We start from the raw sequence: 111198 nt of genomic DNA, 5'->3' as shown, positions 1-111198 counted from the left end.
TCTGGTGTTGGTGTCGTACCTTCCCCTGCTTCATGTTCTGCATGTGGATCTACTACTGTTGTATCATCTGTTGTTGGCTCTGGTGTTGTATTAGTATCTTCACTGCTATTATTTGTAGTTTCTGCTGATTGCTCGATTTGTGTAGCATTTTCCTCAGGATTCTGAACTTCTTCCGCCATTACAGGTGTTAAAGCTGCGCTAGATAGTATCATCATAATTGCTGCTGTAGTAATTTTATTCTTATGCATTGTTTATTTTCCTCCAATATTTTTAATTTTTCTTTTTTTGATAATTGAGTAGTAGGTTCTGATTTACTATAATGCATCTTTTTGTTAAACTTTCTTCAGTTCTAGCTACTACTATTGTGCATGCACAATCACCCATTATACGCGCTGTCCCTTATTAAGTTTTGGACAATGATGATGTGTAATGTAGCTAAATTTCATTTTAACTCCCCTCTAATTATAATAAAAACCGTATTATACCCCATACCCGTATTGGGTAGAATTACTTCCTAAACATATAATAATCTCGAATTATGTGAATCTTATGAAGAATAAATAGTTTTTTTATCATTTTAATAATATTTTTTATTCTATACAACTACACATAATGAATTACCCATAAATAAACATATCAGTAGCTGTTAAACACATAATAAGCTGAAACTATGTAAATCTTATGAAGAATAAATAGTTTTTTATCAATATAATAATATTTTTTACCCTATATAATTAAAATAAGCCAGTACTCAATATGTACTGGCTTGTTTGCCCTATTTTTTGTGACAACATCCCTTTTTCTTTTTACTAAAAAATGTTTTATACATCATGAATATGGCCAAACCTATAAGCCCTGCTGTAATTATATACTCAATTACCATTTTAATTCCTCCCTTATAAAACTCACTTACCCTAGGGGGGTATGTTAAAATTAGAAACTACCCATCATATTATTGTTTGAATCCTCATGACAAGATTCTGATCCGCCCATTGAATTGTGCATTTTTATCATAGACTCCCTATCAATTGAACCCATCATATTTGCCATAGATTCATATCCACTTTTTCTCATAATATCAATCATCTTTTGATAATCTTCATCTGTCATATTATTCATAAACTCATCCATAGCCTTATAATTTCTATTTTCAAATGCCTTTGCCATATCTTTAAATCCATATTCTTTCATTAATCTAACCATTTCTTTTTGCTCAAAATCTGATTCATTTATTTCCTCATTTTCAACTTTTATAATATCGGCTTCTGAATTTAAGGTAGATGTTATTTTTACATTATTTGTTTCTATAGTATCATTATTTGTATTTGCATACGTCATCCCTGTTACTCCTCCTACTACTAAAAATCCTGCTAAAGCAAATATTATTCCTTTTTTTTTCATTATATTCACTCCTTTTATATTTTGTATTATTATTGCAATCATTTTATATCTTTATTATAGAGAATAATTATGTGCTAAATATGAAGATTATATTTTTTGTAAAATATTATGTTATTGAAAATTCATATTTTATTCTCTTAGCATTTTTTTCTTTTGTATATACTCTTCTTCTGAAATTTTACTATTTGCATATCTTTGATTTAAAATATTTATAGCTTCATTTCCTCCATTTCTTATGCTATAACTTCCATTAGATAATTTAAATACTACATATATAACGATCCCTATTAATAATAAATTAATAAACATACCAAATCCTCCTATTATTCCATATCCACCCATCATAGATATCATTCCTTTATATTTTTTAATATCTCTATATTTATATAATACGATTAAAATGTGTAGATTTTATGAAGATATTTTTTTCATAAGATTACCAACTCATATAGTGATTAGGTATATGGCATTTAAATGTATCGAGAACATTTCATAAGTCAAATAACGTATAGACTCATAGTTGCAACTTACAAAATTTATTTGCAATATAAATATAAACCCCCCTTTAATAAGGAGGTTTTATATTTATACTTTATTATCTTAATATTTTCTTCTTGTGTATATACTCTTCTTCTGAAATTTCTCCCTTTGCAAATCTCTCATCTAATATATCCAGTGCATTATTTTCCCTACTTCTTATGCTATAACTTCCATTTGATAATCTAAATGCCACATATATAACAAATCCTATTAATAATAAAGGAATAAACATACCAAATCCTGACATCATTCCATATCCACCCATCATATATATCATCCCTTTCTGACTTTTAATATCTTTATACCCATATAATATGATGAATATGTGTTGATTTTATGAAGATTATTTTAGAAATTAAATTATTTATTATTTATTACAATTTTTTTGACTATATCACTCCATAGGTTTGTTACTCCTATATTACTAAATCCAGATTTTTGTACATTTTCTACAGTTTTTCTATTAATATTAGCACCATATGAATTTACTACAATTGGATTTAATACATCCATAAGAGTACCTATTACCTTTTTTTCACTTCTAACATGTTCTATTAAAATAATCTTGCCACCTTTTTTGCATACTCTTTTAATTTCCATTAAGCCTTTAATAGGGTCGGGAACAGAACAAAATACACATGTTGTAAAAACTGTATCAAAGGTATTATCTTCAAAATCCATATTTTGTGCATCCATAAGTTTTAAATCTACTTTTTTTCCTAACTCTTTTGCTTTATTTCTTGCTCTTTGAAGCATATTAACACTGAAATCTATTGCTGTTATATTTATATTATTAGGATAAAACTCTATATTTTTTCCAGTTCCAACTCCTATTTCTAAGACATTCCCTTTTAATTCTTTCATAACTTCAATTCGCCACTCTTTTAGAGACATCATCTCCATAGGTTGTTCTAATAAATCATAAATAGCTGCAACTCTATTGTATCTCTTTCTAATTTTATCAGTTAAGTTATCCATTATATTTTCCTCTCTAACTTATCATAACTCTTATTTGCTAAATATTATTATTTTAAATATTTTAACTTTTTATGATAAAGTATTCTTAAAAGGAAAGCAATTACAAAGTTAATTATTAAAATAAATATAGCTATATCAAAGAAAAACTCTTGGGGTAATATATTAATAATTGGATCCTTTTGAGGATCAAAAATCCAGTAGTCATTTCTAAAAAATATTTTATGAAATATTATAAAACTTCTTTCAAAATTCAAGGAAAAAATTACACCAAAAACAATTGGAAAGAAAGTTAAAATATTAGAAGCTTGTTTTACAAAACTAAAGTTTCTTTTTTTATACAGAAATACTATTCCTATTATACTTACTACAATGCTTAAAATTAGTACAATATCTAAAGCAGAAAATATTTTTAGAACTTCTTCAAAATGGACCTGACCAAATAGTGATGATGGTAAAGTAGGAAGTTCAAATTTAGTGCCTTCCCTACCTAATAGATAATCTATAGTATAATCATAATTTTTTATAATTTCATCTTTTGATATATTTGAAGTAGCTTCTATATTCAAACGATCAACTTCAAAATAATAAAAAGGTTTAAAAGCTAGTGCAAACTTTACCATTAATATTAAAATACATAAACTTAAAGATATAGCTATTATAGTTTGTACGACCTTATTTTTTTCTTTATGTATACCTCTGTTCAATAAAAACACTCCCTTATAAAATTCCCCCTCTAAGTATGCTTAGAGGGGGATATTATTGTTAAACCTTAATGACAAGATCCTCCTAGATCTATAGATGCCATAACGCTTACCATAGAATCATATCCATTTTCACTCATTATCTGAACTATCTTTTGATAGTCCGCATCTGAGATATTAGCTTTTAAATTAATTAGCTTTTCATAATCTTCATCGGTCATATTATTGGTGAATTCATCCATAGCCTCATAATCTTTATTCTTAAGAGCTTCTGCTATATTACTAAATCCATTGTCCTCCATTATCTTAATCATGTCTTCTTCTCCAAGACTTGATTGCTCTGCAATATTTTGTTTAGGCCCTACTACTCCATTATCTACTACACTTTTAATATCATTCTTTATGTTATCATAGTTAAGTCCTATAATTCCTACTATTGCTAAAGCTCCTGTTATAACTAACAACATCATTTTGTTTTGCATTATGCTCCCCCCCCTTAAAATTACTTTTATTATATCAATTTTATTTATTTTTATCTATAATCTCATAATCTTTTTTAGATACATTTATATACTCACTATCTTCATTTTTTGAACAACAATTGTTTCCATTGTTATCATCACCTTTTTTATGACTTCTTCCCATCATAAACATCATACCAATCATCATAATTGGACAAATTAAAGATGCTAAACCAGAAAGAGCTAATGCTTTAAACCCAAGTAGCGGAAGTAATGCTACAAGTATAACCGGTAACAAACAGCATAGACCCATCATAGCTCCAAATTTTAAAAATCCTTTTTTGTTATTTCCATTATTATCATTATTATCATTATTATCATTATTATTGTTGTTATTGTGGCAATTCATAATAAACCCTCCATGTTTTTATGTTTTTTTTAATGAACAATATAGTAAATCCAAGTTCCAACTACTAAAATAAATCCTGATATTGCGTAACCTAAATATAATTCTTTAGATGAAATATTTTTTCTTTCTTCATCTAAAACTTTACTATGATTTTTAATTTTATTTCCAGCTATTATTGCAACTACTATAATTACAAAACTTGTTACATGGGCAACTGTTAAGCTACCAAATACAATAGGATTTTCTCTAACAAACTCTATTAATGCACGATTTAGGGCAAATCCTATTAAATAGTGTATAAATAACTGTCCATGATACTGAATTTTTTCTCTTTTTCTCCATAAGTATATGAACAAAATTAAATCTAATATCATTTCATAAATTTGAGCTGGATGTAGAAGTTGATTATTTACCATTATACCCCATAGATATTGGCTTTTCATAGGTATTCCAAATACGTCACATCCAACTCTACCAATTGCCTGCCCTAATATAATTCCTGGTGCAAATGCATCTGCTGCTTTTAAAAATGATATTTTCTTTTTTCTTGTGTACCAAATTGCAAATATAATTCCGCCTAATATCCCACCTTGGATAGACATTCCTCCATTTTGAATCTGAAATATTTCTATAGGATTGTTTATATAATTTGAGAGATCAAAGACTAAAATATAATATAGTCTTGCTCCTATAACAGAAGCTATTATTGTATATATACTTAAATCCCACATACTATCTTCATTTAGGCCTTTTCTTTTGGCTTCTCTTAACATTACAAATATTCCTACTGCCATTGCAATTGACACGGCCACACCGAATAAGTATATAGAGATGCCCCCTATTTTAAATAGTTCTACCAATGATATCCCTCCTCTTTTGTCTGAAATTTAGTAACTATTTATCTTTTGAATTATTATTAGGCTTTGTTTGTTTATTTAGGTCGCAACAATCTAGTTTTCCTGATCCTAAATTTTTCTTATTAGCTTCTTCTATTCTTTTCAAAAAATTTTCTAACCATTTTGGCATAAATAACACTCCCCCTTATTTAAATTATATTTTAATAAAAATAATAAAAATCTATAATAATTCTAAAAAGTGAGTTAGAGATTTCTAGCTCACTTTTTATTATTTTTTATTTTTTTAGTAAAACATTTTTTCTAGCTATATAATCATCTTCATTTATCTCACCTGTAGCAAACTTTTCATCTAATATCTTAAGTGCACTTCTAGAGTTATCTGTATATTTATTGAATAGTTTTACACCTAGAACTATTAAAGCAACAAATATAAGCACTTTTATACCCATCATTAGAAGAAACCATCCACTACCCATCAAACCAGCTCCTCCACAAAGCATAACAAAAACCTCCTTGTATAATTACTTTTTATTAAGTTCATTATATGTATGTATTATGAAGAACTTATGAGGATTAAAAAATTATTTAAAATATTTTAATAAAATTAGATAAATTATTAATATCTTCATAAAATCTATACAATTGTATGGCAAAATTATAAAAAAGAAAATTTAGGAGGGTTATAAATGAAGAATATAAGTATCTTAATCGTTGAAGATGAAGTTAATATAAATGAAATTGTAAAAAACTATTTAGATAAAGAAGGTTATACTACACACCAATCTTTTGATGGAAAAAGCGCACTTGAAAATTTTGATAAATATAATCCAGATATTGTTATGTTAGATATAATGCTTCCTGATATATTAGGTACTGATATTTGCAAAGAAATTAGAAAAAAATCAAATGTCTATATTGTAATGCTTACAGCTAAAACTGATGAAAATAGTATTATAGAAGGTTTGGGTATTGGAGCAGATGAATATATAACAAAACCGTTTAGTGCTAAGGAACTCGTTGCTAGAATAAATTCAATTTCGAGAAGAATAGAAAAAGCTCCAGAACAATCCGATAATATACTTACTTTCAACAATAATGATTTAGTAATTGATACTAATACCTATGAAGTGAAAAAAGGTGGAGCATTATTGAATCTAACTGCAACTGAATATAAAATATTGTTAACTATGATTAAGTACCCAAATAAGGTTTTTACTAGAGAAGAATTAATATTTATTGTTTTAGGATATGATTATGATGGAATGGATAGAGCTATTGACACTCATATAAAAAATTTAAGACAAAAGATAGAAGATGATCATAAAAATCCGACATACCTTGTTACAGTATATGGTATAGGATATAAGTTTTGTGGAGGAAAGAGTAAATGAAGCTTAAACTAAGATACAAACTAACTCTGTCTTATATTTTAGTTTCTATTATAAGTGTCTTAATAGTAGCTTTACTTGCAAATAGCTTGATGCAAAATCATTTCAGAGAATATGTATTATCAAAAGGAGAAAATACCAGTAACTCTATAGTAAATGACTTAGAAAGAAGCTATAGAAATTTTGATACATGGAATTTAAGTTCTGTTCAAGATATAGGTAGTGAAGCCTTAGATAATGGATATATTGTAAATATTAAAGATAATAGTAAAAAAGAAATTTGGGATGCATATAAATATGATTTATATAGATGCGAAAATGTAATTCATAATATGAGTGAACATATGAGAATGAATTTTCCAGCTTGGAAAGAAAACTATACAGTTAAAAATTACGATATTATTGTAGATGATAAATCAGTTGGAACTGTATCAATTGGGTCTTATCCTGATTATTATAGTGAAAATGATATTTTATATCTAAAAACATTAAATAAAGTTTTAATATATTCAAGTTTTATAGCACTAATAGCATCTATTATAGTAGGATTCTTAGTTACTAATAATATAGTAAGACCTATATCTAAGGTTGAAAAAATTACTAAAGATATATCCAAAGGAAATTACAATCAAAGAATTGATGAAAAAGTAGATACTATGGAGTTAGATAACTTAATCATTAGTATCAATGACTTGGCAAAATCTCTACAAAGACAAGAGGATATAAGAAAGAATTTAACTAAGGATATATCTCATGAATTAAAGACTCCACTTACGTCACTACAGATAACACTAGAAGCTTTAATGGATGGAATAATAGATCCAACCAAAGAGAGATTATCAGTTTGTTATGAAGAAATTTTAAGATTGACTAGATTGGTAAAGGATTTAGAAAAGCTCTACTCTTATGAACAAGATTATAGAGACATTAATAAAACTAAGTTTAATATAAGTGAGCTTGTACAAAATATAATTACTACTTTTGAATCAGAGTACAAGAGAAAAAATATAACTGTTAATTTTAATAATAATAATTTAACTTTATATGCAGATAAAGATAAGATAACTCAAGTTATAATAAATCTTTTATCTAATGCTATAAAATACACAAATGAAGGTGGAAATATAGAAATCGGATTATTTGAACACAAAAATGGAATTAAGTTAATATTTAAAGACGATGGCATTGGAATACCATATGAAGACAAAGAATACATTTTTGATAGATTTTATAGAGTAGATAAATCAAGAACTAGACTCACTGGGGGTGCTGGTATAGGCCTTAGTATAGTTAAAGCTATAATTGACTCTCATAATGGAAGTATAGATTTAGAAAGTAAGGAAGGAAAAGGCTCAACATTTAATGTATATATTCCAAATTAAGTTTATTTTACTCCGATTTGATATATAATAATTTTAGATATTATTATACGGAGGAACTAATGAAAAGTTTTATAAGAAATATTTTAGTTGTAGCTATAGTTGCTTTTATTTTACAAGGTATTTGGGAGTATTCACAGTGCGGAAGGTTTTATGTTATTGACGACGTAACAGGACACACTAGACTAATGTTGAGTGCCACATTTGGAGATATGAATATGAGTCTGATATTATATATGTTATTAGTTGTTGTAAATAATGATATAAATTGGATTTTGAAGAAATGGCATAAGCATGATTATATAATTACTATACTCTACGCCTTATTTCTAAGTTTTTATTTTGAGATTCATGCTCTTTACACAGGTAGATGGGGATATAACCCAGAAACCATGCCTTTATTTCTAAACACTAATATTGGTTTACTACCTGTAATTCAGCTTATTATTTTGCTCCCACTTATATTCTATATCAGTAGTATAGTAATAAAGAAATATACTAAGAATAAAGCAATTTATTAAGCAAATTAATAAAAACAAAAAAGTTTAAATGCTCTAAAGATTTATTTAAATATAATCTAGTATAGTGTAAGTATATAAAATAAAAGCCTCTTTATTATAAAATGTACCCCTTGTCAAGGACAATTTAAAAAAAGGGATATTTAACAAACAAGATGATTTCTGTATTGAACAGGAGTCATCTTGTTTAAATTCCATTGATATCTATCATTATTATAGTAATTCATATAGTCATCTATTTCATTTATAACTTCATCTAAGGAACTACATTTATTAAGAGTAACTTCATCTTTAAAATGACCAAAGAACGATTCTTGTGGAGCATTATCCCAACAATTTCCTCTTCGAGACATAGATTGTTTTAATCCTAGTTTCTTTACTTTCTTTTGAAATTTAGGGCTCGTATAATGTACCCCTTGATCAGAGTGTAAAATAGCGTCGCTATTAAGTTTTAAACTTCCATTCAATTTAAGTTTTTCTAATGTATTTAAGACAATTTCTAGCCGTAGGCTATCTGAAACATAGTGAGCCAATATCTCATTCGTAGATGAATCTTTTATTGTTGATAAATAAGCTCTTTTTCCATTTTTATAGTTTAAATATGTAATATCTGTTAATAATATTTTACCTGGTATACCTTGCTTGAATTCTCTATTTACCAAATTAGGAACAACAGTATGTTCTTTAGTTGCTTTCATCATACGTCTATAAGGATTAGCTTTCCTAAATGGGCAGACTATTTCATATTTTTTCATTATTCTTCGAATGCGTTTTAAATTATATACTATATTAAATTTATCCTTTAAAACCATTTTTATCTGCCTTGCACCTTTCTTACGACCTTTGTAATTAAATGCTTTTAATACATTTTCTTTAGCTAAAATATCCTCTTCTTCTTTAGATTTTCTTAATTTTTCATTTTTCGATAAAAAATATCTGTAGAATCCAGAGCGAGAAACACCTGCAACTTTACACAAATAACTTATCATGTTTCTTAGCTTATATTTTTTTATTGTAGATTTAATAATTTCATATTTTTCACAAGAGAATAAATTTACTTCTTTTTTAACACTCTCCTTTCTATCATGTCTAACTTTTTTAGCAATTCATTTTCAGCTTGAAGTAACTTCATTTTAGCTTCTAGTTTCTTATATTTTTCTTCTAAAGTTAGATCTTTCTCAACTGGCCTACCATTATTGTACTTACGAGTATCTATAAGTCTTACAGCTCCGCCGTTTTTGAAGGCTGAACGCCATCTATCTGCAGAAGATTTAACTCTTTGCGTACCTATAATATCAATATCAAATCCACATTCTTCAAATATTATTCTAGGTAATTTACCATTATTACTTTCATCTATAAATATTCTTTTGAATTCATCTGTATAAGTAATTCCCTTTGAACTAACCTTTTTAACATATTTATTTTGTTTCAATATACTTACTTCTTCTTCTGTAAATAACTTCTTACTCATTAAAGTTTTCTCCAATTCTATTTTTTATTTAATTATATACAAAAATACCCTATAGAGTAGACCTTTTTATTAATTGTCTACTTTATAGGGTACATTTTACTTTTACTGATCACCGTACTATGCTACAGGTTCAGCTAACTTCTTAACATCAGTCTTATATTCATGACCTGTAACATCAGACCTTGTATATGTTTCATCTAATAAATCAATCAGACTCTCAACTTCTTTATATGTACTTAATACAATTTTATTATCTTGTATATTAAATTTCCCCTTCCATCTAGGTAAGCTTTCTACACTATTTATTAATTCTTGTGATGTCTTGTCCAAAACTTTTGAGCTACTTATTCTCATCATTCTTTTTGAATAAATAAGCTTCGACCTTCCAATATATTCGGTAAGCTTGTCAATATTACTTACTAAGTTTAATGTTTCTATCTTTTGAATAGATTGCTCTGCCTTTGACTTGATAAATCCTTGAAATTTAAATGAACGCTCCATCAATGATATATTACTTGTAATAATATTATCTCCTATTATTAAAATATCTATTTTTTTTAATATAGGAAATATTACCTCTTTCATTTCTATGAATATATCATTATGTTTTTGAATAGACCAAAACTTATTCTTTGGGCTAGGTATCGATGTTGGATATATATGCTGATAAGCCCACATACATAAGTCACCTCGTTTATATTTAAATAATATACCTAATGCTTTATCTATATCTTGTGTCTTAAATCTATCAATTGGTTCAAATGTTTCTTTAACTACTGAAAATGGTTGATATAAACTATCTTGGTTAATTATATAAAATTTCTTCTGATTATCTGCAATATTTTCCGCTGAACTATAATCTACATTTTCATTAGTAAACTTATCTATGATCAATTCTTCAATAGAATTTTGAATACTTTTCTTAAAATTACCTGAATCTATTGTAGGATTTCCTTCATCTAAAATTAATTTTTTTAATAAAGCTTCCCCTTTAGTAAGTACATAAGCATCAAACATATATTCTTTATTGGTAAACATATTATTGATATTTTGTATAATTTCTTCTTTATTCATTATATCATCCCCTATTCTTATCATATACTACAAAAACATCATCTGCTATATATTGATATTTTATTATTCCTTCTCCATTTATCTTTCCTTTTGTTATTCCTATACAGTCCTTATCCTTCATTCTTCTATCCTGAGGATTTTTTATTTCAAAGATAAATGTAGTATATCCAAGTATTATCAACACCGGATTTTGGTAGTATAAATTAGTTCTTAACATAAGTATTATGACAAGTAAAATCATAACGATAAAAGCAATAAATTCTCGAGGTTCTCCTAAATCATCTAGTACTAATGGAAGTACAAATGTCATAAAAAATCCCAGTCCTGTATCTGTTGTATAATTTCTTATCTGTATTTCATCATCTTCTTGAAATCCTGAGGTTTGGAAATTTTTAAACTTTAAGTATGCAATTATAGATATAATTATCCATAATGTGCATATTAAAACCACTATATATGTCAATAATTCATCATGTTTAAGTATAATTTTAAATACTGACCACTCTTTATTAAATAGCTTATCAATAAACTTATAACTTAATTTAATATGCAAAACCTTAAAATTCTTTATAAGTATTAATAAAAATAACGGTGCAAATGATTGAAAAATTAATGAATATTTTAACTTTAAATTCTCACTTATTTAAAACACCTCCATGTATTATCATAAATTACATTTATTAGATTAAGATTATGTAGTAAAATTATTTTATCATATAATCATTAATCTAATAATTTAAATTCTATGTTTTGCATATTATATATATTACATAGCCTTAATTTTTGATTCTACAAACTCAACTTCCTCATCAGATAAACCATACTTCTCATAAAGTTGTCTATCAATAATATGTGTAGAAACTGACCAATCTATATCACCGTTATTACTAAAATCTTGCATAGGTATAAAGCGGTAAGTAGTTCTAGTTGCATCTTGACTTGACTTTGATAAACTATGAAGATAACGTGAAAATTTAGTTTGTAAAAATGAAGATAGATTATTCACTGAAGCTTCATCTAAATTTAAATCAGCGCCTATAGCTAAATATGTTTCAGTACATATAGTTCCTGGTTCTCCTATAATAGTATTAAAATTATCATCCCTTAATTCAGTACCTATATTATTTGCACGAGCTGTATATATTTTCCACTTATCTATCCATTCTGTTCTTACCGTTATATCTTTACGTTCAACATATCCTACTAAACCTTTACCATAACACTTAATTGGCTCTGATAATTTTTTTGAATTATTATGGAATTTACTATCCTTTGTAAAGTTACCACCAAATCCAAAAGGTTTTCTAGGTGATACATACTCAGTTATCCACTTTTTGTTATTTAAATTTTTCTGATATTCTAATATTTTTGCTAAAATTGAATTTGCCCTATAATCTCTAATAAATATATCTACATCTCTTATTTTCATCGGTCTCATAACATCACTTACAACTTCATTGTGCTGATGAGTTACAACACGAGTTAAACTTTCTTTATTGTCATACTTACTATCCCATAAGAAATAACATACTCCACCACGTATATTAGTATTTGGGAAAATATCCTCTGGCGTTAACCAGTCATGTAACTCACGTATATGTTCATCATTTAGCATTTCATCTCTAAATGAATCTAAACCCTTACCTCCTGTATACCATCTACTTGGCATGATTAAAGATATATACCTAGGATTAAGCTCCTTAGCCGCTTGAACAAAGTTTTGGTATATTGGGCTTGCACTTGCTTGAGCTCCACCATCCATTTCTTGATACGGTGGATTTCCTATAATAACATCAAATTTCAAATTGTCTCCACCTCTTTCTTTAAATAATTGTTGTACTTTACTATTGAATTTATCACAACTTTTTTTAACATCATCTGTTATATTTTCATAATATTCAACATTGACTACTTTGTCTGAATATCCACGTAATGTTCTTTCTGTAATACTTTTTGCCATAGGTGTTTTTGCTAATACATAAATATTTTTATGTAAAGTTTTTTCCCATAGCTCTAATAATGTATTCTCTGTAACATACTTATTTTGTCTTTGTTTAAAGTTTTTAACTTTATCACCATATATAGAATAAGCTGCTAGTAAAGGATATAATCCTGACTTAGAATTTATTTCTAATACTTTTGATTCTTTATTTAAAATAGGTTTATTTGCACTATCTCTACTATCAATAAATCGTGTATTTTCATCTTGTAAATAAGAAACCTCAAACTCATCATCAAAAAAGCATTCTCCACCTATGGTATCCGTAATATGACGATTTACTGTATTCCAAGAAGTTAAAACAGTTTCTTTATCTGGATTTTTAAAAGTTTTAAAAATCTCTGCAATTTTTATAATTCTTTCTTTAACTGTTTTTGATTCATCAGCAGCTCTAGCTTTTCTACGTATTTTTAATCCGGCTTCTATAAATATATCATTATCATAATATTTAATAAATTTTTTCCAAAGCTCCTTAGTTACTCCATCAGGCATAAATTCTTTCCATGATATATCATCAACTATATCAGCAAAATTTTTAACTGTTATCTCTTTATCATAATCAATATTGGCTCCATATACCATCATTGGAATACGAATACTGATACCTCTTAATACACTTATCATTGTATCTCTTTGCTTACGTAATTGTTTCATTTTTTCTAGGGCTTCTAATTCTTCAGGTGTTCTGTCTTTCTTACTTTTTTTATCCGCTTTTTCTGCTTTTTCCCATTCTTCATCATCAAAGCCTTGGTTATTTATAGTTACATCAAGTGGCTTTTTATCTTGTTTAGATTCTCCTATAATAGCTTTTAAATCATTAAAATCTCTTATGTCAACTTCATCTAAACGTAAAAGTTCATCATTGTAAAGTCTTATATCATCAAAACCATTATTAGCTACCTTTTCAGCAGATGCTTTCTTTAATTGTCTAAGCAATGTTTCTACATTAATTTCTCCCATTTTACTGTCATCTAGGCTTACAATTGAACAATAATTTAAAAACTCACCCATTGCAATTTTTTGTTCTTGCGAGTTTAGTCTTCCAGCTTTAGTATTTAATCTAGCCGCTTGAGCTACCATTTTTAAAGTTCTATCTGGTGCAAAATCAAATACATAACAATTTATTTTCATCTTACCACCAATATTTGCAGGTGTTTGAACCCTAAACGCTGTTTGAAGATATGTTGATGCAGAAGATGTATTTGAAAGCATCATTACACCTGTCCATGCAGGTATGCTTACTCCTGTGGTCAACTTACCACATGTTATTGTAATTGTATAAGATTTATCTGGATTACTTCCTATTGCATTTTTTACTTTTTGTAATGCATCTTCATTTTCATCCTCATCATCTCCATCGCCAGCTACATTAACTATCTCAAAGTTTCTAAAAATAACATGATTTTTCATTAATTCACTTAATGCTCTAGCTTCAGCAACACCTGGAACTAGCCATAATGTGTTTTTTAAGTTATTGCGATAGTACTCAGTTGAAAACGGAAAATTAGTAGTATCATCTTTTGTTGTTATCAAATCTAAAAACTTACATACATCGTCTTCATGTATGAATTTACCTCGTTTTTCAATAATAGGTTCTTCATCATTATATGTACGGAAAAATTCTTTAAAATTAAAAGCCTTGTCTTCAACTTCAACATATTTTGTATTTCTAAATTCTCTGTCAAGTTGATAAGTAAACATTGATAGCTTAGGTAAACTTTCATATGGATTTGAGTCTCCAAAGTTATTTATGCTCCACTCTTCTTTAGCTTTTTGCTCCATTATATAATCCCAAGTATAAATATCATCTTCATTTTCATATTCATCAATTAGATTAAATGGTGTTCCTGAAAGCTCTAGTGTAAATGTTCTTTTTATATTTTTATGAACACGTTTAGCTCGATCTGTTAAATTTCCTTCATGGGCTTCGTCTACGATAACAAAATCCCATTCTGTATCAAAGATTAAATCATTCTTACTAAAATTTCCTCCAACAAGCGCTGAACCTCTTAAATCTTGCATAGAGGCAAAGTATACAAATGGTTTTCCTTTCTTAAGTAATGTAGTTAAATCTTCTCCCTTATCTTTAGAACCAAAAACATATTCTGTATTATGAAAAATTTTATAAAAATCTTCAAACCAACCATCTGAAACAACTGGTCTATGTGTAATAATAATAGTCTTTTTAAAATTTGCCTCTTTTGCAACTTGTAATGCTGTTAAAGTCTTTCCAAATCTCATTTTTGCATTCCAAAGCTTCTTTTTAGACTTATCCTTATCTTTGCTTTTTAAACTATCTTTAATTGATTTTAATGTCTCTTCAATCGCTTTCTTCTGTTCTGGTCTAAATATTATTGGATTAAAACCTTCGCTTATATCTTCAGAGTTTAAAGCTTTTCTCCCTTCCTTGACTACTTCTATAGCATTTTTAGCAGTATTCAAGTCTAATTTAAACCATTCACGGCCTCTTCTTTTATCAGTACTCTTATAAGTTTCAATACCCGAACGTTTTAAAACATTATGGACATCATAATCTCTAAAGTATTCACCCTTTTTTGTAATTGCTAAATCAACATACAGTAATTCATATTCTATGTTCGCAGTAACAGTGTACTGATCAATCCTCTTTTTTGCAGCATCTTCAATTGATTTTCTATCATAAGGACTTCCACAAAAAGTTGTATCCCCAATTTTTAATAATCCTTTATGCGTTTCATCTTGTATTGCAAATATATAAATTAATTTGCTTTCAAATGTTTTATAGTCCGTTCTACACATCTATTCTTCCCCCTACTTTAAGTCTAAAAGTTTTAAATAGTTTACACTTTCAAATATCCTAACAGGATTTAATATTGATTTTTCTATATTTTTTATTTTATTATTTGATTTAATTTCATCGTTTGTATTTAAATTATCTAAAAATGATACTTGTTCATATTTTTTGGCTTTTTTGATATAACAATCTTCATTCAGTTTGATATTATCACTTTTTTTTACTGATTCTTTTTCTTGCTCTTTTAATAAATACTCTTCTTTTTGTTTATTTACCAAATCTTCATAATAGTATTCAATTCGCTTAACTTTCTTATTCCCGTAATCAAATTCCCATTCTGATATACGTGCTAACTCATCTTTATAAATAAACCCACCATTACTATTTAACATTATTTGTTTATCATCATCAAATACAGGTTCCTTAAACTTCATTGAATCCATATTAATGATATTTATATCTAAAATCATCTTTATAATATCAAAAAAAATATTACTAGTAGTCATATTATTTTTATTTATAAAAAAATCCTTTACAATCATTTCTAAACGTATCTTTATAACTTCAACATTATCTTTTAATAGTTCAAGACCATAAATATTACAAAGTGCAACTATTGTGAAAAACTCTCGGTCTGATGCTTTATTATACATTCTAAATACTGTATCTAGTTTTCTACGTAATATTTCTACTAAAAAAATTCCTTCTCCAGCAGAGGTTTCAAGGTATCTTGATTGTATTTTCGATACTCCTCTTGGCAATAAGTCTAACATATCTCTAACTAACCATTCTGGTGTCAATACTTCTCCATGATTATTAACTCTTTCTCTTGACTTGATTTGTTCATAATTAGTAAGTAAACCTATATTATTTTTATTTGTCATTTTTTTATAATTCATTGGTCTATATTCACATACTTTCTTTTATCTAACTTATTTTAAGCTTAAATGAAACTATAATTTATATTAATTAGATCTTTATCAATTATATGTTACTTTCTTTCTATAAAATTTACAAGGGTATTATTTATAGTATAATATTTTAATTAAAATAATAATACTTCTATTAAATATAGAATTATGTAATTTAATATATAAATATATCTTCTCTTCGATCCTATAAATACCAGCTTGTGATAACGAAGCGAAGATTTTATTGTAATCATCATACAAAAATAACCTAACTTCTCGATACCAAATAAATAAACTCTCTGTGCCTAAAAGGATTGCACAAAAAAGCTAATGTACTACATTAACAAAACGTGGATGAAGGTCAACAAAGTAAATAACGTAAATAAACCTAAAAACAAAATGTACAGGGTATTTGGCGACGAGACAATGAATACTATAACAAAAGCTACCAACACATATGAACGTATAATATACGTAGTAGACTTGATATGGAATATGATATTTACGAAGTATTTTAGAAGCTAATAATTTAATTGCGTTGTTGATTAGTCAAAGGACCACTGCCGTATGCCTTCTTTAAAATAAGAAAGCTACTCTTATATAAACGGCTACTATCAATAGTTTAATATATTTCGTATACTCAAGATTTTGAGTTGGGAATTATATTGAAAATCCTTTTGAGCACTCTCTTTCGCTCAAAAGATTGCAACGTAACGCTCGATGATGATAGCCAAAACATGGATTTAAAGCTATTTTAGAAAAACAATTATGTACAACACTATAAATAATAATTAAAGAATTTAACAGACAGCTTAAAAAGGTAATCAAAACAAAATCCACTTTTCCATCAGGTGAATAGCTTCTAAAAACGCTTTACTTAGCAGGCCAAAACATAATGAAAAAGTGGACTATGAGATATAGAAATTTGGATAGTATTTATAACCAACTATCTATATTCTTTGATGGCATAATATAAATTTAAAAAAATCTATATTCAGATTTTGTTGAAGGATAAGTACTTTTGAAAAATTACATATACTTCACTAGATTTAGTTTTACCATTTTTGAATTAAATATCCAAAATATGAATAATTAATTCAAACTTACAAATATTATTATTAAATTACATTGCTATAGAACAGCGAAATTACTCTAAAGAACAGATTAATTTACACTTTCCGAAGGAATATATGAGTCATACGTTTGTTAATTAATTTTTATTTTTTTACTTTCCAATTTATAGGGTGCAATTCACACTTTTTATTACTTTTTTATCAAAAACTCCCTCTAGCCCTGATTTTTTTACTCTCTCTGATATTAAATCTTTATCAGTAGTATAAAATCCAAGTTCATTCATTCTTTTAAAGTATAAACTTCCTGCAAATGTGAATCTAAGCTTCTTTCCACCCTCTTGACTCATTTTTTTGTTGGAATATGATATGAAGTCACCTATTAAGATATTGTCTGGTAGTTGTAGTAGATACATTCCTATAGATTTTCTGGCAGCATTATGACCGGCAAGACTTCCAGTACATATTGCTTCTGTATGCCCTACATAAAATCCTGATTTTTCACCTGCTACAAATAAATTACCTATTCCCTTAGCCCTCATATAATTATCTCTTGGAGCAACAGATAAATATCTTATAGAGTTTGCCTTTCCTCCAGCGTATGGATCTACTATTATTGCATTTTCAAATCCCGGGATACTTCTTAACTTTTCTAAATTATAAAACGGTGCCATTAACTTAGCGTGACCTGTATCAATCAACACTACATTTTCTGAGAACTCTGGTAGGTTGTATTGCTGACACACTTTTATGTCTAGCTTTTCTGCATTTACTAATTCATCCGGTAATGGCACCACTGAACATCCATTTTCATTTAGTTGTTTTTGTATTTCTTCACTTAAAGATTCTTTCAGTAATTTCATAGAACCGCTAAATGCCCCATATTCGTCGTTTTTTCTTTGGCCTATCATATCCTCTATTTCGCATCTTGAAGTTATACTTACTCTTCCTCCAAAGGCCGGACATCTTAGTACACACATTGCACATCCATTTCCATATTTTGTACAATTGCCCATAGGTCCTGACGAACCTGTTGTTTCAACAAACGCATCTGCTTCTAATTTTTCTCCATCTTCTAATATAACTTTTTTTATATTATTATCTTCTAACTCAACATCGACTACTCTACTAAAAAACCTTACTTCTATTCCCATATCTAATATCATATCTCTTACAGGTTTTTCAATTTTAGTTACATTATATATTGTCGCATGTTTGTGTCCTGGAAAGTCTATGTCTTTATGAGTACTATATTTATCAGTTAATTCAAATAATTCTTTTGCTCCTAATACTATAGCCTCTTCTGTTGCTGTGTACCTTCCATTGTTTCTCATTATTCCTCCAACATTTCCAAGTCCTAATAACAAGTCTGTTCTTTCTAGTATTGTGACTGATGCTCCAGCCTTTTTAGCTGATATAGCTGCAGCACATCCAGCCCATCCTCCCCCAATAATAATAACTTTAGACATTAAGTCTCCCCCCTATTACAAAATTGAAGCTTTTAAAATTTTTCTAGAATCAACCTGAGATTTACATGATTTTACTTGTTCTCCATCTAGTGCTATAGTACAAGCTCCACATACTCCTTCCCCACAGCAAATTAAATTATTATTTGATATAACAAGCTTAATATCCTCGCTTACTGAGTCTACAGTATTCATTACAAGTCTATTAAAACCATTGCATCCGCTACTATATACTAATTTTACATCTTCTCTGTTTAAATAATCTCTCAGGAATTCCCTCTCTTCATCTAAATCCATATTTATAGGATTAATTTTAACACCTAGATTAGTTATTTTATCTATAACATTATCTAAAATTACTGCCTGGTTATTTATAAATGCTCTTATAGTATTATTATTCCTTAGTAGATTTTTTATGATGTTTATAGAGTTTACTTGAGATAATCCATTTAAAACTACAACACAATTAGAGTTTGAAGTAGTCTTTATATCCTTTATTCCAAATACACCATTAAAATATGGCCCTTTTACCCATACTTCATCATGTCCTATTACCGACTTTGTCTTTATCCCTTCCGTTCTAATAATAACCTCTATGGAACTATTTTCTAAATCAACATCCATAACTGATATAGGTGAATTAAACATGTCTTGTTTTTTCTCTTTACCTTTTAAAAGAACATATGATCCCGGAGAGCATAAATCTCTTATCATAAATTTTGGTACCTGTATTTTTAATAGATAAAGATTTTTTGAAAGTTCTTCTTTTTCATATACACTACATAAATACTCTTTTCTTTCATTCATTGGAGAATTTTTACTACGTTCTACTTCATTATAAATACATACCCCTTGCCACATACAATTACAAACTTTTTCACCTCTTATTAAGCTACATTTTATACAATCCCCTGAGTATGCAAGGTGACACGGACAGTACTCACTCCCTGCATCTGCACATAATTGATAATTTAACCTCTCCAAGTTATCCACTTCCTTAAAATGATATTTTTCAATTGTCTAAACCGTATAGTATTAATTTATTATTTTTAATCTATTTTGTTACATATATCACTTGAATTTATCAATACAATCAAAGACTACAAAAATAAAGTGGAAAAAGTAGAGTAGTTTTGAATATATTAATATAAATATATTTTTAATTTATTACAGGAGCGAATTTAATATGGCCAATATATTTCTTTTTTCTAAAGATCATTTAATTCTTCTTTTGATTTTTTCAATGTTTTTATACATATGCCCTAAGCTTACTAAAAATTTACTTCCATATAGTTATCTAGTTGAAAAGATAATATGCTCATTGATAATTCTAGAGATAATATCTCAACAACTTTCATTATATTACCAAGGTAATTATAGTGTATTAACATCTTTGCCAATTGAAATCAGTCGGTTTAGTGCATACATATGTTTGTTGATATTATTATATAAACAGTACCATCTATTTAACGTATTTTTCTCTTGGAGTATAGCTTGTTCGTTAGGTGAATTGATTTTATTTAAAAATCCACCTTACGAGTTTCCTAATTTCAGTTTCTTTCTGTATTTAGCATCTAAATGTTTGCTGATATATGCTGCCGTTTATATGGTAGAAATTAGAAAATTCAAAATCAATAAATATGCTATCAGAGATAATTTTATAATGTGTTTCATATGTTTTTCATTTATATTTATGTTGAATAATTTTACACTTTCAAGTTACCCATATGCTTTTTCAAACTATGATTTGACTAGTGTTTTAGTATTCATCATAATAACTACTGCTACCTATATACCTATTTTTATATTCAAGGCAAGAGATTTAAACTTCAAATTCAATAGACGCAGTAGATAATATAAAAATAAAATAGACCTAGATAAAGTTCTAATATTTTAAACTTCATCTAGGTCTATTTACATTTATAAGTATTATTATTTATAAGTACTATTTACCCTCAGCTAAATAGTATAAGGTTCTTACAGCTTCACCTGTAGCACCCTTGTACTTGTATCCTTCTGTTTTTTCTACTACACTTGGACCAGCTATGTCAATATGTACCCAAGGAGTATCTCCTACGAATTCTCCTACAAATAAACCAGCTGTTATACATCCACCTTCTTGACCTGGTGCATTTTTAAGGTCAGTTTCATGACCTTTGATCATTTTTTTATATTCATCAAATACAGGCATCTTCCATATTTTCTCTCCTGATTTTTGTGCTGCAACTTCTACCTCTTTATAAAATTCTTCATTGTTTGTAACAACAGCACTAGCTATTGTTCCAAGAGCAACTATTGCAGCTCCTGTTAAAGTAGCGACGTCCACAACTTTATTAGCCTTTTCATTGTTTATTATGTAGTAAACTGCATCAGCTAAAGTTAATCTTCCCTCTGCATCCGTATTTCCCACTTCTATAGTTTTCTTTGCCATAGAATTTATTATATCACCTGGCTTGTATGCTTCTCCAGATATGGAGTTCTCACATGCAGCTATAACACCGACTACGTTTTTATTTAATTTTTGATTTGCTATGGCACACATAGCTCCTATTACACTAGCACCTCCAGCCATGTCTGTTTTCATATCAAACATAGATGAGCGTGATTTTATACAATATCCTCCTGTATCATAAGTAATTCCCTTGCCAACTAGTCCTAAAATTTCTTCGTTTTCCTTATCTGCAAAGTATCTCATAACTATAAATCTAGGTTTATTACTAGAGCCTCTTGCAACAGATAGGTATGCTTCCATTCCCAAGGCTTCTATCTTACCCTGTTCATATACCTCAACCTCAAATCCATATTCCTCTCCTAATCTTATTGCCTCATTTGCCAATGTCTCTGGATATATAACATTTGAAGGTTCATTTACTAAATCTCTAGCTATTATAGTAGATTTTGCCATAATTTCAGCTCTTTTTAATTGTTCTGTAGCATCTATATCAGAATATAAGTTTACATTTTCTATAATACCATTACACTTTTCACTTTTATATTTATCAAATTTATAATCACCAAGCAAAATTCCTTCTGCAAATGCACCAATGTTTTCTTGAGTTAGATTAAGGTTTATTATATCTAGATTTTTTCCCTTATCCTTAGCTATATTTTTTGCTTTTCTAGATAAATTTCCCCCTAGAACTCTTAGCTTTTCGTTATTTAGATCTTCTCTTCTTCCCATTCCTACTAGGAATATGTCTATCAAATTATCGTTGATTAAGACTTTAGAAAGTTCAAATTTTCCATACTCTGCATCAAAATCATTGGCTATAATTTCTATTTCCTCGATATCTGTATTTATTTTCTCTTCTTTAAATAAACTAACTGCTAATATATTGCTATTTAATCTTTCTAATTTGTTTTCTATACATCTTATTTTCAATTTTATCCCCCCGTTATTATTAGACTTTAACTATTTTTACTGTATTATTTTAAATTTCTCATTCTATATCTTTATTTAATAGTTGGTTACATTTTTCATTCAATGTATTTACTTATAATTGGTTACATTATACTATAACGTGTATCTTATTCCAACTCAATTTTATCCATTAAAAATAGTTTAAACTTAGAAATCCTACTTACTTTTTGCATTCACTATTTTTTTTAGTTAAATTTTGAATTTTTTCTATAACTCTAGGAGTAACAGCCAATATATTATCTACTATATTTATATTATCATCCAAGCTCATTACCCTTGTTTCTCCATCCTCTACTACCACAAATGCAACTGGTTGTACTGAAATTGCTCCTCCACTTCCACCTGCAAAGTTTGTATCTGTTTTTTCTTCAATATTCATAGTATTTCGTTTTGAATTGTCATACCCTTTTGAATACTCTCCTCCACCTATTCCAAAACCTATTGTCACCTTTGATATAGGTACAATTACTGTGGTATCAGTCTTAATAGCATCTCCTACTATTGTATTAGCGTCTATTGAACCCTTTATAGTTTCAAGAGTTGTCTCCATAAGCTTTTGTATTGAACCTGTTGCCCTCATTATTTGCAACCTCCTTATTATTTTTATTTATTTTTTTTATAACTATAAACACTAGTATCAAATTTCTTATTTTAGGTCTTATATGTACCTTAATATTTGCAACCAAATAGTCTTTAGTAAAATCCGGTAGCACATTTAAGTATATTTTTCTAGGATTTATTATGGAAATTATATTTCCATATATAAAATTAATGAATACGTATATGAATGATGTAAAACCTACGTTGCTATTTCCAAACTCTATATCTGAATAAAGGTCGTATACCTCTATTTTTCTTATAAATCTATAAATTTCTTGAATGTCCTCAGCCCTTAGTTTTTTGTTGAAATGTCTTTTTTTGCCTCCTCTTTTTTTAATTTTTTTTGTTTGTTTAGGTGGGTAAAGTTGTCTATTTATATCTATTAAGTTAAGTAATAATCTTGTGTTTAGCTTGATCTTTATATCATTATCTTTAATTCTTATGGTCAATACAATATTTGCAACTAATGCAAAAAATCCTACTATTATTATCAAAAGTATCAATACCATGAAAAAAATATAATTTCCAGTAAGTATTCCATTATTTTTCATACTTATATTATCATCTAAAAAACAGTTATTTATACTAAGATTTTCACTCAATTTAGATAATATTCTAAAACTACTAAACCTCTTATTTAGTTTTAACAAAAAAAGAAGCACCTTTTAAACAGATGCCTCTTTAGATTATTTTCTATTATATTTTTATATAAATATATTTAATATTATAAGTTCTACAAATCCTACTGCCCATACTATTGTACTAGCTATAGAGTATACTCTTATTTGCTCTTTTACCTCTGTAACTCCTAATGTTCTATTTACAACCCAGAAGTATGAATCATTGAAATGAGAGAATACTAATGATCCTATACAAGCTGATAATACTGCTATCTCTGGACTTAATCCAAGACTTGCCATCATAGGAGCTGTTACAGATGCTGCTGTTGTCATTGCAACAGTACCACTCCCTTGTATTAATCTAACTATTGAGGCTATTGCAAATGGTATTATAAATGCTGGCAATGGTGTTTGAGCTATCAACGATGCTATATAATCTCCTGCACCACTATCTCTTATTATCATTCCTAATGCACCACCTGCACCTGTAACTAGCATTATTACTCCTGCAGATTTTATACCTTTTTCCATTACAGTTGTTATTTCTTTCTTATCATACTTTGCTCCAAGTCCATATATAGATATTATTAATCCTATTGCAACTGCTATAACTGGAGAACCAAAGAACTTAATATATTCAACTAATGACCCCTCATAACCCATTTGTGTTACTACTGTATTTATTAGTATTAATACTATCGGCGCAACTATCGGCATAAAGGCCATCATACCTGATGGTAACTTTTCGTTTTCATCTATTAACATTTCTGTTGTTTTTGCTTGGTTAAATTCTGTAGTATACCCTTCTCCATCTTCTGTTGGTATTCTATACATTTTCTTACCTAAATACTTTGCATATGTAAGTCCTGCTAAAGTCATTGGTATTGCACATATTATTCCTAATAATAACACTGTTCCTACGTTTGCACCATATATACCTGCAACTCCTACTGGTCCTGGTGTCGGTGGTACTAATGAGTGAGTTATAACAAGTCCTAGTGCTAATGATAGACCTAATGATATAACTGATTTTCCTGTACTTCTAGATATTGATTTTGCAAGGGGAGATAGTATTACAAACCCTGAATCACAGAATATTGGAATAGATACCAAAAATCCTGTTATAGCTAAGGCTAATTCTTCTCTACCCTTCCCAAGTTTTTTTACAAATATTTGAGCCATTTTTTTTGCTGCTCCTGATACCTCAAATATTTCTCCCATCATTACACCAAATCCTATTATTATACCTATACTTCCTAAAGTATTACCAAATCCTTTGGTTATACTGTTTACAACTTCTGTCGCTGGCATACCACCTATAAGTCCTGTTACTGATGCTGATATTATCATAGCTAAGAATGGATGCATCTTAGTCTTTAACATCATAAGTATTAACAGTGCTATTCCTACTCCAAGTCCTAATAGTATTTGAGGACCTGATACAGTTATTCCTTCCATAATTTAAACCCCTCCTATGTCAAATTTTATTTTTTGAAATTCGGCGCATATTCTGCGGCTAGCCTTATTGCTTCTTCTAAACTTATCTCATCAGCTATATTTTTACCAGCTATATCAAATGCTGTCCCATGATCCACTGATGTTCTTAAAAACGGCATATTATTTGTTATAGATATTGTTCTATGGAAATCTACTGTTTTAGTAGCTATATGACCTTGGTCATGATATAAAGATAATACTGCATCGTATTTGCCCTGTAATCCAAAGAAAAATACTGAATCTGCTCCTATTGGCCCTACTACATCTATACCTTTTTCTTTAGCCCTTTGTATTGCTCTTTCTATTTCTCTTTCCTCATCTCCAAACAAACCATGCTCTCCACAATGAGGGTTAAGTCCTGCCACTGCTAATTTAGCATCTTTTATACCCAAGTCCTCTAAAGCTTCTTTTGATCTTACTATAAAATCGTACATGTTTTCTTCTTTTACTAAGTCACATGCTTTTCTCAAAGATATATGTCTGCTTAGGAAAAAGACTCTTAAATTGTGTACTTGAAACATTGTCAAAGGATTATGTGTTTTAGTTAAGTCTTCTAATACCTCTGTGTGCCCTATATAAGGTACTTTTGCTGCTTTAAATGACTCTTTGTTTATTGGAGTTGTCGCTATTGCATCTAATTTTTTATCCATGGCAAGTTCTATTGCCTTTTCTATATATTCAAATGCAGCCCTTCCACACATTGCACTTACTTTTCCATATTCAAACTTATCCATTTCTATATTGTCTAAATCAATTAAGTTTAAAGTGCTTGTATTGTAATTTCCATCTTCTACATTGTCTATCACATTAATTTTTAAATCTAAATCACATAAATCTATCGCTTTTTGTATTACTTTTTTATCCCCTACTACTACTGGGTTACAATAGCTATTTGTACTTCCCTTTATTATTGATTTCACTACTATTTCAGGCCCTATTCCTGCTGGATCTCCTAGTGGTATTCCTATATATGGTTTTTCCATTTTTTCTTCCTCCTTCTATTGTCATAAAGTTTACTTAACATAATATTGAGTTGATATTTTAGTTAATAAATAATCTATACACATTGATAGTGTTTCTTTTTCTCCTATAAGTCCGCCCTTTGTAACTGCAGGCATATTAGGATATTTACCGCCTATAAATCTTCCATATACCGCCAGAGGTATAACTTCATCTTTTATATCTATTCCCTCTACATTTAACCTCTTCATAACCTCCATAGTTACATCCCCACCGCTTGTGTATAATGCGCCTATTGATGATTTTGATTCTAGTAGAGCTAATTCTGTTATTTTTGCAAGTCCCTTGTTTATTTTTACAGATATGGACTCTTCATCTATATTTAACTCTTTCGATAGTTCTGATAGATTTAACACTTCATCTTCTCTAGTTGTAGTAGCTATACCTAATATGTTAGACTTATTATCATTTAATTTTTCTTTGATTATATCCATAACCCTATCTATTTCTTGTTGGTGTAACTTATCATTTATAAGTTTTTTAGCATCTACTTTAACTAGTTGGGGTGATTTACTTACAACTAAATGTTCTATCTGACCTATTGTTGTCTTTGATACACTTCCTATTGCAAAAAATACTTTTTTACCTTGTTCTAAAAAAGAGCCGCCCCAGTTTTCATTCATTAAACTTTTTGTGTATGGTCCTGGGTCCACTGCGATTATTTTTAGTTTACTTAGTTTAGATGCCCTAGCTATAGTATCGATATCTTCATTTGTTACAGCATCTATTACAATTATTCTGTTTCCTTTTTTGCTTAAACCTACTATTTTTTCACTTAAATTAACTTCTCCCTGCATTACTTCGTTTATTCCGATTTCATCTATATTGTATTTTGTTTGCTTTTTTATTATTTCAACTATTTTTGAATTATCGACGGGACACTTTGGATCCTTCGCTGCCAGAGTTTTTTCTAAAGGTATAGAGTTTACTAATAAAAATCCACCTATAGATATTCTTCCTGAATCTGGGTATGATGCTACTACTATAGCTATACTATCTTCTATACTATCTAGAACTGCATCTATTTCCGAACCTATATTACCCCTTAATGTACTGTCTACCCTTTTTGTGTACATTGGATTTTTATATTTTACACGATCAACTTCATTTTTAACACTTTCATAAGCCTGACTACTTGTTACACCTCTACTATCTGTACTTACCGAAACTACATCATATTTATCCATACTTTCATCATTTAGTAAGTTTGAATCTATAAAACTTGAACATTTGTATCCTTCTTTAGCTAATAAAACACTTGTAGCATTAGCCCCTGTAAGGTCATCTGCTATTACATATAACTTCATCTTTTTCCTCCATTAATCTAAACTAATTTTAAGGTTACTCCACTTTCTTCAAGATTGTTTTTTAGATTTTTATCTATATTGTCATTTACTATAACTAAGTTAAAATCAGCTAAATCACATATCTTGCAAAAACTTTTCTTGTTAAATTTAGAGTCATCACTTACTAAAACCTTATATTCAGCTGCATTCATCATCGCCTGTTTGATTTTTACTTTTTCGCTTGTAAACGTAGATAGTGAAAACTCCTTGTTTATTGCGCCAGCCCCTACAAAGCATACGTCTGCATTTATACTATTAAAAAAGTCTACTGATGTGTTGTCTACACAACATCCAACTTGTGATTGTACCCTTCCGCCTGAGCAATATACCTCTATATTTTTGTACTTCATAAGATATGCAGCTATTAGTATATCTGTAGTTATTACCTTTAGATTTTCTTTATGGACTAATTGTTTTGCAATTTCCATGCAAGTGGTTCCAGAGTCTAGTATCACTATTACATTATCTGATACTAGGCTTGCTGCTTCTTTTGCTATAGATTCTTTTTGTTTTATACATATTTTTTCTTTTTCCTCATATGTAACTTCCGGTACGATGTTAGAATCTACTACTGCACCACCAAATACCCTTGTTATAAAACCTTCGATTTCCATTTTATCTAGGTCTCTTCTTATAGTAATTGGCGATACTTTGCACAGCTTTGATAACTCATTTACTGTTGCATTTTTATGATCAAGCAAGTAGTTGTATATTGTTTTATGTCTTTCAATTTGAAACATTTTACTTCCTACCCCCTCTTTATATATTTTTATTTATGTTCATTTATGTTTGTTATCGTTCTTTTATGTTCGTTTATATTTATATATTTACATATTTCATGTCATATTGTCAATATTTTTGTTTATTTATGTTCATTTGTTTATAATTAAACAAATTCTGTTTTTATAAAATACATGTCACTTCCACTTTTAGTTGTCTCTGTATATATTTTTAATATCAACGTTTTTTTGCACACAAATAAGGAAGCATAACTTTAACCATTTTTAATAGTTTAAATTTATGCTTCCTTAAAATATCCATATATATTCTAAGATTAATATATATTTTTATTATATATCTTTTAAATAGTTTCACTTTCTTCGTAATCTTCAATAGGCGGTAGATCGCTTAATTTTTCTATATTTAGTAACTTTAAAAATTCATCCGTAGTTCTATATATTATAGGTTTACCTATCTTGTTAAGCCTTCCAGCCTCCATTATAAGATCATTGTCGCAAAGGGTCTGAATAACCTTGTCACATTTGACCCCTCTTATATTCTCTATTTCAACCTTTGTTATTGGTTGTTTGTATGCAATTATAGTTAATGTCTCTAAAGTTGCCTGACTTAGAGTTTTTTTCTTTTTTGGTTCTAAAACTTTCTTTATAAAAATTGAATAGTCTTTATTTGTACACATTTGGTACTTATTTTCTAATTTAACTATTTGTATTCCTCTATTATTTTCTTTGTATTCTTCTATAAGTGAATTTAACATAAATTCTATTTCTTTTGCTGAAAGTTCTTCATTTATTATATAATTAAGTTCTTTTATACTTATAGGCTCTCCATAAGCAAACATAATAGATTCTATAATATACTTTATCTCTTCTCGCTTCATTTTAATACTCCAAGTTTTTCTTTATTAAAATATCATCAAAAAATATATCTTGTTCAACAGAGATTTCTTTTGATTTTATAAGTTCAAGTAAAGATAAAAATGTGGCTATTATTTCATCTTTTTCATATGTACTTATAATATTTTTAAATTTAATTTCTACTTTTTCTTTTATTATATTTCTTATATAACCAATCTTCTCTTCTACTGAAACTACTCTACCTCTTACTATTTTATTTAGCTTATTATCAGTTTTTTCTTCGTCTTCTTCAATCTTTTTAACTTTTAGTATATGAGGAAGTATGTTCTTTATTGCTTCTATTGATATCTCCTCTAAATCTAGGTTATCATCTATTATTATTTCTTCTTTTCTTCTATAGAATACTTCTCTTGTGTAATCTATATTTTCTTTTATCTCTTGTGAAGCTAGTTTAAACTTTTTGTACTCTTCTAGTCTCTCAATAAGTTCTAGTCTTGGATCCTCTTCTTCGTCATCTTTTTGTTTATACAGTAAATATCTTGATTTAATTTCAAGAAGCTTAGATGCCATAGTTATAAACTCACTAGTTATCTCCAAATCCATCTTATCCAACATTTCTAAGTACTGTAGGTACTGCTTTGTTATTTCAATAATAGAGATGTCTTTTATTTCGATTTTATGTTTAGATATCAAATCATACAGTAAATCCAGTGGTCCTTCGTAAACCTGTAATTGTATATTATATTTCATATTAATTGCCTCTTTTACTCTATATAAGAATTCTCTTATGCAAATAAACTAACTATTGCCCATAATACAGTTTGTATTGGCGCTAATATATAACCATACACACCTGTAATTAAGACAACTATAAATATTATATTGCTATAACTTTCGTACTTATATACATATTCATTCCACTTATATGGTATAAAAGTTGATACAACTCCCCAACCATCAAGAGGTGGTATTGGCAGCAAGTTAAATGCAGCAAACCCTAAGTTATAAATCATTGTTGCGTATGCTATTTCATTAATTGCATACATTTTTACATATTTATTAATTGTTATACACACTATAGCCATAAGTAAATTGCATACTACTCCTGCAATAGATACTAAGAAGTTTCCTAATTTATAATTTTTAAAGTTATTAGGATTAACTGGCACCGGCTTTGCCCAACCTATACGAAGAATTAAAAGAGATATAAGACCAATTGGGTCTACATGCCTAGCAGGGTTTAGTGTCATTCTCCCATGCATCTTTGCGGTGTCATCTCCTAGTAAATGGGCAGAATAAGCATGCCCAAACTCATGAACTGATATAGCTACTGCTATTCCTACTAGACTAACTAGTACATTGCTTATATTTAACATTTTTTCTCTCCTAATAAACATTTTATTACTATTATACCAATTTATAATGTCATAATCAAAATTTTTATATTTAATGTCTATAAATTATACTTTAAAACAAAGAAAAGAAGTCCTTAGACTCCTCTTCTTTGTGTTTATTAAATCATATTATCTATTACTCTTTGAAGCATCTTTAGGTAGCCTGCTTTATTTATATCTTTTTGGTTAACTAGTTCTAACTCTCCTACAAGCTTTTTATCATTATAAACTTGAACTTTTCCAAGAACACTACCTTTTTTTATAGGGAGATCGTAATTTTCATTTAAGTTTACTTTTTTAGTAAATTTTCTATTGGCACCTTTTTTTAGAAGTACTGATAAATCATCTTTTGCTACTAGACTAACTTTTTCATCCTCAGCCTTATCTAGATTAAGCTTGGCTATATCTTCGCCTTTTTTGCATATCTTTACACTCTCATAATTTGCAAATCCATAGTTTAATATATTAGAGGCATCTTTAAATCTTTCAGGTGATGTTTCTGCCTTAAGTGTAACTGCTACTAAATGAGTATCTCCTCTTTTTGCAGATGCTGATAAACAGTATTTTGCTTCTTGGGTAAATCCTGTTTTAACCCCTGTAGCTCCTTGGTAATGTTTTACCATTTTGTTTGTATTTGCAAGTCCTATAGTAGACTGTTTTTTGCCAACTACCACTTGATCCATCCATGTTGTTAAATACTTGCTTATCATTTCGTGTTTCAATAATTCTCTAGACATTATAGCTATATCATTAGCCGATGTATAGTGATTATCTACTGGCAACCCGTTTGTGTTGACAAAATGAGTATCTTTCATACCTAATTCTTTTGCTCTGTCGTTCATCATATCCACAAAACCTTCTACACTTCCGGCTATATACTCAGCCATGGCTACACAGGCATCATTTGCTGATGCAACTGCTATCCCTTTTAATAGTGTATCTACTTTTTGCGTTTCTCCTGCTTCTAAGAATATCTGACTTCCACCCATACTTGATGCTTCCTCACTAATTTGTACCTCATCTTCTAGTTTGATTTTTCCCTTTTCTAATGACTCACATATAAGTAACATGGTCATTACTTTGGTTACACTAGCTGGTGGTAATTTTTCGTGTGGATTTTTTTGATAAAGAACCTGTCCACTATTTACATCCATTAAAATTGCTGATTTAGATGATATATTTAATGGAGCTTTTTCTTTATCACTCGCAAAAGCCAAATTAGCTGGAGTGGCTATAAGTAAAAAAGATAATGCCATACTTATAAACTTCTTCATCATTGTCACCTCTTAACTTTTATTTTAAATTATTCTTTCACTTTGCTCTATTTTTTATTCGAAACGTCCTAGTATATTTGGTTTGCATGAATATACCTCCTAATTCTATGATAGTTAATTTTATATTTTTAAAATATCTATTATTTAGTTTTTACTACTATTAACTCATTATGATTGGTATGTTTATACAAAATTTAAAAATATACTTTAAGCTAAGAATAGTTTCCTACCTGCCTTAGTTTATTACTAGCTTTATTAGTTTGCGATTTATCGACTTAATATATACATAAATAGAGAGGATATTTAAAGCCCTCAGTTATAACACTAAGGGCTTTAAAATTTCTATTAATATAAACTTGTATCGTGTTCTATTTCTATAATCTCTGCATCTGTATTCTCTTCTACAAAACTTATTATATTTTCTAGTATTGAATCTGATTGTGATTGACTTAAAGATATACTACAGACTCCTATTGTTATTAATTGGTGTATGTCTTGATTTTCTATTTCTGATACAGAAACGTTAAATTTATTTTGTAGCTTTTTTATAAGGCTCTTTACTACCATTCTCTTTTCTTTTAAAGAGTGTACCCAGTTTGCCCTTAGATTGATTTTTATAACTAATACTCTCATAGTTAACTACTTAAATTGCCTTTCTGATATTATTTATAGTGAAGCTTTCTTTATATTATATCTTTCCCAAAATTTATTATTTATATTACTTATCTATAGTCTTTTTCTACTGCATCAGCTATTATTTTATTTATATTATTCATCATTTGAGCAAACTTTTCTTCACTGTCTAAATAATTAGATACCTTTATATTATTAGCAACCTTTTTTTGTATTGTCTCTAGCTTTCTAACCATTTTCTTGTCCAACTCTTTACCTTTAATTGCTAAACCCTGAATATAAATTTGCATATCTCTATACTCTTTCAAAAGTTCCTCAGATTTCTTGTCATTCTTTACATCTTTCATATTTTTTCTAAAACTTTTATACTCCTTGCTTCCCTTTATTTCACTAGCCAACTTAGTTGCAGTATCGTATACCCCCATAGCAAATCCCCCTTACTAAATTTAAATCTTTCTTAATGTCAAAAATCTAAAAAAGATTGAATATATTAAATTATATTCAATCTTTTTTTATAATGACTAATAAATCATATTCTTTTTTATTTATTATACTTCCATAATTATAGGAAGTATCATAGGATTTCTCTTAGTTTTTTGGTAAAGGTATTCTTTTAAATTTTCTTTTATATTATTCTTTAAATAAGCCCACTCTTTTATGTTCTTATCTTCACATTCTTTTAAAACTTGCTTTATTATGGCTTTAGCTCCATCCATTAAATCCTCTGATTCTCTCACATAAACAAACCCTCTAGATATTATATCTGGGCCTGCCAGTACTCTACCCTCTTCTTTTGAAATAGTTACAACTACTATCATAAGACCATCCTCTGATAAGTGTTTTCTATCCCTTAGGACTATATTTCCAACATCTCCAACACCTAAACCATCGACTAGTATATTTCCTGTCGGTATACGGCCACTAACTCTAGCACTATTTTTATCTAACTCTAAAACATCTCCTGTTTGCATAACAAATATATTTTCTTCGTTCATACCTAATTCTTGAGCTATTTCAGAGTGTTTCTTTAACATTCTATATTCTCCATGAGCTGGCATAAAGAATTTTGGTCTTACTAATCTGTGCATAAGCTTTAATTCTTCTTGACATGCATGACCTGAAACATGTATATCTGCATCGTCATATACTACTTCTGCACCTTTTTCAAATAAAAAGTTTATTACTTTTGATATAGATTTTTCATTCCCTGGTATTGGGTGTGCTGATATTATAACTAAGTCGCCACTTTTAATTTCTACTTTTTTATGATCTGAACTAGCCATTCTAGCAAGAGCTGACATCGGTTCTCCTTGTGATCCAGTTGTTATTAATACCAACTCATGATCTTGGTATTTTCCAATATCATTTAAGTCAATTAGCATATCATCTGGAATTTCTAGGTAACCTAATTCCTTAGCTACACTAACCACATTAACCATTGATCTACCTGATATAGCTACTTTTCTATTAAAATGTCCCGCTGTGTTCATAATTTGTTGTAATCTGTGTATATTAGAAGCAAACGTAGCAACTATTATCCTACTATTTTCTGCTTTTCTAAATAAATCATCTAGCCCTACTCCAACAGTTTTTTCTGACATAGTAGAACCTGGTCTTTCCGCATTAGTACTATCCGCTAACATTAAAATAACGCCCTTTTCACTTAGTTCACAAATCCTATGCATGTCCATAACATCTCCACTTATAGGTGTTAAATCTATCTTGAAGTCTCCTGTATGGTATATTATTCCCTCGTCTGTGTGAACAGCTATTGAGCAGGCGTCCGGTATACTGTGGTTGTTTCTTATAAATTCTACTTCCATATTATCAAGCTTTATAACTTGTCTAGGGTCTACTACATTTAGCCTAACATTATTCATCTTGTGTTCCTTTAACTTAACTTGTATAAGTCCTATACTAAGCTTAGAACCATAGATTGGAACATTTATCTTCTTTAGAACATACGGAAGTGCTCCTATATGATCTTCATGGCCATGTGTAATAAATATACCCTTAATCTTATCTCTATTTTTTACCAAGTAAGTTATGTCCGGTATAACTATATCTACCCCTAACATCTCGTCTTCTGGAAAACTAAGCCCCGCATCTATAACAATTATCTCATCCCTATATTCAATAACGGTCATATTCTTACCGATTTCTCCAAGTCCACCTAAAGCCATTACTTTTATCTTGTTGACATTCTTTTTTAACAATTGCCTCATCTCCTCTTGTCTATTAAATTTTCAAGTTAAACACGTCCTATAATTTAAATTAATATCAAATCACGCACTCTTTACCAGTTATTATCATTGTATCATAATTTTTATTATAATTTAAGCCATATTTAAAATACATTTAACGTATTATTTTGACAAACTTATACTATTCTGATATTCTCTAATATATTAATTCTTGTTTATAAGTTTCTATAAAGTGATATTCTATACTAATTACATTAATAAGTATAGCTTTATTGTAAATACTCAAACAGAAGTTTTTTCATATTAAGGAGGATATATGCGCGGTAAAACCCACTGTACAATAGGTATATTAGCAGCTATACAAGCTTCCATACTTTTTAAAATACCTATAAATGCATTAAATATATTTGTATCTGCTATTTTTTCGATACTTCCTGATTTAGATGAATCTAGTTCTATTGTTTCAAATTTTTTCCTCAAAAAAAATATTTCAAAATTTATATATAAGATATTAATATACGCTATTAATATTATTATTTTCTTTATATCTATAAGTATAAATGATAGCTTTTATTTAAGTGCTATAATAACATTTTTGTCTATAGTAATTATAGAATCAAAACTTACCCATAATGTTTTGAGAAAAATATTTCTATCTTTGATTTTTATACTTTTAGCAGGATGCTTGTACCTAATTAAAGCTCAAATATACCTTATTTTATTTATTTTAATACTTAGTATATTTCCCTGGCTTAAACATAGAAGCTTTTCACATAGTATTTTCTCAATTGGACTTATATATTTTATATTAAAGCAAATAGAACTACTATATAATATATCCCATTTATCATTTTTTGGTACACTTGGTTATTCAAGCCATATATTTTTAGGAGACCTATTTACAAAACAGGGCGTACCTTTATTTTACCCAATAAGTGACAAAAAAATTTCATTAGGATTTTTAAGAGTTGGAGGTTTCCTAAGCAATTTACTTGAAATCCTGTTTATATTGATATTATTATCACTTATAATATACTCGATTATCAAAGGTATTTAATGCTAAATACTATACATCCATATTATAAAAAAGAAAGTATACCCATCTAAGGCCTTAGACAAGTATACTTTCTCTTATTTTGTAAGTATATATTGTATCGTTATTGCTTAGTACTTATTTACAATCCTCACACAATCCATAAAACTTAACGTCGTGGTCTAGTATCTCAAAATTATATAGTTTCTGTATTTCACTCTCTATGCTATCTAATAAATCTTCTTTTGCTTCCATTATTTTGCCGCATTTTTTGCATATAAGATGGTGATGATTATGACTATCCTCTTTGTTCAAACAAATCTCATATCTTATACAACCATCATCTAAATTAAGTTTAGAAATTGCTCCTATTTCATCTAATAACTGCATAGTCCTATATACAGTAGCTAGACCTATCTCTGGACAGTCCACTCTTACTAAATCATATATTTCCTCACTACTTAGATGAGTGTGATTATTTTTTAAGAGTATTTCTACAATAGCCCTCCTCTGAGGTGTAATTTTAAAACCAGTTTCCTTTAATTTATCTTTTAGTACATCTATCGTATTTTTCATAATATCGCCTCATTTTTCAATTGATAATCCTTTTTAATTATTGTAGTTGATAACAGCACTTTTGTCAATCTATTTCTATAACTTTGTTTTTTGAAGTAAAAAACACTATTTACTCGTAAATAAACTTTTTAAGATCACTTATATTTTTTTCTTTATCCCATTTAATTACAAACATACCATTTTCTTTTATTTTACCTTCTGATCTATACTCTCTTTTTGGAAACTCCATTTGTTCTATGTCATATCCAGCAAAATCATGAGCTATATATGCTAATTTCATAATTTTATCTATAGAAATATTAACTTTTACGTGTTTAATTAAACTTTTAGCTATAGCTGGATATGTTTTAATTGATGTATTAGATAATTTATGTGCTATGCTCGATAGTATTTCTCTTTGTCTTTGATCTCTATTATAAATAGTATCTATTTTTCTAATTCTGGCATATGCTAGAGCTTGATATCCATTAAGTGTGTGTTCTCCTGTAGTACTTATATATTCTATATTACCCTTTTTAGCGCTATCTAATCTATAACATGTTTCTATTACCTTATTTAAATGATTTATTTCTCTTTCATCTATAGATATATCTACTCCGTCTAGTATATCTACAATTTCAATAAATGATTTAAAATCTACTACTGCATAATCTTTTATATCTATATCGAAATTATCATTTATTGTTTTTAACAGTAACTTAGGTCCACCATAAGCATAGGCATGGTTCAGTTTTTCATATCCTTTATTTGGTATCATTACTAAAGTATCTCTTGTAAGAGATGTTAACTTTATAGACTTACTAGATTTGTTTATAGTTAGAATTATCATTGTATCAGATCTGGCTACTCCAGTTTCACCTTTGTCGTCTTCTCCTATAAGAAGAATATTATCTACTTTATTGTTTTTATCTTTTCCTTTGTCAAAAGAATAAACCTCTCTAGTTTCTAATACGAAAGAGGTAAAAATGAACATTATTAAAATTAAAATAAATTTTCTATTTTTCATTTTATCAACACCTTTTTCTAATTTAGTATCTATTTTTCCCTATACTCACTAAATTAAACTTATATATAACTATAAATATTATATATTTTGTATAATTATTTCTATTTTTACGCAAAAAGGGCGTCACACTATTTTTTAGTGCGACAACCCTTTTTAGATAAATAATATAATCAGATATTATTGCTCATCTTCTTCGTAATTTAATCCTTCTTCTTCCATTATTGCATTGTATACAGCAACTACAGTTTCATATTCATCGTCATTTTCTAAAGGAAGAAGTATGTCACCTTGTTCATCTTGGTCTATTCTAAATATTAATGCTTCTTCTGCTTCTTCATCATCTAAAGGCATCAATATAGCATATTCCTTTCCTTCCGCCTCTAACGTTAATATTATTTCAAATTGACTTTCTACACCATTTTCGTCTATTAAGTTAATTACGTTATCTTCCATATGATTCACCTCAAATTTTTATTTATTATTTATATTATATCTCATAAATATATAATTTTATATATCTTTTATAAATTTCTTTGCATATCTAAGTATCCTTGAAGAATTATTACTGCTGCCAACATGTCTATTACCTTTTTTCTTTTTTGTCTACTTACATCAGCCTCCAATAAAGACCTCTCAGCTGCCACTGTAGATAGCCTCTCATCCCAAAACTCTATTTCAAGACCAGTTTCTGATTTTAATAACTCACAAAATTTTATTACCTTTTCTCCTTGTGGTCCTAGTGTTCCATTCATATTTTTAGGAAGACCTGATACTATTTTGTTTACTTGTCTTTCAGATATTATAGATTTTAATTCCTCAATATCCTTTTTCTTGCCTACTCTTCTTACGGTTTTAACTCCTTGTGCAGTAAGACCCATTAAATCACTTACTGCAACTCCAATGGTTTTATCTCCTATATCTAGTCCCATTATTCTTCCATCTAACATATTTTTCTCCTTATTCTCTAACTACCTTATTTTTATAATTAAAATATATTTTCAATTACTTAATTATAAAATTAGTCAGGATAGTTTCCTGACTAATTTTAATTTATACATTAACTACTGTTTGTCCTCAAATATTATCATGTTTATACTCATTATTATAATAGGTATCAGTATATATATAGATGCTGTAGAAGCAGCTACTATACCCGAGTCATTTACCAAAAGAGTTACTATACATCCAACCATAGAAGCAACAAATCCCTTAAATATGACTGGATACCTGTCTGATATATTTTTAAAATGTTTAGATGGCTTAAATATAAGACCTGCTATTATGGCTATTCCAACAAGCAATATATTTACCCAAACACTAGTCTGTGCTAATTTTAAGTTCATTTGTATTTTTCTAGTAAACGTCTGTATTATAGCACTAGGCCCTTCTAATAGTATTTGATTTGTAAACACAGCTAAGTGAGATTCACTTCCAGATACTATATCTAATACAGCGAATAATACCACTACACCTACTGCCGCTAACCCAAGAAGTAAAAACTTCTTAAAATCTAATTTTACATCAAATATAAGTAATAAGAATAATAGATAAGCTACACATTCAGAAATAGCTCCACCTACATTTGCTCCCATTGAAGGATAGGCACTCACTATAAGTATTATACCCGAAAAAACTGCTACAAGCCACTTAGGTATTCTTTTATAATTTAGCAAGACAGCTAAGGAGAATATCGCACTAGCTATAGTTATTCCCTCATATTCATTACCTATTCCATAATATCTAGCACCAATTATGGCATCATAACTCATTATGTTATTTTGCATCAAGTAAGTTCCAAAAATAGAGTCAATAGTTATAAGTAATATAGTCAATCCCGCAAAGAATCCCATATGTTTTAAGTCATCTTTAAAGAATTTTTTACCTATAATATAGAAAATTATTGTCGTTAGTATTATACCCGCTGATATAGTTAACGGGGTCTTTAGGTTCATAATAGGTGATAATAAAAATGACAGCGGCATTATTATACCTAACTTTATAAATTCCTTAAGCACTGGAAATACTCTTTCATTATTTGGTATTCGCTTTCTAAATATCACCGCAAACATAGCTATTACCCAAGATGCAGATATAATACCTACAAAAGTATTTATAACTCCTGCTCTTATATTAGATATTGATACTATTTTTTCGAATTCCCCTAATAAATAATCTGAATTATCTTCTTTTTCTATGTTTTTTAAAGATCTACCTATCATTACATCATTTTTTAGTCCAAGTTCAGTTAATATATCCACTCCAACATCTAAATTAGCAACTATACCTTCTCTTCTAGTTGTCGAAGATGTCAATATTCCTTTTCCTTCCCCTTTGATTTTTATAATCGGAGAAAGTCTTCTTCTATTTTTATAATCTAAATCACTTGGAAAAGGACTTGTTATATAAACAGTATCATTTTCCCCTACCATTTTAAATACTTCATCTAAGTATTTGCTTATATTTTTTCCTATTTTATGTTTCATTTTAGCATGCGTATCTTCATTTAAAGCTAATCTATACATATCTAATCTATATGTATCTCCAAGTTCAACAAATATAGCATCATTCTCGCTATAGTATTTTTTTGTTTCTTTAATCAACTTATCATAATCAGTTGAAATTCCAAACGGCATATATGGATCCTTTTTATCTATGTCATCTACATTACCAGCATCAATCCTTCCATAATTATCCATAGCGATTAACCCTATATTTCTATTTTTTATCAATTCGCCATTTTGGATTATATCAGCATTTCCTATTACTGCTGTCTTTAATCCATTTTCTGATAATGTTTGTCCTAGTGATCCTAATGTAGCTCCATACTCTCCATTTTCAAAATTCTCATTTATCGACTTATTAATAGTTAGATAATTTATCTTCTTTGCTTTTTTACCTGTTGCTACCTCAAAAGTTTTAGCAGCATCTACGTCTACATTCGTAAAATCAATATACTCATCTTTAACCATCAAGTTAGCTCTACACCCTGCACCCATACTAGCATAAGACCTAGGATCATCGGTTCCCTTGTCCCCTCTTATATTCATTAGGCCAATATAACCTCTATATTCCAGCTCATTTTTTAAAGCTTGAATATGCATCATACTTACAAGGTTTGTCCTGTCCATAGATATAAATATAACCTTACCTTTTTCCTCAGCAAAAGTATATTGGGTAGCAGATGTTATAAGGATTAATGTTGCTACTAAAAATGATAGAATCTTTTTCCTCATTATTTTGACCTACTTTCTATTCAAATAGTGAGTTATTATTTCTTCTAATATCTCATCTCTTTCAAAATTCTTTATTATAGATCTTGCGTTTTTATGACTAGTTATATAACTTGAATCTCCTGAAAGAAGATAACCTATAATTTGATTTGTAGGATTATATCCTTTTTCAGTTAGTGCCTTATAAACAAAATCTATCGTTTCTCCTATACTCATCTTATCATAAGATATACCTTCAAATTGCATTGTGTAATCTAGTTCTTTTTCCATATTAAAACCTCCTTAAGTAAATATTATTTTACTTGTGTTTTAATTACTTCACTTGCAAAATCCAATGCCTGATCTACTTTAGATATTTCTGTTGATCCAGCTTGTGCCATATTAGGTCTTCCTCCACCTTTTCCACCTGCTACCTTAGCAACTTCTCTTACAATGTTACCTGAGTGTACTCCTTTTTCTATTACATCTTTAGTAGCTGTAACTACAAAGTTTACTTTATCGTCAGCAATATTAGCTAAAACTACAACACCAGAAACAAGTTTATCTCTTAACTTGTCTGCAGTTTCTCTTAGGGTATCCATATCCATACCTTCAAATTTATTAGTTATTAGACTAACCCCACTTACTTCTACTTTTGAATCAAGTATAGAATCACTAGATTGTAATGTCATTTTAGTTTTAACATCATGTAATTCTTTTCCTAGGTTTTTATTTTCTTCTAATAAACTATTTATTCTTTGAAGTAGGTTTTCTTCTTTAGATTTTAAACTTGTGCAAACCTCAGATATAATAGTTTCCTTTTCTTTTAAGTACTCATATACTGCTTTTCCTGTTATAGCTTCTATTCTTCTTACACCAGCAGCTACTCCACCTTCAGATAATATTTTAAACATTCCTACTTGAGAAGTATTTTTTAGATGAGTTCCTCCACAAAGTTCCATTGAATAGTCACCCATAGAAACAACTCTTACGCTATTACCATACTTTTCGCCAAATAGTGCTGTAGCTCCTCTTTCTTTTGCTTCATTTATACTCATATTTTCATATTTTATATCTAAACTAGCTAATATAGCTTCATTTACCTTTTCTTCTATTAATTTTAACTCTTCTTTTGATATAGCTTCAAAGTGAGTTATATCAAATCTCAGCCTTTCTGTATTAACTAAAGATCCTGCTTGATTAACATGATCTCCTAATACTTCTTTTAGAGCCTTATGAAGTAAATGAGTAGCAGTATGGTTTCTTGCAGAAGCTATTCTTTTCTCTTTATTAACTAAAGTTTTCAGTTCATCATTTGTACTTACAACTCCTGATTTAACAAAACCTATATGTCTTATACTATTATTAGCTCCTTTTCTAGTTTCTACTACTTCTATATTTGCATTATCATTTAAAAGTATTCCACAGTCTCCAACTTGTCCTCCACCTTCTGGATAAAAAGTAGTATTATCGACAACTATAGTAACTTCATCTCCTTCTGATGCAGAATTTACTATTTCATTGTCTTTAACTATCGCTTTAACTTTTCCTGTCATGTCTAAAACTTCATATCCATCAAATTTACTAGATATAGAAGTATCTAATTTTGATAAAGGATCTTCTTTCCAACTCTCTGCATCCATGTTTCCTCTAGCAGTTCTAGCTCTTTGTTTTTGTTTTTCCATTTCTTCATTAAAAGAAACCTCATCTACTAATAGATTTTCTTCTTCTAATATCTCTTTAGTTAAATCTATTGGGAAACCATAAGTATCATATAATTTAAATGCATTTTCTCCACTCAAAGTTTTGTTTCCTAATTTTTTCAATTCTTCTATATATGAATTTAATATTTCACTACCTTGGTCTATTGTTTCACTAAATTTTTCTTCTTCTATTCTTATTACTTTTTTGATATAGCTTTCTTTTTCTACTAATACTGGATATGCCTCTCCACTTACTTTTATAACCTCGTCAACTAGTTCATATAAAAATGACTGTTTTATACCTAATAGTTTACCATGACGAGCAGCTCTTCTTAATAATCTTCTTAACACATACCCTCTTCCTTCATTTGAAGGCAATACTCCATCTCCTACTAAGAAACTAACTGCTCTTATATGATCTGTAATTACTCTTATTGACATATCATTTTTAGGGTTTTTACCATATTCTACATTAGCAACTTTTTCTACAGCATTTAGTATAGATTTTATAGTATCTACTTCAAATATTGTGTCTACCCCTTGCATTATGCAACCTATTCTCTCTAGTCCCATTCCTGTATCTATATTTTTATTTTCTAATTGGTTGTAGTTTCCTTCTTCATCTCTATTAAATTGAGTAAATACGTGATTCCAAAACTCTAGGTATCTATCGCAATCACAACCTGGTTTACAGTCTGGGTTGTCACATCCATATTCTTCTCCCCTATCAAAGTACATCTCTGAACATGGACCACAAGGTCCTATACCTATTTCCCAGAAATTATCATCTTTTCCTAGCTTCACTATTCTTTCTTTTGGAAAATTCATTTCATTTGACCATATATCATAAGCTTCGTCGTCATTTTCATATACAGTTACCCATATTTTATCTACTGGCATGTTTAGATGTTCTGTTACAAACTCCCATCCCCACTTTATAGATTCTCTCTTAAAATAATCTCCAAATGAGAAGTTACCTAACATTTCAAAAAATGTAGCGTGTCTAGCTGTTATCCCTACGTTCTCTATATCACCTGTTCTTATACACTTTTGGCATGTACTCATTCTTTTACTAGGTGGAACCTCAACCCCTGAAAAATAATTTTTTAAAGGAGCCATTCCAGCACTCACAAGTAATAAACTCTTATCGTTATTTGGTATTAGTGAATAACTCTCTCTAACATAGTGATCCTTAGATTCAAAGAATTTTAAAAATCTGCTTCTTATTTCGTTTAATCCCATCTTTTGCATTTTGTTTCCTCCTTAATGTTTACATATTATTTATAATATAATTAAACTTTTTAATAATAAATGTTTGGTAAGATGCGTATATTTAAATTATACTTATAAGCAAGTTTGAAAATAAATATAATTTCCTATGCATATAAAAAACTCGCGCCTATAATAAATATAGGGGCGAGTATAAATTTCGCGGTACCACCCTAATTATCATGAATAATCATGACATCTTTGGAAAACCTCAGCTATAACGTGGCTAACGATAACCCCTACTTAATTTCAAGGCTATTGCTCAAAGGCTGCTTCAACTATCTTACTTATAAGGCTTCTCACCGGGTTCCTCTCTCTGTAATACATCAAATAGTTTACTACTCCTAATCATTGCATTTTTATTTAAATTTTATATAGTTATATTACTAGATTTTTAATAATTAATCAATAGCTTATTATAGTCTTTCGTCTATTACTCCTCCACCTATGACTACATCTCCATCATACATAACAACTGATTGACCCTTTGTTATGGCCCTTTGTGGTTCGTCAAATACTATTTTTATACTATCCTCACCGCATTTATATACTGTAGCAGGAGATGGTTTTGCTGAATATCTTATCTTAGCTTGTACCCTTATAGGCTCTTTTATATCATCAAAAGGTATGAAGTTGACTTGTTTAGCTATAAGTTCCTTACTAAATATATCATCATTTTCTCCAAGAATAACTGTATTTCTATTAGGATCTATATCTACAACAAACATAGGTTTACCAAATGCTATTCCTAAACCTTTTCTTTGGCCTATTGTATAATTTATTATACCCTTATGTTTTCCTAATACCTTGCCTTTAGTATCTACAAAAAATCCTTCCTCAATACGTTTATTTGAATGTCTTTTAACGTAATTTGCATAGTCATTATCTTTTACAAAGCATATTTCTTGACTATCAGGTTTATTATGGACGTTCATACCCATTTCTTTTGCTATTTCACGTACCTTGTCTTTCTCATAATTACCTATAGGAAGCAATGTGTGTTCTAATTGTTCTTGAGTCATATTATAAAGTGCATAAGTTTGGTCTTTTTTATCCGTAACTGATTTTTTTAGTAAATATCTACCTTTTTCTTCATCCTTTTCTATTTTTGCATAATGACCTGTAGCAACATAGTCACAGCCTATTTGTCTCGCTTTTTTATAAAAATCATCAAATTTTATATGCTTATTACAAGCTATGCATGGGTTAGGTGTTCTCCCATTTAAATATTCATCTATAAAATAATCTATAACTTTATCTTTAAAAACTTCCCTAAAATTTAAAACATAAAATGGTATACCTATATTGTCTGCAACACGTCTAGCATCTTCTACAGCTGCTAGAGAACAACAACCACCTTCATTTTCTATTAAATCATCGTCATCATCTTGCCATAATTTCATAGTTACTCCGATAACATCATATCCTTGCTCTTTTAGAAGATATGCTGCTACTGAACTATCTACTCCCCCGCTCATACCTATCATTACTTTTTTCTTGCTCATCATATCACCTCGTCTTATATATTATATATATTTTGTCATTTTTTTAAAAGTAAAAGTTGTCACATTATTAAAAAATCTTCGGGGAGAACAATCCACCCCGAAGATTTTTATAATTTATGCTTCTTCTTCTATATCATGATGATGATCATCATCTATAACCACATCGTCTAATTCTGGTATGTGTATATTATTCTTTTTAGAATAATCTATTAATGCTGCTTTTACTGCTTGTTCTGCTAATACTGAACAGTGCATTTTTACTGGTGGTAAGCCGTCTAGGGCTTCTGCAACTGCTTTATTAGTTAATTCTAAAGCTTCTTGTATTGTTTTTCCTTTTATCATTTCTGTAGCCATAGAAGAACTAGCTATTGCTGAACCACATCCAAATGTTTTGAACTTAACATCCTTTATTATATCTCCATCTATATCTAAGAATATTTTCATTATATCTCCACATTTAGCATTTCCTACTTCGCCTACTCCACTTGCATTTTCTATTTCTCCTATGTTTCTAGGGTTCATGAAGTGCTCCATTACTTTATCACTGTATTGCATAATCTTTCCCTCCTGTAAATACAATATTTTGTTGAATTTATTTTTTTGATTCGTTATAAAGAGGTGACATACTTCTTAATCTCTCTATAACTCCCGGTAAATTTTCTACTATATAATCTATATCATCTTCAGTTGTAAAATCTCCTACTGTAAGTCTTAAAGACCCATGAGCTATCTCATGTGGTAGACCTATTGCCATAAGAACATGAGAAGGATCTAATGAACCAGACGTACAAGCTGAACCACTTGATGCTGCTATACCTAACATATCTAGTAGTAATAATATTCCCTCTCCTTCGATAAACTCAAATGAGAAGTTTATGTTCCCTGGTAATCTATTTTCTACACTACCATTAACTCTAGTGTTTGGTATTCTCTCTAATATTTCATTCATTAATCTATTTCTAAGTCTTGTAAGAGTAGATATATGGTTGTCCATATTAGCCTTTGCTAATTCAGCAGCTTTACCATATCCAACTATTGCTGGTATATTCTCAGTACCAGCTCTTCTTCTTCTCTCTTGAGCTCCACCATGAACAAAGTTATGAAGTTTTGTTCCTGTTTTTATATATAAAGCTCCTACACCTTTTGGTCCATATATTTTATGAGAAGACATACTCATTAAATCTACTTCTAATTCTTTAACATCTACTGGTATATTTCCAGCTGCTTGAACTGCATCTGTATGGAATACTATATTGTGCTCTTTTGCTATTTGTCCTATTTCTTTTATAGGTTGTATAGTACCTATTTCGTTATTTGCAAACATTATACTTATTAGTATAGTTGTATCTTTTATAGCATTTTTTAAATCTTCTAATCTTATTCTACCTTCGCCATCTACATCTAAGTAAGTTACTTCAAAACCATGATGTTTTTCTAAGTACTCACATGTATGAAGTATCGCATGATGTTCTATTTTTGATGTTATTATGTGATTTCCTTTGTTTCTATTGGCATAAGCTATTCCTTCTAAAGCCCAGTTATCACTTTCTGAACCACCAGCTGTAAAATAGATTTCATTTGGCTTTGCATTTATAAGACTTGCAACTTGCTCTCTTGCCTTATCTAAAGCACTTTTAGCTTCTCTTCCGAATGTATGGAAGCTAGATGCATTTCCGAAATAATCTGTTAAGTAAGGCATCATTTCATCTAATACTTCCTTTTTAACAGGAGTGGTTGCAGAGTAATCCATATATAATCTTCTTTTTTCCATCATATTCATCTCCATATCTATTTTTTTATATTAGTTATATCGTTTTCTAATTTATTTTTGTTGTAATCGTTTATCATGTCTTGAAGAGTAATAGAACTTATTACTTCATCTATACCATTTTTGATTTTTTCCCAAACAATTTTTGTTACACATGTATTTGAATTCTCACATACATCTTCATTTAACACACAATCAGATAAAGAAACTGGACCTTCTAATGCTGTAAGTATATCACCCACGGTTATTTCCTTAGCATCTTTGCCGAGCAAATATCCTCCTTGAGCTCCTCTCACACCTTTTACCAAACCAGCCTTTTTTAATGTTAAAAATATCTGTTCTAAATACTGATCCGATATGTTTTGCCTCTTGGCAATTAATTTTAAAGGAATCGGTCCATCATCTTGATTAAGTGATAATTCAAATATAGCTTTTAAACCATATCTGCCCTTAGTTGACAGCTTCATATTTATCACCCTCTATACCTAAATCTAATTCATACTATTTCAGTAGTAATTACTTTCAAATTTATTTTATTATACCCGACTATTTTTGTCAAGATTTAATTCATACTATTTTTGTATGAATTGAATATAAGATATTTATACCCCGATATTATAAGCCTAAACTTAGAATTAAATTTATATAAACAAAAAAAATTTTCTACCTAAAACTTTTAAAATAATAATTTTTTGAAATGAATATAATTTCCCATACATTATAAAAAAAGTAGAACAAGAAATAATATGTTGCTAATTCCTGCTCTACCTTAATAAATTTGGATAATAATTAAATTCAATAAACTAATTTTATGATCTTAAATTTTAATTTTGTAATATAACATAATTAATATACTTTTAATTTGTTACATTGTGCTTACCTATAACATATACTCCATTTCCCAATTTCTTCAAATCCTAGTTTTTTGTACATTTTTCCAGCTACTTCATTATCATATAACAGGCAGGGTATTTTCCCCTCATTAATAAGATCCAAACAAAGTCTAGCCATACACTTTGTGGCAAGCCCCTTATTTCTATATTCAGGATCTGTTCCTACTCCTATTACCATTGCATAACCATTGCCTTCTGATGTGCTCTTTGCCATAGACACAATTTTTTTATTGTCATCTATGTAATAACCTCTTCCAGATTTTAATCCATACCTTATATTTTCTATAGTAGTATTCTCAAATTCATCTATAGCTTCATATAACTTAACTATCTTATTTAGATTCCTATATTTCACCCTTTTTACTTTAGTACCTTTATTTTCTATATTTTTCATCATATCAAAAAACTTCTCAGTATCTAATTTGCAAAGGTTGACAGTTCTACTTTTTTGAAAATTAATATAGTCTTGTAATTGTTTCAATGTACTATATTTTCCTGTAATTTCTGTGTAATCAAAGTACTTAATTAAGTTATAAATCTCACGTATATCACATTCCCCATAAGAATATAGATTGATGATATTAAAATACCTTAATATTATAGCCTTTATATCTCCTCTACTATTGACCTGAGCCCATACATTAAAAAACATTTGGTCATATCCATACTTATTTATGTCATTAATTGGTGTTAAATTATATTCTCTCTCTCTTTTTAAATAGTTTATAACCTTATCATTATAACTACTATCAATCTTTATAAGCATAATCCCCCTCCAATATATAACGCCTTATGTAGATATATACTATTTTTAACTGGAAATTCTATATATTATATAGATAATAATGCATAAATAATTACTATTTATATAAATTATACACCAAACATTTAACATAAATAAAGAATTTATAACTAATTAAAAGGTTTATAACTAATTAAAATACAATTTATTATTTAATATTCTTTAAATTCTTCCAATACCTATCAAATGCAATTTCATTTTTATTCTCTGCTGGAATGTAATACTTCTTATCCTTTATAGGATCAGGTAAATATTGCTGATTTATATAGTGGTTTACATAATCATGAGGATATTTATATTCACTCCCCCTCCCTAAATCCTTAGCTCCTGCATAATGTGAGTCTTTTAGGTGCAGAGGTATATCTCCTGTCTCTATATTATCTAAATCTGATAGTGCTTGATCTATAGCATTAATCGCCGAGTTTGATTTAGGACATTGCGCTAAATATATTGTAGCTTGTGCAAGTGGTATCCTAGCCTCAGGAAATCCTAGCTGAAGTGCAGCCTGAACACAGGCTTCAGTTATTGTTATAGCTTGTGGAACAGCCAATCCTACATCCTCACTGGCAACACATAACAATCTTCTAGTTATACCTTGAATGTCACCTGCCTTAATTAGTCTAGCCAAATAATGTATAGACGCATCAGCATCCGATCCTCTTAATGATTTATGAAATGCTGATAGTATTGAATATCCGTCGTCTCCACCTTTATCGTAATTAAGTATTTTTATACTAGAACATTCAATTGTATTATCTAAAGTTATATTTACAAGGTTTAGACCAATATCTATCCCTATATTAAATACCAGTTCTAACTTGTTAAGTGCACTTCTCATATCGCCATTGCATGTCTCTGATATATACTCTAAGGCTTTCTCTTCTACATTTATAGATTCATAATTAGAGTCTAATTCAAGCTTTTTGACAGCTCTCTTAAGCCCTCTTAATATATCCTGCTTTTCTATAGTCTTAAACTCAAATATAGTACTTCTACTTAAAATAGCCTTGTAAACTACAAAATACGGATTATCTGCAGTACTAGCTATTAAAGTTACAGATCCGTCTTCAATAACCTCAAGCAGCGACTGTTGTTGTTTTCTATTTAATGCCTGAATCTCATCTAACATAAGAATTATTCCATTATAGGAAAATAAATCTCTTTTAGCAGAATCAATAACTTCTTTGATATCTTTTACTCCGCAGTTTACAGCATTTAACTTTACATATTTTTTGCCGGTAACATCTGCCACTATATTGGCCAATGTTGTTTTACCAGTACCAGGAGGTCCATATAAAATCATATTCGGGATATTCTTATTTTCTATAAGCTTATTAATTATCTTTCCTTTTCCAATTATATGCGTTTGACCTATCATCTCTTCTATTTTCTTTGGTCGCAATCTATCTGCTAGTGGTTGCATATAGCTCCTCCTAACGTTAATTTGTTTAATCATTATAGTAATTATTATATAGCCTTTTATCTTTTTTGAAACCTCTAATTTTATATGCATCCATCCGTCATTAGGTGATTTGATTGTATATTAATAAATCTTTCCAAACATCATAAAAAGTATCTATTGTTATAGATACTTTTTATGATTAGATTGTTATTTTATTTTCAATATAATTAGATTGTTATTTTATTATTGATTATTTTTTAACTTATCTAGCTCATCTATAAGCTTATCATTTAAGATTCTTATATGAGTTCCTTTCATTCCTAATGATCTAGATTCTATTACTCCCGCACTTTCAAATTTTCTAAGAGCATTAACTATAACTGATCTAGTTATCCCAACTCTATCGGCAATCTTGCTTGCAACTAAAAGTCCTTCCTTACCATCTAGCTCATTAAATATGTGCTCAACTGCTTCTAATTCAGAATATGATAGTGTTCCTATTGCCATCTGAACAACAGCTTTCTTTCTCATTTCGATTTCTAATTCTTCGCCAATAGATCTCAATATTTCTATACCGACAACTGTTGCACTATACTCTGCTATTACTAAATCATCATCATTAAATTTGTCATTATATCTCGAAAGCACAAGACTTCCTAGTCTTTGCCCGCTTCCAAGTATAGGAACTATTGTAGTGTACTTTTCTAATCTATCGTGTTCGAAAGGAAATACATCTAGCAATGTTTGACCTGTTAAATTATCTAGTGTTTCATCACCTTTAAGCATATTTTCTGTATATTCTTTAGGGAATCTCTTTTGCTTTGTAGTTTCATCCTCTATAACTGAGCTATCCTCAACATCACTAAGATGAAAACCTAGTACTTTTCCTTTAGCGCTAATAACATAAACATTAGAGTTTAAAACCTCGCTCAACGAACCTGCTAACAAATCAAATGAAACATTACTTCCCCCACTAGTTTGTAATGTTCTATTTATCTTTCTCGTCTTTTGTAATACTTCACTTGCCATACTAATCATCTCCTTATGAAATTTCGGCTGATTTACTATTTTTTATATTTTCAAAATATTATCTACAATGATTTTTAATTTTAACAAAGTCACACAATTGTCATGTTATCATATCTTACCTTTTTTTTCAATATAACTTTTTGATTTTTTCCAATTTTCCGTATTTTATGTAATTTCACTATTTATTAGATTTATTACACTCTTTATCAGAACATACAAATTCAGTACCAGCCTTAGTAGTCTTTTCTACAGTGTACGCTCCACATATTTTACACTTTTCTCCAGTTGGTTTATTCCAAGAAATAAAGTCACATTCTGGATAATTAGAACATCCATAAAAAGCTTTACCTTTTTTAGACTTTCTAAGTATTATGTCTCCTTCTTCACACTTTGGACATTTAACTCCAATTTTATTTACTAAAGGCTTAGTTGTTTTACATTCAGGATAGTTTTTGCACGCCATAAACTTACCAAATCTTCCGTATTTTATGACCATGTTTTCGCCACAGTTCTCACAGATCTCATCGGTTTCTTCATCCATATTTATTTTTTCTATACTTTCAATCGCTACCTCTATAGCCTCTTTTAGAGGTTCATAAGCCTCAGACACTACATCTTTCCAATTTGTATTGCCTTCCTCTATGGCATCTAATTGGTTTTCCATATTAGCCGTAAAATCAACATCTATAAATTTTTGGAAGTTGCTCTCTAGAATATTGGTTACAACTATCCCAAGTTCAGTCGGATGAAGACTTGTTCCTTGCTTTTCTACATATTCCCTATTTAATATAGTAGCTATGGTAGGAGCATATGTACTTGGTCTTCCTATACCTAGTTCTTCCAATGTTTTTACCAAACTGGCCTCTGTATATCTTGCTGGAGGTTGAGTAAAATGTTGGTCTGGGATTATATCTTCAACATTTAAAATATCACCTTTTTCTATTTTAGGCAATATCTTATCTTCTCTCTCTGTAAAGTTATATACTTTCGTATACCCATCAAACTTCATAGTTGAACCAGTTGCCTTAAATATAACCTCGCCCATATTGCAATTTATATTTATAATATCAAAAACTGAATCCTCCATTTGACTTGCAACAAATCTTCTCCAAATCAAGTTATATAACTTGTACTGATCTTTACTCAGTGAAGCTTTTATACTATCAGGTGTTCTCTCAACTGATGTCGGTCTTATAGCCTCATGAGCATCCTGAACTTTTTTATTGTTTTTACTTTCTTTCTTTTCAGAATTATTTTTGTAATACTTGTCTCCTAATTCATCTAAAATATAGCTTTTAGCCTTTTCCTTAGCTTCTTCTGATATTCTTTTTGAATCAGTTCTTATGTATGATATAAGACCTACAGTACCTTCACCATCTATATCTATACCTTCATATAGCTCTTGGGCTATCATCATTGTCTTTTTAGTTGTAAAAGAAAGTTTATTTGCACTTTCCTGTTGTAACATACTTGTTGTAAATGGCTTAGGTGCTGATTTTCTTCTTGTTTTAGATTCCATGCTTTCTACAAATAAGTCCTTATCTTTTATGTGCTCTAAAATATTATTTACATCAGACTCATTTTCAAGGTCCATCTTTTTATTGTTTTTTCCATAAAACTTTAAGTTGATTCCTTCTCCACTCTCAGTTTTCGCACCTAAATCTATTGTCCAATATTCTTTTGGTATAAATTCATTTATTTCTTTTTCTCTATCACATATTAGTTTTGTAGTTACTGATTGAACCCTTCCTGCACTTAGACCCTTTCTAACTTTTTGCCATAATATTGGACTTATCTGATATCCCAGTAATCTATCAAGTACCCTTCTTGCTTGTTGTGCATCTACCAGGTTTATATCTATATTTCTAGGATTCTTTATTGCCTTTTTAATAGCTTCTTTTGTTATTTCGTTAAATTCTATCCTACAGTTTTCATTTTCATCTAAGCTTAATATATGAGCTAAATGCCAAGATATAGCTTCTCCCTCTCTATCAGGGTCAGTTGCTAAATACACACGCTTGGCCTTTTTTGCTTCTTTCTTAAGCCCCTTTATTACATCACCTTTTCCCCTTATGTTTATATACTTAGGTTCAAAGTTGTTTTCTATATCCACACCTAATTTACTTTTAGGTAAATCTCTTACATGCCCTACTGAAGCCTTAACCGTATAATGGCTCTTTCCCAAAAACTTCTCTATGGTCTTTGCTTTTGCAGGCGATTCTACGATGACTAATGTTTTGGCCATAACACCACACCCCCACTATATATTATAAATTTAAACTATAAGTTTTATTATTCATCTCTATTATCAGGTCTTTTAGTTCTAATTCATTTAAAATTGAATTGATATATTTTATTTCTATACCAGTATAATCACAAATCTTATCTATATGCAAGCTACCTTCTTTTTTTATAAGTTCAATTATTTTTTTGTATTCAGCATTTAAAACTATATTATCACAATTATTATTATTTTCAACATTATTAATTGTAATCAAGTTGTACTCATTTAATATATCATCTATATTTTCTATTAATTTGGCTCCATCTTTTATTATTTTATGACATCCCCTACTCATCTCTGAATTTATATTGCCAGGTACTGCAAACACCATCTTTCCTTGTTCCAAAGCAAAGTCAACGGTAATAAGCGCACCACTTTTCATAGCTGCTTCTACTACTATTACTCCTTCACTTAAGCCACTTATTATTCTATTTCTATTTGAAAAATTATAAGGAAATACTTTTGAATCAATACCATATTCAGATAATATAAGTCCTCCATCAGCTAATATTTTATCCGAAAGTCCTATGTTTTGTTTTGGAAGTGGATTGTCAACTCCAGAACCTAATACTGCTATAGTTTTTGACATACCTTCTAAACATCCCAAATGGGAATATGAGTCTATTCCAAGGGCCAAGCCACTAATTATACCTACTCCATCATTAGAGAGTTTTTTACTTATTGTTTTTGCACAATTTATGCCATATGAAGATGGCTTTCTAGAGCCAACCATAGCTATATTAAAATTCTTTTTAAGTAAGCTTATATCCCCCTTGTAAAATAATACCTTAGGTGGATTATATATATTCCTTAACTTCTCTGGGTAATCATCATGATTCTTGCAAACGTACTTAACAGATTTCTTATATAATTTTTCCTTTATATTATCTAGGTAAGCACGACTTTTATATTTTACTATATTTTCCTTTATATTTAAATTTATATTTTGCAAATTATAAATTTCCTTATCAGAAAAGTAGATTAAATCCTCTATATCTTCTATACTATCCTCTATCTTTTCTATTGTTTTATCTGTTACTCCACTTATAGATTTTAACCATAAATAGACATCATTTTTTTCCATGACACACCTCTATTTAAAATAATTATAATAAGCCTTTCTAAAAGAAAAAGCTTCTATAATATTATTTGAATTTATAAACTCACTGTCGTCTAAATCCGCTATCGTCCTTGCCACTTTTAATAGTTTTGTATAACTTCTATTACTTAGTCTATATTTATTAAATATCAACTCTACTGTAGATGAAGCATCTTTATCCAAACTACAATACTTAAGTAGGCTTGATGACTTTATATCGCTGTTGGTTTCTATAGTATCTTTTTTGAATCTCTTTGACTGTATTTTCCTAGAATTCTCTACTCTATATTTTATTTCCTCAGATGTTTCTGATCTTTTAAATGTGTTTAAATCATCATATGAGACAGGATTTACTTCGACAAAAATGTCAAATCTATCTAATAATGGTCCCGAAATTTTATTTAGGTATCTGTTTATTTCATATGCTCTACATTTACACTCTGTATTTGACATGTAATACCCACACGGACATGGATTCATCGCCGCGATTAGAAGAAAATTACACGGATATTTTATGTTGTATCTCACTCTAGAAATATTAATATATTTATCCTCTATAGGCTGCCTCAATGTTTCTAGTATCTTTCTATCGAACTCTGCTATCTCATCTAAAAACAAAACCCCTTTGTGAGACAAAACAACTTCTCCAGGTTTTGCATCACTTCCACCGCCAATTAATGCCTGTTTTGTAGCTGTATGATGCGGAGATCTAAATGGCATCTTATCAATTATCCCTATATGTTCATCAATTAGTCCCGATACACTATAGATTTTGCTAATCTCTATCATATCTTTTTTGCTTATATTCGGCAATATAGTCCTAATCCTTTTTGCAATCATGGTTTTACCTGAACCTGGTGGTCCTATCATAAGTAAATTATGGTTTCCTGCTGCAGATATTTCAGCACCTCTTTTGACAAAATAATTGCCTTTTACATCCTCAAAATCCTCTTCGTATTCAGATTTTCCATCTTTATTACTATTTATACTAAGTTTTTTAGTTGAAATTTCCTGCTCTTGGCTTGCACTTAGATCTCCATTCAAATAAGATATACATTCGTTAAGTGTTCTTACTGCTACCACATCTACACCTTCTATAAATGAAGCTTCTTTTATGTTCTCTGTAGGTATGAAAATTCGCTTTATTCCCTGCTCTTTTGCACCTATAATTATTGGCAATATACCTCTAATTCTCTGTATTCTTCCATCTAAGGACAGTTCCCCTACAAATACAGTTTCTTCTAGATAAGAATCCTCCCTTTTTATGAGATTTCTTAACAAACCTATGGATATAGGTAAATCAAAAAAAGAACCCTCTTTTTTCATATCTGCAGGAGATAGATTTACAACGATTCTAGAGTTTGGGAATTTATAACCACTATTTATTATTGCAGATTTAACTCTCTCTCTTGACTCCTTTATCTCTGTTCCTGCTAAGCCAACTATACTAAAGCTAGGTATGCCATTGGTTATGTCAACCTCTACTTTTATCAAAAAACTTTCTATTCCAATTATATTACTAGAATTAATAATGCTTATCATTTCTTTCCTTTCTAAAAGGCATTTGTGATGTGATTTACCCTATTTTCCTTTAGGTATATCTCTATTACATCAAATCTGATAGGAATATTATTTAGCTTGTTTTTTAGAATATAGTATTTAGCTACTGAAGTTATTTTTGATCTTTTTTTATAATTAACAGCTTCCGAAGGATAACCATAGTTTATATTACTTCGTGACTTTACCTCTACAAATACTAATTCATCATTTATCTTAGTGATTATATCTATTTCTCCCAATTTTATTCTATAGTTAGATTCTAATATTTCTGCTCCTCTTGATAATAGGTACTCCGTTGCAATCTTCTCTCCTATCTCACCTTTTCTCTTATTATTCATTATATTTCTCCTACTATATATTAAAGTTATATACTAAAGTCAAATTATATTTTCTTTTTGTAATTATTGTCATAGAGTTCATCAAATATACAAATATATGATAAAACACATTAAACTTATATATATATTTACCTCTAGCATAAAAGAAGCTATGAAAACAGATTTTATTATCTGCATTCATAGCTTCTCAATTTATAATCTTATATATTTAAAATTTAATATATCAAAATAGATTTTCGCTAATTTATATTTAATATTTTATTTTTTATATATAACCTTTGAGTCTATATCTTTAACAGTTTGACATCCTGTTAATCTCATTGTCGCAACTAATTCTGAATTTAACTTATTTATATAAGTTTCTACACCTTCAGTTCCTCCACCAAAAGATGCTGTTACAAAAGGTCTTCCTATTAATACTGCATCCGCTCCAAGACCTATCATTTTTAATACATCTACACCAGTTCTAACACCACCATCTGCTAGTATTATAACTTTGCCTTTTACAGCCTCTGCTATTTCTGGTAGAACATCTGCTGCCCCTGGAGTGCAGTCAAGAACTCTTCCGCCATGGTTTGATACAACTATAGCATCAACTCCAGCCTCTACTGCCATTAAAGCATCCTCAACAGTCATTATTCCTTTTACTATAAACGGTAATTTCGTAGAAGCCTTAAGTTCTTTTATCTCCTCTACATTTTTAGGAACTACAGTCTTTCCATGCATTGATAAAGTTACAAGGCCACAGGCATCAATATCCACACCAACCGCAAATGCTCCTGATTCTTCTGCTAATTTAATTTTTCTTTTTATATCTTCATTTTCCCAAGGCTTTATAAATACTATTCCTTGTCCATCATTTTCTTTAAGCACAGTTAAATTTTCCATCAAGAAAGCGTCTACTGCCGTATCTCCAACCATCGGATAAATTCCAGCTTTCAGACATCCCTCTACCACAGCTGTTATGTATTCTCTTTCAGTGATTTTTCCCCCCATATTTAAGGTAGTCCCTGTAACAGGCGCTGCAAATATAGGAGAATTCATCTTTTTACCAAACAATTCTATAGAAGTATCTGGATTAGATACATTATGTATTACTCTCATATTTATTTTTACATTATCCAAGCTTTTACGGTTCTCTAAAAAAGAAGATCCGCTTCCTTTTCCTCCCATACCAGGAACTTCACCAGAACAGACTATTCCATCACATACTTTACATACTCTACAACTTCCATTTAGATTTTCTCTAGCATTTTTAAGCATTTCTTTATAATCCATACTAACACCCCTAATTAATTTAAATTTATACCTTTTCTAATTTATTATAACACATTCTTTAGGAAACTTTTCCTATGTATTGGTGTTATTCCATGTCTTTCTATAGCCTCATAATGCTCTTTTGTTCCATACCCCTTGTGAGACTTAAAACCATACTCTGGATAAATTTCATCGTAACTATACATTATATTGTCCCTTGTTACCTTAGCCAATATACTTGCAGCTGCTATTGATATAGATTTTGAATCTCCCTTAACTATTGGATTTTGTTCTATATCTACCCCGGGTATAGTTGTTGCATCTATTAATAGATAATCAGGTTTGTCTTTTAAGCAGTTTAAGGCTTTCTTCATAGCCATATAAGTAGCATTTAAAATATTAAATTCGTCAATCTCTTCATTATTTACTATTCCAATCCCATAATCTACAGCTTCTTCCTTTATAATATCGAATAATTCCTCTCTTCTAGCCTCGCTTAGTTTCTTAGAATCATTTACACCATTGATCTTAGTATCCCTCTTAAAAACGACTACAGCGGCTACAACAGGGCCAGCAAGTGGACCTCTTCCTGCCTCATCTATACCACCAATGCATAGATAGCCATTATTGTATCCTTCGTTTTCATATATATTGATTTTTTCTAATCTCTCTTCTTCCCTTCTTATATTGTCTAATTTTTTTGCAAGTTTTAAAGCCAAAGCTTTTACTGACTTTCTATTATCATTTTTAAGTAGCTCTATATACTCTAAGTACTGGGTTGTATCTAAACTTTCTATTATATTCTTTATATCCTTTACACTTTTATTATTCATAAATTCTCCTATTATTAACACTCTACCGTGATTTTTATATAATTTTATTAATTCTATTTTATTATTTTTGTATAGTAATATTTTATTATTGTTTCTAACTTTAATCAATCTTATTTACAACTTAAACTCTATGATTGTATATATCATAATTGTAAACATAAATAAAATCGCTGATTACACAAGGCAATCAGCGATTTTATTTATGTTATGGATTTTATCTTCTATATTTTATTAACCTAATTTCTTGCTGTATTCTAGGGCTTCCTTACTTCCTGATGGTATAAAGTTTCCTATAATTCCTGCAATAAGAACTGGTACAATCCAGTTAAATCCTAATGAATCTAGTGGTAATAGATGTATTGCAGGTATCTTTACACTCATACTGTCTATAACTGTTAATATACTTATGAAAAGTGCCATGTATGTCGCAGCTTTGAATACATTATCATTGCTTATTTTCTCTCCAAATAAAGCTAATATTATTAATGTTACTGTTGCTGGATACACCATACTTAATATAGGAGCTGAGTATTTTATTATATTACTTACACCTAAATTAGATACAACTGCACTAAATACACAAATACCAATAACTATATGCTCATATTTTAATTTCCCTTTTGTAAGACCTGAGAAATACTGTCCTGCTGCAGATGTAAGACCTATTGATGTCGTTAAACAAGCTAGAGAAACTATTAATGCAAGTATAACTTTACCAGTACTTCCTAATAGCCCTTCAGTTATACTAACTATCAATGCTGTTTGGTTTACATCTTTACCGTACATCTCAGATACTGTTGCACCAAGATAGCATAGACCTCCGTAAACTAGGCATAAACCTACCGCTGCAACTAATCCAGATTTTAAACTCATGCTTACTTTTTCTTTTTCAGTAGTATAGCCTTTATTAGTTATAGATAATATTATTACCGTTGCAAATACTACCGCTCCCAAAGTATCCATGGTTTGATATCCCTGTGCCACACCTTCTGAGAATAAGTTATCTATAGCAGGTTGTGGATTTATATTTCCTAAAGGAGACATTATACCCTTTATAATTAATATTGCCAATGCCACAAGTAGTGCGGGAGTTAAAAAACTACCCACTATATCTACAACTTTTGAAGGTTTTATTGTAAGTACTAAAGTTACTGCAAAGAATATAATAGAAAATATAATTGTATTAAAATTGCCAAAAATAGGTTGTATACCCATTTCAAAAGTTGTTGCAGCAGTTCTTGGTATTGCTAAAAGTGGCCCTATACAAATTACTATCGCCGATCCCAAAATTATATTCAACTTATTTCCTGCTCTTGAAAACATCTTATTGACATCACCATTAAACTTAGTAGCAGCCAATATCGCCAACAAAGCTAAACCTACGTCTGCTAATACAAACCCCGAAAACGATGTTAACCAGTTCTGACCCGATATAACACCTAAATATGGTGGAAATATTAAATTTCCTGCTCCGAAGAACATTGCAAATAATGCAAACCCTACTACCACTGTATCCTTCATTTTTTTCCCCATTTAAAGACCTCCTTATCTCAATTGCGAATCTTTTTTGAATTTTTTATATAATTAGATAATTTCTTTAATTATACTTTTTTGAATTTTATCCGTCAATAATATTTTAAATATACAAAATATTCTTAATATAAAAAATATTCAAAATATATATAAGAGTCGTTGCAATTACTCATTCACACAAAACCACCTCGTAAAATTTTTTTATCATTTTTTTTAATTATCTCTATATTCTCCGCAAAAAATCATTTATACATTGAACTAATTTGGTCTTTTTTTTGAAAGTTTCGTTAGACAGACTATTCTTGAAAAACTTTTTTAAAAATAATAGTTATTTACAAAAATAGACTAACGATTAATGTTAGTCTATTTTAACTTTCTTATTTTATATCATCTGGAATTTCTAAAGTTATATTACCAATCTTACCATCTCTAAATTCATTTAGAACAGTTGTTGCTATACGAGTATAATCAAGCTCTTTTCTTCCAGTTATAAATCCTCTTTTTCTACCTATCATATCCATAGTTTCAAGAGGATGTTCACCTAATGATTCTAATTTGTATCTAGCCTTTAACTTTTCTGGTTCTATTTTCATAAGTCTTTCTATAAGTTTTAATGCTAAAGTTTCTATGTCCAAAATTTCATCTTTTATAGCTCTAGTAAAAGCTAAATTCAAGGCAACCTCTTGGTCTTCAAATTTAGGCCAAAGTATACCTGGTGTATCTAATAACTCTAAGTCTCCCTTTAACCTTACCCACTGCTTCCCTTTTGTCACTCCTGGCTTGTCTCCTGTTTGGGCACTCCTTCTTCCTGTTAATTTATTTATTATAGATGACTTCCCTACATTTGGAACACCAACTATCATCATTCTAATAGCTCTTTCTTTTCTACCTTTTTCTTTTAGGCTTTCCATCTTATCTTTAGTTACATTTTTACATTCACTTATTATTTTATTTAAACCTACACCCTTTGATGTGTCAACAGGGATAGCTCTTATACCTTGCTGTTTATAATACTCTACCCACTTATCTAATTTTTCTTTGTCCGCTAAATCACTCTTGTTTAGCACTACTACTCTTGGTTTATCTCCTACAAATTTGTCTATATCTGGATTTTTACTGCTAAATGGTATCCTAGAATCTAAAAGTTCAACTACAACATCTACTAGTTTTAAATTGTCTCTAAGTAAATCCTTAGTTTTCTTCATATGCCCAGGGTACCAATTTATATGTAAATTATCATCCATAAGATATTCATCATATTCCGTACTCATATTTATTCCTCCTAACCAGTTTTCTCATATATTTTAAAAAGGTCTATTTATATTTTAAAATTTTTTTTATATCTTTTATATTATTTCCTTTTTATTTTTATAATTATACCATATTTACCTTTTTTATAAAAATATAACTATAAATGATTAAATTGATTTGTAACTTGTCTAGCTAAACTAATTCTTTAAAATAAATCTTTTGAATAATATTGTCTAATTTAAACTAAAAACAGTTAAAATACATTATAATGTATTTTATCGACATAAATCTTAGAGTTATTTTTTTAACATTGTTGTATTATATTAAAAATCTAAATTTTAATTTTTTATAACAATGTTATATATATGTTAAAATAAAGCTTATGTTTAATTAATGTACCTTACAACTAAAGCTATATTAATTTTTAATTAAGATATATTTTTTTATTGCTTTTCAATACTATTGTTATATAATTATTTGTATAGCTAATTTAACATCATAGGAGGTGATATCAATATGGAACCATTGTTTTTAGAACCTATATTCATGGATAGAATATGGGGTGGGTCTCTATTAAAGGACAAATTTAATTATAATATAACATCTCCTACTACTGGAGAGTGTTGGGCTATAAGCTCCCACGAGCACGGAGACTGCGTTATCTCTAGTGGAATATATAAAGGTAAGAGATTATCTCAATTATGGAATGAAAATAAGGAGTTATTCGGTAATACTCCTGGTGATAAATTCCCTCTACTTACAAAAATACTAGATGCTAATGAAAATTTATCAGTTCAAGTTCATCCTAATGATGAATACGCTAAGAATAATGAAAATGGTGAATTAGGAAAATCCGAATGTTGGTATATAATAGATTGTAATGAAGACTCCGAAATAATCCTAGGGCATAATGCAAAGTCCAGAGAAGAATTAGAATCCATGGTAAATAAAAACCAGTGGGAAAAACTTCTTAAAATAGTTAAAATTAAAAAGGGTGATTTTTTCTATGTTCCAAGTGGAACAATTCATGCTATACGTAAAGGTGCATTGATTTTAGAAACTCAACAAAACTCAGATACGACATATAGGCTTTATGATTACGATAGATTGGATAGTACAGGCAGTAAACGTCAATTAAATATAGAAAAGGCCATAGCTTGTACCAATGTCCCTGATGCCAATTTTGACAGGGTATATACGGTTGTACTAAAGGATAATTTTAGGTGCACTACTTTTGTATCTAATGAGTTTTTTAGTGTCCATAAACTTGATATATTTGGTGAGTGTAAATTTAAACATAATAAACCATTTTCTTTATATAGTGTAATAGAAGGTAGTGGAAAACTTGTTCATGGTACAAGTGAATATAATCTAATTAAAGGCGTTCATTTTATACTACCATATGATATTGATGAATTTACATTCAGTGGAAATATGGAGATTATATGCTCTCATATATAAGCTCTCACATATAGTAGGTACAATCTATATTAATATAATTCCATCATAAAAACAGGGCTTTAATCTACTTATTTTTATGATTTGCACTTAAATTATTATAATTTAAAAGGACTGATAGTTTACCAGTCCTTTTATCTATAAAGTAAAAATTACTTATTTCTAGCTTCTTTTATTTTAGCAGCTTTACCTACTCTACCTCTTAAGTAGTTTAGTTTAGCTCTTCTTACTTTACCTCTTCTAGTTACTTCTATCTTTTCTAGTTTTGGAGAATGAACAGGGAAAGTTCTCTCTACTCCTACGTTGAAAGACATTTTTCTAACAGTGAAAGTTTCTCTTGCTCCTCCACCTTGTCTCTTTATTACTACACCTTCGAATATTTGTATTCTTTCTCTTTTTCCTTCTATTATTCTAACGTGTACTTTTACTGTGTCCCCAGGTCCAAAATTAGGAACTTCGTTCTTTAATTGTTCTTGCTCTAATGATCTTAATATTTCGTTCATTTTTTCCTCCTAATATCATAGACGTTCTTAACTACTTGACCAGTGTAAACAGAGGAACGCCCGTATTTTCAACAGCTTTTATTATACTATATTTGTACACTATTTACAAGCTTTTTTGTACAAATCAGGTCTTCTTTCTTTGGTAATTTTAATGGATTCATTGTGTCTCCACTCATCTATATTCTTATGATTTCCTGACAACAAAACTTCGGGTACTTCTAACCCCATAAATTCTCTGGGCCTAGTATATTGAGGGTATTCAAGCAAATTATCCTTAAATGACTCCTCCTCAAAAGACTCATTTTGATTTAAAACACCGGGGATAAGTCTAGAGATAGAATCAATTAATATAAGAGCAGGAAGCTCTCCTCCTGTAAGGACATAGTCCCCTATAGAAACTTCATCTGTAACTATTAATTCAAGTATTCTCTCATCTATACCTTCATAATGACCGCATAGTAGTATTATATCTTCTTCTTTAGATATATCCTGTGCTATTGATTGTTTGTATACCTTTCCTTTTGGTGTTAAATAAATAACTCTCGGTTTTTCTATATTATTAGTTTCTATTATATGTTTATATGTATCATATATAGGTTGAGGGGTCATCACCATACCAGCTCCCCCTCCAAAAGGATAATCATCAACTTTTTTATGTTTGTTGTTAGAGAAATCTCTAATATTATATACATTGACCTCTATAATACCTTTTTCTACTCCTCTTTTCATTATACTCTCGCCCATATAAGAATTGAATATATCTGGGAAAAGTGTCATTATATGAAATCTCATATCATCACCTAATCCAACATTCCCTTAATAGGGTCTATTATCATTTTTCTCTCTTCAATGTCTATAGTAGGAACAAATTTCATTATCGCTGGGATTGTATATTCCTTTTCTTCTTCTCCTTTTATAACATACACATCATTAGCTGAGTATTGAAGAACTTCTTTTAATTCACCTACATACTCTCCGCCTACTGTGAATACTTTCATTCCAATCATATCCGCTATAAAGAATTCTCCGTCTTCAAGTTCTCTACTCTCTTCCCTAGATATATACATAAACTTATTTTTTAATTTTTCCGCTGCCTCAACTGTGTCTATACCTTTTATTTTCATTATTACCATATTACCTTTGTATCTAACTTTCTCCACGAACCATTTAGTTTCTAAATCTTTACCTAAATAAAAACTCTCTAACTCATCAAATCTATTTATATCTCCTGTAAAAGGGTATACCCTTACTTCTCCTCTTAAGCCCTGTGTATTTACAATTTCTCCTATTTTAAAATGACTTATCTTTTCATTCATATTATCACCTTCTATTTAGTTAAATTATTTTTTAAATAAGCTTTTTCGAACTATAAATTTAGTACCTATTATATACAAAAAGGATTAGGTATATACCTAATCCTTTTATACTATTTCAAGAGAAACTTTTATTTTCTCTTTGTTTGCAGCAGATTTTACAACAGTTCTTATAGCTTTAGCTATTCTTCCCTGCTTACCGATAACCTTTCCCATGTCATCTTTAGAAACTGTAAGTTTTAAGATTAGTCCATCTTTGTCTTCAATTTCTTCAACTACAACTTCTTCAGGATTATCTACTAGAGCTTTAGCTATATCTACCACTAGCTCTTTCATATATTTCATCTCCTAAAGTTCCAAAATTATTTTTGCTTAGAAGCTTCGAATTTTTCCATTACTCCATTTTTAGCAAATAAAGTTTTTACTGTTTCAGTTGGTTGAGCACCAGTTGATAACCATTTTACAGCTTTTTCGTCGTTTATTTTTACTTGCTTAGGTTGAGAAATTGGATTGTAGAATCCTATTTCCTCTATGAATTTTCCATCTCTTGGAGATCTTGAATCAGCTACTACTATTCTGTAGAAAGGCTTTTTATTTGATCCCATTCTTTTTAATCTTATTTTAACTGCCATTACAGTCACCTCCGAATAATTTTTGTCTTTTTGTTTTTATTTATTTAAAGAAAGGAAGTCCGGCGAAACCGCCCCTTTTCTTCATACTTTTTTGCGAACCCGTAAACATCTTCATCATTTTCTTCATTTCATTAAATTGTTTTAGAAGTCTATTTACATCTTGAACACTAGTCCCACTACCTCTAGCTACTCTCTTCTTTCTAGAAGCGTTCAATATACTTGGATTTCTTCTTTCCTCAATTGTCATCGCTTGTACGATAGCTTTTGTTCTTTTTATTTCCTTGCCATTCATATCAACATCACCAAGCTGGTCTTTTATATTCCCCATACCTGGCATCATTCCTAATATCTTGTCAAGAGGGCCCATATTCTGTATTTGTTCCATTTGTTCTAAGAAATCTTCAAGATCCAAATCTTGTTTCTTGATTTTTTGTTCAAGTTCCTTAGCTTTTTCTATATCTATATTTTCTTGAGCCTTTTCTATTAAGCTTAGGATATCTCCCATTCCTAATATTCTAGACGCCATCCTATCTGGATGGAAAGGCTCTAAGTCATCTAGCTTTTCTCCCATACCTATGAATTTAATAGGTTTTTTTGTAACAGATCTAATTGAAAGTGCTGCCCCACCTCTAGTATCACCATCTAACTTAGTTAATACTACTCCATCTATACCAAGAGCTTCATTAAAACTTTCAGATACATTTACTGCATCTTGACCTGTCATAGAGTCTACAACTAAAAGTATTTCATGTGGCTTTACCTCTGATTTCACAGACTTTAGCTCATCCATTAGAGTTTCATCTATATGTAATCTACCAGCTGTATCTATAATAACAAGATCATTGTTATTTTTAATTGCATGACTTAATGCCGCTTTTGCTATATTAACGGGACTTTCTTTATCTCCCATATTAAACACAGGTATATCTAACTTTTCTCCAACAACCTGTAATTGTTTTATGGCTGCTGGTCTGTAAACGTCACAGGCTACGAGCAAAGGTCTCTTTCCCTGTTTTTTGAAGTAACCTCCAAGCTTACCAGATGTAGTAGTTTTCCCTGCACCTTGAAGCCCCACCATCATTATAACAGTAGGAGGTTTAGAAGATATCATTATCTTACTTTGGACATCTCCCATTAAACTTGTAAGTTCTTCATTTACTATTTTTATAACATGTTGGGCCGGAGTTAAACTCTCCATAACTTCTTGTCCAACACATCTCTCTTGAACTTTTTTTATAAAATCCTTTACTACTTTAAAGTTTACATCAGCCTCAAGAAGTGCAAGCTTGACTTCTCTCATAGCATCTTTTACATCTTTTTCTGTAAGCTTTCCTTTTGACTTTAACTTACCAAGAGCACTTTGTAGCTTATCGGATAATCCTTCAAATATCATTTTATCATCTCCCTACATAAATCTTCTATATTTTTTAGCTTAGGGATTAAATCAGCACAATCCACATTGCGCAACAAATCTTTTTTAATATCGAGTACTTTATCATTTATAAGTTTTATTTTTGACTCTTGTTCTTGGATTCTAGAGACTAAATGTAATTTATCTTCATATTCTCTTAGTATCTTCTCAGAACGTTTCAAGGTATCGTAAACACTCTGTCTAGATACACTTAAGTTTTCACTAATCTCACCCAAAGAGTAATCTTCATCATAATATAAGCTCACAATCTCTCTTTGTTTACTTGTAAGTAGTTCTTTGTATTGTTCAAACAATAAGCCAATCTCAACCATTTTCTCTATATTCATATCTCACACTTCCCGTGATATACTGTAAAGGTTATTTACTTTACACATTGTATTTTATATCATATAGAATACAATGTCAACATTTATTTTAAAAAGCTATCTAATTACCAAACAATGCCTCTGAGAATAATTTAGCATCAAAATTCTGTAAGTCTTCTACCTTTTCTCCAACACCTATAAGCTTAACAGGAACATCTACTTCAGACTTAACAGCTAGCACAACTCCACCTTTTGCTGTCCCATCTAATTTAGTAAGCACTATGCCTGTAATATTTGCCACTTCTTTAAAAGTTTTAGCCTGGACTACAGCATTTTGTCCAGTCGTTGCATCTACTACCAAAAGAACCTCTTTTTTGGCCTCTGGAAATTCTCTATCAACTATTTTAAATACTTTTCCAAGTTCATTCATAAGGTTAGCCTTATTATGTAGTCTACCAGCCGTATCACAAATTAATAAATCTGTATTTCTAGCCTTTGCTGCCTTTATAGCATCAAATACTACCGCTCCTGGGTCTGCACCTTCTTGATGTTTTATTATATCTACATTACTCCTTTTGGCCCATATCTCTAGTTGCTCTGCTGCTGCCGCTCTAAATGTATCACCAGCTGCCAATAAAACTTTCTTTCCTTCTTTTTTGTACTTATAAGCTAATTTACCTATAGTCGTAGTTTTACCAACCCCATTTACCCCAACCATAAGTATTATAGTAGGAGAATGGTCTGTATCTAATTGAGAGTTCTCACTACATAGTATGTCTTCTACTATACTTTTAAGCTCATCTCTTACATCCATTGGATTTGTAATTCCTTTTTCCTTTATTTTATCTCTTAGCTTGTCAATTATATCCATAGTAGTATTTACACCTACATCAGCAGTGATTAATATTTCTTCTAACTCTTCTAATAATTCCTCATCTACTTTAGTGTACGACTTTAAAACCTCGTCTATTTTATCTGTTATTCCTTGCTTAGCTTTAGTAAGCCCTTGTTTTAACTTATCAAACAATCCTACTTTTATTTGAGCTGAATCTTCTGAGTCTTCTTCATTTACTTTATTTGAGCTATCTGAAACTTCCGCTTTATCTAATTCATTTACTTTACTTGAGTCATCTAAAACTTCTTCTTTATCTAATTCTTCATCTATGGTATCTAGTTCTTCATCTATGTTATCTAGTTCTTCAGTATTTTCTTGTGGAATAACTTGTTCTTCATCATTTTGTTTTTCTTTAATTTGCTGATTTTCAACTTCTTTTTGTGCTTCTTTTTTCTGATTAAATTTAAATAGTTTTTTTAACACTACTAATATCCTCCTATGCTAATATATTTCTTTCTATATAACATCCGTAATCTCTTGAGCTTCTTTTAGTTTTAAACTTATAACCTTCGATATTGCTTTTTCCTGCATAGTAACACCGTATATATAGTCTGCAACCTCCATAGTACCTCTCCTATGCGTTACAGATATAAACTGAGTATCCTCTGATAACTCTCTTAAAAATTCACCAAACCTAAATATATTTACATCATCAAGCGGAGCCTCAATTTCATCTAATATACAAAACGGGGTAGGCTTAGCCAAAAGTATTGAAAATAATACGCTTATAGCAGTAAGAGCTTTTTCTCCTCCTGATAATAAATTCAAGTTCTTCATCTTCTTACCAGGTGGTTGGGCTGTTATTTCGATATCACTTTCTAGTATATTTTCCTCATCTAAAATAGTCAGTTCTCCACATCCCCCTCCAAATAATCTTTTGTATACATATTTGAAGTTTTCATTTATTGCATTGAATTGAATCTTAAATTCGGATTTCATACTCTCTTCTAATTCACTTATTATTCGCTCTATAGCTTGTATAGACTCTTCTAAATCCTGTTTTTGTTCACTATAGAAGTCATATCTTTCTTTTACTTCTTCATATTCTTTTATAGAATCTATGTTTACATTTCCTAAGCTTCTTATTTCCATTCTTAGGCGCTCTAATTGCTTCTTGTCTATTTCTAACTTATCTTCTCTAATTTCTATAGCCTGAACAAAAGTCATTTGATATTTTTCAAAAAGCTTATTAATGTAAGTTTCTTGGTTTGATCTTAATCTCTCTAGTTTTCCTTCTACCTTGAATAAGCTTTCTTTTAGTTCCATATACTGTCTATCTATAGACTTTAAGTTTTTATTGAAATCTTCCAATCTAGATTTTAAATCCTCTTTTACGACCTTCTTAGTTTCCAAATTGCTATTGTTGTGACCTAACTGTTCCTTTAAGTTTTCTTTTTCAGTAGTTTCAATAACTAACTCTTCCTCAAGCTTTGCTATATCTAACCTTTTACTAACCAAAGATTTTTCATAGTTTGTCAATCTTTCTTGTAAATCGTTAGTCTCAGTCTCTATTCTCTCTTTTTCCTTTATCAAGCCTTCATATATTTGTTTACTTTTAACTAATTCAAGATTTAACCCATCAAAATTAGACTTTTCATCTTCATATACCTTGTTTAACTCTTTAAGTTTTTCACTTAAATTCTGTATATTCTCCTGGTTTTCCTTGTGTTTATCTTCTATATCTGTCACTTGATTATTAACAACTTCTATCTTTTCTAATGTGTAACTTAAGTTTGAGTCTAGTCCTTTTTTTTCATTTTCTAGCTTAACCAAAACATTATCCAATGATTCTATTTCGTCTTTTAGTCTTTGGATATTAGAGTTTTGCATAATTATAAGCTTTTCAGATTCTTTTAACTCTTGATCTATTACCTTTAATTCCGTATTTACATTGTTTATATTGTTACTTATTATCTCTTTTTCCTCTAAAAGACAATTTCCCTTTTCTTTTAAAGTCTTTATATTATCTGTGTATTCACCTATAAGTCTTTTTCTAGATAATATATTTCCACTTGCCTTTAGACTTCCACCAGTTAAAGCCCCTCCTGGATTTAATATTTCCCCATCTAAGGTTACAACTTTAAACCTATGGTTTGTCTCTCTAGCAAACTTTATTGCCTCATCTATATTTTCTATTATAATTGTTCTGCCTAATATACTATCTATAATGTTTTTGTATTTATCATTAAAGGATACTAAGTCACTGGCCAAACCTATATACTTGGCGTTAGATTTTATAGTTTTTTTATCTATTTTATTTCCCTTTATTATATTTACTGGTAAAAACGTCACTCTTCCTAAATTATTTTTCTTTAGATAGTTTATCGCCACTTTTGCACTTTGTTCATCATCTGTTATAACATTTTGCATAGTAGCACCAAGAGCTGCCTCTACTGCTTTTTCATACTTTGAAGATACATTTATAATCTGTCCTACAGCCCCATGTATTCCATTTAAGCTTTTATTTTTTAATACTTCTTTAACACCACGATTAAACCCTTCATAATGATTTTCCATCTCTATGTATATATTAAGTTTTGATTGTAAATCATTTAAAGTATACTTTGTATCTTGAATATTTTTTTCAATTCTGCTGTTTTCATAAACGAAATTTTCTAAGCTTTCTTTAAGATTATTATTCTTTATATTCAGATTATTTAAGTTTTCTTGTTTGGATTTAAAGTCAAGTTCAATACTGCTTAAAGTATTATTTTTTTCCTGTTTATCATTATTTATATCTTTTATCTCTTGATTTATACTATTTACCCTTGATTTTATATTTTCTTTGTTCGCGTCTAGTGCTGATATCTTGTTGCTCAACTCTTGCTTTTTATTTAAGATTCTTATAACATCGTCTTTTAGAAATTCCACTCTTTCATTTAATTTTTCTATCTCAATTCTCTTAGAAGAATTACCTTCTTCTATATTTCCTATCTTTTCCTGTAGAATATCTATATTACTTTTTTTGCTATTTTTATCTTCATCTAACCTTTCGATTTCTAATTGATTATTTTTTATTTTTTCTTTTATAGATAAAATTTCCTGATTTTTTCTATCTATTTCATTATTATAGTTTTTTAATCTTTCGTTTATTAAATTTAGCTGCCCTTCTTTTTGGGATATTATTGACTTGATAGAGTTTATATAGTCTATGGACTTACTTATAACTTCATCTATATCCTCTATATCTTTATTAGTTAAACTAAACTTATTATCTATATCATTTTTTTGCTTTTCTGTTTCTGTTAAGTCTCTATTCAAAAGTTCTATATGTTTATTTACTTCTTCTACCTCTTTTTCTAAGGCTTCAATTTCTCTAATAAAACTGTTTACCTCTATCACCTTAAGTTTTTCACTAAGATCCAAGTATTTTTTCGCTTTTGTCTGTTGATTAAAAAGAGGTTTTAATTGATTTTCTATTTCTATATATATATCATCAATTCTCTCTAAGTTCTCTTTTGTATTTTTTAAGTTTCTCTCTGCCTCCTGTTTTTTATACCTATATTTAGATATGCCACAGGCTTCATCAAAAACCTTTCTTCTATTCGCAGGGTTATTGCTAAGAATTTCATCAACCTTACCCTGTTCTATAATGGAGTACCCATCTTTTCCTATACCTGTATCTAAAAATATTTCCTTTATATCTTTTAATCTACAACTTTTGTTGTTTAAAAAAAACTCACTCTCTCCATTTCTGTAAGCTCTTCTTTTTATAGTTACTTCGCTAAATTCTAAACCTAGTTCATTGTTTTGATTATCTATTGTAAGTGCAACTTCGCAGTAATTCATAGGTTTCTTATTATCCGTTCCTGCAAATATTACATCTTCTAGCTTATCACCTCTAAGACTTTTTATACTTTGTTCTCCTAGTACCCATCTGACAGCATCAGAGATATTACTTTTCCCACTACCATTAGGGCCAACTATAGCCGTTATTCCTTCTTTAAAAATAATATCTGTTTTTGTAGGAAAGGATTTAAAGCCTTTTAATTCCAATCTTTTTAGATACAACTTGTTCTCTCCCTTCAATGCTAAAACTAAAGGTTGTAGATATCATATAAATTTTTATAAATATCTTTGATATTAATAGTAATGACTTTTTCCTCATCTAACATAATTTCTAAAGTATCTATATCAATGTCTATTTCTTTAACCTTTAAAACTAAATTTAACTTGTCCTTCATATAAGTAGTATTTGACTTTTTATTACCTATAATTTTAGATATATTCCTCTTATTAACTCTAACTGTTACTTCTTTTTTTACTATATTTTCCGATACTAAACTCTCTAAATAATCCTTTATCATCTCTGATTCTACTAATTCCCTAAAAGCAGGGTGATAAGGTCCACTTACAACCGCTCTACCTAGTTGTATATCATCTGTTGCCTGAAGGCCTACTCTTATTACATTTATATTATTTACATAAAATAAAACCAAAAGTTTTTTAACTATTTGTATACTTTCATCTAAAGTAAACGGAATATATTCATTTTTATTTAATAGCTTTTCAAGACCAGTTTCTTTTACAACTAAAGTTGGGTATATTCTGACACAGTCAGGATTCATTTTTATAAATTGTTTTGCTGTATATATGCACTTTTCTTCAGAATCTGAAGGTAGTCCTACCATCATCTGAAGACCAAGTTTAATTCCATATTCCTTAATAAGCTTAGAACTATTATAAACTACATCAGCCTCATGACCTCTAATACTATCTATTAGCACATTTGAATCAAGTGATTGAACTCCCAATTCTATTATGCTTGCTTTATATTCTTTTAGCATCGACAGTATTTCATCATCTATACAGTCTGGCCTTGTAGACATTCTAATATCCTTAACAAGTCCTCTGTCTACGTATTCTTTCGCCACTGACAATAGGCTCTTTTGTATATCAATATCTATAGCTGTAAAACTACCTCCAAAAAATGCTATCTCTACCTCTGCATCTTTGTCTATAGTAGGTAAATATTCTTCTATAATACTTCTCGCATCTTCACTTGTAACGTCGGTGCTCACTCCTGTTATTTTCTTTTGATTGCAAAATATACAATCGTGAGGGCAGCCCTTATGTGGAACAAAAATCGGTATTATTCTTTTCTTCATATTATATCATCTTCCCTTAAGTTATCTCCTAGTATGTTGCTTAATGCAATTCTAGCTGCTAATTGTTCTGCTTCTTTTTTACTTTTACCCTCGCCTACACCTAAAATATCTTCATTCATACCAACTTGCATTATAAATATTTTATTATGGTCTGGTCCTTTTTCTTCTACTAACTTATACCATATGTTTATACTATTTTCACCTTTTTCTTGGAGAACTTCTTGAAGGTGAGTTTTATAATCTCTAAATATTTTTCCTCTTCTTGAATCACAAATTATTTTTTCCATATACTTCAATATAAACTTTCTAGCATTTTCTATTCCACCATCTAAATATATAGCGGCTATAACAGCTTCAAAAGCATCTGCTAGTATAGATATTCTTTTTCTTCCACCTGTGGACTCTTCACCTTTTCCCAATAACATATAATTGCCTAATTGGATTTCTTTTGCAACATCACTCAGAGATTCTTCACATACTATATTTGCTCTTAACTTTGTAAGTTCACCTTCTGGTAATTTCTTTTCTGCGTTAAATAAATAGTCACTTATTATAATCCCTAAAACAGAATCTCCTAGGAATTCTAAACGCTCATTAAAGTTATACTTTCTATTTTCATTAGAATATGAACTATGAGTGAGAGCCTCTAGTATATATTCTTTATTTTCAAATTTATAGTCTATTATTTCCTCAAACTTTTCTATATTAGCCAATATGTTTTTATTTATCTTCATAATCTTACCTCCGAGTTAATTATCTCTAGATTATAGTGTACTATTTTTCTATAAGTATTGCAAAACTAAAATTATATTTATATAATTTAAAATTTTATTATTTATATACTCAAAATTTCAACTAATTCTTAATATAATAAACAAAAAACTACCTACAAGACTAAGGCTTATAGGTAGTTTTTTGTTTTTATTTAGTTATTATTCATGATCACAATCACAATCAGAACATATACATCCTTCTTCATCCTCAGATGATAATATTATAGCTTGACAATTAGGGCAAACAACATCCACTTCGTCATCATATAATAAATCTTCATCTATCTCTACCAAGTCTCCACAATTTGGGCATTCCATTTCTATATAACTAAACTCATCGTCGTCATCTTCTTCATCTTCATCTTCGTAGATATCATCCTCTACATCTGCTAAGTCTTCGTCTATAGACTCTACATATTCTATAAGATCTTCTTGCTCCTCTGATAGGTCCACTATAGCATCAGCAAATGTTTCTAATGTTGATACTATTTTATGTATTATCTTTCCTTCTTTACTTTCATTGCTTATTTCTAATCCTTCTGCTAGACCTTTTAGGTATGCAACTTCTTCATATAAGTATTTCATAGATACCCCTCTCTTTCTTTGTTTATATAAATTAAAAGCCCATATATCTATATTATTGAGACATATAAGCTTTTATATACATATAAATTTCTTAAACTCTTGATAAATATTCTCCAGTTCTCGTATCTATCTTAACTTTATCTCCAGTATTTATAAATAAAGGAACCTGTACTACTGCACCTGTTTCTACTGTAGCTGCTTTAGTAACATTACTTGCTGTATCTCCTTTTATTCCTGGTTCTGTTTCTACAACTTCTAATTCTGCAAAGTTAGGAGCTTCAACTTGGAAAGCTTGTCCTTGATAAAATCTTATTGTAGCAACTTCATTTTCTTTTAAGAACTTTATAGCGTCCTCAACTTGGTCATAGTTTAATGGTATTTGATCATAAGTTTCTTCGTCCATAAAGTAATATAACTCACCATCATTGTATAGATATTGCATTTGTCTAGTTTCTATATGCGCTTTAGGGAATTTATCACTTGGATTGAAAGCTTCTTCTCTTATTGCTCCTGTTTTTAAATTTTTGTATTTAGTTCTAACAAAAGCAGCCCCTTTTCCTGGCTTAACATGTTGGAAATCAACTATTAAGCATGGTTGACCTTCTTTTTCAAATGTAACACCTTTTCTAAAATCACTTGCTGATACCATATTTGTCCCTCCATTAAAAAATAAATTTCTCGTTTTGGCAATAACTTTATTATTACCGAATCCTTCAAGGATATATTATTGCAATCTTGTTAAACTATATTAACTCGTAACATTACATAAGTTATACAAATACATTATATAAACTACGATCACGGATTACAAATTTTGCTACTATAATAATAGCATAACTTATCTATTACAAACAAGTATTTGACCCTCTACTTATTATACATTTTTTATTGGATAATATATACTAAAATATATTTTTATTTTTTATGCATGAAGGCTTTTTAAATAGATAGTAAGTCTAGTCTCATATTTTTGTTTATTCTTTGATAACTTTAAAATAACGTTAGCACAAGCTCCGTTATTACTAATAGCTACCCTCATTTCGTCTACATAATCACCTATTTCATATTCTCCCATTTCACCTGTTGTCGGACTAAATGAATTTATAAATAATTTACTCCTAGAGTCTTTTAATATAATTTCCTTTGTTCCCTCTTTAAATTTCACATCTCCTCTATATATATACTTGCACTTAATAGACTTGACGCTTGAAAATTCTCCGCTATTACAGCCTATATTTTCTATCTTTACTGAGTTTTCAATGATATCCTCTATCTTCTTAGATACCTCTATTGCCTGTTGTTGCAATTCAACTCTATCCTCTGCTGTTTCTTTTAAATTAATACTAAACACAAGCAGAGAGTACATAAGTAATATCAGTATTGAAATAACCAATAAAGATACTACACTTTCCAGTAACAAATACCCTTTTTGATTATTCATATTTTCCTTCTTTCAAGAGTATTCTTCCACTTGTAGGCACTACAGTTATATCTTTCTTAAATTTGTTATTGTATATCTTTATTGTACCTCCTGGTGTAGCAGGAAGTCCATCTACTTTAAATAGTACTTTAGGTGTATAGTACTCTAAATTCACCTGCTTAGGAAGAAAAACTTTCTTTATAGATTCTCCTTTTTCTCTTAGCATATAGCCATTTTTTCCATTCTCCTGTATAAAAACTATACATGTGTTGCAATCACTTAGCATATTCGCTCTCCTGATATACCTCATATCAGAACAAAGCTGTTTTGTAAACAAACTTATCTCATACTTTTCAATGCTCTGTCTAGGAAAACTAAGAGTTGCTATTATTAAAATCAGACTCATTCCTACTAATAATTCTATTATAGTCACATTCCTTCACTTTTCATAATTACATCTCCCTATAGTTTTCTATAATAACAAGATCTTTTTCATTTAATTGCTGGCTGTTATTTTCTTTATTGCTTATATTGATTTCTTCACTATTTAAATTACTTTCTTCGTTACTTATATTATCTTCTTCTATTGATGGTTGTTTAAATGGATTTATAATTTTTACACTTACTTTGACTTTTCTAGAATAATTATTATCCTTTGCATCACTTATAACTTGAAAATTCAAAGAACCATCTTCTTCATATATATTGTTCTTATCTACCCTAACATTGACATTAGAGAGTTCACTTTTATTTAAATTTGTTATTCTATCACAAAAGGTTTTTTGGTTATTTCCTAAGAAATAACTCGAAAACTCTTCTTTATTTTTACACTTTAATAATGCATTTTTTACTTCTGATAATATATTACTCCTAGTAATCTCTACTCCACTTAGAGAGTTTTCTTTCAATACTCTATATTTGTACTCTAGGCAAAACACATTTCCATTGCTATATGCCAGCCCTAAACAACTTACACATATGACTGCTATTATAGAAAGTATCATTAATGTGGTTATAAGTATAGATCCTCTATTTTTTCGTGACATAACTACTAAGTTCCACCTTCTTCTTATTATCTTCTACACTTACACTAACCCTATAACACTCATAATGATCTTTATCCTTGTCTAATTTAGTTTCTATAGTATAACCATCTAAACTTACTTTATCATAAACACTATCTTCAATTTGCTCATTGTCATTTTGTACGTTGTATTTTTCATCTTCTAAGTACTTTTTTGCTATGCTTAGCATTTCTATATTTTTACCGTTCTTATTTATAAGATTGTAGCTATTATTCAAAGTAGTCGATATTAAATAAGATATTACGCATATAATAGATAGGCTAACTATACATTCAATAGAAATAAATCCATTTTGTATAAACTCACTCTTTCTACTTCTACCTTTCAATATCAATTTCCTTTCACACAATAAAATTTAACCTAAACAATTAGATTGATTGCTTATTTACTTGTTTTATTACTTTATACTCTTCTCGTATAAACTCTCGTATAAACTTTTTATGTACTCTACATCACCATTATCAGCTTTTATTCCAGTCCATATGTAAAACGCATGTAACCCTTGATTTATAAGCATATTAATACCATATACAACATCTAGATTATTATCCTTAGCCCATCTTATAAACCTTGTTTCATGTGGCTTATAGACTATATCACAAACCAGTAAATCAGGATTTGGATTTATGCTATCATCAATCGGACATTCATCTGTTTCCATACCTATTGGGGTTGTATTTATAAGTATGTCTATATCTTTTAAATCTTCCTTAGTAATTTCATCTATGGAATAAGATGCACTTATATTGAAATGTTTTTTTACTGTCTTGATTATATCCTCGGCTTTACTTTTACTTCTATTTCTGATTTGTAAAGAAGATATATTGTTTGAAGCCATTTCAATAGCTATACTTCTGCATGCCCCTCCAGCTCCTAATATCATTACCTTCTTATCTTTTAACGTATAACCCTTGTCTAGTACTGACTTTACAAAACCTATACCATCTGTATTATATCCTTTTAAAACGCCTCCTTCATTTTTTATAGTATTTACTGCTCCTATTATCTTTGCTTTTTCATCTATTTCATCTAGATATTTCATGACATCTACTTTGTGTGGTATCGTAACATTGCACCCTTGCATTTTTAGTGTTTTAACATTAGATACAACCTCTCCTAGTTTTTCTGGCTTTACATCAAAACACACATATACATTATTTCTTTTGTATCTGCTAATTAAGTAGTTATGTATGCTTGGAGAGAAACTATGGCTTACCGGGTGCCCTAAAAGACATATTAATTTAGTTTTTCCATCTATATTCACACTAATTACCCCCTCTAATTTTATTATCATATATCAATAAATTTATACCTATTAATTTAAATATTTTAAATATTATGTTCAATTTATAAACCTTTTAATTCCTATGTTATATTATATTAAAATAAATTGTCAATTCCTAACATAAAACTTGTACGCAGAAAGAAGTCCTATACAGGACTTCTCTCTGAGTTAAGTTCTTTTTTTAGTTTTTTTAGAGCTCTTTTTTCAATTCTAGAAACATAGGACCTAGATATATCTAGTTTTTGAGCGATTTCCCTTTGTGTTTTATAACCCGATGTTGTTAGACCATACCTTAGCTTAACAATTTCTTTTTCCCTGTCAGTCAGAGTTTTCTCTAGTTGTTCATAAAGTTTACTAATTTGGACCTTAAGCTCAACCTGATCAATTATATAATCAATATCCGTTCCCAGTATATCGATTAAACTAATCTCATTTCCTTCCTTATCAGTACCAATAGGATCTTGAAGAGATACCTGAACCCTGTTCTTTTTATTAGCCCTTATATTCATTAAAATTTCATTTTCTATACATCTAGACGCGTATGTCGCCAATCTAGTGCCTTTATCCACATTATAAGTTTCTATGGCCTTTATTAAACCTATAGTACCTATAGATATAAGATCATCTTGATCTTGACTAGAATTGTTGTATTTTTTTGCTATATGAGCTACTAATCTCATGTTCCTTTGTATTAAAATTTCTTTTGCCACTTCATCTTTTTCTACTTTAAAGTCAGTTAGATATTTAATCTCCTCTTCAGGGGTTAATGGTTTTTCGAATGATTTAAGAACAGTCAACAGACCACCCCCTCTTTTTCACATGTCATTTTAAATTATATGAATTAGGGTGCGTTAAGTTGACTACTCTTTAAATATTACTATTTTATTTTTAATATATTCTTTTGCATATCTCTTTAAATATAGGTACCGCCGACTTGCTATTTCCAACTGTTCCCTCGACTAAAACTGTGATCGCATATTTTGGATATTCCTCTGGATAAAAACCTGTAACCCAACCATGACTTATAGGTTTATTATCTAAACTACTTTGGGCCGTACCAGTTTTTACACCACAACCTCCCTCTAAATCATTTAGTTCTCTTCCTGTACCATTTTTTGAAACAGACTTCATCATTTCCTTAATCTGTGTTATTGAGTAAGGTGATATTAAGTCCTCTTTTTTTGTTGTTCTAAATGTTTTAACTATACTTCTATTGTTATCTATTAGACTATCATACAATCTAAGCGGCTTATATGTCCCGTTGTTAGCTACTATCTGAGTCATTTGATTTATTTGTAGAGGTGTAAATTCCACACTTCCCTGACCTATAGCTAGATTACGTATTGATATTTTTTTAGGAACTTGTTCACAACCTTCTTCCTCTAATCCCAAATTAACCTTTTCATATAAGTGCAGCTTTTTTGCTGAATCTAATATTTTCTCTTTTCCAACTTTCATTGCTATATCTAAAAATGCTGTATTACACGAATTAGAAAATGCATCTTCCAAACTCTCCACGCCATGACCATTGGCCTTGTGACATCTCAACACTTCACCTGAATTTCCAATTTTTGTTTTTCCTGTGCAATTGTAAGTGTAATTTTCATCAATCACTCCATTTTCTAAGGCTGCAAATAACACCACCATTTTAAATACAGAACCTGGAGGGTATGTAAATTTAACTGCTCTATTTTCTAACTCTCCTCTTTCTCCACTTAAGCTTTTATACACATTGTTTGGGTCAAAATTTGGTCTAGAGCATATAGAGAGTATTTCTCCTGTGTCCACGTCCGAAATAACCACAGCCGTTGGATTTTCTTCTTTATCTAAAATTTTTTCTACTATTTTTTGTATTTTCTGATCTATAGTTAATCTCAGATGTATATCATTTTCACTTGATTTAACCGTTTTTATACTACCTTTTAAAACATCTAAATCATGGCTATTACCTGCCTGTCCAGCCTTAAATACACTTACATATTTTTCATTTGACTTTTTTAAGATATCGTCCATCCCTTTTTCTATACCTAGTTTTCCACAACCATCATAACTATTTATATATCCTATTGTATGTGATAACATTCCATCCTTAGAATATCTCAATGTTTTTTCCTCTACTATTATTTCGTTGTCTTCTAGCTCTTTTTTTATAGTCGGTTCTATGGCATCTGTTTCAAATTTTATTGTTTGCGACGAAATTTGCTTTTGAACCACTTTGTATATTTCCTTTTCATTCATTTTTGTCGATCTTTTTATCAAGTCCAATATTTTATTATCATTACTAAGTTTATCTTTTTTTACTGCTATTACTTGTTTTTTATCGATATCTGTCAGAGGCCTATTATCCCTATCGTATATAATACCTCTTCCGCTATTTAATGCTATTTTTTCCGTACTTTGATTTTCTACATTTTGTTTGTATTTATCGCTTTTTAAAACTTGAATATCTACTAACCTATATGTTAAAAAAGCATATATAGATAAAAAAATCACCATCATACTATATGCTCTTTTCCCTATTTTATTTGATGTAGATTCTTTTTTTCTAGACATAAAATCACCCCTTAGATATTCTAATTATTAACAATATCTAAGGGGATAATACTATTTTTATATTATATTAACTTAATTGAGTTCTGATTTTAGATATAACTATGTCTATTGCAACTTCATTTTTACCACCTTCAGGCATTATTATATCTGCATATTTTTTATATGGTTCTATAAATTGATCGTGTGCTGGTTTTACTGTATTTAAGTACTGCTCTATAACAGAATCTACAGTTCTACCTCTCTCTTTAATATCTCTTTGAATTCTTCTAAGTATTCTTATATCATCCTCAGTATCTACATAAATTTTTATATCTAGCCTATCCCTTAATTCTTCATCTTCGAGTATCATTATACCTTCAACTATAATTATATCCTTAGGAGTTACAGTTATAGTTTGATCTGTTTTTCTAGTATGAAGCTCGTAGTCATATACTGGTTTTTCTACAGGCTTCATTTTGCTCAAGTCCTCTATATGCTTTATAAGAAGCTTGTTATCAAATGCTAAAGGATGATCATAATTAGTTTTGAATCTTTCCTCCATACTTAAATGTCCTTGATCTTTGTAATATGCATCTTGCTCTAATACTGCTATATTTTCCTCAGGTATATTCTCCATTATTGCTTTGCAAACCGTACTTTTACCTGATCCTGTTCCTCCTGTTATGCCTATTATAAGAGGTCTTTTCCCTTTCATAGTCTCTTCTCTCCTTAATACTTTTATCTTGTAGTATAATTCTAACTTTATATTTTTAGATATCTAGTCCGTCTACGTAGAATCCAGTAGTAAAATCTCTATTACCTACTTTTTTCATTTCTTCTATCCAACTTGGATTTACTTTCCAGTCACTAGAGTTTCTATAAAATTCGTCTATTGCATCTTTGTATGCCTCTACAACTGCTTTTATATAGTCATTAGTCTGCTTTCTGCTCTCTATTTTCAAGCTTGTTATACCTGATTTAATCAGTTCAGGTATGTACTCTATTAGGCATAAATCCTTAGAATTAAAGAAAAATGTACCTTTTTCATCCTCGTATATAGGGAAATACTCCCCAGGCCTTTTTTCCTCCTCTAAGTAGTATTTCCATTCATCAGATCCATCAGATAAATTTTTATCTCCATTTTTTCCAGTCATGTAGTTGGTTATTAAGCATCTTCCAGAATATGATATACACATAGCACCATGAACAAGAGCTTCTATCTCCAGATTCGAAGGGGTTTTCTCCCTTATCTGAGACACTTCTTCAAAAGATAATTCCTTAGAAACAATAACCCTTTTTACACCCTGATCATACCAGAAGTTAGCACTAACATAGTTCGTAGTGTTTGCTTGGGTATTTAAATGTATATCCATATTAGGAATTACTTTTTTCACTACTGTAAGCACTCCAGGATCAGCTAAAATAACTGCATCTATTCCAATCCTTTCTAAATACAGTAAGTATTCCTCTAAGTTTTTAAAATCATCGTTATGAGGCATTACATTTATTGTGGCATAAATCTTTTTTCCATTTTGATGTGTATAGTTAACTCCATCTTCTAGATCTTTTTTAGTAAAATTTTTTGCCAATGATTTAGTTCCAAAAAACTCTCCACCTATATAAACTGCATCCGCCCCAGAATCTATAGCTATTTTTAATTTTTCTAAATCACCTACTAATATTGATAGCTCTACTCTATTCATTTATCTCACTACCTTTCTTTTCCTTATAACTAAGTGCTACACCATCTCCTATAGGTATAATGGATGTACTTAAATAATCTGCACTACATATATAGTCTAAGTAGCTTCTCATTCTTTTAACTATAGTTTTCTTTCTTCTTATTACAAAGTCATCATGTGCTACCATGCCTTTGTATAAAATATTATCAGAGATTAAAAGTCCTCCTATCTTTAGTTTATCTATTACCATATCATAAAATAGTTTATACTGACCTTTTGCTGCATCTATAAATATAATATCAAATTCTCCTTCAACTCTGCTTAATATTTCCTCTGCATCGCCTTCTAGTATAGTTATATTATTTTCAAGTCCTGATAATTTGATATTATTCTTAGCCTTTTCTATCATTTTTTCGCTTCTCTCTACAGTTATAACTTCTACATCATCCCCAGCTACAGTTGCAAAAAATATAGAAGAATAACCTATTGCACATCCAACCTCTAATATCCTTTTTGGTTTTTTCATTTTTAATAATACCCTTAATAGCTCGGATACTTCTTTATGTATTATAGGAACATTGTTTTCCTCGGCATAGATTTCCATATCTTTTAGGAGACCTTCTTTTTCTTTTAATGTATCTCTTATATATCCTTCTACTAAATCATTTACTATATTGCTCATAGAATCACTCCTCAATTTCTTGCAAAATTAATATAGGATTACACCTTAGTGATCTCAAGGCATAATCCATAGTTTAAATCTCTAGATTAAAAAATCAGTTTCACCAATTTTTTATCTCTTTGCTTGCTATCTATTTCTTATTTAGTTTATCTCTCTCATCTTTGTACTCTTTTACATACTTTAAATGATCCTGATAATTTGTACTATAGTTATTTCCACCATCCATTTTCGCTACAAAGTATAAGTAATCTGTATCCGCAGGATTTAAAACTGCTTCAATAGACTTTATCCCTGGATTAGCAATTGGTGTGGGTGGTAAGCCTTTATTTTTATAACTATTATAAGGAGAATCAATCTTTAGGTCCTTATATGTCACTATTTTTTTTCTTTTCTCAAAAATATATTGTATTGTCGCATCGGATTGAAGAGGCATTCCTATTTTAATTCTATTATAAAATACACTAGCTATTAGAGGCCTGTCCTCATCCAAAACAGCTTCTTTTTCTACTATAGATGCCATAGTAATAATCTCCTGAAGGCTTTTATCGGATTTTTCTATATCTTCTTGGACTTTTCCAACGCATTCGTCAGAAAATCTTTTTAGCATAGCTAATAATATCTCATCTTCCGAGTCTTCTTCATTAAAATAATACGTATCTGGATATAAAAAGCCTTCTAGTGAATTTATTCCTTTATCATTCAAAAATTCAAATTCCGCTTTAAATTCCTCGGGTTTATTAATCAACTCATCATATCTACTCTTTTCTCCTAATTTTTTATTTACAAGAATAGATACAATCTCTTTTGATGTAGAACCTTCTGGAATTGTTATTTTTACACCGTCCTGATATATTTTACCAGATGCCAACAAATCTATTATCCCACTGTTTGAATAAGATTGATTAAGCAAGTACTTTCCTGCCTTTATAGAAGAAGCTTTGTTGCTAACTTTAACTAATGCCTTAAACATAGTTTTATTTTTTATCAATTCATTTTCATATAATATATTGGATATACTATTTATAGTTGAGCCAGATGGAATGTCCACTATTATGTCCTTTTTATTGTTTTTGTTATATGGTCCTATCTGCATGGCCACGAACACGCCAAGAGAAATTAGAACTATAGCAAAAATCAGTCCTATAATCTTGTACTTATTATTTTTAAAACTCATAGGGTTATCTACTCCTTATGTATATTTATATCCTCTATATTATAAGTCTAAGAATGAAATTTTTCAATAAAATTTGTCGAACAACTGGATATAGCCTAACACTATTGTTTACATGTTAGGCTATTTGTAATCATATTTTTAGAATTTTTTTATTTCGTCTTGAGTTACAACACCGTATATTAACTTGCTGTTTTCTACCTTTTCATCTGTTATTTTATATGCATTTTTTAATTTTTCTTCAGATGATTTATATTTTTCCATATTATTTAAATGTATATATGCTAAAACATCGTCTTTATTTACATAGTCTCCAACTTTTTTATTTAGCACTATACCAACAGATAAATCTAATTCGTCTTCTTTAGTTTCTCTTCCTGCACCTAAAATCATAGCTGCTATTCCAACTTCTTCCGCTTCTATCTTGCTTACATATCCTGATTTTTCCGATTTCACAGGTATTATTTCACTTGCCTGAGGAAGAAGTGTATAATCATCTACTATATTTTTATCTCCACCTTGGTTTTCTATAAATACCTTTAGTTTCTCTAGCGCTCTACCTGATGATATTGCGTCTCTAATTTTGTCTACTCCATCATCAAAATCATCTGCTACCTTAGCTAAAACTAACATGTATGATCCAAGTGTTTCACACAGTTCTACCAAATCACTTGGCCCTCTTCCCTTTAATGTCTCTATAGCTTCAATAACCTCTAAAGAGTTTCCAACAGCATGTCCTAAAGGTTCATTCATATCGGTAATTAGACCTACCGTTTCTCTACCCATTTCAGTTCCTATATCAACCATAGCCTTAGCTAGTTTAAATGAGTCATCTAGTGTTTTCATAAAGGCACCATCACCAGTCTTAACATCTAATACTATTGAATTTGCTCCTGATGCTAATTTTTTACACATTATACTAGCAGCTATAAGGGATATATTATCTACTGTAGCTGTAACGTCTCTTAACGCATACATTTTTTTATCTGCAACTGCTATTTTTGCAGTCTGACCGCAAACTGCTATCTTATGTTTATTTACGGCGTCTATGAAATCATCTACTTCCATATCTATAGAAAATCCTGGTATAGACTCTAGCTTATCCAATGTCCCACCAGTATGTCCAAGTCCTCTTCCAGACATTTTTGCAACAGGTGCATTACAAGCTGCTACTAATGGTGCTAATGCTATTGTAGTCTTATCTCCTACCCCACCCGTACTATGTTTATCAACTTTTATACCATCTATTTTTGATAAATCTATGACATCTCCTGAATTCATCATAGCCTCTGTAAGGTATGCTGTCTCTTCTTTTGTCATTTTATTTAAATATATTGCCATAAGTAAAGCTGATACCTGGTAGTCTGGAATTTCATTTTTTGAGTATTTTTGTACAAAAAATTCTATTTCCTCTTTAGTTAACTGATGGTTATCTCTTTTCTTTTTTATTATATCGTAAATTCTCATAAATCTATAAACCGTTTATAAAGCATGAAAACCCTATGTCTAAAAATGTTTTAGGATGCTTTTAACGATTTTCACCCGCCTCTCTTCTAAGTAATGTCTTTTTAAACTACTATCTATCCAAAATAAGCTTAATATTTATATTAAGCTTATTTTGAATTTAATCTTATCTAAGTTTATAATTTCTCTACTATATTTTTTACTAAACTCAAGAATTCTGACTTAACTCTTGTAGTAGTTTCAATAACCTCTTCATGATTTAAAGGCTGATCAAGTATTCCAGCTGCCATATTAGTTATACAAGATATACCTATAACATCCATTTTAGAATGAGATGCAACTATCACTTCAGGTGCAGTAGACATACCTACAGCATCTGCTCCTAATATTTGAGCTAATTTTACTTCTGCTGGTGTTTCATATGTTGGCCCACTAAAGAACATATAAACACCTTCTTTTAATTCTATATTTAATTCTTTAGCACAGTCTCTAACTAAATCTAAATATTTAGGTGAATATGCGCTAGACATATCAGGGAATCTATCACCTAATCTATTATCATTTGGTCCCATTAAAGGATTGTTTCCACTAAAGTTTATATGATCTTTTATCAACATTAAATTTCCTGGTTTGAAGTTTTTATTAGATCCTCCTGCAGCATTAGTAACTATAAGCTTATCTACACCTAAACTTTTCATAACTCTTACAGGGAAAGTAGTTTCTTGTTGAGAGTAGCCCTCGTAATAATGGAATCTACCCTTCATAGCCACTACTTCTTTGCCTTGTAGAGTTCCTATAACTAAACATCCATCATGCCCTTCTACAGTAGAAACCGGGAAATTAGGTATATCACTATAATTTATTTTTACAGGGTTTTCTATTTCATCTGCCAATACACCTAATCCTGACCCAAGTATTAAACCAATTTCAGGTTTATTTTTTATTTTTGAGTTTATAAACTTTGCACTTTCTTCTATTTTGTCAAACATATTCTTCATCGATGTCTCCTCCAAATTATTTCATTATTTGTGATTTAAAACTAGTACCATTTTTAGTTATTTTAACTCCTAGTATATCTGCAACAGTTGCTCCTATATCAGCAAAACTATCTCTTATTCCTAGGTTAGTATTTTCTTTTATTTGTTTTCCATATACTAGTACCGGTATATATTCTCTTGTATGGTCTGTTCCCTTATACGTAGGATCATTTCCATGATCTGCATTTATTATTAAGATGTCTTCGTCTTTCATAGAAGCTATTATCTCTGGTATTCTACTGTCAAACTCCTCTAATGCTTCCTTGTAGCCCTTAACATCTCTTCTATGCCCGTATTTAGAATCAAAATCAACTAAGTTTGTGAATATAAGACCTTTGTTTTCTTGTTTGATATATTTTATAGTTTCATCCACTCCATCCATATTATCCTTGGTATGGACTGCCTCAGTTATACCTTGTTTATTAAATATATCTTCTATTTTTCCAACGCCTATAACATCTAACCCTTCCTCTTTTATATTGTCTAAAACTGTTTTTTCAAAAGGACTTAAAGAGTAATCTCTTCTATTTGATGTTCTTACAAATTCTCCAGTCTTTTTTCCTATAAATGGTCTAGCTATTATTCTAGCCACTGCGTTGTCGCCCATCATTATTTCCCTAGCAATTTCACACATCTTATATAATTCATCTAATGGTATTATTTCTTCATGTGCTGCTATTTGGAACACACTGTCAGCCGATGTATACACTATAACATCTCCAGTTTTCATTTGATGCTCTCCATATTCATCTATTATAACAGTACCTGATGCAGGTTTATTTCCTACTACCTTTCTTCCAACTCTCTTTTCAAATTCTTCTATAACTTCTTTTGGAAAACCATTTTCAAAAGTCTTAAAAGGAGTCTCAACTAAAACCCCTGTCATCTCCCAATGGCCTGTAGTAGTATCTTTACCTTTAGATATCTCAAGACATTTACCAAATGCACCAGTCGGATTTTCTACATTTTCTAGAAAATCTACACCATCTATATTACCTATACCCAATTTTCTTAAATTTGGTATTTTGATATCTTTATGGTTTTTAACTATGTTTCCTAGTGTATTAACACCTTTGTCTCCAAATGCTTGAGCATCAGGTAATTCTCCTATTCCTACACTGTCAATTATCATCCACACTACTCTACTCAAATTGATGACCTCCTTTAAATTGTATCTTTTCTAGGATGCTTTTCTTTTATTTCCTTTCGGATGTTTTGATCTATATGATTCAAGTACACCTGCAAGCTAGATAAATTAGTATTCCCTAATATTTTACTCACAACAGAAATATTAGCTCCTTTATTTAATAAATGGATTGCAAATGAATGTCTAATCATATTTGGATTTATATTCTTATTTATATTTGCTAAACTTGCATATTTTTTTATAACTTTCCAAAGTCCTTGCCTTGTAAATCTCTTACCTAGAGAACTTACAAATAGTGAATGTTCATCTTTACCTACTAATTCACCTCTAGATTCATTTATATATTTTTCTAGATAAAACTTGGTTACATTAGAAATAGGTATAATCCTTTTACTTTTTTCACTATTGCAATAAATATAATCCATATCTAGGTTTACATCATTTATATCCATTTTTACTAGCTCTGAAACTTTTATTCCTGTTCCATATAAAAGTTCAAATATAGCCTTATCTCTTATTAACTTTGGTGTATCTAACTTAGGAAAATTTAACAGTGACTCTATCTCATCTTCTGTCAAAATATCTACTTCTTCCTTTTTTACCTTAGGCTTTTTTATATCTTTTGCCAAGTTAGAACTGCATATATTACTCAAAAACAAGTAGTCATGAAATGATTTTATTGAAGAAATCATTCTAGAAATTGTCGCTACTGATGTATCTGCTTTTTCTAACTCTATTAGATAGCCTATAATATCATTTTCTCTTATATCACTTAGTTTTATGTTTTTTAGATTTAAATATTCTAGATACTTCTTGATATCTGTCAAATACGATAAAACGGTATTTTCAGATAATCTTTTTTTGTTTTTTATGTAATTTATATAGTCTTCTAAGACCTGCATACTAAACTCCTTTATTTGACTAACAACTTAATAATACCAATACTTATTGTATTTAATATCATTTGCCCCGATACCGATATTAATAATATAATTGTTGCATTTAATAAGTATCTCTTTATTAAAGATATTATATTATCTTTACGATTTTTTTTCAAAGCATAAATTACTTCCTTCGCATAATTTATAGATATCAATGTCAGTATAATCATAGCCGGAATAATAAATATATTTTTAATAAAAATTAACGAAATTACCTTTATACTTTTCAACTTTAAAGTTATTATAGCACTATTTATAGTATATCCTACGGACATTCCTTTTAATATAAAAATGATAATTAAAATAGGAATTGTTACAACGAATAATGTAGATATGCATATAGATACAATAAAAATTATATCAGATTTTAAGTTGGATAGTACCGCTTCTTTTAAATTTATATCGCCATTATAGTAGTTTACTATTGGATTAATAACTTCTAATATAGTGTTTTCTGAATTAATAAATACTTTATTGAGGTATGCACCTAGAATAGCCGTCGCTACAAAAATTAAGCCCAGTATTACTATCGGTTTGTCCAGTTCTCTAAAATTATTTTTTCTGTATGTTCTTCTCAAATTTATAACCTCCTCCTTGTCCACCTATTATTTCATATGTGTTATAAATAATATGTGAAAAAAGGAGAGGTTATTCATCTTAGTTTATATAAGTTATACAAGTTCTTTTTCAATCAATTCCTTAGCAAGTAAAATTCCTATAGATGTCTTGGCATCTTCGACTTCATTGTTTAAAACTAAATCATATGCCTCGTTAAAATCAACTTCAAAAATATCTAAAAACTCATCTTCATCAAAATGAGTATCTCCCTTTATTAATCCAGTTGCCAAGTAAATATAAAGCTTCTCATTTGAGAAACCTGCAGATGTAAAGAATTTGTGTATTAGTTTTATATTTTCAGCACTATATCCAGTCTCTTCTTTTAGTTCTCTTATTGCACATTCCTTAGGATTTTCTCCTATTTCTAGTTTACCTGCTGGCAACTCCCAGATTACCTTTTCAATTGGTTTTCTAAATTGTTTTACTAGTATTAACTTTTTATCCTCTGTCAAAGCCACTATACCTACAGCCCCACCATGTTCTACTATTTCTCTCTTTTGGTATCCCTTCCCAGGGATTTCAACAGTGTCTAATCTAAGGCTAACTACTTTACCTGTATATATCTTATCACTACTGATTGTTTTCTCTTCTACTATCATCACAAACCTCCATTAAGTAATATGCAGCTGTACTAGCAGCTTCAAAAAATTCCGCATCCTGATCGTAATTTCTCCCCATGCTCTTAACTTTAAGTCCGAAGTAGTCTAAATCTTTTTTTGTATTTAAATTCTCTAAATATTTTACATTATGTTTTTCTTCTAATTTATTTTCCTTAATTTGTCTATTTATTACTTCCATATTTTCGCCGTCATATAATGTTATAGGAATATTAACTGCTACATTAACAATATCTCCTAGTATTGTTAAACTATGGTGAGAGATTCCTCTATGTCTATCTCTTTTATCTGCAAAACTCATCCTTGGTATAGCTATCGGTATTCCTCCTAATTTGTCTACAGCATCTAATATTGGACCTTGTTCTATTCCAGTAAATCCATATTTAGTACCTGTACCAGCAATTCCCGGTCCCATTCCTACAAATACAGCGTCAGCTTTTATAATTTCCTTTGCAGTAATAAGTGCTGTGTATATATTTATACACTCGTAATCTCCACCAAAGGCATTTCCTATAGTAATTGTACTATCTATTAAACCTTTATTTTTTAAAGTCTCTACATTTTTACTTAAATATATAGGAAGAGCAGCTCCATCAGTCATTATGTAGACTAATTTTTTATTTGGATTATTTCTTTTATAAGATGCTACAAACGGTGTCAACATACTATGAAGCGTACCCACCACAACTGGCATATTATCTAGGCTTTCAAATTTTTCAAATTCATCATGATAGATACTTCCCTGTTCTTCTACAGAATCAACTTTAACTTGTAGTGGTGTATACCTTAACTTCATAATATGACCACCCTCAGTTAGACTAGATTCCATATTATCTAAATTAGATATTACAAAATGATACCCACCTGTTCCTAAACTAAGTTCTACAGCAGTAGTATTTAAAAGTACTTTGTCGCCTATATTTATTTTTCCTGTCATTTTCGGAAAATTATATGCCCTCTGAACTTCTCCATTTATATTTACTCTTATATCGTCTAGATTTTCAGATTTATCTACTATATCTTCTACAATTCCAATCCTTTTACTTATCATAATTCTACCTTCCCAATTTATCTATAAAATTTAAGAATTTATTTTTTTCTATTATTTTAGTCAAAGAATATTTCTCGGTCAATATATGTATAAGAACTAAAAACACTAACCATCCTAATCTTACTTTTATAGAATAGCCAAAAATCATAAGTATTCCTATTGATATTCCAAGAACATTTGATCCTGCATCTCCCATCATTGCTTTTGCCTTTAAATCATAATTAAAATATGCAAGAACATTTGGTAGTATAAGAAGAGGTAAAACTTTAACATATCCTGTTATTGTTAGAAATATTATTGAAGTTATTAATAAATATCCCTTTATAGCTCTTCCTGGTCTTAAGTCTAAAAGATTCATCAAGTTTGTAGACAGTGCAACTATTAAAGTATTTATAACTATATCTCCTAAATTCTTAGATATAGTTATAGATATTATAAGCCCAACAAAGCCTCCAAACAATGCCTTAAAACCACCTGTAGTAAGATCTCCTTTGAACATGCTTTTAAAATGACCCTTAAGTCCACTTACATCTCTATTCCCTATTATATCGTCTAGTATTCCAGCAAAAAACATACTTATGGTACCAAACAAGAACATAAATAAGTACAATAAATTTTCTATTTCATTTGTAACAAACGCTAGTAATATACCATTTAAAACAACCATAGGTAAAAATACAAGTCCCATGCTAACTGGAATCATATCTCCCTTATAGTTAGGCTTAACTATGTTACTATTTACCAATAAATTTTTAAATAAAGGTATTACAGAGTAGGTTCCTATAACCCCAGCAAGTGCTATAATGGCGTAAAGTATATAATTGTTCATCTACATACTACCTCCATTCCTTTTTTTTCTGTCCTAAAACCTTTTTTATATGGTAGTATTGTTTTCCTCTATGGATAAAACCTTTTAAGTCTCTTCCAGTTTCATTATGTGTCATATTTACTAAAACTTCTTTTATTGTATATCCATATTTCAATATATCTATAGTCATTCCAACTTCAACACCATACCCAAATGGTATTTCATCAAATTTTTCTAAAACCTCTTTTTTGAATATTCTTTGTCCTGATAGGGTCGAATCTAGTTCAACGCCCGTCATTTCAAGAACAGATTGCTTAGCCAATCCCTTAACAAATCCTAAGCCACCTTTTTTCTTAGCTGGCGGAAACTTAGCTATAGTTACATCAGCTTCTCCATCTAAGATAGGAACTATCAGCTTTCTTATTTCTTTAGCTGACTTACCTAAGTCTCCATCCAAAAATCCTATAATATCGGCATTTTTCATAGATATCCTCAAACCATAATTTAAAGCATATCCCTTACCTCTATTTTTATCTAGCTTAAATACCTTTAGCTTGTCATTTTTTATTTCTGATGCTATTTTATAAGTATCATCGCTTGAACCGTCATCTACAACAACTATTTCATTTATCTCTTTTATGTCTACTATACTATCCAGCGTATCCTTTATTCTTCCTTCTTCATTATAAGCTGGTATTATTATACTTATATAAGGATGCATTATCCCATCTCCTTTATTTATTTCTCATATGGCAATAGTGCTTCTGCGCTATCTAATCTTCCAAAATTACCTACTCTGTTCGCTTCTTGTAATAGTAAAACTAAAGATATATTACCAACACCTTCGTCTATATTATCCACTGTAGCAATCTTACTCTTAGAGTATAAATCCACATAAGAAAACTTTGCATCTGATCTTTGAACTCCTACCACATACTTGTTTTCTTCTTTTAACTTAGATAATAAAACACCATCTAGCTTCTCAAACTCTTTTGCTCCATCCTTATAATCATTGTCACCTGATATAACTATATTCTCACAAGACATATAATTATCGGCAAGTGAATTTAATTTTATAAACCCTACTTCTTCAAGAGTTTTTAATTTATCATTAGCATTACCATCTTTTAATATACTAGATAAGTATTCTACAAAATCATTTGAAGTTTTGATTTCTTTACCTAGTTTAGCTGATAATTCATCTAATTTATTTTTTTCTGTTGCAGCTTTCTTTAAAACTATATTAAATGATACCTTTCCATTTGCCTTTTTTATAATATTTTCTATGTCTTCTGTTTGATCATTATGATCATTAGTAGATAATATTCCTATATTTTTATCTATTAACATATCAGTTACTATTTTATCTACATTTTGATTAAGAAAATCTACAGTTTTTTCAAACTTTTCATCTGATGCTTTTAAATCTAACTCTAAGCTTTTGTTGATATCTTTCAAGTCTTCAAACTTCTCATCTAAATCGCTTATTAACTTAGCTTGTTGTTTGCTAAGTTGCTGATCATAGTTAAGATTAAACCCTACCATTATACCTATTCCTAAAGCTATGAATATAGCACCTATTGTTACTATATAATATTTCATATTTATATGCATACTAATCCTCCTCAAGTTACATTTGTAGCAATAGCTTTAACTTTAACTGCATTAACTGTATAAACTGTCTAACACTTGGTGAATAGGAAACAAGTATCATTACAGGGAATAAAGCGGTTGCTATTAATGCCCATATATATTTTATTTTTAACTTGCTTCTATATAGTAAATTAACACCTTTGGCATCTATAAGCTTTGAACCTATTTTTAATCTAACTAAGAATGTACTAGCCATTCCCTTTCTACCTTTTTCTAGGAAATCAATCATGTTTGAGTGAGTACCTACTGCAACTATAAGTTCAGCTTTATATTCATAAGCTATAAGCATAGCTATATCCTCGCTCGTACCAGGAGCAGGAAATACTATTGCATCTAAGCCTAAATCTTGAACTCTTTTTAATCCTGGAGCTCTTCCATCTGTATACGCGTGTACTACTATTTCCTTTGCCTTTTTAAGTGCTTCATCACTTACACTATCCATATCACCCACTATTACATCTGGAGTATAGCCAAATTCCATTAGAGCATCTGCTCCTCCATCAACTCCAACCAAAATAGGTTTTACTTCTTCTATGTAAGATAACATCGTTCCTAAGTCTTCTTTATAATCTTGCCCTCTTACGACTATAAGAACGTGTTTATTGGCATAATTGGTATTTACCTTTGGTACCTCTACTTCACCTAATATAAATCCCTTTTCTTTTTTGGCATACTCGATTGTATTGTCTATAAATCTGTCTAACTCAGTGGACAAGTTTTCATATGCTTTTTTTATTTGCTGTTCTACTTCTTGTCTTCCTAGTACTTCTCCCTGTCCTAAAAGTTCGCCATCTCTGTATATTTTTCCATCTATAACCTCAATTATTTGTCCTTCTTTTAGCTCCTCAAATAATTCTTCTCCAACGTTATCTATTATAAGAATGTTTTTTTCAGTCAATATACCGGGACCTTTGTTTGGATATCTTCCACTTATTGATTTATCTGCATTTATAACTAATTTTATCTTAGCCTCAACTAAGGAATTTGCAGCAACCTCGTCAATATCCATATGTTTTATAACAGCTATCTCCCCAGCCTCAAGTCTTTTAGCAAGCTTTTTTGTTTTTCGGTCTACCTTTATAGGGGCTTCGACTCTCATATTTAAAACCTCCGCTATCATTTTTAAAATCAAATTACATTATAGCATTATTTATCAATAAAATAAATGTTTTACCTTTTTTTATCGGTTTTATCAGCATTCTATACAAATAGTTTTATGTCGACTTTTCAAGTACTGTCATTAAATTAAATATGTATTGCTTATATTCCCCTATATTTTACACTTTAATTTAATAAACTTTATTTTCCTTAAAATATATGAAACATAAACCTCAAAAAATAAGCCTTCTGTTATGTAGAAGGCTTCTGTCTTTTATATATGTTTTTTAGTTTTTTATTATTTATTTTACCATACTATGTTCTAGTCTAAGCTTATCTGCAATCATTGCTATAAACTCAGAGTTTGTTGGTTTTCCTTTTGTATTATGAACTGTATAACCAAAAAGTTGGTTTATAGTGTCTACTTTACCTCTGCTCCATGCAACTTCTATAGCATGCCTTATAGCTCTTTCTACCCTACTTGGAGTAGTATTAAATTTTTTAGCTATACTTGGATAAAGCTCTTTTGTAACGGCACCTAAAAGCTCTACATTGTCTATAACCATCTTTATAGCTTCTCTTAGGTATAGATATCCCTTTATATGAGCTGGAACACCTATTTCATGTATTATGTTTGTAATTTCAGTTTCTATATTTCCTACATTTTTTACAAAATCAGTTCTTGTCATTTGGACATCTGAACTTACTCGTTGTTTTGGTTCATGATGAGAAGACACATTTGATACTAGTTCCCTGATTCTGTTTATAAATATAACAAAATCAAAAGGTTTAACTATATAATAATCAGCTCCTAGGTTTATAGCACTCTGAGTTATTTTGTCTTGACCTACCGCAGAAAGTACTATTATCTTAGGCATCTTAGGTATATTCATAGCATTTAATTTCTCTATTACTCCTAACCCATCTAGATGAGGCATTATAACGTCTAGTACTAATAAATCAGGTTGTGTTTTTTTCACTAAATCAAGTGCTTCTATTCCATCCTTAGCTATACCCAATATTTCTATGTCGTCTTCATTTGACAGATATTCTTTTAGTACCTGACAAAAATCCTTATTGTCGTCAGCTAATACTATTTTAATTTTCTCACTCACTAAAATTCCCCCTATTAAAAACATTTTCTTATATATATATATCATTAATCTACTTCTTCTATAAACTTATTCGACACGCTAAATTATATTCCTTCTATATATTAAACTTTTTAATATGTCCTTTCTCATTCTATCATCTCACCTATGTAAATACCATATCCCTTTTTAGGATTATTCTTGAAAACATGGGTTATAGCCCCAATTATTTTGTTATTTTGTATTATAGGTGCACCACTCATTCCCTGAACAATTCCTCCAGTATATTCCAGTAATTTTTCATCTACTACTTCTATTATCATATTTTTATTGCTGGATTTGTCTTTTTCCATACTTTTTATTCTAATATTATAGGCTGTTATATTTCTATTTTTATCTTCAAAAAGTATTATGGCTTTTCCTAGTTTTATATCTTCAAACTTACCAACCTCAACTAAAGATAGTCCTTCTCTGCGTTCGCTATTAAAACTCCCACTTATACCAAAAGTGTTATTGTCCTTAAAATTTCCTATACATTCACTTTCCTCAAAATCAGCCTTAATTTTGCCTACTAGATTATTAGAACTCCTTTTTATTTCTACACTGGCAGGATTATATATTTTACCTTCTTTTATTTTTAGTAGCTTTTCTGTCTCACTGTCTGTAATAGAGTGACCAATAGCTCTAAATCCGGACTGAAATGGGTCATAAAATGTCATTGTTCCTATTCCTGAAATTTTGTCCCTTGCCCATAATCCTAGCCTATATGTTCCATTTTCATACTTTGTCTGAACAGTATCTGTTTTATATTCTCCATCTCTCTCAAAAGTTACCTTTATCTCTTTTTTCTTTAAGTTATTTAGCATTTTTGTTATATCTTGACTGCTATTTATTCGTTTATCCTCTACTTCTACTATATTATCACCGATTTGTAACCCCCCTATATATTGTATGTCATCCTCCTCGTATCCAATTACTAAAGCACCATCTGTTTTTGCCTTTATACCTACTAAGTTTCCTAGTGGATACACGTATTTCTTTTCGTCTGAAACCTTAAGAACTTGTGTTGCTAAGTTTCTTTTATAACCAACACCTATTCCTAAAGTTACTATCAAAACTAAAAATATTATCATATATAACTTACTTCCACTTTTATTCTTCATTTCATTTTTTCTCCACTTTTATGATTTTATATATTTATAATTCCTTTTGAGTAGTTTTTTATTCATTAAAAATTAAAAAAGGGCTATAAAATACAGAGTTCAAACCTATATTTTATAGCCCTTAGGGACTAATATTAAATTAATATTTAACTTTTTAAAATGTTATTTATTTGTATCGCTTCTTTTTGAAAGTTCAATTATTTCACTAGCATGCTCCATTGTTTTTTCGGTTATATTGCTTCCTGCTATAAGCCTAGCTATTTCATCTCTTCTTTGTATGTCGCCTAGCTTTCTTATACTAGTAAAAGTTCTATCCTCTGAGGTATTTTTTTCTATACAATAATGAGTATCTGCATGAGCTGCTATTTGCGGTAAGTGAGTTATACATATTATTTGTTTTTTGCTTGCAATACTACTCAACTTTTCACCTACTATTTGTGCTGCTATTCCACTTATCCCCGTATCTATTTCATCAAATACAAGGGTATCTATATTATCTATATCTGCAAGTATAGTCTTAAATGCTAACATAAACCTAGACATTTCCCCTCCAGATGCAACCTTGTATATAGGTTTAACATCTTCTCCTAAATTAAAAGATATCATAAACTCTATATTATCTATTCCATTATATGTAAATGAAGTTTGATCAAAATTCACCTTGAAAACTATGTTTTTCATGTTCAAGCTTTCTAGTTCCATAAGTAGAATGCTTTCTAATTCAGATGCAACTTCTTTTCTAATCTTAGTTAATTTACTTGATTTTTCTAATAAAACATTTTCTATTTCTGAGATTTGTTTTTTTAACTCTTCTACTTTTTCATCTCTATTTAAAATTTCATCTAATCTATCTTTCATATTCTCATAATAGGTAAAGATATCTTCTATTTTATCTCCATACTTCCTTCTTAGATTATTTATTTCATCTACTCTAAGCTCAATTTGTTCTAATTGGTATGGTTCAAAATCTATACTATCTTTATAGTTTCTTATATCTCTAGAAATATCCTGAAGCTCATACATTATTCTCTCAATGTTCTCACTATAATCACTCAAGATTTTATCGTACTTAGAAATTGAATTTAATTCACTTAATGCACTACCAATTAAATCTACTACATTTATCTGTCCATTATATAAATTCTCATAGCTTAAGTTTAGATTATTAAATATCTTTTCACCATTTCTATAAACTTCTCTTTGTTTTAGTAATTCTTCATATTCATCCCTATCTAAATTAGCAGTCTCTATTTCGTTTATTTGGAATTTAAGTAAATCTATTTCTCTCTGTATTTGCATATCATCTTTATTTTCTGTAAGCGTATTAAGGGATTTTTTTAGTTCAATATAATTGGTGTATATAGATCTGTAATCATCCCTTATTGGCTTTATTTTGTCTTCTCCAAATAAATCTATAAACTTTAGGTGAGTATCTTTATTAAACAAAGCTTGATTTTGATGTTGACCGTGAATATCTATAAGTGTAGAAGATATTTCTTTTAGGAGTGATACTTTGACAGTTCTACCATTTACCCTAGCAGTACTTTTACCATCAGAATATATCAACCTAGTTATAACCAAAAGATTATCATCCTCTATATCTATATCATTTTCATCCAATATTTTCTTTAGTTGACTATTTTCAGAATAAAAAACACACTCAACTAAACCTTTTTCAGTGCCTTTTCTTAGAAATGATCTATCATATTTTTCTCCTAGACATAGTCCCAGGGCATCTATTATTATAGATTTTCCCGAACCTGTTTCTCCTGTCAATATATTCAAGTTATTATCAACGCTCAATCTTAATTCATCAACTAAAGCGCAGTTTTTCATATATAGTTCAAGGATCAAGTTAAATCCCCCTTTGCCTTTATATCTAAAATAAAATTATAAGTTATGGGACAACTCAACTACATCCACAATTTTCTTATAATAACCTTCTTTATCAAATTCACATTTACTTTGGGAATTTTTCAAATAAATTAGATATTCTATATTTCCCTCTGGTCCCTTTATTGGAGAGAAATCAAGTCCTAATATTTCAAATTCATTTTCCACAGCAAACTCAGATACCATCTTTATAACTTCTATATGAGTAGACTTTTCTCTAACTACTCCTTTTTTACCAACCTTTTCTCTTCCTGCTTCAAATTGAGGCTTTATTAATGCCACTATATGTCCATCCTTGCGTACAAGCTGTTTAGCTTTTGGAAGTACTAACTTCAAAGATATAAACGAAACATCTATAGAGGCGAAATCTGCAAATTCTTTTATTTGCTCTATGGTAACGTGTCTTATATTAGTTCTCTCCATACAAATAACTCTCTCATCTTGTCTTAGCTTCCAAGCAAGTTGTCCATATCCAACATCTATTGAAAATACCTTTGTCGCTCCATTTTGTAGCATACAATCAGTAAATCCACCTGTAGAGGCACCTATATCCATGCATACCTTATCCTTTAAAGTTATATCAAAGTTTTTCATTGCCTTTTCAAGCTTTAAGCCTCCCCTACTTACATAAGGTATTGGATTTCCCTTTACTTCTATTTTAGCCTCTTCTTTTACTTCTGAACCTGCTTTGTCGCATCTTTGGTTCTCAACAAATACAAGTCCAGCCATTATGGCCTTTTTTGCTTTTTCTCTACTATCAAAAAAACCTCTTTCTACTAATAATAAATCTATTCTTTTTTTCATAAAACTACCTTTCTTTTACTACAAAATTGACTTACTTTTACTATAAAACTAACTTGTTTTACTCAGTATTTCTACTAATATAACTTTTATGGAATACCTATTAAATAAGTATTCCATAAACCAATTTTCTTTGAGTATATAGAAACTATAACTTAAAATTCTTTATTTTTGCTGCTATAGATTCCGGTGATAAACCTAATATTTTATAGAGTTCATCAGCATTACCATGCTGTACAAACTGCCCATCTATTCCGATATTTATTATGTCTACATTGTAATTATTGTCTAATATAAATTTATTTATTACGCTTCCAAAGCCTCCTGCAATCACATTATCCTCTATTGTAACTAATTTTTTATGAGACTTTAGTATCCTATGAAGTAACTCTTCATCTATAGGCTTTAGGAATCTAGAGTTTACTATTGTAGGGTTTATACTGTCCTTTAATAATATTTCCTTCGCTTCAATAGCATGTTTAACCATGTTTCCTATTGCCAAAACAGCTATATCTTTTCCTTCATCTATAATTTCATACTCGCCTAAATTTATTTTATCATACTTGCCTTTTTCTAAGTAATAACTATTTCCTCTTGGGTATCTAATTGCTACTGGTTGATTTATTTCTAATGATAAATCCATCATCAGTTCTAGTTCACTTGTATCCTTTGGCGCCATTACAACGATATTTGGAACTGGATTTAGATAACTTAAATCAAATATACCATGATGAGTTTCACCATCATTACCTACAATACCAGCCCTATCTATAAGGAATGTTACAGCTTTCTTAGTTATGCAAACATCATGTATAAGCTGATCATATGCCCTCTGTAAAAAAGATGAGTATACTGCAAAGTATGGTTTCATCCCGTTTTTTGCAAGACCTGCTGATAATGTTGTTGCATGTTGCTCTGCTATTCCCACATCATAGTACCTGTCTGGATACTTTTTCTCAAATATATTCAACCCCGTTCCTGATGGCATAGCTGCTGTTATAGCAACTATTTTATCGTCCTTAGATGCCATATCTGTTAGTTTTTGCCCAACAGCACTTGATATAGATTTTTTCCCTGAAGGTTTTACTCCTGTTTTTATATCGAACTTAGACACCCCGTGATATTTATCAGGTTGTTCTTCTGCATATTTATAGCCCTTGCCCTTTTTAGTTATTACATGTAATAAAACAGGGCCATCCTTTGTTCTTGCCTTTTTTAACATATCAATTATTTCTTGTGTATTGTGCCCGTCTATAGGCCCATAGTATTTTATACCCAAAGAATCAAAGAACTCGCAATTCTGTGGTGTGAAATTGCTTATTATGCTGTCTTTTACCTTGTTAGCAGTTTTAGATATTATATTTCCTGCTGGTGTTACATTCAGTATTTTTTCCATCTCATCTTTCATTTTATTTATAGTTGAATTTCTTATAATACTTGAAAGATGTCTTGACATACCTCCGACATTTTTATCTATAGACATCTCATTGTCATTAAGTATGATTATTACATTTTTATTTATATAACCTAAGTGATTTAAGGCTTCTAAAGCTAATCCCCCGGTAATTGATCCGTCTCCTATTACTGCTATTACACTGTAGTCTTCATTTTTTATGTCCCTACCACAAGCAATACCTGTTGCAACTGAAATTGATGTAGAACTATGTCCTGTATCAAATATATCATGAGGACTTTCACTCTCTTTTGGAAAACCACTTAATCCATTAAGCTGTCTCAATGATGAAAAATCATTTTTCCTACCCGTAACTATTTTGTGTACGTAAGATTGGTGACCTACATCCCATACTATTTTGTCTTTTGGACTATCAAATACCTTATGTAATGCTAATGTCAATTCTACTATACCTAAGTTAGAAGCTAAATGCCCTCCTGTTTTAGATACCGACTTAACTAAAAATTTTCTTATATCCTTTGCTAGTAAGTCTATCTCTTCTGTACTCATAGTTTTTATATCTTCTGGAGAGTTTACTTTATTTAAATATTTATACATTTTATCCTCACCTTTTATTCGATAAGATTTTTAAAATAATTTTAATAATTATTTTCTACATATATAGTAGTGTTATACTTATCTAAAAATTTTAATTTAGTATAGTATTCTATATATATGTTATAAAAAAGTCTTCTATAGAAGACTAATTTAAAATAAATTCATATTGAACTAGTAGCTTTATATAGTAACTAGAAAAAAATGAATATATCTTATTATTGACTAAGATATATTCATTCTATAACACATTTTAAACATAGAAATTATATCATATAATATTATATTTTTCAATTTATGACATTAATATGGCTATTACAACACCGAGTATAGCTCCAAACCATACCTCAGTAGGTGTATGGCCTACTAATTCCTTTAATTTTTTCTGTTCTATATGTTTTCCCTTATGAAGATCATCTACTATTTGATTTAATATTGTTGCCTGCTTCCCGACCGCTCGTCTAACTCCAGCTGCATCATACATTATTATAAGTGCAAATACAGTGACTATTGCAAATTCGATTGAAGAAAACCCTCTGTCTAATCCTACTAATGTAGCCAAACTCGTAACAAATGAACTATGTGAACTTGGCATTCCCCCAGAGGTAAATATTCTCGAAATTTCTATTTTTGAATTATGTCCTGTGAATATCTTTATGAATTGCGCCATGAAGCAGGCGAAAATACTTATCCATAAAACTTTGTTGCTAAAAATTTCCGAAAAAAAGTCCATTTTCCCTCCTTAGTATTCTCTGGCTATTATATAATCAGCCAATCCATTTAAAAAGGCTACATCTTCTGATAATTTACTTATATTATCCTTTGCTTCATTTATTAAACAAAGCGCTATTTCTTTTGATTTATCTAACCCTAATATTGATGGATATGTTGATTTATTATTTTCTATATCACTTCCAACTTTTTTGCCTAGCTTTTTCTCATCTCCAACTATGTCTAATATATCATCTACTATTTGGAATGATAACCCTATATTCTTGGCATAATTAGTTATATCTTCTAATTGTTCACTATTAGCACCACCAACAATAGCCCCAGCTCTCATAGCTCCAACTATCATAGCTGCTGTTTTATTCATATGGATATAGTCTAGCTTTTCTTTTGGTATTTGTTGGTTTTCACTTTCAACATCTACCACCTGTCCACCTATCATTCCATATATTCCTGACCCTTTTGCAACTTCATTTATTGCCTTTAAATATTTTCCTGGATCCTCTTTGTCTACAGAATTTGATAGCATTACTTCAAATGCATAATTTAAAAGAGCATCTCCTGCTAATATACCCATAGCCTCTCCATATACCTTGTGGTTGGATGGTTTTCCCCTTCTAAAATCATCATTATCAAGTGCTGGTAGATCATCATGTATTAAAGAGTATGTGTGTATCATTTCTATTGCAATAGCAAAAGGTATAGCATCTTTTTCATTTCCTCCTACTACCCTGCACGCTTCTAGGGCTAGTATTGGTCTTAGTCGCTTTCCTCCTGCATTTAAACTATAGTTCATTGCCTCTATTACAGTTTTTTGATATCCCTCTTCTTTTGGCATATATAAGCGTAATAATTCTTCTATATAATCAATTTTTTCTTTCAATAATATTTTGAATTCCACTATTACTCCTCCCTAATACTAAATTCCTCTTTTAATCCTAACTGATTAAATTTGTTTATTTTAAGTTCAGCATTTTCTAATAACTTATTACAGTGTTTATAAAGTGCTATTCCCTCTTCATACAGACCCAACGACTCATCTAGGCTTGTACTTTTGGATTCTAATTTATACAAAATTTCTTCTAATTTTCTGTAGGCTTCTTCATATGTTAAATTCATACTTATACCTCTTTATTTTTTATTTTATCTACTGTACATTCAAGTTTTCCATCTTTTAAAAATATATCGATGGAGTCCTCTTGCTTTAGATTTTCTATACTGTTTATAATTTCTCCTTGTTTTTGTACTATACTATATCCTCTGTCAATAGTAGATAAAGGACTTAGATTGTGAAGTATAGCTCCTAGCTTACTTAATTTTTCATTTTCAGAAGACATATTATTTTTTATCTCAAAAATTATTTTATCATATATCTTATCTAGTTGTATAATTTTATCTTTTATTATATAGGCCTTTAAATAATTATTTATTCTCTCGAACACAGTATTTATCCTATATGAATCAACTTGAACTTTATTTATTAAAGATTTACCCATTCTATTTTTTAAGTTGTCAAGTTTATAATTTATATCATCTAGTGACGGTGTCGCTATTTCTGCTGCAGCTGAAGGTGTTGGCGCTCTCATATCTGCCACAAAATCACATATTGTAAAATCAGTTTCATGACCTACCGCAGATATTATCGGTATTTTTGAGTTAAAAACAGCCCTAGCCACTATCTCCTCATTAAAAGACCAAAGTTCTTCTATCGATCCCCCACCTCTTCCAACTATAATAGTATCTACTTTTTGTACTTCATTAAAAAAGTTTATCCCTTCACATATGTCTTTTGCAGACTTACTTCCCTGTACCGTTACTGGGTATAATTTTATCTCTATCTTTGGATACCTTCTCTTTACTACATTTATTATATCTCTTATTACCGCTCCTGTTTCTGATGTTACAACTCCTATTGAAGTAGGCATTTGGGGTATTATTTTTTTATATTTTCTATCAAAAAGTCCTTCTTTATCTAGCTTTTCTTTTAATCTATTAAACTCAATATATAAGTTACCTATTCCCTGAATCTCAATATTGTTAATATAAAGTTGATATGATCCATCTCTTTCATAAACAGATATATATCCATCTGCTATTATTTTTACTCCATCTTCTAAATCTAATTTTTTATCGTAATTACTTTTGAAAATAACGCAGTTTAATTTTGAATTTTGATCCTTAAGCGATAAATAAACATTGCCACTACTATGTACCTTAAAATTTGATATTTCACCTCTTACCTTAAGGTTGTAAAGTATAGGATCATTAATAAGAATCCTTTTTATATATGAATTTGCTTCACTTACTTCTAAAGCTCTTATTTTCATATTTCTTCTCCTAAAACTACTCTTGTATTTTATTTTTATTTAAACCTATTATAGCACAGCCAACCGCATTGTCTGTTGAATATTCTGGTCTACAAAAATATGCCTTTATATTGTTCTTTTCTAACTTATATGTCAATTCCTTTGATATATACTTACTAGCAGCCACTCCTCCTGCGAAAACAACCTCATTTATACTATACTCTTTAGATAAATACACTAGTACTTTAAACATATTTCTAACAACTGAGTCTAAAACTAATTTAGATATATATTCCTTTGTATTTTTATCTATTATTCTATTGACTTGATTTTCAAGACCTGAGAGATTCATATATCCATCTTTTACGGAAGTTTTTAGCCCTTGAAGTATTTTTTCAGTGCAATTTAAAGCGTTTTCATCTATATATCTTCCAGCAGGAAACTTATATCCCATGCTTACTCCAACCCTATCTATAAGTTGTCCAAAGCTTATATCACGACTTCCTCCAACTATATCTATATTGTAAGCATTTATATCCTTTGATACCAAAAGAACCTCCATTGTCCCTCCCGACATATGAACTGACAAAAACTTATTTTTATCTTTTAATTTATGTTCAAATAAACTTGCCTCAATATGATTTTCCTGGTGGCTCGTTTCATAAAAAGGACATTTTGAAATAGTCGACATTAATTTGCCGACATTATAGCCTACATTAAATACTGGCATATAAGACCCTTCTACCGGCCTAGGTCTTTTTGATGCACATATACCCTTAATGTTATAATTTTCTATTAGCTTTTCTATTTTCTCACTTATCTTGCTTATGTTATTTATATGTTGAAAAACTGCCTCACTCTGTCTTAGACCTTTGGAGTTCTCTTTTACATCTAAAACTATTCTTTCATTAAACAAGACTTTTTCATCTAAAGATATAGCTGCTATAGAAGTAGTATAGCAGCTAGTATCTATTCCAATTATTATATTATTCTCCGATCTCATCAATAACACTTCCTAGTATTCCATTTATAAACTTAGGAGCCTTATCATCACAATATATTTTTGCTAATTCTACAGCCTCATTTACAGAAACTCTTTTAGGGATATCTTCCAAGCATAACATCTCGCACAAAGATAGTCTTAGTATAGATATGTCTACTCTTGGCATTCTACTTACCGACCAATTTTTTGCGTATTTGTCTATTAATCCATCCACCTCTTCACTATTGTCTTTTAGATAAGAACTTATCTTTTTCATATATTCTTTATCTACTATATCCTCTAAAGTTAAGCTATCTAATTTTATGTTTGGATTATTAGAGTATTGTAGTCTTAATTCTTGATATCTAGCTTGAATGTATTCTAAATTGTCTTCTAAAAAACTCTCTATCATACCTTCTAAACTTTCCATCCCTTCTTTGTTTATATCTACTTGATAGATTAATTTCATCATAAATTCTCTCGTAGTAACTTTTTTGGCTTTATCATTTTTCATTAGCTGTAATCCTCCTTAGTTTGTTATGTCAGTGTTAACACAAAAAACCCTCTGAGTTTTCAGAGGGCTTATATTAACTTTTTTTAGATTGTTGTTTAGTCTGCTTAGTTTCTTCTTTTTCAGCTTTTTCTTTCTTAAAGCTGATTCCTTGAATATGTATATTCACTTGAGAAACTTTCAATCCTGTCATTGTTTCAACAGTATTTTTTACATTTTCTTGTACTTTAAAAGCAGTATCTGGTATAGATATTCCATACTTTATCATAACCATTACATCTAAGTTAACTTCCTCTTCTTCTATTTGTATTTTTACACCGTTATTTTTAAGTAATTTATCTGTTAATGTTGTTGTCGTTTCTATGCCTTCAACTTCTAAAGCTGCAAGTCCAGCTATAGTAGCTATTACATCATTAGATATCTTCACTTGTCCAAAGTTATTATTTTCCATGATAAATACTACCCCCTATTTAAGGAACTATTTTTATAACTATAATACCAAATGCAGCTCCACTTTGCAAGAAAATAACCTTAGTTAATACTAAGGTTATTTTTTTAAATAGTATACTACTATTTTATCCAGTATAATATTTTTTACACACAAAGAGTTTATTTGTTATTAGTTAATTTTATATTTTCATATTTTGCTCCAGATTGTTGAGCCACTAAATCAAAAATCTTTGCTGCATCTTTTTTATCCAGCGACTCTTTGTTTACCACTACATTTATTCCCTTATCACTTATATATACAAGAGAGTTTTCAAATCCCTTAGTACTTAAAATATTTTCTATTTGTAGTTCCATCTCCTGGTTCTTAACTATACCCAACTTCATATTAGACGCCTCTTTTCTAGACTCTTCTGCTGTAGATGGATTGTTGATCATTTCATTTAACTCTTGTACTAGCTCATTTCTTTGTTTTTCCCTAGTCATTTTCATATCTATCACATAAGACGTTTTCTTCATATTTTTTTCAGATGTGAGCTGTTTTTCTATCTTTTTGCTAGTTTCAGTTACCTTTTCTTCTACTTTACTTGCTTTACTATCTACAACTTCTACCTTCTCACTCTTAGAATCTTTTTTTGCATTGTTATCTGAGTTTTTTTCTAATTGAGCCTCTTCATATGCTTTAAATTCCTTTGACGTTTCTAACAAAGATTTCTTACTCAACTGATAATTTACAGTTCCTACTACTACTAACATCGCTGTTAATACTACTATTACAAATCCTCTTCCCCTATAATTAAATTTCATTTTTATCCCCCCGGTTATATGTAAAATTTATTTTATTTATAATATACCTCAACTTGATGTCCTGCCACTTGCAATGATGTTTGTACTGCACTATAAAGAGTTTCCTTTACTGATGGATCACTCGCACCACTTGCTACAACTATTACTCCCTTTATTTTTGGTTCTGTAGTTTTTATTACTACAGGATTACTTGACCCTGAAGTTATCATAGTCTTATTTTCACTTGATGTCGTAACTGTTCTTTCCCCTCCCTGAGCATCCTTTTCCTCTGTTTTTTCTGTTGTCTGGTTAGAATTGAACGCTGGTTGAATTTCTTCACTTGACTCAAAGGTAATCATTACATCTACTTCTCCTGCCCCATCAATCTGGGATAGAATCTTTTTTAGCTTCTGCTCTAAGCTATGTTCCTCTGTACTTTCTGATACATCACTCTTGTCACTTTTTTTAGCTTCCACTTTATCCTTTGTTTTGTTACCTGGTTGTAGCCAAGATAACATTCCTAATGCTATAACGCATACAACTGCTAAAGACAATAGTGATAATATCTTCTTTTTATCCTTTTCATTTAAGTTTTTTAACATTTACTCAACCCCTATTTGTTAATTTCTATGGTTTCAACTGAGACATCAAGTATCTTCACTAGGTCATCTTTTAGTTTTTCCCTCTTTAGATCTAACTCGTGTTGACTATTTTTATCCTTAAATACCTGTTTAGAATTTTCACTTTTACTAGATTCTATGTCTTTTTTGTCCTTGTTATTACTACTTTTTTCTTTTATTTTTATATTATTAATATCAGATCCGTCTAAGTCTATATCTTCTAATTCATAGCCATAATCATCTAGTTTTAGTGCCAATACCTCTTTTAATCCATCTTCATATCCTCTTTCTAAGCTGTGATTTCCTGTCTTATCTGCTAATTTGTTAGTACTATCTACATACTCTCTATTGTATTTTTCAATAGATTTTAATATTCTATCCTCTAAGCTCATACCATTAGAAAATAGACCTATTATTGGAGTTATCACAATAAACACAAATATAAAGTTCAGGACTACATTTATATACGGTTTTATCTTAGACTCAGGTAATATCATTTCTACTATATTTACTATGAATGCTCCGATCATTATACTTACTATCCACATTTTTATACTATTTAACATATACTTCCTCCTAGCCTTGAGTAACCACACTTAATGATGTCAGTATAGCTATTGTTACAAAGAACATTATCATTATTGCAATTATACAAGCAAGCATTACTATCATTAAGTTTGCTACTTCGTTTAGAAAAGTTGAAATCCCTTCTTCTCCAACTGGCTCTACAGCAATAGCAGCTAGTTTATAGACTACTATTATAGAAACTATTTTTATTATAGGAATAAGACAGATCCCAACTAGTATTACTAGACCAACTCCTCCGAATACATTTTTTATGAGTTGTGATGATGATATTAATATGTCTACAGAGTCTGATACAAAACCTCCCACAACAGGTATAAAGTTTCCTATTGCAAATTTGGCAGTTTTTATACTAAACTTATCAAAACTAGTTACATATAACCCCTGTATTGATACAAGTCCTAGATATACAGTAAATATAGCTCCAATAGATGCTATATTTACCTGTTTTATAAATGATGATAACTTCTTGAGCTTTATGTTTGTAGATAAATTATTTATTATTAATATTCCAAATGCTAATGTAATCGATAAAAACATGAACTTTTTAAAAACAATATTTATAAGAGTTACACCACCTATAAAAATTGGATTTAAAGCTGTAGATGTTATTGGTAGACCTATTAATATTAAAAGTGTCATAAGTATAGGCATAATCACCTGCATAAGCCCTATGGTGCTGTCTATCGTCTTATAAGATATCTCTAATACATCCTTAAACCCTATCAAAACCACAGAAACCATTGTTATAAATACTATATAGGTGGTTATTTTACTTATAGCTCCCGTTGAAAAAGAATTGTCCAAACTTTTTAGAATTGAAGAGAAAAGTGCTAGAACCAATATTACTGTAGCAACTTTTAGGCTCGATTTTAACTCTTTAAACATTATCAATTTAATCTGATCCTTATCAAATAAATCTAGTATATTTTTTTTACCTTGAATCAGGTCTTTTATAAATACTTTTAAATCTAAACCTTTTACACTTCCCTCTTCATCTATATAATTTTGTACACCATCCAAATCTACCTTATCTAATTGACCATCGATATATTTGTCAATGCTGCTCTTTGTCTCATCGTAATCATCGCTTGTCATAACTTCCTTTTGTTTTTCTACTTGATTTTCTACGCCTTTATTATCTAGCCCTGTATTATCAGAATAACAAATAGATTGACTACCTGATAATAACAACATCGTTGTAATCATAATCCAAAATATTTTTTTCATAAGTGTTCATTCTCCTATGGCATTATATTTAATATCATCTCTACAATAGATAAAAGTATAGGGAATGACATTGTCATTACTATTATTTTTCCTCCAAACTCAAGTTTTGAAGCTATATTTCCTTCCCCACAGTCCTTACAGAGTTGTATTGCAAATTCCATTATGTAGGCTATTCCAATTAGCTTAATTATCAATGATATATACATGGTAGGTATATTTGCTTTATCTGCTAAATTTTGTACACTTTCTATTATGAAATTAAGTTTAGAAATTACAGAAAGTAGTATTACAATACCAGTAATTATAGCTATGAAATTTGCCATTTCAGGCCTATCCTTTTTTATTACTAAACAAAGTGTAGTTGAAATTATTGCAATACCTACTAATTGCATTACCTCCAAGATATCTCCTCCTCTTTAGTAAAGTTGAAACATTGTTCTAACTGTATTAAATAAATCACTTATTTCTGTTAATACAAGTCCCAAAACTATTACTACTCCTGCTAATGTCGTAAAAGTTGCCCAATCTTTTCTATCTGTCTTTTCTAAAATCATATTTAGTACCGATATTAATAACCCTATACCAGCAACCTTTAGTATCAGTGTTATATCCATACTCAACCCCCCTAAATTAATATAATCCCTAGTCCTATACCTATAAATGTTATAAGTTTTTTGTATAATATTCCCTTTTTATTTATATCCTCAGTAGTTTCGCTTGTTAGCTTTTTTAGATTCTCTACAGATAGGTCAATTATTCTTTGTTGTGATGTTATATCGCTCTTTCCTAAAGTGAGTATTAGTTTTTTTACTTCATCTACCTCCTTCTTTTGTAAATAAGTATATTTATGAAGAGTTTCTGAGCTTGACTCTAATATGTCCTCTAAAGTTTTTCCCGGATAATTCTTTAATTCATACTCCATACTTTTAAAAAATCTATAAAATTGAAATTCTTTTTTCTCACCTATCCTGCTAAATATTTCCTCCAATGTATATAATCCAAAAGATAAATCCATTCTCATTATTTCTAAAACTCTTATAAGATCATTTATTTGTCTGTTTCTATTTATGTAAGATTTATAGATATACTCTCCTATCAGATAACTGCACCCAACTAAAATCCCTATTAGAAATATTTTAATTTGCAAAATACCATCTCTTTTCTTCTAAATCGTATATTTTTTCTATTGTTCCAGGTCCTTTTTTTGCAGACAATATTATTACTTTTTTAAACAAAGCTCTATCCACCAAAGAACTGAGTTCCTTTCTATTTTTTATATCTTCTATAGAATTTCCATGAACTGTGGTTATTAAATTTACTCCCCCATTTAAAGCAGTGTATAGAGCCTTTACCTCACTCTCTTTGCCTATCTCATCGGTTACTATTACATTCGGAGAC

116 protein-coding genes and 1 other annotated feature (1 of these 117 cut by a window edge) are annotated in these 111198 nt (G+C 29.6%); of the genes, 7 read left to right on the top strand and 109 right to left on the bottom strand.

Annotated features, from left to right (window positions below; translation table 11 throughout):
- From BUB34_RS13180 to BUB34_RS01790, 11 genes are all read right to left on the bottom strand, one after another.
- Positions 1–248: hypothetical protein (locus BUB34_RS13180; RefSeq protein ID WP_159430042.1), on the bottom strand; the 248-nt coding region annotated here is incomplete at its 3' end.
- Positions 249–933: 685 nt separating this feature from the next.
- Complete coding sequence (locus tag BUB34_RS01830; RefSeq protein ID WP_073123662.1) at positions 934–1401, bottom strand: hypothetical protein; 468 nt, start codon at positions 1399–1401, stop codon at positions 934–936.
- 129 nt (positions 1402–1530) lie between these two features.
- Positions 1531–1710: an SHOCT domain-containing protein gene (locus tag BUB34_RS01825; protein WP_242948796.1), complete on the bottom strand. Its 180-nt coding sequence runs from the start codon at positions 1708–1710 to the stop codon at positions 1531–1533.
- A gap of 286 nt (positions 1711–1996) precedes the next feature.
- Positions 1997–2209: an SHOCT domain-containing protein gene (locus BUB34_RS01820; protein WP_159430041.1), complete on the bottom strand. Its 213-nt coding sequence runs from the start codon at positions 2207–2209 to the stop codon at positions 1997–1999.
- Between the two features lie 92 nt (positions 2210–2301).
- Positions 2302–2919: a class I SAM-dependent methyltransferase gene (locus tag BUB34_RS01815; RefSeq protein WP_073123656.1), complete on the bottom strand. Its 618-nt coding sequence runs from the start codon at positions 2917–2919 to the stop codon at positions 2302–2304.
- Between the two features lie 47 nt (positions 2920–2966).
- A complete protein-coding gene (locus BUB34_RS01810; protein WP_084120097.1) occupies positions 2967–3623 on the bottom strand; it encodes a TIGR01906 family membrane protein in 657 nt (218 codons plus the stop codon).
- Between the two features lie 65 nt (positions 3624–3688).
- Positions 3689–4102 carry a hypothetical protein gene (locus tag BUB34_RS01805; protein ID WP_073123654.1) on the bottom strand — a complete coding sequence of 138 codons (414 nt, stop codon included), beginning with the start codon at positions 4100–4102 and terminating at the stop codon, positions 3689–3691.
- A gap of 40 nt (positions 4103–4142) precedes the next feature.
- The gene (locus BUB34_RS01800; protein WP_073123652.1) at positions 4143–4490 is read right to left on the bottom strand and encodes a hypothetical protein; all 348 of its coding nucleotides are present in this window, start codon (positions 4488–4490) and stop codon (positions 4143–4145) included.
- A gap of 29 nt (positions 4491–4519) precedes the next feature.
- Entirely contained in the window at positions 4520–5350 is an 831-nt protein-coding gene (gene lgt / locus BUB34_RS01795) for a prolipoprotein diacylglyceryl transferase (RefSeq protein ID WP_073123650.1), read from the bottom strand.
- Between the two features lie 34 nt (positions 5351–5384).
- Entirely contained in the window at positions 5385–5516 is a 132-nt protein-coding gene (locus tag BUB34_RS13700) for an LDCC motif putative metal-binding protein (protein WP_278276656.1), read from the bottom strand.
- 106 nt (positions 5517–5622) lie between these two features.
- Entirely contained in the window at positions 5623–5847 is a 225-nt protein-coding gene (locus BUB34_RS01790; RefSeq protein ID WP_073123648.1) for an SHOCT domain-containing protein, read from the bottom strand.
- 186 nt (positions 5848–6033) lie between these two features.
- Between BUB34_RS01790 and BUB34_RS01785 the strand changes: the two genes are divergently transcribed.
- From BUB34_RS01785 to BUB34_RS01775, 3 genes are read left to right on the top strand one after another with little or no spacing between them, the layout of a single operon-like run.
- Positions 6034–6738, top strand: a complete 705-nt coding sequence (locus BUB34_RS01785) for a response regulator transcription factor (RefSeq protein ID WP_073123646.1) — start codon at positions 6034–6036, stop codon at positions 6736–6738.
- Positions 6735–8117 (top strand): sensor histidine kinase, encoded by a 1383-nt coding sequence (locus BUB34_RS01780; protein WP_073123644.1) that lies wholly within the window; start codon positions 6735–6737, stop codon positions 8115–8117. Before BUB34_RS01785 ends, BUB34_RS01780 begins: the two co-directional genes overlap by 4 nt.
- A gap of 59 nt (positions 8118–8176) precedes the next feature.
- Entirely contained in the window at positions 8177–8635 is a 459-nt protein-coding gene (locus BUB34_RS01775) for a hypothetical protein (protein ID WP_073123642.1), read from the top strand.
- 140 nt (positions 8636–8775) lie between these two features.
- Here the strand turns inward: BUB34_RS01775 and BUB34_RS01770 are convergent.
- The 5 genes from BUB34_RS01770 to BUB34_RS01745 form a co-directional block, all read right to left on the bottom strand.
- A protein-coding gene (locus BUB34_RS01770; protein WP_143153284.1) for an IS3 family transposase occupies positions 8776–10106 on the bottom strand; the annotation gives its coding sequence in 2 pieces (ribosomal slippage) (positions 8776–9734 and positions 9734–10106; 1332 coding nt in all).
- Between the two features lie 117 nt (positions 10107–10223).
- Positions 10224–11180: a DUF4868 domain-containing protein gene (locus BUB34_RS01760; protein WP_159430040.1), complete on the bottom strand. Its 957-nt coding sequence runs from the start codon at positions 11178–11180 to the stop codon at positions 10224–10226.
- A gap of 4 nt (positions 11181–11184) precedes the next feature.
- Positions 11185–11733 carry a hypothetical protein gene (locus BUB34_RS01755; protein WP_084120095.1) on the bottom strand — a complete coding sequence of 183 codons (549 nt, stop codon included), beginning with the start codon at positions 11731–11733 and terminating at the stop codon, positions 11185–11187.
- Between the two features lie 213 nt (positions 11734–11946).
- A complete protein-coding gene (locus BUB34_RS01750) occupies positions 11947–15957 on the bottom strand; it encodes an Eco57I restriction-modification methylase domain-containing protein (RefSeq protein ID WP_073123633.1) in 4011 nt (1336 codons plus the stop codon).
- A 12-nt stretch (positions 15958–15969) separates the two neighbouring features.
- Complete coding sequence (locus tag BUB34_RS01745) at positions 15970–16851, bottom strand: hypothetical protein (RefSeq protein WP_073123631.1); 882 nt, start codon at positions 16849–16851, stop codon at positions 15970–15972.
- Positions 16852–17217: 366 nt separating this feature from the next.
- Between BUB34_RS01745 and BUB34_RS13175 the strand changes: the two genes are divergently transcribed.
- On the top strand, positions 17218–17388 hold the full coding sequence (locus tag BUB34_RS13175; protein ID WP_159430039.1) for a hypothetical protein: 171 nt from the start codon (positions 17218–17220) through the stop codon (positions 17386–17388).
- A 712-nt stretch (positions 17389–18100) separates the two neighbouring features.
- Here the strand turns inward: BUB34_RS13175 and BUB34_RS01735 are convergent.
- The gene (locus BUB34_RS01735; protein ID WP_073123629.1) at positions 18101–19402 is read right to left on the bottom strand and encodes an FAD-dependent oxidoreductase; all 1302 of its coding nucleotides are present in this window, start codon (positions 19400–19402) and stop codon (positions 18101–18103) included.
- Between the two features lie 15 nt (positions 19403–19417).
- Complete coding sequence (locus BUB34_RS01730) at positions 19418–20392, bottom strand: sulfide/dihydroorotate dehydrogenase-like FAD/NAD-binding protein (RefSeq protein ID WP_073123627.1); 975 nt, start codon at positions 20390–20392, stop codon at positions 19418–19420.
- Positions 20393–20585: 193 nt separating this feature from the next.
- On the opposite strand from BUB34_RS01730, the gene BUB34_RS01725 reads away from it, so the two are divergent.
- A complete protein-coding gene (locus BUB34_RS01725; protein ID WP_073123625.1) occupies positions 20586–21254 on the top strand; it encodes a TMEM164 family acyltransferase in 669 nt (222 codons plus the stop codon).
- 90 nt (positions 21255–21344) lie between these two features.
- On the opposite strand, the gene BUB34_RS01720 is transcribed toward BUB34_RS01725, so the two are convergent.
- From BUB34_RS01720 to BUB34_RS01655, 14 genes are all read right to left on the bottom strand, one after another.
- Complete coding sequence (locus tag BUB34_RS01720) at positions 21345–22781, bottom strand: leucyl aminopeptidase (protein WP_073123623.1); 1437 nt, start codon at positions 22779–22781, stop codon at positions 21345–21347.
- 199 nt (positions 22782–22980) lie between these two features.
- Positions 22981–23400 (bottom strand): GerW family sporulation protein, encoded by a 420-nt coding sequence (gene ytfJ, locus BUB34_RS01715; RefSeq protein WP_073123621.1) that lies wholly within the window; start codon positions 23398–23400, stop codon positions 22981–22983.
- A complete protein-coding gene (locus BUB34_RS01710; protein ID WP_084120091.1) occupies positions 23354–24070 on the bottom strand; it encodes a hypothetical protein in 717 nt (238 codons plus the stop codon). Before BUB34_RS01710 ends, ytfJ begins: the two co-directional genes overlap by 47 nt.
- Positions 24071–24124: 54 nt before the next feature.
- A complete protein-coding gene (locus BUB34_RS01705) occupies positions 24125–25498 on the bottom strand; it encodes a GntP family permease (protein ID WP_073123619.1) in 1374 nt (457 codons plus the stop codon).
- Positions 25499–25524: 26 nt separating this feature from the next.
- Positions 25525–26520, bottom strand: a complete 996-nt coding sequence (pdxA, locus tag BUB34_RS01700; protein WP_073123617.1) for a 4-hydroxythreonine-4-phosphate dehydrogenase PdxA — start codon at positions 26518–26520, stop codon at positions 25525–25527.
- A gap of 30 nt (positions 26521–26550) precedes the next feature.
- Positions 26551–27864 (bottom strand): four-carbon acid sugar kinase family protein, encoded by a 1314-nt coding sequence (locus tag BUB34_RS01695; RefSeq protein WP_073123615.1) that lies wholly within the window; start codon positions 27862–27864, stop codon positions 26551–26553.
- Positions 27865–27881: 17 nt separating this feature from the next.
- A complete protein-coding gene (locus tag BUB34_RS01690; RefSeq protein ID WP_073123613.1) occupies positions 27882–28643 on the bottom strand; it encodes a DeoR/GlpR family DNA-binding transcription regulator in 762 nt (253 codons plus the stop codon).
- 341 nt (positions 28644–28984) lie between these two features.
- A complete protein-coding gene (gene scpB, locus BUB34_RS01685; RefSeq protein ID WP_073123611.1) occupies positions 28985–29521 on the bottom strand; it encodes an SMC-Scp complex subunit ScpB in 537 nt (178 codons plus the stop codon).
- A 1-nt stretch (position 29522) separates the two neighbouring features.
- Complete coding sequence (locus BUB34_RS01680) at positions 29523–30248, bottom strand: segregation and condensation protein A (protein ID WP_073123609.1); 726 nt, start codon at positions 30246–30248, stop codon at positions 29523–29525.
- Positions 30249–30283: 35 nt separating this feature from the next.
- On the bottom strand, positions 30284–30874 hold the full coding sequence (locus BUB34_RS01675) for a site-2 protease family protein (RefSeq protein WP_084120088.1): 591 nt from the start codon (positions 30872–30874) through the stop codon (positions 30284–30286).
- Between the two features lie 137 nt (positions 30875–31011).
- Positions 31012–32166, bottom strand: coding sequence for a D-alanyl-D-alanine carboxypeptidase family protein (locus tag BUB34_RS01670; RefSeq protein ID WP_073123605.1), 1155 nt, complete (start codon positions 32164–32166; stop codon positions 31012–31014).
- A 345-nt stretch (positions 32167–32511) separates the two neighbouring features.
- Positions 32512–32799, bottom strand: coding sequence for a DUF503 domain-containing protein (locus BUB34_RS01665; RefSeq protein ID WP_073123603.1), 288 nt, complete (start codon positions 32797–32799; stop codon positions 32512–32514).
- Positions 32800–32888: 89 nt separating this feature from the next.
- Entirely contained in the window at positions 32889–33224 is a 336-nt protein-coding gene (locus tag BUB34_RS01660) for a YlbF family regulator (RefSeq protein WP_073123601.1), read from the bottom strand.
- Between the two features lie 123 nt (positions 33225–33347).
- Positions 33348–35024 carry a ribonuclease J gene (locus tag BUB34_RS01655; protein WP_143153283.1) on the bottom strand — a complete coding sequence of 559 codons (1677 nt, stop codon included), beginning with the start codon at positions 35022–35024 and terminating at the stop codon, positions 33348–33350.
- Positions 35025–35319: 295 nt separating this feature from the next.
- Between BUB34_RS01655 and BUB34_RS13940 the strand changes: the two genes are divergently transcribed.
- A complete protein-coding gene (locus BUB34_RS13940) occupies positions 35320–36060 on the top strand; it encodes a metal-dependent hydrolase (protein ID WP_073123597.1) in 741 nt (246 codons plus the stop codon).
- Between the two features lie 114 nt (positions 36061–36174).
- Here BUB34_RS13940 and BUB34_RS01645 read toward each other — a convergent pair whose 3' ends face one another.
- The 22 genes from BUB34_RS01645 to ylqF all read right to left on the bottom strand — a co-directional run bounded on the left by BUB34_RS01645 (position 36175) and on the right by ylqF (position 61373).
- Positions 36175–36612 (bottom strand): Fur family transcriptional regulator, encoded by a 438-nt coding sequence (locus tag BUB34_RS01645; RefSeq protein ID WP_073123595.1) that lies wholly within the window; start codon positions 36610–36612, stop codon positions 36175–36177.
- 109 nt (positions 36613–36721) lie between these two features.
- Positions 36722–37618 (bottom strand): LCP family protein, encoded by an 897-nt coding sequence (locus BUB34_RS01640; RefSeq protein ID WP_084120085.1) that lies wholly within the window; start codon positions 37616–37618, stop codon positions 36722–36724.
- A 177-nt stretch (positions 37619–37795) separates the two neighbouring features.
- Positions 37796–38071, bottom strand: coding sequence for a DUF1292 domain-containing protein (locus BUB34_RS01635; protein WP_073123593.1), 276 nt, complete (start codon positions 38069–38071; stop codon positions 37796–37798).
- 68 nt (positions 38072–38139) lie between these two features.
- Complete coding sequence (gene ruvX, locus BUB34_RS01630; RefSeq protein ID WP_073123591.1) at positions 38140–38565, bottom strand: Holliday junction resolvase RuvX; 426 nt, start codon at positions 38563–38565, stop codon at positions 38140–38142.
- Positions 38566–38679: 114 nt separating this feature from the next.
- Positions 38680–40851 (bottom strand): hypothetical protein, encoded by a 2172-nt coding sequence (locus tag BUB34_RS01625; RefSeq protein ID WP_073123590.1) that lies wholly within the window; start codon positions 40849–40851, stop codon positions 38680–38682.
- Between the two features lie 9 nt (positions 40852–40860).
- The gene (locus tag BUB34_RS01620; RefSeq protein ID WP_073123588.1) at positions 40861–41118 is read right to left on the bottom strand and encodes an IreB family regulatory phosphoprotein; all 258 of its coding nucleotides are present in this window, start codon (positions 41116–41118) and stop codon (positions 40861–40863) included.
- A gap of 23 nt (positions 41119–41141) precedes the next feature.
- Complete coding sequence (gene alaS / locus BUB34_RS01615) at positions 41142–43781, bottom strand: alanine--tRNA ligase (RefSeq protein WP_073123586.1); 2640 nt, start codon at positions 43779–43781, stop codon at positions 41142–41144.
- A 158-nt stretch (positions 43782–43939) separates the two neighbouring features.
- Positions 43940–44160, bottom strand: a binding site (T-box leader).
- Between the two features lie 55 nt (positions 44161–44215).
- Entirely contained in the window at positions 44216–45307 is a 1092-nt protein-coding gene (mnmA, locus tag BUB34_RS01610; RefSeq protein ID WP_143153282.1) for a tRNA 2-thiouridine(34) synthase MnmA, read from the bottom strand.
- Between the two features lie 111 nt (positions 45308–45418).
- A complete protein-coding gene (gene nifU, locus BUB34_RS01605) occupies positions 45419–45859 on the bottom strand; it encodes a Fe-S cluster assembly scaffold protein NifU (RefSeq protein WP_073123581.1) in 441 nt (146 codons plus the stop codon).
- A gap of 37 nt (positions 45860–45896) precedes the next feature.
- The gene (gene nifS / locus BUB34_RS01600; protein ID WP_073123579.1) at positions 45897–47075 is read right to left on the bottom strand and encodes a cysteine desulfurase NifS; all 1179 of its coding nucleotides are present in this window, start codon (positions 47073–47075) and stop codon (positions 45897–45899) included.
- A gap of 17 nt (positions 47076–47092) precedes the next feature.
- Positions 47093–47539 carry an RrF2 family transcriptional regulator gene (locus BUB34_RS01595; RefSeq protein ID WP_073123577.1) on the bottom strand — a complete coding sequence of 149 codons (447 nt, stop codon included), beginning with the start codon at positions 47537–47539 and terminating at the stop codon, positions 47093–47095.
- A 409-nt stretch (positions 47540–47948) separates the two neighbouring features.
- A complete protein-coding gene (locus BUB34_RS01590; protein ID WP_073123575.1) occupies positions 47949–48731 on the bottom strand; it encodes a GNAT family N-acetyltransferase in 783 nt (260 codons plus the stop codon).
- A gap of 184 nt (positions 48732–48915) precedes the next feature.
- Entirely contained in the window at positions 48916–50190 is a 1275-nt protein-coding gene (locus BUB34_RS01585) for a replication-associated recombination protein A (protein WP_073123573.1), read from the bottom strand.
- Positions 50191–50412: 222 nt separating this feature from the next.
- Positions 50413–51198 (bottom strand): GTP-sensing pleiotropic transcriptional regulator CodY, encoded by a 786-nt coding sequence (codY, locus tag BUB34_RS01580; protein WP_073123571.1) that lies wholly within the window; start codon positions 51196–51198, stop codon positions 50413–50415.
- A gap of 178 nt (positions 51199–51376) precedes the next feature.
- Positions 51377–53443: a type I DNA topoisomerase gene (gene topA / locus BUB34_RS01575; protein ID WP_073123569.1), complete on the bottom strand. Its 2067-nt coding sequence runs from the start codon at positions 53441–53443 to the stop codon at positions 51377–51379.
- A 22-nt stretch (positions 53444–53465) separates the two neighbouring features.
- Positions 53466–54566 carry a DNA-processing protein DprA gene (gene dprA, locus BUB34_RS01570; protein ID WP_073123566.1) on the bottom strand — a complete coding sequence of 367 codons (1101 nt, stop codon included), beginning with the start codon at positions 54564–54566 and terminating at the stop codon, positions 53466–53468.
- A gap of 9 nt (positions 54567–54575) precedes the next feature.
- Positions 54576–56123, bottom strand: a complete 1548-nt coding sequence (locus tag BUB34_RS01565; protein ID WP_073123564.1) for a YifB family Mg chelatase-like AAA ATPase — start codon at positions 56121–56123, stop codon at positions 54576–54578.
- An 11-nt stretch (positions 56124–56134) separates the two neighbouring features.
- Entirely contained in the window at positions 56135–56479 is a 345-nt protein-coding gene (locus BUB34_RS01560) for a YraN family protein (protein ID WP_073123562.1), read from the bottom strand.
- A 258-nt stretch (positions 56480–56737) separates the two neighbouring features.
- Positions 56738–57757 carry an alpha-hydroxy-acid oxidizing protein gene (locus BUB34_RS01555; protein ID WP_073123561.1) on the bottom strand — a complete coding sequence of 340 codons (1020 nt, stop codon included), beginning with the start codon at positions 57755–57757 and terminating at the stop codon, positions 56738–56740.
- Positions 57758–57801: 44 nt separating this feature from the next.
- Positions 57802–58569 carry a ribonuclease HII gene (locus BUB34_RS01550; protein ID WP_073123558.1) on the bottom strand — a complete coding sequence of 256 codons (768 nt, stop codon included), beginning with the start codon at positions 58567–58569 and terminating at the stop codon, positions 57802–57804.
- 231 nt (positions 58570–58800) lie between these two features.
- The gene (gene brnQ / locus BUB34_RS01545) at positions 58801–60102 is read right to left on the bottom strand and encodes a branched-chain amino acid transport system II carrier protein (RefSeq protein ID WP_073123556.1); all 1302 of its coding nucleotides are present in this window, start codon (positions 60100–60102) and stop codon (positions 58801–58803) included.
- Between the two features lie 377 nt (positions 60103–60479).
- A complete protein-coding gene (gene ylqF, locus BUB34_RS01540; protein ID WP_073123554.1) occupies positions 60480–61373 on the bottom strand; it encodes a ribosome biogenesis GTPase YlqF in 894 nt (297 codons plus the stop codon).
- A 496-nt stretch (positions 61374–61869) separates the two neighbouring features.
- Here ylqF and manA point away from each other — a divergent pair, with 496 nt between their 5' ends.
- Complete coding sequence (gene manA / locus BUB34_RS01535; protein ID WP_073123552.1) at positions 61870–62814, top strand: mannose-6-phosphate isomerase, class I; 945 nt, start codon at positions 61870–61872, stop codon at positions 62812–62814.
- Positions 62815–62963: 149 nt separating this feature from the next.
- Here the strand turns inward: manA and rplS are convergent, their stop codons facing one another.
- The 55 genes from rplS to spoIIIAA form a co-directional block, all read right to left on the bottom strand.
- A complete protein-coding gene (gene rplS / locus BUB34_RS01530; protein ID WP_073123550.1) occupies positions 62964–63314 on the bottom strand; it encodes a 50S ribosomal protein L19 in 351 nt (116 codons plus the stop codon).
- Between the two features lie 99 nt (positions 63315–63413).
- Positions 63414–64106 carry a tRNA (guanosine(37)-N1)-methyltransferase TrmD gene (gene trmD / locus BUB34_RS01525; protein ID WP_073123548.1) on the bottom strand — a complete coding sequence of 231 codons (693 nt, stop codon included), beginning with the start codon at positions 64104–64106 and terminating at the stop codon, positions 63414–63416.
- A gap of 8 nt (positions 64107–64114) precedes the next feature.
- Entirely contained in the window at positions 64115–64630 is a 516-nt protein-coding gene (gene rimM / locus BUB34_RS01520; RefSeq protein ID WP_073123546.1) for a ribosome maturation factor RimM, read from the bottom strand.
- A gap of 105 nt (positions 64631–64735) precedes the next feature.
- Positions 64736–64963 (bottom strand): KH domain-containing protein, encoded by a 228-nt coding sequence (locus BUB34_RS01515; RefSeq protein ID WP_073123544.1) that lies wholly within the window; start codon positions 64961–64963, stop codon positions 64736–64738.
- A gap of 26 nt (positions 64964–64989) precedes the next feature.
- A complete protein-coding gene (rpsP, locus tag BUB34_RS01510) occupies positions 64990–65259 on the bottom strand; it encodes a 30S ribosomal protein S16 (RefSeq protein WP_073123542.1) in 270 nt (89 codons plus the stop codon).
- 40 nt (positions 65260–65299) lie between these two features.
- Positions 65300–66652, bottom strand: a complete 1353-nt coding sequence (gene ffh / locus BUB34_RS01505; RefSeq protein WP_073123540.1) for a signal recognition particle protein — start codon at positions 66650–66652, stop codon at positions 65300–65302.
- The gene (gene ylxM, locus BUB34_RS01500; protein WP_073123538.1) at positions 66649–67017 is read right to left on the bottom strand and encodes a YlxM family DNA-binding protein; all 369 of its coding nucleotides are present in this window, start codon (positions 67015–67017) and stop codon (positions 66649–66651) included. Before ylxM ends, ffh begins: the two co-directional genes overlap by 4 nt.
- Positions 67018–67117: 100 nt before the next feature.
- Positions 67118–68314: a signal recognition particle-docking protein FtsY gene (gene ftsY, locus BUB34_RS01495; RefSeq protein ID WP_073123536.1), complete on the bottom strand. Its 1197-nt coding sequence runs from the start codon at positions 68312–68314 to the stop codon at positions 67118–67120.
- Positions 68315–68347: 33 nt separating this feature from the next.
- Complete coding sequence (gene smc / locus BUB34_RS01490) at positions 68348–71902, bottom strand: chromosome segregation protein SMC (RefSeq protein WP_073123534.1); 3555 nt, start codon at positions 71900–71902, stop codon at positions 68348–68350.
- Between the two features lie 26 nt (positions 71903–71928).
- The gene (locus tag BUB34_RS01485; protein WP_073123532.1) at positions 71929–72999 is read right to left on the bottom strand and encodes an elongator complex protein 3; all 1071 of its coding nucleotides are present in this window, start codon (positions 72997–72999) and stop codon (positions 71929–71931) included.
- Positions 72996–73733, bottom strand: coding sequence for a ribonuclease III (gene rnc / locus BUB34_RS01480; protein ID WP_073123530.1), 738 nt, complete (start codon positions 73731–73733; stop codon positions 72996–72998). Before rnc ends, BUB34_RS01485 begins: the two co-directional genes overlap by 4 nt.
- A gap of 198 nt (positions 73734–73931) precedes the next feature.
- The gene (locus BUB34_RS01475) at positions 73932–74357 is read right to left on the bottom strand and encodes a CD1247 N-terminal domain-containing protein (RefSeq protein ID WP_073123528.1); all 426 of its coding nucleotides are present in this window, start codon (positions 74355–74357) and stop codon (positions 73932–73934) included.
- Between the two features lie 91 nt (positions 74358–74448).
- Complete coding sequence (gene efp / locus BUB34_RS01470; RefSeq protein ID WP_073123526.1) at positions 74449–75006, bottom strand: elongation factor P; 558 nt, start codon at positions 75004–75006, stop codon at positions 74449–74451.
- Positions 75007–75279: 273 nt separating this feature from the next.
- On the bottom strand, positions 75280–75798 hold the full coding sequence (locus tag BUB34_RS01465) for a prepilin-type N-terminal cleavage/methylation domain-containing protein (protein ID WP_073123524.1): 519 nt from the start codon (positions 75796–75798) through the stop codon (positions 75280–75282).
- Complete coding sequence (locus BUB34_RS01460; RefSeq protein ID WP_073123522.1) at positions 75791–76210, bottom strand: type IV pilus assembly protein; 420 nt, start codon at positions 76208–76210, stop codon at positions 75791–75793. The genes BUB34_RS01465 and BUB34_RS01460 overlap by 8 nt, the downstream gene beginning before the upstream one ends.
- A 19-nt stretch (positions 76211–76229) precedes the next feature.
- Positions 76230–76823, bottom strand: coding sequence for a hypothetical protein (locus tag BUB34_RS01455; protein WP_073123520.1), 594 nt, complete (start codon positions 76821–76823; stop codon positions 76230–76232).
- A complete protein-coding gene (locus tag BUB34_RS12900; RefSeq protein ID WP_084120082.1) occupies positions 76807–77190 on the bottom strand; it encodes a hypothetical protein in 384 nt (127 codons plus the stop codon). Before BUB34_RS12900 ends, BUB34_RS01455 begins: the two co-directional genes overlap by 17 nt.
- A gap of 69 nt (positions 77191–77259) precedes the next feature.
- Positions 77260–78126, bottom strand: a complete 867-nt coding sequence (aroE, locus tag BUB34_RS01445; RefSeq protein ID WP_084120078.1) for a shikimate dehydrogenase — start codon at positions 78124–78126, stop codon at positions 77260–77262.
- A gap of 167 nt (positions 78127–78293) precedes the next feature.
- Positions 78294–78944: an RNA polymerase sporulation sigma factor SigK gene (gene sigK, locus BUB34_RS01440; RefSeq protein ID WP_084120075.1), complete on the bottom strand. Its 651-nt coding sequence runs from the start codon at positions 78942–78944 to the stop codon at positions 78294–78296.
- 91 nt (positions 78945–79035) lie between these two features.
- Entirely contained in the window at positions 79036–80700 is a 1665-nt protein-coding gene (locus BUB34_RS01435; RefSeq protein WP_073123516.1) for a peptidoglycan D,D-transpeptidase FtsI family protein, read from the bottom strand.
- 67 nt (positions 80701–80767) lie between these two features.
- Positions 80768–81394, bottom strand: coding sequence for a uridine kinase (gene udk / locus BUB34_RS01430; protein WP_073123514.1), 627 nt, complete (start codon positions 81392–81394; stop codon positions 80768–80770).
- Between the two features lie 55 nt (positions 81395–81449).
- Positions 81450–82382 carry a peptidase U32 family protein gene (locus tag BUB34_RS01425; RefSeq protein ID WP_073123512.1) on the bottom strand — a complete coding sequence of 311 codons (933 nt, stop codon included), beginning with the start codon at positions 82380–82382 and terminating at the stop codon, positions 81450–81452.
- Positions 82375–83043, bottom strand: coding sequence for an O-methyltransferase (locus BUB34_RS01420; RefSeq protein ID WP_073123509.1), 669 nt, complete (start codon positions 83041–83043; stop codon positions 82375–82377). The genes BUB34_RS01425 and BUB34_RS01420 overlap by 8 nt, the downstream gene beginning before the upstream one ends.
- A 130-nt stretch (positions 83044–83173) precedes the next feature.
- Positions 83174–84217, bottom strand: a complete 1044-nt coding sequence (mltG, locus tag BUB34_RS01415) for an endolytic transglycosylase MltG (protein ID WP_073123507.1) — start codon at positions 84215–84217, stop codon at positions 83174–83176.
- Between the two features lie 138 nt (positions 84218–84355).
- Positions 84356–85681, bottom strand: coding sequence for a pyrimidine-nucleoside phosphorylase (locus BUB34_RS01410; RefSeq protein ID WP_073123505.1), 1326 nt, complete (start codon positions 85679–85681; stop codon positions 84356–84358).
- A 173-nt stretch (positions 85682–85854) separates the two neighbouring features.
- A complete protein-coding gene (locus BUB34_RS01405) occupies positions 85855–86667 on the bottom strand; it encodes a purine-nucleoside phosphorylase (protein WP_073123734.1) in 813 nt (270 codons plus the stop codon).
- A 25-nt stretch (positions 86668–86692) separates the two neighbouring features.
- Positions 86693–87865: a phosphopentomutase gene (locus BUB34_RS01400; RefSeq protein WP_073123503.1), complete on the bottom strand. Its 1173-nt coding sequence runs from the start codon at positions 87863–87865 to the stop codon at positions 86693–86695.
- Between the two features lie 14 nt (positions 87866–87879).
- A complete protein-coding gene (locus BUB34_RS01395; protein ID WP_073123501.1) occupies positions 87880–88764 on the bottom strand; it encodes a tyrosine-type recombinase/integrase in 885 nt (294 codons plus the stop codon).
- A gap of 11 nt (positions 88765–88775) precedes the next feature.
- Positions 88776–89381 (bottom strand): stage II sporulation protein M, encoded by a 606-nt coding sequence (locus tag BUB34_RS01390; protein ID WP_073123499.1) that lies wholly within the window; start codon positions 89379–89381, stop codon positions 88776–88778.
- 93 nt (positions 89382–89474) lie between these two features.
- A complete protein-coding gene (locus BUB34_RS01385) occupies positions 89475–90020 on the bottom strand; it encodes an NUDIX hydrolase (protein WP_073123497.1) in 546 nt (181 codons plus the stop codon).
- Positions 89992–91089 carry a DUF3866 family protein gene (locus BUB34_RS01380; RefSeq protein WP_073123495.1) on the bottom strand — a complete coding sequence of 366 codons (1098 nt, stop codon included), beginning with the start codon at positions 91087–91089 and terminating at the stop codon, positions 89992–89994. Before BUB34_RS01380 ends, BUB34_RS01385 begins: the two co-directional genes overlap by 29 nt.
- A gap of 4 nt (positions 91090–91093) precedes the next feature.
- Positions 91094–91918: an MraY family glycosyltransferase gene (locus BUB34_RS01375; protein ID WP_073123493.1), complete on the bottom strand. Its 825-nt coding sequence runs from the start codon at positions 91916–91918 to the stop codon at positions 91094–91096.
- 7 nt (positions 91919–91925) lie between these two features.
- Positions 91926–92618, bottom strand: coding sequence for a glycosyltransferase family 2 protein (locus BUB34_RS01370; protein ID WP_073123491.1), 693 nt, complete (start codon positions 92616–92618; stop codon positions 91926–91928).
- 17 nt (positions 92619–92635) lie between these two features.
- Positions 92636–93511, bottom strand: coding sequence for a copper transporter (locus tag BUB34_RS01365; RefSeq protein WP_073123489.1), 876 nt, complete (start codon positions 93509–93511; stop codon positions 92636–92638).
- Positions 93512–93527: 16 nt separating this feature from the next.
- Positions 93528–94649, bottom strand: coding sequence for a putative cytokinetic ring protein SteA (steA, locus tag BUB34_RS01360; protein WP_073123487.1), 1122 nt, complete (start codon positions 94647–94649; stop codon positions 93528–93530).
- A gap of 301 nt (positions 94650–94950) precedes the next feature.
- On the bottom strand, positions 94951–95787 hold the full coding sequence (gene spo0A / locus BUB34_RS01355; RefSeq protein WP_073123733.1) for a sporulation transcription factor Spo0A: 837 nt from the start codon (positions 95785–95787) through the stop codon (positions 94951–94953).
- Positions 95788–95888: 101 nt separating this feature from the next.
- Entirely contained in the window at positions 95889–96902 is a 1014-nt protein-coding gene (locus tag BUB34_RS01350) for a SpoIVB peptidase S55 domain-containing protein (RefSeq protein ID WP_073123485.1), read from the bottom strand.
- Between the two features lie 162 nt (positions 96903–97064).
- A complete protein-coding gene (gene recN / locus BUB34_RS01345; protein WP_073123483.1) occupies positions 97065–98756 on the bottom strand; it encodes a DNA repair protein RecN in 1692 nt (563 codons plus the stop codon).
- A gap of 36 nt (positions 98757–98792) precedes the next feature.
- A complete protein-coding gene (locus BUB34_RS01340; protein ID WP_073123481.1) occupies positions 98793–99599 on the bottom strand; it encodes a TlyA family RNA methyltransferase in 807 nt (268 codons plus the stop codon).
- 145 nt (positions 99600–99744) lie between these two features.
- Positions 99745–101607 (bottom strand): 1-deoxy-D-xylulose-5-phosphate synthase, encoded by a 1863-nt coding sequence (dxs, locus tag BUB34_RS01335; RefSeq protein WP_073123479.1) that lies wholly within the window; start codon positions 101605–101607, stop codon positions 99745–99747.
- A 292-nt stretch (positions 101608–101899) separates the two neighbouring features.
- Entirely contained in the window at positions 101900–102337 is a 438-nt protein-coding gene (locus tag BUB34_RS01330; RefSeq protein ID WP_073123477.1) for a divergent PAP2 family protein, read from the bottom strand.
- A 9-nt stretch (positions 102338–102346) separates the two neighbouring features.
- Positions 102347–103234, bottom strand: coding sequence for a polyprenyl synthetase family protein (locus BUB34_RS01325; protein ID WP_073123475.1), 888 nt, complete (start codon positions 103232–103234; stop codon positions 102347–102349).
- A 2-nt stretch (positions 103235–103236) separates the two neighbouring features.
- Entirely contained in the window at positions 103237–103452 is a 216-nt protein-coding gene (gene xseB / locus BUB34_RS01320; RefSeq protein ID WP_073123473.1) for an exodeoxyribonuclease VII small subunit, read from the bottom strand.
- Between the two features lie 2 nt (positions 103453–103454).
- Positions 103455–104660 carry an exodeoxyribonuclease VII large subunit gene (xseA, locus tag BUB34_RS01315; protein WP_073123470.1) on the bottom strand — a complete coding sequence of 402 codons (1206 nt, stop codon included), beginning with the start codon at positions 104658–104660 and terminating at the stop codon, positions 103455–103457.
- 16 nt (positions 104661–104676) lie between these two features.
- Positions 104677–105642, bottom strand: coding sequence for a Kae1-like domain-containing protein (locus BUB34_RS01310; RefSeq protein WP_073123468.1), 966 nt, complete (start codon positions 105640–105642; stop codon positions 104677–104679).
- A complete protein-coding gene (gene nusB / locus BUB34_RS01305; protein WP_073123466.1) occupies positions 105626–106135 on the bottom strand; it encodes a transcription antitermination factor NusB in 510 nt (169 codons plus the stop codon). The genes BUB34_RS01310 and nusB overlap by 17 nt, the downstream gene beginning before the upstream one ends.
- A 73-nt stretch (positions 106136–106208) precedes the next feature.
- Entirely contained in the window at positions 106209–106583 is a 375-nt protein-coding gene (locus BUB34_RS01300) for an Asp23/Gls24 family envelope stress response protein (RefSeq protein WP_073123464.1), read from the bottom strand.
- Positions 106584–106741: 158 nt separating this feature from the next.
- Complete coding sequence (locus BUB34_RS01295) at positions 106742–107386, bottom strand: SpoIIIAH-like family protein (protein ID WP_073123462.1); 645 nt, start codon at positions 107384–107386, stop codon at positions 106742–106744.
- A gap of 32 nt (positions 107387–107418) precedes the next feature.
- Positions 107419–107967: a stage III sporulation protein AG gene (locus BUB34_RS01290; RefSeq protein WP_073123460.1), complete on the bottom strand. Its 549-nt coding sequence runs from the start codon at positions 107965–107967 to the stop codon at positions 107419–107421.
- A gap of 11 nt (positions 107968–107978) precedes the next feature.
- Positions 107979–108551, bottom strand: a complete 573-nt coding sequence (locus tag BUB34_RS01285) for a stage III sporulation protein AF (protein WP_073123458.1) — start codon at positions 108549–108551, stop codon at positions 107979–107981.
- A gap of 10 nt (positions 108552–108561) precedes the next feature.
- Positions 108562–109800, bottom strand: a complete 1239-nt coding sequence (gene spoIIIAE / locus BUB34_RS01280) for a stage III sporulation protein AE (RefSeq protein ID WP_242948795.1) — start codon at positions 109798–109800, stop codon at positions 108562–108564.
- Between the two features lie 14 nt (positions 109801–109814).
- Positions 109815–110192, bottom strand: coding sequence for a stage III sporulation protein AD (gene spoIIIAD / locus BUB34_RS01275; RefSeq protein WP_242948801.1), 378 nt, complete (start codon positions 110190–110192; stop codon positions 109815–109817).
- 24 nt (positions 110193–110216) lie between these two features.
- The gene (gene spoIIIAC / locus BUB34_RS01270) at positions 110217–110414 is read right to left on the bottom strand and encodes a stage III sporulation protein AC (RefSeq protein ID WP_073123454.1); all 198 of its coding nucleotides are present in this window, start codon (positions 110412–110414) and stop codon (positions 110217–110219) included.
- 11 nt (positions 110415–110425) lie between these two features.
- Positions 110426–110947, bottom strand: a complete 522-nt coding sequence (locus tag BUB34_RS01265) for a stage III sporulation protein AB (RefSeq protein ID WP_073123452.1) — start codon at positions 110945–110947, stop codon at positions 110426–110428.
- Positions 110937–111198: the 3' portion of a stage III sporulation protein AA gene (spoIIIAA, locus tag BUB34_RS01260; protein ID WP_073123450.1), read on the bottom strand. 707 nt of this gene lie beyond the right edge of the window; 262 of the gene's 969 nt are visible here — the last part of the coding sequence; the start codon falls outside the window, past its right edge — the gene reads right to left on this strand; the stop codon is at positions 110937–110939. Before spoIIIAA ends, BUB34_RS01265 begins: the two co-directional genes overlap by 11 nt.

The organism is Asaccharospora irregularis DSM 2635 (assembly GCF_900129815.1).
Lineage (GTDB): Bacteria > Bacillota > Clostridia > Peptostreptococcales > Peptostreptococcaceae > Asaccharospora > Asaccharospora irregularis.
This window is presented reverse-complemented; position numbering and strand designations above follow the sequence as displayed.

Excerpts from the sequence above, each read along its gene's own strand:
- BUB34_RS01285 (WP_073123458.1), bottom strand. The coding sequence starts at position 108,551 with ATGTTAAATAGTATAAAAATGTGGATAGTAAGTATAATGATCGGAGCA.
- BUB34_RS01635 (WP_073123593.1), bottom strand. The coding sequence starts at position 38,071 with ATGGAAGATAACGTAATTAACTTAATAGACGAAAATGGTGTAGAAAGT.
- alaS (WP_073123586.1), bottom strand. The coding sequence starts at position 43,781 with ATGCAAAAGATGGGATTAAACGAAATAAGAAGCAGATTTTTAAAATTC.
- BUB34_RS01330 (WP_073123477.1), bottom strand. The coding sequence starts at position 102,337 with ATGGACTTTTTTTCGGAAATTTTTAGCAACAAAGTTTTATGGATAAGT.
- brnQ (WP_073123556.1), bottom strand. The coding sequence starts at position 60,102 with ATGGGGAAAAAAATGAAGGATACAGTGGTAGTAGGGTTTGCATTATTT.
- ruvX (WP_073123591.1), bottom strand. The coding sequence starts at position 38,565 with ATGTTAGATGGAAGAATAATGGGACTAGATATAGGAGATAAAACCATT.
- codY (WP_073123571.1), bottom strand. The coding sequence starts at position 51,198 with ATGGCAAGTGAAGTATTACAAAAGACGAGAAAGATAAATAGAACATTA.
- BUB34_RS01725 (WP_073123625.1), top strand. The coding sequence starts at position 20,586 with ATGGCCAATATATTTCTTTTTTCTAAAGATCATTTAATTCTTCTTTTG.
- dxs (WP_073123479.1), bottom strand. The coding sequence starts at position 101,607 with ATGTATAAATATTTAAATAAAGTAAACTCTCCAGAAGATATAAAAACT.
- BUB34_RS01435 (WP_073123516.1), bottom strand. The coding sequence starts at position 80,700 with ATGTCTAGAAAAAAAGAATCTACATCAAATAAAATAGGGAAAAGAGCA.
- efp (WP_073123526.1), bottom strand. The coding sequence starts at position 75,006 with ATGGTATCAGCAAGTGATTTTAGAAAAGGTGTTACATTTGAAAAAGAA.
- BUB34_RS01800 (WP_073123652.1), bottom strand. The coding sequence starts at position 4,490 with ATGAATTGCCACAATAACAACAATAATAATGATAATAATGATAATAAT.
- rpsP (WP_073123542.1), bottom strand. The coding sequence starts at position 65,259 with ATGGCAGTTAAAATAAGATTAAAAAGAATGGGATCAAATAAAAAGCCT.
- steA (WP_073123487.1), bottom strand. The coding sequence starts at position 94,649 with ATGAGAGTCGAAGCCCCTATAAAGGTAGACCGAAAAACAAAAAAGCTT.
- BUB34_RS01625 (WP_073123590.1), bottom strand. The coding sequence starts at position 40,851 with ATGAGGAAAAAGATTCTATCATTTTTAGTAGCAACATTAATCCTTATA.
- xseB (WP_073123473.1), bottom strand. The coding sequence starts at position 103,452 with ATGAATTTAACATATGAAGAAGCCTACAGAAAATTAGAAGAAATTTTG.
- BUB34_RS01780 (WP_073123644.1), top strand. The coding sequence starts at position 6,735 with ATGAAGCTTAAACTAAGATACAAACTAACTCTGTCTTATATTTTAGTT.
- BUB34_RS01820 (WP_159430041.1), bottom strand. The coding sequence starts at position 2,209 with ATGATGGGTGGATATGGAATGATGTCAGGATTTGGTATGTTTATTCCT.
- BUB34_RS01370 (WP_073123491.1), bottom strand. The coding sequence starts at position 92,618 with ATGCATCCTTATATAAGTATAATAATACCAGCTTATAATGAAGAAGGA.
- BUB34_RS01485 (WP_073123532.1), bottom strand. The coding sequence starts at position 72,999 with ATGAAGAAAAGAATAATACCGATTTTTGTTCCACATAAGGGCTGCCCT.
- dprA (WP_073123566.1), bottom strand. The coding sequence starts at position 54,566 with ATGGAAAAAAATGATGTCTATTTATGGTTAAAATCTATAAGTGGAGTA.
- BUB34_RS01475 (WP_073123528.1), bottom strand. The coding sequence starts at position 74,357 with ATGAAATACTTATATGAAGAAGTTGCATACCTAAAAGGTCTAGCAGAA.
- BUB34_RS01300 (WP_073123464.1), bottom strand. The coding sequence starts at position 106,583 with ATGGAAAATAATAACTTTGGACAAGTGAAGATATCTAATGATGTAATA.
- BUB34_RS01420 (WP_073123509.1), bottom strand. The coding sequence starts at position 83,043 with ATGAGCAATATAGTAAATGATTTAGTAGAAGGATATATAAGAGATACA.
- BUB34_RS01425 (WP_073123512.1), bottom strand. The coding sequence starts at position 82,382 with ATGAATAGAGTAGAGCTATCAATATTAGTAGGTGATTTAGAAAAATTA.
- ffh (WP_073123540.1), bottom strand. The coding sequence starts at position 66,652 with ATGATATTTGAAGGATTATCCGATAAGCTACAAAGTGCTCTTGGTAAG.
- BUB34_RS01675 (WP_084120088.1), bottom strand. The coding sequence starts at position 30,874 with ATGTTAAATATAAGCAATGTACTAGTTAGTCTAGTAGGAATAGCAGTA.
- udk (WP_073123514.1), bottom strand. The coding sequence starts at position 81,394 with ATGAAAGGGAAAAGACCTCTTATAATAGGCATAACAGGAGGAACAGGA.
- rimM (WP_073123546.1), bottom strand. The coding sequence starts at position 64,630 with ATGAATGAAAAGATAAGTCATTTTAAAATAGGAGAAATTGTAAATACA.
- BUB34_RS01465 (WP_073123524.1), bottom strand. The coding sequence starts at position 75,798 with ATGAATAATCAAAAAGGGTATTTGTTACTGGAAAGTGTAGTATCTTTA.
- BUB34_RS01735 (WP_073123629.1), bottom strand. The coding sequence starts at position 19,402 with ATGTCTAAAGTTATTATTATTGGGGGAGGATGGGCTGGATGTGCTGCA.
- BUB34_RS01560 (WP_073123562.1), bottom strand. The coding sequence starts at position 56,479 with ATGAATAATAAGAGAAAAGGTGAGATAGGAGAGAAGATTGCAACGGAG.
- topA (WP_073123569.1), bottom strand. The coding sequence starts at position 53,443 with ATGGCCAAAACATTAGTCATCGTAGAATCGCCTGCAAAAGCAAAGACC.
- BUB34_RS01340 (WP_073123481.1), bottom strand. The coding sequence starts at position 99,599 with ATGAAAAAAAGAATAGATTTATTATTAGTAGAAAGAGGTTTTTTTGAT.
- rnc (WP_073123530.1), bottom strand. The coding sequence starts at position 73,733 with ATGAAGATAAATAAAAACATATTGGCTAATATAGAAAAGTTTGAGGAA.
- BUB34_RS01620 (WP_073123588.1), bottom strand. The coding sequence starts at position 41,118 with ATGGAAAAAGAACTAGATTACACAATGCAATTTGAAGGTATATCTTAT.
- scpB (WP_073123611.1), bottom strand. The coding sequence starts at position 29,521 with ATGAAGCGAGAAGAGATAAAGTATATTATAGAATCTATTATGTTTGCT.
- BUB34_RS01830 (WP_073123662.1), bottom strand. The coding sequence starts at position 1,401 with ATGAAAAAAAAAGGAATAATATTTGCTTTAGCAGGATTTTTAGTAGTA.
- BUB34_RS01680 (WP_073123609.1), bottom strand. The coding sequence starts at position 30,248 with ATGAAATATAATATACAATTACAGGTTTACGAAGGACCACTGGATTTA.
- BUB34_RS01805 (WP_073123654.1), bottom strand. The coding sequence starts at position 4,102 with ATGCAAAACAAAATGATGTTGTTAGTTATAACAGGAGCTTTAGCAATA.
- BUB34_RS01775 (WP_073123642.1), top strand. The coding sequence starts at position 8,177 with ATGAAAAGTTTTATAAGAAATATTTTAGTTGTAGCTATAGTTGCTTTT.
- BUB34_RS01455 (WP_073123520.1), bottom strand. The coding sequence starts at position 76,823 with ATGTCACGAAAAAATAGAGGATCTATACTTATAACCACATTAATGATA.
- xseA (WP_073123470.1), bottom strand. The coding sequence starts at position 104,660 with ATGAAAATAAGAGCTTTAGAAGTAAGTGAAGCAAATTCATATATAAAA.
- nifS (WP_073123579.1), bottom strand. The coding sequence starts at position 47,075 with ATGGAAAAAAGAAGATTATATATGGATTACTCTGCAACCACTCCTGTT.
- mltG (WP_073123507.1), bottom strand. The coding sequence starts at position 84,217 with ATGAGTTTTAAAAATAATAAGTACAAGATTATAGGACTGATTTTTGCT.
- BUB34_RS01410 (WP_073123505.1), bottom strand. The coding sequence starts at position 85,681 with ATGAGAATTTACGATATAATAAAAAAGAAAAGAGATAACCATCAGTTA.
- BUB34_RS13175 (WP_159430039.1), top strand. The coding sequence starts at position 17,218 with ATGAAGGTCAACAAAGTAAATAACGTAAATAAACCTAAAAACAAAATG.
- BUB34_RS01655 (WP_143153283.1), bottom strand. The coding sequence starts at position 35,024 with ATGAGGCAATTGTTAAAAAAGAATGTCAACAAGATAAAAGTAATGGCT.
- BUB34_RS01385 (WP_073123497.1), bottom strand. The coding sequence starts at position 90,020 with ATGATAGTAGAAGAGAAAACAATCAGTAGTGATAAGATATATACAGGT.
- mnmA (WP_143153282.1), bottom strand. The coding sequence starts at position 45,307 with ATGATGAGCAAGAAAAAAGTAATGATAGGTATGAGCGGGGGAGTAGAT.
- pdxA (WP_073123617.1), bottom strand. The coding sequence starts at position 26,520 with ATGGAAAAACCATATATAGGAATACCACTAGGAGATCCAGCAGGAATA.
- BUB34_RS01365 (WP_073123489.1), bottom strand. The coding sequence starts at position 93,511 with ATGCATATAAATATGAAATATTATATAGTAACAATAGGTGCTATATTC.
- manA (WP_073123552.1), top strand. The coding sequence starts at position 61,870 with ATGGAACCATTGTTTTTAGAACCTATATTCATGGATAGAATATGGGGT.
- BUB34_RS01690 (WP_073123613.1), bottom strand. The coding sequence starts at position 28,643 with ATGTTTCAAATTGAAAGACATAAAACAATATACAACTACTTGCTTGAT.
- BUB34_RS01645 (WP_073123595.1), bottom strand. The coding sequence starts at position 36,612 with ATGAAAAATACGATAGATGTACTAAAAGATAAATTAAAGGAAACTGGT.
- BUB34_RS01290 (WP_073123460.1), bottom strand. The coding sequence starts at position 107,967 with ATGTTAAAAAACTTAAATGAAAAGGATAAAAAGAAGATATTATCACTA.
- BUB34_RS01790 (WP_073123648.1), bottom strand. The coding sequence starts at position 5,847 with ATGCTTTGTGGAGGAGCTGGTTTGATGGGTAGTGGATGGTTTCTTCTA.
- trmD (WP_073123548.1), bottom strand. The coding sequence starts at position 64,106 with ATGAGATTTCATATAATGACACTTTTCCCAGATATATTCAATTCTTAT.
- ytfJ (WP_073123621.1), bottom strand. The coding sequence starts at position 23,400 with ATGAGGGCAACAGGTTCAATACAAAAGCTTATGGAGACAACTCTTGAA.
- BUB34_RS01310 (WP_073123468.1), bottom strand. The coding sequence starts at position 105,642 with ATGAGATCGGAGAATAATATAATAATTGGAATAGATACTAGCTGCTAT.
- BUB34_RS01785 (WP_073123646.1), top strand. The coding sequence starts at position 6,034 with ATGAAGAATATAAGTATCTTAATCGTTGAAGATGAAGTTAATATAAAT.
- BUB34_RS01660 (WP_073123601.1), bottom strand. The coding sequence starts at position 33,224 with ATGGGGGTATACGATACTGCAACTAAGTTGGCTAGTGAAATAAAGGGA.
- BUB34_RS01405 (WP_073123734.1), bottom strand. The coding sequence starts at position 86,667 with ATGTTTGACAAAATAGAAGAAAGTGCAAAGTTTATAAACTCAAAAATA.
- BUB34_RS01565 (WP_073123564.1), bottom strand. The coding sequence starts at position 56,123 with ATGATAAGCATTATTAATTCTAGTAATATAATTGGAATAGAAAGTTTT.
- BUB34_RS01295 (WP_073123462.1), bottom strand. The coding sequence starts at position 107,386 with ATGAAATTTAATTATAGGGGAAGAGGATTTGTAATAGTAGTATTAACA.
- BUB34_RS01825 (WP_242948796.1), bottom strand. The coding sequence starts at position 1,710 with ATGTTTATTAATTTATTATTAATAGGGATCGTTATATATGTAGTATTT.
- nifU (WP_073123581.1), bottom strand. The coding sequence starts at position 45,859 with ATGCAATACAGTGATAAAGTAATGGAGCACTTCATGAACCCTAGAAAC.
- ylxM (WP_073123538.1), bottom strand. The coding sequence starts at position 67,017 with ATGAATATAGAGAAAATGGTTGAGATTGGCTTATTGTTTGAACAATAC.
- BUB34_RS01665 (WP_073123603.1), bottom strand. The coding sequence starts at position 32,799 with ATGAGAGTATTAGTTATAAAAATCAATCTAAGGGCAAACTGGGTACAC.
- spoIIIAC (WP_073123454.1), bottom strand. The coding sequence starts at position 110,414 with ATGGATATAACACTGATACTAAAGGTTGCTGGTATAGGGTTATTAATA.
- BUB34_RS13700 (WP_278276656.1), bottom strand. The coding sequence starts at position 5,516 with ATGCCAAAATGGTTAGAAAATTTTTTGAAAAGAATAGAAGAAGCTAAT.
- BUB34_RS01395 (WP_073123501.1), bottom strand. The coding sequence starts at position 88,764 with ATGCAGGTCTTAGAAGACTATATAAATTACATAAAAAACAAAAAAAGA.
- BUB34_RS01750 (WP_073123633.1), bottom strand. The coding sequence starts at position 15,957 with ATGTGTAGAACGGACTATAAAACATTTGAAAGCAAATTAATTTATATA.
- BUB34_RS01555 (WP_073123561.1), bottom strand. The coding sequence starts at position 57,757 with ATGGATTATAAAGAAATGCTTAAAAATGCTAGAGAAAATCTAAATGGA.
- BUB34_RS01815 (WP_073123656.1), bottom strand. The coding sequence starts at position 2,919 with ATGGATAACTTAACTGATAAAATTAGAAAGAGATACAATAGAGTTGCA.
- BUB34_RS01375 (WP_073123493.1), bottom strand. The coding sequence starts at position 91,918 with ATGAACAATTATATACTTTACGCCATTATAGCACTTGCTGGGGTTATA.
- BUB34_RS01550 (WP_073123558.1), bottom strand. The coding sequence starts at position 58,569 with ATGAATAATAAAAGTGTAAAGGATATAAAGAATATAATAGAAAGTTTA.
- ylqF (WP_073123554.1), bottom strand. The coding sequence starts at position 61,373 with ATGAGTACGGAATATGATGAATATCTTATGGATGATAATTTACATATA.
- BUB34_RS01585 (WP_073123573.1), bottom strand. The coding sequence starts at position 50,190 with ATGCAACCACTAGCAGATAGATTGCGACCAAAGAAAATAGAAGAGATG.
- rplS (WP_073123550.1), bottom strand. The coding sequence starts at position 63,314 with ATGAACGAAATATTAAGATCATTAGAGCAAGAACAATTAAAGAACGAA.
- BUB34_RS01590 (WP_073123575.1), bottom strand. The coding sequence starts at position 48,731 with ATGCTTATAAAGATTGATAGTAGTTATAATGATAAGGTTATAAACTAT.
- BUB34_RS01515 (WP_073123544.1), bottom strand. The coding sequence starts at position 64,963 with ATGAAAGAGCTAGTGGTAGATATAGCTAAAGCTCTAGTAGATAATCCT.
- BUB34_RS01670 (WP_073123605.1), bottom strand. The coding sequence starts at position 32,166 with ATGAAGAAGTTTATAAGTATGGCATTATCTTTTTTACTTATAGCCACT.
- BUB34_RS13940 (WP_073123597.1), top strand. The coding sequence starts at position 35,320 with ATGCGCGGTAAAACCCACTGTACAATAGGTATATTAGCAGCTATACAA.
- nusB (WP_073123466.1), bottom strand. The coding sequence starts at position 106,135 with ATGAAAAATGATAAAGCCAAAAAAGTTACTACGAGAGAATTTATGATG.
- BUB34_RS01705 (WP_073123619.1), bottom strand. The coding sequence starts at position 25,498 with ATGGAAGGAATAACTGTATCAGGTCCTCAAATACTATTAGGACTTGGA.
- spoIIIAE (WP_242948795.1), bottom strand. The coding sequence starts at position 109,800 with ATGAAAAAAATATTTTGGATTATGATTACAACGATGTTGTTATTATCA.
- BUB34_RS01595 (WP_073123577.1), bottom strand. The coding sequence starts at position 47,539 with ATGAAGCTGTCAACTAAGGGCAGATATGGTTTAAAAGCTATATTTGAA.
- BUB34_RS01695 (WP_073123615.1), bottom strand. The coding sequence starts at position 27,864 with ATGAAGTTATATGTAATAGCAGATGACCTTACAGGGGCTAATGCTACA.
- BUB34_RS01745 (WP_073123631.1), bottom strand. The coding sequence starts at position 16,851 with ATGAATTATAAAAAAATGACAAATAAAAATAATATAGGTTTACTTACT.
- BUB34_RS01380 (WP_073123495.1), bottom strand. The coding sequence starts at position 91,089 with ATGATAAGTAAAAGGATTGGAATTGTAGAAGATATAGTAGATAAATCT.
- BUB34_RS01760 (WP_159430040.1), bottom strand. The coding sequence starts at position 11,180 with ATGAATAAAGAAGAAATTATACAAAATATCAATAATATGTTTACCAAT.
- spo0A (WP_073123733.1), bottom strand. The coding sequence starts at position 95,787 with ATGTTTTTAATAGGGGGAATTTTAGTGAGTGAGAAAATTAAAATAGTA.
- BUB34_RS01640 (WP_084120085.1), bottom strand. The coding sequence starts at position 37,618 with ATGAAAAATAGAAAATTTATTTTAATTTTAATAATGTTCATTTTTACC.
- spoIIIAD (WP_242948801.1), bottom strand. The coding sequence starts at position 110,192 with ATGCAATTAGTAGGTATTGCAATAATTTCAACTACACTTTGTTTAGTA.
- BUB34_RS01350 (WP_073123485.1), bottom strand. The coding sequence starts at position 96,902 with ATGAAGAATAAAAGTGGAAGTAAGTTATATATGATAATATTTTTAGTT.